This window comes from Pseudomonas sp. KB_12, assembly GCF_052114545.1.
Lineage (GTDB): Bacteria > Pseudomonadota > Gammaproteobacteria > Pseudomonadales > Pseudomonadaceae > Aquipseudomonas > Aquipseudomonas brassicacearum.
Genome location: NZ_JBFREY010000015.1, coordinates 1 through 111973, shown reverse-complemented (window position 1 = coordinate 111973; position 111973 = coordinate 1). Strand labels below are relative to the sequence as shown.

Annotated in this window: 115 protein-coding genes and 2 tRNA genes (1 of these 117 cut by a window edge); 36 read left to right on the top strand and 81 right to left on the bottom strand. The window is 60.6% G+C overall.

All coding sequences use genetic code 11. The annotated features are described in order from the left end of the window. Window positions 1–448: the 5' portion of a DNA polymerase IV gene (gene dinB / locus AB4Z20_RS14435; RefSeq protein WP_442090139.1), read on the bottom strand. It extends 614 nt beyond the left edge of the window; 448 of the gene's 1062 nt are visible here — the first part of the coding sequence; the start codon lies at window positions 446–448; its stop codon lies off the left edge, out of view. A gap of 284 nt (window positions 449–732) precedes the next feature. Between dinB and AB4Z20_RS14430 the strand changes: the two genes are divergently transcribed. From AB4Z20_RS14430 to AB4Z20_RS14415, 4 genes are all read left to right on the top strand, one after another. Beyond that, window positions 733–809, top strand: a tRNA-Met gene (locus AB4Z20_RS14430). 231 nt (window positions 810–1040) lie between these two features. Then, window positions 1041–1117, top strand: a tRNA-Met gene (locus AB4Z20_RS14425). A gap of 153 nt (window positions 1118–1270) precedes the next feature. Next, window positions 1271–3913 (top strand): bifunctional lysylphosphatidylglycerol flippase/synthetase MprF, encoded by a 2643-nt coding sequence (gene mprF, locus AB4Z20_RS14420; RefSeq protein WP_253471960.1) that lies wholly within the window; start codon window positions 1271–1273, stop codon window positions 3911–3913. Further along, on the top strand, window positions 3913–5202 hold the full coding sequence (locus tag AB4Z20_RS14415; RefSeq protein WP_253471958.1) for a virulence factor family protein: 1290 nt from the start codon (window positions 3913–3915) through the stop codon (window positions 5200–5202). Before mprF ends, AB4Z20_RS14415 begins: the two co-directional genes overlap by 1 nt. Window positions 5203–5458: 256 nt before the next feature. Here AB4Z20_RS14415 and AB4Z20_RS14410 read toward each other — a convergent pair whose 3' ends face one another. Further along, window positions 5459–7300 carry a potassium transporter Kup gene (locus tag AB4Z20_RS14410; protein WP_408980857.1) on the bottom strand — a complete coding sequence of 614 codons (1842 nt, stop codon included), beginning with the start codon at window positions 7298–7300 and terminating at the stop codon, window positions 5459–5461. A 334-nt stretch (window positions 7301–7634) separates the two neighbouring features. Between AB4Z20_RS14410 and rimO the strand changes: the two genes are divergently transcribed. The 5 genes from rimO (at window position 7635) to tsaA (ending at window position 11704) form a co-directional block, all read left to right on the top strand. Continuing rightward, window positions 7635–8975 carry a 30S ribosomal protein S12 methylthiotransferase RimO gene (gene rimO, locus AB4Z20_RS14405; protein WP_442090138.1) on the top strand — a complete coding sequence of 447 codons (1341 nt, stop codon included), beginning with the start codon at window positions 7635–7637 and terminating at the stop codon, window positions 8973–8975. A 237-nt stretch (window positions 8976–9212) separates the two neighbouring features. Beyond that, window positions 9213–9686 (top strand): GNAT family N-acetyltransferase, encoded by a 474-nt coding sequence (locus AB4Z20_RS14400; RefSeq protein WP_258690467.1) that lies wholly within the window; start codon window positions 9213–9215, stop codon window positions 9684–9686. 83 nt (window positions 9687–9769) lie between these two features. Then, a complete protein-coding gene (locus tag AB4Z20_RS14395; protein ID WP_003198375.1) occupies window positions 9770–10480 on the top strand; it encodes an rRNA pseudouridine synthase in 711 nt (236 codons plus the stop codon). A gap of 57 nt (window positions 10481–10537) precedes the next feature. Beyond that, window positions 10538–10999, top strand: a complete 462-nt coding sequence (locus tag AB4Z20_RS14390) for a DUF1456 family protein (RefSeq protein WP_003198373.1) — start codon at window positions 10538–10540, stop codon at window positions 10997–10999. 6 nt (window positions 11000–11005) lie between these two features. Next, complete coding sequence (gene tsaA, locus AB4Z20_RS14385) at window positions 11006–11704, top strand: tRNA (N6-threonylcarbamoyladenosine(37)-N6)-methyltransferase TrmO (RefSeq protein ID WP_442090137.1); 699 nt, start codon at window positions 11006–11008, stop codon at window positions 11702–11704. A gap of 204 nt (window positions 11705–11908) precedes the next feature. Here tsaA and fpr read toward each other — a convergent pair whose 3' ends face one another. Continuing rightward, complete coding sequence (gene fpr, locus AB4Z20_RS14380; protein WP_003184787.1) at window positions 11909–12688, bottom strand: ferredoxin-NADP reductase; 780 nt, start codon at window positions 12686–12688, stop codon at window positions 11909–11911. A 121-nt stretch (window positions 12689–12809) separates the two neighbouring features. Here fpr and AB4Z20_RS14375 point away from each other — a divergent pair, with 121 nt between their 5' ends. Continuing rightward, window positions 12810–13736, top strand: a complete 927-nt coding sequence (locus tag AB4Z20_RS14375) for a LysR family transcriptional regulator (protein ID WP_003198364.1) — start codon at window positions 12810–12812, stop codon at window positions 13734–13736. A 4-nt stretch (window positions 13737–13740) separates the two neighbouring features. Here AB4Z20_RS14375 and AB4Z20_RS14370 read toward each other — a convergent pair whose 3' ends face one another. The 3 genes from AB4Z20_RS14370 to AB4Z20_RS14360 all read right to left on the bottom strand — a co-directional run bounded on the left by AB4Z20_RS14370 (window position 13741) and on the right by AB4Z20_RS14360 (window position 15788). Further along, complete coding sequence (locus AB4Z20_RS14370) at window positions 13741–14103, bottom strand: diacylglycerol kinase (RefSeq protein ID WP_258690465.1); 363 nt, start codon at window positions 14101–14103, stop codon at window positions 13741–13743. Window positions 14104–14175: 72 nt separating this feature from the next. After that, window positions 14176–14829: a response regulator transcription factor ErdR gene (gene erdR / locus AB4Z20_RS14365; RefSeq protein WP_046064978.1), complete on the bottom strand. Its 654-nt coding sequence runs from the start codon at window positions 14827–14829 to the stop codon at window positions 14176–14178. Between the two features lie 212 nt (window positions 14830–15041). Beyond that, a complete protein-coding gene (locus AB4Z20_RS14360; protein WP_003198361.1) occupies window positions 15042–15788 on the bottom strand; it encodes a tRNA-uridine aminocarboxypropyltransferase in 747 nt (248 codons plus the stop codon). Between the two features lie 184 nt (window positions 15789–15972). On the opposite strand from AB4Z20_RS14360, the gene AB4Z20_RS14355 reads away from it, so the two are divergent. Continuing rightward, window positions 15973–16395 carry a quorum-sensing-regulated virulence factor family protein gene (locus AB4Z20_RS14355; protein ID WP_003198359.1) on the top strand — a complete coding sequence of 141 codons (423 nt, stop codon included), beginning with the start codon at window positions 15973–15975 and terminating at the stop codon, window positions 16393–16395. Here AB4Z20_RS14355 and AB4Z20_RS14350 read toward each other — a convergent pair whose 3' ends face one another. Then, window positions 16396–16590, bottom strand: a complete 195-nt coding sequence (locus tag AB4Z20_RS14350; protein ID WP_024617640.1) for a hypothetical protein — start codon at window positions 16588–16590, stop codon at window positions 16396–16398. 85 nt (window positions 16591–16675) lie between these two features. Beyond that, window positions 16676–16801 (bottom strand): hypothetical protein, encoded by a 126-nt coding sequence (locus AB4Z20_RS14345; protein ID WP_284731376.1) that lies wholly within the window; start codon window positions 16799–16801, stop codon window positions 16676–16678. Window positions 16802–17056: 255 nt separating this feature from the next. Here AB4Z20_RS14345 and AB4Z20_RS14340 point away from each other — a divergent pair, with 255 nt between their 5' ends. Then, on the top strand, window positions 17057–18175 hold the full coding sequence (locus AB4Z20_RS14340; RefSeq protein WP_072343282.1) for a TIGR00730 family Rossman fold protein: 1119 nt from the start codon (window positions 17057–17059) through the stop codon (window positions 18173–18175). A gap of 46 nt (window positions 18176–18221) precedes the next feature. Here AB4Z20_RS14340 and recX read toward each other — a convergent pair whose 3' ends face one another. The 5 genes from recX to AB4Z20_RS14315 all read right to left on the bottom strand — a co-directional run bounded on the left by recX (window position 18222) and on the right by AB4Z20_RS14315 (window position 21463). After that, window positions 18222–18689: a recombination regulator RecX gene (gene recX, locus AB4Z20_RS14335; protein WP_018607949.1), complete on the bottom strand. Its 468-nt coding sequence runs from the start codon at window positions 18687–18689 to the stop codon at window positions 18222–18224. Window positions 18690–18697: 8 nt separating this feature from the next. Then, entirely contained in the window at window positions 18698–19750 is a 1053-nt protein-coding gene (gene recA, locus AB4Z20_RS14330) for a recombinase RecA (RefSeq protein WP_018607950.1), read from the bottom strand. A gap of 83 nt (window positions 19751–19833) precedes the next feature. Next, window positions 19834–20334, bottom strand: coding sequence for a CinA family protein (locus AB4Z20_RS14325; protein ID WP_253471950.1), 501 nt, complete (start codon window positions 20332–20334; stop codon window positions 19834–19836). Window positions 20335–20405: 71 nt separating this feature from the next. Beyond that, window positions 20406–20906 carry a lysis system i-spanin subunit Rz gene (locus tag AB4Z20_RS14320; protein WP_442090160.1) on the bottom strand — a complete coding sequence of 167 codons (501 nt, stop codon included), beginning with the start codon at window positions 20904–20906 and terminating at the stop codon, window positions 20406–20408. Window positions 20907–20917: 11 nt separating this feature from the next. Next, a complete protein-coding gene (locus AB4Z20_RS14315) occupies window positions 20918–21463 on the bottom strand; it encodes a glycoside hydrolase family 19 protein (RefSeq protein WP_253471946.1) in 546 nt (181 codons plus the stop codon). 109 nt (window positions 21464–21572) lie between these two features. On the opposite strand from AB4Z20_RS14315, the gene AB4Z20_RS14310 reads away from it, so the two are divergent. Then, window positions 21573–22235, top strand: coding sequence for a hypothetical protein (locus AB4Z20_RS14310; protein WP_442090136.1), 663 nt, complete (start codon window positions 21573–21575; stop codon window positions 22233–22235). A gap of 109 nt (window positions 22236–22344) precedes the next feature. Further along, window positions 22345–22506, top strand: coding sequence for a hypothetical protein (locus AB4Z20_RS14305; RefSeq protein ID WP_442090135.1), 162 nt, complete (start codon window positions 22345–22347; stop codon window positions 22504–22506). Between the two features lie 83 nt (window positions 22507–22589). Here the strand turns inward: AB4Z20_RS14305 and AB4Z20_RS14300 are convergent, their stop codons facing one another. The 33 genes from AB4Z20_RS14300 to AB4Z20_RS14140 form a co-directional block, all read right to left on the bottom strand. Then, window positions 22590–23864 carry a phage tail protein gene (locus AB4Z20_RS14300; protein ID WP_253471942.1) on the bottom strand — a complete coding sequence of 425 codons (1275 nt, stop codon included), beginning with the start codon at window positions 23862–23864 and terminating at the stop codon, window positions 22590–22592. Between the two features lie 10 nt (window positions 23865–23874). Continuing rightward, complete coding sequence (locus AB4Z20_RS14295) at window positions 23875–24474, bottom strand: YmfQ family protein (RefSeq protein WP_253471940.1); 600 nt, start codon at window positions 24472–24474, stop codon at window positions 23875–23877. Continuing rightward, window positions 24462–25502, bottom strand: a complete 1041-nt coding sequence (locus AB4Z20_RS14290; protein ID WP_253471938.1) for a baseplate J/gp47 family protein — start codon at window positions 25500–25502, stop codon at window positions 24462–24464. Before AB4Z20_RS14290 ends, AB4Z20_RS14295 begins: the two co-directional genes overlap by 13 nt. Then, a complete protein-coding gene (locus AB4Z20_RS14285) occupies window positions 25492–25890 on the bottom strand; it encodes a phage GP46 family protein (protein WP_028237197.1) in 399 nt (132 codons plus the stop codon). The genes AB4Z20_RS14290 and AB4Z20_RS14285 overlap by 11 nt, the downstream gene beginning before the upstream one ends. Then, window positions 25890–26399, bottom strand: a complete 510-nt coding sequence (locus tag AB4Z20_RS14280; protein WP_028237198.1) for a phage baseplate assembly protein V — start codon at window positions 26397–26399, stop codon at window positions 25890–25892. Before AB4Z20_RS14280 ends, AB4Z20_RS14285 begins: the two co-directional genes overlap by 1 nt. 180 nt (window positions 26400–26579) lie before the next feature. Beyond that, on the bottom strand, window positions 26580–27620 hold the full coding sequence (locus tag AB4Z20_RS14275) for a phage baseplate assembly protein (RefSeq protein WP_442090134.1): 1041 nt from the start codon (window positions 27618–27620) through the stop codon (window positions 26580–26582). A gap of 3 nt (window positions 27621–27623) precedes the next feature. Further along, window positions 27624–28862 (bottom strand): DNA circularization protein, encoded by a 1239-nt coding sequence (locus tag AB4Z20_RS14270; protein ID WP_442090133.1) that lies wholly within the window; start codon window positions 28860–28862, stop codon window positions 27624–27626. Further along, window positions 28849–30423, bottom strand: coding sequence for a phage tail protein (locus AB4Z20_RS14265; protein WP_442090132.1), 1575 nt, complete (start codon window positions 30421–30423; stop codon window positions 28849–28851). Before AB4Z20_RS14265 ends, AB4Z20_RS14270 begins: the two co-directional genes overlap by 14 nt. Before the next feature lie 130 nt (window positions 30424–30553). Further along, the gene (locus AB4Z20_RS14260; protein WP_003198316.1) at window positions 30554–30850 is read right to left on the bottom strand and encodes a phage tail assembly protein; all 297 of its coding nucleotides are present in this window, start codon (window positions 30848–30850) and stop codon (window positions 30554–30556) included. Further along, window positions 30847–31194: a phage tail tube protein gene (locus AB4Z20_RS14255; RefSeq protein ID WP_003198314.1), complete on the bottom strand. Its 348-nt coding sequence runs from the start codon at window positions 31192–31194 to the stop codon at window positions 30847–30849. The genes AB4Z20_RS14260 and AB4Z20_RS14255 overlap by 4 nt, the downstream gene beginning before the upstream one ends. A 250-nt stretch (window positions 31195–31444) precedes the next feature. Continuing rightward, a complete protein-coding gene (locus AB4Z20_RS14250; protein ID WP_442090131.1) occupies window positions 31445–32938 on the bottom strand; it encodes a phage tail sheath subtilisin-like domain-containing protein in 1494 nt (497 codons plus the stop codon). Further along, the gene (locus AB4Z20_RS14245; RefSeq protein ID WP_003198311.1) at window positions 32938–33120 is read right to left on the bottom strand and encodes a DUF2635 domain-containing protein; all 183 of its coding nucleotides are present in this window, start codon (window positions 33118–33120) and stop codon (window positions 32938–32940) included. The genes AB4Z20_RS14250 and AB4Z20_RS14245 overlap by 1 nt, the downstream gene beginning before the upstream one ends. Continuing rightward, window positions 33117–33701, bottom strand: coding sequence for a phage tail terminator protein (locus tag AB4Z20_RS14240; RefSeq protein WP_024618256.1), 585 nt, complete (start codon window positions 33699–33701; stop codon window positions 33117–33119). The genes AB4Z20_RS14245 and AB4Z20_RS14240 overlap by 4 nt, the downstream gene beginning before the upstream one ends. 211 nt (window positions 33702–33912) lie before the next feature. Continuing rightward, window positions 33913–34740: an IS3 family transposase gene (locus tag AB4Z20_RS14235; RefSeq protein ID WP_442090130.1), complete on the bottom strand. Its 828-nt coding sequence runs from the start codon at window positions 34738–34740 to the stop codon at window positions 33913–33915. Further along, window positions 34737–34913: a hypothetical protein gene (locus tag AB4Z20_RS14230; RefSeq protein WP_442090129.1), complete on the bottom strand. Its 177-nt coding sequence runs from the start codon at window positions 34911–34913 to the stop codon at window positions 34737–34739. The genes AB4Z20_RS14235 and AB4Z20_RS14230 overlap by 4 nt, the downstream gene beginning before the upstream one ends. Before the next feature lie 331 nt (window positions 34914–35244). Further along, window positions 35245–36261 carry a phage late control D family protein gene (locus AB4Z20_RS14225; protein ID WP_442090128.1) on the bottom strand — a complete coding sequence of 339 codons (1017 nt, stop codon included), beginning with the start codon at window positions 36259–36261 and terminating at the stop codon, window positions 35245–35247. A gap of 9 nt (window positions 36262–36270) precedes the next feature. Beyond that, window positions 36271–36483 carry a tail protein X gene (locus AB4Z20_RS14220; protein WP_058542798.1) on the bottom strand — a complete coding sequence of 71 codons (213 nt, stop codon included), beginning with the start codon at window positions 36481–36483 and terminating at the stop codon, window positions 36271–36273. Continuing rightward, the gene (locus tag AB4Z20_RS14215; RefSeq protein WP_442090127.1) at window positions 36476–36859 is read right to left on the bottom strand and encodes a phage tail protein; all 384 of its coding nucleotides are present in this window, start codon (window positions 36857–36859) and stop codon (window positions 36476–36478) included. The genes AB4Z20_RS14220 and AB4Z20_RS14215 overlap by 8 nt, the downstream gene beginning before the upstream one ends. Further along, entirely contained in the window at window positions 36859–39030 is a 2172-nt protein-coding gene (locus tag AB4Z20_RS14210; protein WP_442090126.1) for a phage tail tape measure protein, read from the bottom strand. Before AB4Z20_RS14210 ends, AB4Z20_RS14215 begins: the two co-directional genes overlap by 1 nt. A gap of 128 nt (window positions 39031–39158) precedes the next feature. Further along, window positions 39159–39725 carry a phage tail assembly protein gene (locus tag AB4Z20_RS14205; protein WP_258690450.1) on the bottom strand — a complete coding sequence of 189 codons (567 nt, stop codon included), beginning with the start codon at window positions 39723–39725 and terminating at the stop codon, window positions 39159–39161. A gap of 151 nt (window positions 39726–39876) precedes the next feature. Next, window positions 39877–40383 (bottom strand): phage major tail tube protein, encoded by a 507-nt coding sequence (locus AB4Z20_RS14200; RefSeq protein WP_258690449.1) that lies wholly within the window; start codon window positions 40381–40383, stop codon window positions 39877–39879. Further along, entirely contained in the window at window positions 40383–41549 is a 1167-nt protein-coding gene (locus AB4Z20_RS14195) for a phage tail sheath protein FI (RefSeq protein ID WP_018607964.1), read from the bottom strand. The genes AB4Z20_RS14200 and AB4Z20_RS14195 overlap by 1 nt, the downstream gene beginning before the upstream one ends. Window positions 41550–41551: 2 nt before the next feature. Next, complete coding sequence (locus AB4Z20_RS14190; protein WP_018607966.1) at window positions 41552–41761, bottom strand: hypothetical protein; 210 nt, start codon at window positions 41759–41761, stop codon at window positions 41552–41554. An 89-nt stretch (window positions 41762–41850) separates the two neighbouring features. Further along, on the bottom strand, window positions 41851–42276 hold the full coding sequence (locus AB4Z20_RS14185) for a phage tail protein (RefSeq protein WP_442090125.1): 426 nt from the start codon (window positions 42274–42276) through the stop codon (window positions 41851–41853). Window positions 42277–42287: 11 nt separating this feature from the next. Next, window positions 42288–44234, bottom strand: coding sequence for a phage tail protein (locus AB4Z20_RS14180; RefSeq protein WP_442090124.1), 1947 nt, complete (start codon window positions 44232–44234; stop codon window positions 42288–42290). Beyond that, complete coding sequence (locus AB4Z20_RS14175) at window positions 44235–44870, bottom strand: phage tail protein I (protein ID WP_442090123.1); 636 nt, start codon at window positions 44868–44870, stop codon at window positions 44235–44237. It abuts the gene before it with no gap. Beyond that, complete coding sequence (locus tag AB4Z20_RS14170) at window positions 44867–45862, bottom strand: baseplate J/gp47 family protein (RefSeq protein WP_442090122.1); 996 nt, start codon at window positions 45860–45862, stop codon at window positions 44867–44869. Before AB4Z20_RS14170 ends, AB4Z20_RS14175 begins: the two co-directional genes overlap by 4 nt. Then, on the bottom strand, window positions 45859–46191 hold the full coding sequence (locus AB4Z20_RS14165; protein WP_018607976.1) for a hypothetical protein: 333 nt from the start codon (window positions 46189–46191) through the stop codon (window positions 45859–45861). Before AB4Z20_RS14165 ends, AB4Z20_RS14170 begins: the two co-directional genes overlap by 4 nt. Before the next feature lie 11 nt (window positions 46192–46202). Further along, window positions 46203–46814 (bottom strand): phage baseplate assembly protein V, encoded by a 612-nt coding sequence (locus AB4Z20_RS14160; RefSeq protein WP_214511559.1) that lies wholly within the window; start codon window positions 46812–46814, stop codon window positions 46203–46205. Window positions 46815–46817: 3 nt separating this feature from the next. Further along, window positions 46818–47330 carry a hypothetical protein gene (locus AB4Z20_RS14155; RefSeq protein ID WP_442090121.1) on the bottom strand — a complete coding sequence of 171 codons (513 nt, stop codon included), beginning with the start codon at window positions 47328–47330 and terminating at the stop codon, window positions 46818–46820. Between the two features lie 36 nt (window positions 47331–47366). Next, on the bottom strand, window positions 47367–47717 hold the full coding sequence (locus tag AB4Z20_RS14150) for a phage holin family protein (protein WP_003198302.1): 351 nt from the start codon (window positions 47715–47717) through the stop codon (window positions 47367–47369). A gap of 130 nt (window positions 47718–47847) precedes the next feature. After that, window positions 47848–48276 carry a hypothetical protein gene (locus AB4Z20_RS14145; protein WP_018607982.1) on the bottom strand — a complete coding sequence of 143 codons (429 nt, stop codon included), beginning with the start codon at window positions 48274–48276 and terminating at the stop codon, window positions 47848–47850. Window positions 48277–48821: 545 nt separating this feature from the next. Then, window positions 48822–49556, bottom strand: coding sequence for a LexA family transcriptional regulator (locus AB4Z20_RS14140; RefSeq protein ID WP_028237204.1), 735 nt, complete (start codon window positions 49554–49556; stop codon window positions 48822–48824). A gap of 606 nt (window positions 49557–50162) precedes the next feature. Between AB4Z20_RS14140 and AB4Z20_RS14135 the strand changes: the two genes are divergently transcribed. From AB4Z20_RS14135 to AB4Z20_RS14120, 4 genes are all read left to right on the top strand, one after another. Continuing rightward, complete coding sequence (locus AB4Z20_RS14135) at window positions 50163–50516, top strand: DUF6124 family protein (protein ID WP_003198296.1); 354 nt, start codon at window positions 50163–50165, stop codon at window positions 50514–50516. A gap of 892 nt (window positions 50517–51408) precedes the next feature. After that, window positions 51409–53976 carry a DNA mismatch repair protein MutS gene (mutS, locus tag AB4Z20_RS14130; protein WP_253471897.1) on the top strand — a complete coding sequence of 856 codons (2568 nt, stop codon included), beginning with the start codon at window positions 51409–51411 and terminating at the stop codon, window positions 53974–53976. 142 nt (window positions 53977–54118) lie between these two features. Continuing rightward, complete coding sequence (gene fdxA, locus AB4Z20_RS14125; RefSeq protein WP_014336809.1) at window positions 54119–54442, top strand: ferredoxin FdxA; 324 nt, start codon at window positions 54119–54121, stop codon at window positions 54440–54442. A 630-nt stretch (window positions 54443–55072) separates the two neighbouring features. After that, window positions 55073–55198, top strand: a complete 126-nt coding sequence (locus AB4Z20_RS14120) for a hypothetical protein (protein WP_301301102.1) — start codon at window positions 55073–55075, stop codon at window positions 55196–55198. A gap of 656 nt (window positions 55199–55854) precedes the next feature. Here the strand turns inward: AB4Z20_RS14120 and rpoS are convergent. The 8 genes from rpoS to AB4Z20_RS14080 form a co-directional block, all read right to left on the bottom strand. Next, on the bottom strand, window positions 55855–56862 hold the full coding sequence (gene rpoS, locus AB4Z20_RS14115) for an RNA polymerase sigma factor RpoS (protein WP_003198289.1): 1008 nt from the start codon (window positions 56860–56862) through the stop codon (window positions 55855–55857). Between the two features lie 106 nt (window positions 56863–56968). Continuing rightward, complete coding sequence (locus AB4Z20_RS14110) at window positions 56969–57814, bottom strand: peptidoglycan DD-metalloendopeptidase family protein (RefSeq protein WP_253471895.1); 846 nt, start codon at window positions 57812–57814, stop codon at window positions 56969–56971. Between the two features lie 211 nt (window positions 57815–58025). Further along, complete coding sequence (locus AB4Z20_RS14105; RefSeq protein WP_170862085.1) at window positions 58026–58661, bottom strand: protein-L-isoaspartate(D-aspartate) O-methyltransferase; 636 nt, start codon at window positions 58659–58661, stop codon at window positions 58026–58028. Window positions 58662–58702: 41 nt separating this feature from the next. Next, the gene (surE, locus tag AB4Z20_RS14100; protein WP_038856712.1) at window positions 58703–59452 is read right to left on the bottom strand and encodes a 5'/3'-nucleotidase SurE; all 750 of its coding nucleotides are present in this window, start codon (window positions 59450–59452) and stop codon (window positions 58703–58705) included. Further along, the gene (gene truD / locus AB4Z20_RS14095; RefSeq protein ID WP_258690440.1) at window positions 59440–60498 is read right to left on the bottom strand and encodes a tRNA pseudouridine(13) synthase TruD; all 1059 of its coding nucleotides are present in this window, start codon (window positions 60496–60498) and stop codon (window positions 59440–59442) included. Before truD ends, surE begins: the two co-directional genes overlap by 13 nt. Further along, window positions 60495–60968, bottom strand: a complete 474-nt coding sequence (gene ispF / locus AB4Z20_RS14090) for a 2-C-methyl-D-erythritol 2,4-cyclodiphosphate synthase (RefSeq protein WP_003184863.1) — start codon at window positions 60966–60968, stop codon at window positions 60495–60497. Before ispF ends, truD begins: the two co-directional genes overlap by 4 nt. 43 nt (window positions 60969–61011) lie before the next feature. Next, complete coding sequence (fghA, locus tag AB4Z20_RS14085; protein WP_253471891.1) at window positions 61012–61857, bottom strand: S-formylglutathione hydrolase; 846 nt, start codon at window positions 61855–61857, stop codon at window positions 61012–61014. A gap of 8 nt (window positions 61858–61865) precedes the next feature. Then, window positions 61866–62978 (bottom strand): S-(hydroxymethyl)glutathione dehydrogenase/class III alcohol dehydrogenase, encoded by a 1113-nt coding sequence (locus AB4Z20_RS14080; RefSeq protein ID WP_018603686.1) that lies wholly within the window; start codon window positions 62976–62978, stop codon window positions 61866–61868. Between the two features lie 107 nt (window positions 62979–63085). Between AB4Z20_RS14080 and AB4Z20_RS14075 the strand changes: the two genes are divergently transcribed. Next, window positions 63086–63982, top strand: coding sequence for a LysR substrate-binding domain-containing protein (locus AB4Z20_RS14075; protein ID WP_214511548.1), 897 nt, complete (start codon window positions 63086–63088; stop codon window positions 63980–63982). 153 nt (window positions 63983–64135) lie between these two features. Here the strand turns inward: AB4Z20_RS14075 and ispD are convergent, their stop codons facing one another. The 23 genes from ispD to rpsB form a co-directional block, all read right to left on the bottom strand. Further along, the gene (ispD, locus tag AB4Z20_RS14070) at window positions 64136–64843 is read right to left on the bottom strand and encodes a 2-C-methyl-D-erythritol 4-phosphate cytidylyltransferase (RefSeq protein WP_214511547.1); all 708 of its coding nucleotides are present in this window, start codon (window positions 64841–64843) and stop codon (window positions 64136–64138) included. Next, window positions 64840–65118 carry a cell division protein FtsB gene (ftsB, locus tag AB4Z20_RS14065; RefSeq protein ID WP_018603692.1) on the bottom strand — a complete coding sequence of 93 codons (279 nt, stop codon included), beginning with the start codon at window positions 65116–65118 and terminating at the stop codon, window positions 64840–64842. The genes ispD and ftsB overlap by 4 nt, the downstream gene beginning before the upstream one ends. Before the next feature lie 170 nt (window positions 65119–65288). Beyond that, window positions 65289–66578, bottom strand: a complete 1290-nt coding sequence (gene eno / locus AB4Z20_RS14060; RefSeq protein ID WP_028237207.1) for a phosphopyruvate hydratase — start codon at window positions 66576–66578, stop codon at window positions 65289–65291. A 252-nt stretch (window positions 66579–66830) separates the two neighbouring features. Then, window positions 66831–67676, bottom strand: a complete 846-nt coding sequence (kdsA, locus tag AB4Z20_RS14055; RefSeq protein WP_253471889.1) for a 3-deoxy-8-phosphooctulonate synthase — start codon at window positions 67674–67676, stop codon at window positions 66831–66833. A 4-nt stretch (window positions 67677–67680) separates the two neighbouring features. Then, complete coding sequence (locus AB4Z20_RS14050; RefSeq protein ID WP_018603697.1) at window positions 67681–69312, bottom strand: CTP synthase; 1632 nt, start codon at window positions 69310–69312, stop codon at window positions 67681–67683. Between the two features lie 274 nt (window positions 69313–69586). Then, complete coding sequence (gene tilS, locus AB4Z20_RS14045; RefSeq protein WP_442090120.1) at window positions 69587–70912, bottom strand: tRNA lysidine(34) synthetase TilS; 1326 nt, start codon at window positions 70910–70912, stop codon at window positions 69587–69589. A 131-nt stretch (window positions 70913–71043) separates the two neighbouring features. After that, window positions 71044–71991, bottom strand: a complete 948-nt coding sequence (locus AB4Z20_RS14040) for an acetyl-CoA carboxylase carboxyltransferase subunit alpha (protein WP_003198261.1) — start codon at window positions 71989–71991, stop codon at window positions 71044–71046. Window positions 71992–72140: 149 nt separating this feature from the next. Then, entirely contained in the window at window positions 72141–75662 is a 3522-nt protein-coding gene (gene dnaE / locus AB4Z20_RS14035; RefSeq protein WP_442090119.1) for a DNA polymerase III subunit alpha, read from the bottom strand. Between the two features lie 196 nt (window positions 75663–75858). Then, window positions 75859–76503 carry a ribonuclease HII gene (gene rnhB / locus AB4Z20_RS14030; protein ID WP_057451690.1) on the bottom strand — a complete coding sequence of 215 codons (645 nt, stop codon included), beginning with the start codon at window positions 76501–76503 and terminating at the stop codon, window positions 75859–75861. Then, window positions 76500–77630 carry a lipid-A-disaccharide synthase gene (lpxB, locus tag AB4Z20_RS14025; protein WP_253471881.1) on the bottom strand — a complete coding sequence of 377 codons (1131 nt, stop codon included), beginning with the start codon at window positions 77628–77630 and terminating at the stop codon, window positions 76500–76502. The genes rnhB and lpxB overlap by 4 nt, the downstream gene beginning before the upstream one ends. A 2-nt stretch (window positions 77631–77632) precedes the next feature. Next, window positions 77633–78409: an acyl-ACP--UDP-N-acetylglucosamine O-acyltransferase gene (lpxA, locus tag AB4Z20_RS14020; protein WP_003198252.1), complete on the bottom strand. Its 777-nt coding sequence runs from the start codon at window positions 78407–78409 to the stop codon at window positions 77633–77635. Then, window positions 78406–78846 carry a 3-hydroxyacyl-ACP dehydratase FabZ gene (fabZ, locus tag AB4Z20_RS14015; RefSeq protein WP_003184897.1) on the bottom strand — a complete coding sequence of 147 codons (441 nt, stop codon included), beginning with the start codon at window positions 78844–78846 and terminating at the stop codon, window positions 78406–78408. Before fabZ ends, lpxA begins: the two co-directional genes overlap by 4 nt. 105 nt (window positions 78847–78951) lie before the next feature. Continuing rightward, window positions 78952–80007 carry a UDP-3-O-(3-hydroxymyristoyl)glucosamine N-acyltransferase gene (lpxD, locus tag AB4Z20_RS14010; RefSeq protein WP_258690436.1) on the bottom strand — a complete coding sequence of 352 codons (1056 nt, stop codon included), beginning with the start codon at window positions 80005–80007 and terminating at the stop codon, window positions 78952–78954. A 3-nt stretch (window positions 80008–80010) separates the two neighbouring features. Continuing rightward, entirely contained in the window at window positions 80011–80514 is a 504-nt protein-coding gene (locus AB4Z20_RS14005) for an OmpH family outer membrane protein (protein ID WP_003184901.1), read from the bottom strand. A 45-nt stretch (window positions 80515–80559) separates the two neighbouring features. Next, complete coding sequence (bamA, locus tag AB4Z20_RS14000) at window positions 80560–82947, bottom strand: outer membrane protein assembly factor BamA (RefSeq protein ID WP_258690435.1); 2388 nt, start codon at window positions 82945–82947, stop codon at window positions 80560–80562. 74 nt (window positions 82948–83021) lie between these two features. Further along, window positions 83022–84374, bottom strand: a complete 1353-nt coding sequence (gene rseP, locus AB4Z20_RS13995; RefSeq protein WP_253471875.1) for an RIP metalloprotease RseP — start codon at window positions 84372–84374, stop codon at window positions 83022–83024. A gap of 52 nt (window positions 84375–84426) precedes the next feature. Beyond that, entirely contained in the window at window positions 84427–85617 is a 1191-nt protein-coding gene (gene ispC / locus AB4Z20_RS13990) for a 1-deoxy-D-xylulose-5-phosphate reductoisomerase (protein WP_442090118.1), read from the bottom strand. Next, the gene (locus AB4Z20_RS13985) at window positions 85614–86420 is read right to left on the bottom strand and encodes a phosphatidate cytidylyltransferase (protein WP_253471871.1); all 807 of its coding nucleotides are present in this window, start codon (window positions 86418–86420) and stop codon (window positions 85614–85616) included. Before AB4Z20_RS13985 ends, ispC begins: the two co-directional genes overlap by 4 nt. Beyond that, a complete protein-coding gene (uppS, locus tag AB4Z20_RS13980) occupies window positions 86420–87175 on the bottom strand; it encodes a polyprenyl diphosphate synthase (RefSeq protein WP_214511385.1) in 756 nt (251 codons plus the stop codon). Before uppS ends, AB4Z20_RS13985 begins: the two co-directional genes overlap by 1 nt. Before the next feature lie 13 nt (window positions 87176–87188). Continuing rightward, window positions 87189–87746 (bottom strand): ribosome recycling factor, encoded by a 558-nt coding sequence (frr, locus tag AB4Z20_RS13975; RefSeq protein WP_003198238.1) that lies wholly within the window; start codon window positions 87744–87746, stop codon window positions 87189–87191. After that, a complete protein-coding gene (gene pyrH / locus AB4Z20_RS13970; protein WP_024779012.1) occupies window positions 87743–88486 on the bottom strand; it encodes a UMP kinase in 744 nt (247 codons plus the stop codon). The genes frr and pyrH overlap by 4 nt, the downstream gene beginning before the upstream one ends. Window positions 88487–88699: 213 nt before the next feature. Next, complete coding sequence (gene tsf / locus AB4Z20_RS13965) at window positions 88700–89563, bottom strand: translation elongation factor Ts (protein WP_024619613.1); 864 nt, start codon at window positions 89561–89563, stop codon at window positions 88700–88702. A 194-nt stretch (window positions 89564–89757) separates the two neighbouring features. Further along, window positions 89758–90495: a 30S ribosomal protein S2 gene (gene rpsB / locus AB4Z20_RS13960; RefSeq protein ID WP_003198231.1), complete on the bottom strand. Its 738-nt coding sequence runs from the start codon at window positions 90493–90495 to the stop codon at window positions 89758–89760. 376 nt (window positions 90496–90871) lie between these two features. Between rpsB and map the strand changes: the two genes are divergently transcribed. The 5 genes from map to AB4Z20_RS13935 all read left to right on the top strand — a co-directional run bounded on the left by map (window position 90872) and on the right by AB4Z20_RS13935 (window position 96600). Continuing rightward, window positions 90872–91654 (top strand): type I methionyl aminopeptidase, encoded by a 783-nt coding sequence (gene map, locus AB4Z20_RS13955; protein WP_003198229.1) that lies wholly within the window; start codon window positions 90872–90874, stop codon window positions 91652–91654. A gap of 44 nt (window positions 91655–91698) precedes the next feature. Beyond that, window positions 91699–94401, top strand: coding sequence for a [protein-PII] uridylyltransferase (locus AB4Z20_RS13950; RefSeq protein WP_253471867.1), 2703 nt, complete (start codon window positions 91699–91701; stop codon window positions 94399–94401). A gap of 136 nt (window positions 94402–94537) precedes the next feature. Further along, window positions 94538–95737, top strand: coding sequence for a succinyldiaminopimelate transaminase (gene dapC / locus AB4Z20_RS13945; RefSeq protein ID WP_253471865.1), 1200 nt, complete (start codon window positions 94538–94540; stop codon window positions 95735–95737). A 208-nt stretch (window positions 95738–95945) separates the two neighbouring features. Next, window positions 95946–96287 (top strand): type II toxin-antitoxin system RelE/ParE family toxin, encoded by a 342-nt coding sequence (locus AB4Z20_RS13940; RefSeq protein WP_253471863.1) that lies wholly within the window; start codon window positions 95946–95948, stop codon window positions 96285–96287. A gap of 10 nt (window positions 96288–96297) precedes the next feature. Next, a complete protein-coding gene (locus AB4Z20_RS13935) occupies window positions 96298–96600 on the top strand; it encodes an XRE family transcriptional regulator (RefSeq protein WP_057448352.1) in 303 nt (100 codons plus the stop codon). Between the two features lie 311 nt (window positions 96601–96911). Here AB4Z20_RS13935 and AB4Z20_RS13930 read toward each other — a convergent pair whose 3' ends face one another. Then, entirely contained in the window at window positions 96912–97271 is a 360-nt protein-coding gene (locus AB4Z20_RS13930; protein ID WP_024617046.1) for a DUF6124 family protein, read from the bottom strand. Window positions 97272–97901: 630 nt separating this feature from the next. Further along, the gene (locus AB4Z20_RS13925; protein WP_442090117.1) at window positions 97902–99257 is read right to left on the bottom strand and encodes a type III effector protein RopAA; all 1356 of its coding nucleotides are present in this window, start codon (window positions 99255–99257) and stop codon (window positions 97902–97904) included. 176 nt (window positions 99258–99433) lie between these two features. On the opposite strand from AB4Z20_RS13925, the gene AB4Z20_RS13920 reads away from it, so the two are divergent. The 4 genes from AB4Z20_RS13920 to AB4Z20_RS13905 all read left to right on the top strand — a co-directional run bounded on the left by AB4Z20_RS13920 (window position 99434) and on the right by AB4Z20_RS13905 (window position 102653). After that, window positions 99434–99796 (top strand): ArsC family reductase, encoded by a 363-nt coding sequence (locus AB4Z20_RS13920; protein ID WP_014336784.1) that lies wholly within the window; start codon window positions 99434–99436, stop codon window positions 99794–99796. Window positions 99797–99828: 32 nt separating this feature from the next. Continuing rightward, the gene (dapD, locus tag AB4Z20_RS13915) at window positions 99829–100863 is read left to right on the top strand and encodes a 2,3,4,5-tetrahydropyridine-2,6-dicarboxylate N-succinyltransferase (RefSeq protein ID WP_214511379.1); all 1035 of its coding nucleotides are present in this window, start codon (window positions 99829–99831) and stop codon (window positions 100861–100863) included. Between the two features lie 183 nt (window positions 100864–101046). Then, on the top strand, window positions 101047–102252 hold the full coding sequence (locus AB4Z20_RS13910; RefSeq protein ID WP_214511378.1) for an aminotransferase class V-fold PLP-dependent enzyme: 1206 nt from the start codon (window positions 101047–101049) through the stop codon (window positions 102250–102252). Further along, window positions 102249–102653, top strand: a complete 405-nt coding sequence (locus tag AB4Z20_RS13905) for a SufE family protein (protein WP_442090116.1) — start codon at window positions 102249–102251, stop codon at window positions 102651–102653. The genes AB4Z20_RS13910 and AB4Z20_RS13905 overlap by 4 nt, the downstream gene beginning before the upstream one ends. 218 nt (window positions 102654–102871) lie before the next feature. Here the strand turns inward: AB4Z20_RS13905 and tcdA are convergent, their stop codons facing one another. After that, window positions 102872–103684: a tRNA cyclic N6-threonylcarbamoyladenosine(37) synthase TcdA gene (gene tcdA / locus AB4Z20_RS13900; RefSeq protein ID WP_018603749.1), complete on the bottom strand. Its 813-nt coding sequence runs from the start codon at window positions 103682–103684 to the stop codon at window positions 102872–102874. 307 nt (window positions 103685–103991) lie between these two features. Here tcdA and dapE point away from each other — a divergent pair, with 307 nt between their 5' ends. From dapE to AB4Z20_RS13885, 3 genes are all read left to right on the top strand, one after another. Further along, window positions 103992–105143, top strand: a complete 1152-nt coding sequence (gene dapE, locus AB4Z20_RS13895) for a succinyl-diaminopimelate desuccinylase (protein WP_014336780.1) — start codon at window positions 103992–103994, stop codon at window positions 105141–105143. Continuing rightward, entirely contained in the window at window positions 105143–105952 is an 810-nt protein-coding gene (locus AB4Z20_RS13890) for a putative RNA methyltransferase (RefSeq protein WP_442090115.1), read from the top strand. Before dapE ends, AB4Z20_RS13890 begins: the two co-directional genes overlap by 1 nt. A gap of 82 nt (window positions 105953–106034) precedes the next feature. Further along, window positions 106035–106412 (top strand): hypothetical protein, encoded by a 378-nt coding sequence (locus AB4Z20_RS13885; RefSeq protein WP_053178293.1) that lies wholly within the window; start codon window positions 106035–106037, stop codon window positions 106410–106412. Window positions 106413–106574: 162 nt separating this feature from the next. On the opposite strand, the gene AB4Z20_RS13880 is transcribed toward AB4Z20_RS13885, so the two are convergent. Continuing rightward, window positions 106575–106784, bottom strand: coding sequence for a cold shock domain-containing protein (locus AB4Z20_RS13880; protein ID WP_003198198.1), 210 nt, complete (start codon window positions 106782–106784; stop codon window positions 106575–106577). Between the two features lie 240 nt (window positions 106785–107024). Between AB4Z20_RS13880 and plsB the strand changes: the two genes are divergently transcribed. The 5 genes from plsB to AB4Z20_RS13855 all read left to right on the top strand — a co-directional run bounded on the left by plsB (window position 107025) and on the right by AB4Z20_RS13855 (window position 111815). Further along, the gene (plsB, locus tag AB4Z20_RS13875) at window positions 107025–109523 is read left to right on the top strand and encodes a glycerol-3-phosphate 1-O-acyltransferase PlsB (protein ID WP_253471847.1); all 2499 of its coding nucleotides are present in this window, start codon (window positions 107025–107027) and stop codon (window positions 109521–109523) included. A 187-nt stretch (window positions 109524–109710) separates the two neighbouring features. Further along, window positions 109711–110058 carry a hypothetical protein gene (locus AB4Z20_RS13870; RefSeq protein WP_024617053.1) on the top strand — a complete coding sequence of 116 codons (348 nt, stop codon included), beginning with the start codon at window positions 109711–109713 and terminating at the stop codon, window positions 110056–110058. A 114-nt stretch (window positions 110059–110172) separates the two neighbouring features. Continuing rightward, window positions 110173–110505 carry a YbaY family lipoprotein gene (locus AB4Z20_RS13865; RefSeq protein WP_253471844.1) on the top strand — a complete coding sequence of 111 codons (333 nt, stop codon included), beginning with the start codon at window positions 110173–110175 and terminating at the stop codon, window positions 110503–110505. A gap of 183 nt (window positions 110506–110688) precedes the next feature. Continuing rightward, complete coding sequence (locus tag AB4Z20_RS13860; protein WP_018603764.1) at window positions 110689–111093, top strand: YbaY family lipoprotein; 405 nt, start codon at window positions 110689–110691, stop codon at window positions 111091–111093. Between the two features lie 32 nt (window positions 111094–111125). Then, window positions 111126–111815, top strand: a complete 690-nt coding sequence (locus tag AB4Z20_RS13855) for a DUF4197 domain-containing protein (protein WP_258690427.1) — start codon at window positions 111126–111128, stop codon at window positions 111813–111815. Window positions 111816–111973 lie beyond the last annotated feature (158 nt).

Sequence of the window (111973 nt, the reverse complement as noted above, 5' to 3'; positions counted from 1 at the left end):
GGAACTTGTTCGGCGCGACGCCTGCGGACACAGTGATGTGCAGTTGGTTGGAAACCCGTCGGCGAATGTCCTGGGCGATGCGCGTGGCGCTGCCACCGAAATGGGCGCTGGCGGAAACGTCCAGGTAGGCCTCGTCCAGCGACAGCGGCTCGATCAGGTCAGTGTAATCGCTGAAAATCGTATGAATTTCCTTCGACGCTTCCCGATAGGCATCCATTCGTGGCTTGACGATGGTGAGGTCCGGGCAAAGCTTCAAGGCGTGGCCGGAGGACATGGCCGAGCGCACCCCATAGGCCCGCGCTTCGTAGTTACAGGTGGCAATCACGCCCCGCCGATCCGCCGAGCCTCCCACCGCCAAGGGCTTGCCGGCCAGCCGCGGGTCATCGCGCATCTCGATGGCGGCATAGAAACAGTCACAGTCGACATGGATGATCTTACGTTGCGTCATAGTAAAGAAGCAGAGTGTGCGACGAATCGGGCCACCAGTATCGCACCCGCACCTGTATATAGCACCAGTAGTTTGAAAGATCCTTCGTTGCGAGTCGAAAGTGCCTACACAAATTTACTTCTTCAATCGCAACGAAGTCTCCAATAGAGCTAAGCCCTTGCCAGGCCTGCGTCACAGCGCTGTCACAATGCTTTTCTCCAGGGCTAACCACTTGAAGCGGAACAGGTTTTTTTGAAGCCAGGGTTGACAGCAGCGCGATCCTCTGTAGAATGCCGCCACACAGACGCGGGATGGAGCAGTCTGGTAGCTCGTCGGGCTCATAACCCGAAGGTCGTCGGTTCAAATCCGGCTCCCGCAACCAAACATCAAAAAAGGCTACTCGAAAGAGTGGCCTTTTTTGTGCCTGTCCATTTTTGACTGCCTGATCAGAGAGTCGCCGCCTGCGACTCCCTACACGCAACCAGTTGTAGGACAATTTCCTTTAAATTCCGAGTATTTAGGAAGACAAGGGGCGGATCGAGCGTTTATTTGAGCCCATTACCTTTTAACGGTTGACACCCGGGCGTTCGCCTGTAGAATGCCGCCACACAGACGCGGGATGGAGCAGTCTGGTAGCTCGTCGGGCTCATAACCCGAAGGTCGTCGGTTCAAATCCGGCTCCCGCAACCAAATATCAAGAAAGGCTGCTCGAAAGAGTGGCCTTTTTTGTGTCTGGCGAAAAAAGCTCTACATTACAAAGATTTTGTAATTATTTTCCTTCGCGGGGATTGGTAACTTGGCTGGATACCCCCATCCTGTCGCGCATAGCTCAAGAGGTGATTGATGCGCGCCCACTCGTCTGACCCGCAAGACCCTGTTACTGCGACACAACCGATCAAAGCCGAACGATTGCGCTGGCTGGATCGGATCAGTCAATACCGCCAGCCCATTGGTCTCGCGGTCACGTTGCTGCTGTTTGCGATTGCCTTGATTGCCTGTCGCCACTTGCTGAGCGAGCTCGATCTTTACGCCCTGCACGATTCAATTCTGGAAGTGCCACGACCGGCCCTGCTGGGCGCGATCGCCGCCACGGTAGCCGGCTTCATCATTCTTTTGGGCTACGAATGGTCCGCCAGCCGTTATGCCGGGGTGACACTGCCGCCACAAACCATGGTCCTGGGTGGGTTCACCGCGTTCGCCATCGGCAATGCCATTGGCCTGTCACTGTTGTCGGGCGGCTCGGTTCGCTACCGTCTGTATGCGCGTCATGGCCTGGGGGCCTCGGATGTCGCCCACATGACGCTGTTCGCCAGCCTGTCCCTGGGCTGCGCGTTGCCGCCGCTGGCGGCCCTGGCGACGCTCAGCAACCTGCCCGCCGCGTCCGCCGCGCTGCACCTGCCTGCGATTTTGCTGGGGGCCATTTCCGTGGCGGTGCTGCTGCTCACCAGCGTGTTGGCCATCGGCATTTACCGCCGACGCCTGCCGGAACAGCCTCATCGCGACAGCCTGCTGGTAAAAGCCGGGCGCCGCACGCTGCGCCTGCCGGGCCGACGCCTGACCTTCCTGCAACTGGTAATCACCGCGCTGGATGTCGCCGCCGCCGCCACCGTGTTGTATCTGTTGCTGCCCGAAGCGCCGCCGTTCGGTGCCTTCCTGCTGGTGTACCTGCTGGCGCTGGCTGCCGGGGTGCTCAGCCATGTACCGGGCGGTGTCGGCGTGTTCGAAGCGATCCTGCTGGCCGCGTTCGCCGACAAACTCGGGGCCGCGCCACTGGCCGCCGCGCTGTTGCTGTATCGCTTGATCTACGTGCTGCTGCCAATGCTGGTAGCCTGCGTACTCCTGCTGATCAATGAGGCGCAACGGCTGTTCCAGACGCGCCAGACCCTGCGGGCGGCATCGGGTTTCGCGGCGCCGATCCTGGCGGTGCTGGTGTTCCTCTCAGGTGTCGTGCTGTTGTTTTCCGGGGTAACGCCGGAAATCGATACCCGCCTGGAGCACATCGGCTTCCTGATCCCTCATCGGCTGGTCGACGCTTCGCACTTCGGCGCCAGCCTGGTGGGCGTGTTGTGCCTGTTGCTCGCCCAAGGCTTGCGCCGTCGCCTGTCGGCCGCCTGGATGCTGACCACGGTCTTGCTTCTGGTTGGCGCCCTGCTCTCGCTGCTCAAGGGTTTTGACTGGGAAGAAGCCACGCTGCTGACGCTGACGGCCACCCTGCTGGCGATATTCCGACGCTCCTTCTATCGTCCGAGTCGCCTGACTGAACTGCCCTTTTCCCCGCTGTTCCTGATCGCCAGTATCTGCGTGCTGGGCGCGTCGATCTGGCTGCTGCTGTTTGCTTACCAGGATGTGCCCTACAGCCATCAACTCTGGTGGCAGTTCACCCTCGATGCCGACGCCCCTCGCGGCCTGCGCTCCCTGCTGGGGGCGGCGGTGCTGCTGGTGGTGGTGTCCCTGACCTGGTTGCTGCGCACCGCGCGGCCGGTGATCCATTTGCCGACGGCAGAAGAACTGGAGCGGGCCAAGACGATTCTCATGACGTCTTCGCAACCCGACGGCGGCCTGGCCCTGACCGGCGACAAGGCATTGCTGTTTCACCCCAACGACGAAGCGTTCCTGATGTACGCCCGCCGTGGTCGCAGCCTGGTAGCGCTGTACGACCCGATCGGCCCTACCCAGCAACGGGCTGAAATGATCTGGCAGTTCCGCGACCTGTGTGACATCCACCATGCCCGCCCGGTGTTCTACCAGGTGCGCGCCGAGAACCTGCCCTACTACATGGACATCGGCCTGACAGCCATCAAGCTGGGCGAGGAAGCACGGGTCGACCTCAAGCGTTTCGATCTCGAAGCCAAGGGCAAGGAGATGAAAGACCTGCGCTACACCTGGAACCGCGGCACCCGTGACGGCCTGTCGCTGGAGATCCACGAACCGGGCCAGGCGCCGATGGAAGAGCTCAAGGTCATTTCCGATGCCTGGCTGACCGGCAAGAACGTGCGTGAGAAAGGCTTCTCCCTGGGCCGTTTCAGCGATGACTACCTCAAGCATTTCCGCATCGCAGTGATTCGTTTCGAGGGCCGGCCAGTGGCGTTCGCCAACCTGCTGGAAACCCACAGCCACGAACTGGCCAGCCTCGATCTGATGCGCGCCCACCCCGAGGCCCCGAAACTGACCATGGAATTCATGATGGTCGGCCTCATCCAGCATTACAAAAACCATGACTTCGCCCGCTTCAGCCTTGGCATGGTCCCGCTGTCGGGCCTGCAACCGCGTCGCGGCGCACCGTTGACCCAACGCCTGGGTTCGATGGTGTTCCGCCGTGGCGAGCAGCTCTATAACTTCCAGGGGCTGCGCCGCTTCAAAGACAAATTCCAGCCTGACTGGGAACCTCGCTACATGGCCGTGCCCGCCGGACTCGATCCGCTGGTGGCGCTGGCTGATACCGCCGCCCTGATTGCAGGCGGCCTGACTGGATTGGTGAAACGCTGATGATGCAACGCTCCTGGCGATACGTAGTGGCCGCCCTGCTGGTGCTGGCGGTAATTCTCGGTGGCGGTTACTGGTACTTGAAACGCCCGGCCCCGCAACCGACCCTGGAACAGCTGGCGCCCACCGATGGCGTAGCGATGACTCGGGTCATCCCCGGCACCAAGCCGCGCGCCCAGGTGCTGGTGGCGGTCAATGAGGACCAGAAACTCAGCGACACGCAGTTGACGACCCTCAGCCGCAGCGGCTCGGCGCAGATCGTCCAAGTGATCCTGCCCAAGGACTGCATGTTGCAAGGTCGCGCCCTGCAGACGGGTCTGCGGCAGCTCCAAGGGCCTGCCACGCTGGTCAGCGGCATCGGCCCAGGCGCCGTGCTGGCCTGGCGCTGGCTGGCCGAGCAGAAGGATGACAAGGCCAAGGCCGTTTCGGTGGACCTGGCCCTGGAAAAACCCGGCTGCACACACTTGCTGCCCAAAAGCGCAGCCCACGGCCACTGGCTGGTGGCCTGGAACGATAACCCCGACGACACCAGCGCCGGCTTCGTACGCGATCAGTCGAATGCCGAGACCAGCATCAGCGACTACGACATCAACCTGCCACAAGTACTGAACAACGAGCTGCGCAAGATCCTGGTCGGCACTGACAAGGCCAAGGGCGGCCTGAGCATCCCGGTGGTGGAAGTCCCAGCCAGCCAGACACGGGATACCGTGACCCTGTTTCTCTCCGGAGACGGCGGCTGGCGTGACCTGGACCGCGACGTGGCCGATGAAATGGCCAAGATTGGCTACCCTGTGGTCGGCATCGACACCCTGCGCTACTACTGGCAGCACAAGAGCCCGGAGCAAAGCGCGGCGGATCTGACCGAACTGATGCAGCACTACCGTCAGGTCTGGGGCACCAAGCGCTTCGTCCTGACCGGCTACTCCTTCGGCGCCGACGTGTTGCCGGCCATCTACAATCGCCTGCCAGCCACCGAACAACAGCGGGTCGATGCGATCATCCTGCTGGCTTTCGCCCGCACCGGCAGCTTCGAGATCGAAGTCGAAGGCTGGCTCGGCAACGCCGGCACCGAAGCCGCCACCGGCCCGGAAATGGCCAAGCTGCCAGCCGAAAAAGTGGTGTGCATCTACGGCGGTGAAGAAGCCGACGAAAGCGGCTGCACCGACAAGACTGCCGTGGGCGAGGCCATCAAGCTGCCTGGCGGTCACCACTTCGACGAAAACTACCCGGCCCTGGCCAAGCGCTTGATCGATGAGATCAACAAGCGGCAGAGCAAGACGGCCGAACAGTAAGTCGATACACGCCTGACAAAAGCCCCGGCAGCCTTAGGGTTGCCGGGGCTTTTTTGTGCCCGCTCAACTGCACAAGCCCCCCTGTGGGAGCGAGCTTGCTCGCGATGACGGCGGCATATCCAACATCTTTGCAACCTGACACTCCGCTATCGCGAGTAAGCTCGCTCCCACAAGATTCGCCTGACATCGACATTGTGTGGCCCATAAAAAAGCCCCCGCCGCCGCAAGGCAACGAGGGCTTTTTGTTTTCTGGTTGCTATATCTCCACCTGCGTCCCCAGCTCAATCACCCGGTTCAACGGCAGATTGAAGAAGCGCAGGTTGCCGTTGGCGTTCTTCAACATGAAGGCGAACAACGCCTCGCGCCAACGGGCCATGCCTTCGAGTTTCGATGCGATGACCGTTTCGCGGCTGAGGAAGTAGGTGGTACGCATCGGACTGAAGTCCAGGTCATCCAGATGACAGAGCTTGAGCGCCTGCGGGACGTCCGGCTCGTCAGTGAAACCGAAGTGCAGGATCACCCGGAAGAACCCTTCGCCATAGGCATCGACCTCGAAGCGCCGCTGCGGCGGTACCCGGGGAATGTCCTCGTACACCACCGTCAGCAGCACCACTTGCTCATGCAGCACCTGGTTATGCAACAGGTTGTGCAACAGCGCATGGGGCACGGCGTCCGAGCGTGCGGTCAGGAACACGGCGGTGCCCTGTACGCGATGAGGCGGTTGCACGCGAATACTGCTGATGAAGATCGGCAGCGGCAACGCACCTTCGTCCAGGCGCTCCACCAGCAATTGCTTGCCGCGCTTCCAGGTGGTCATCAGCACAAACAAGGCGATACCGGCGATGACCGGGAAAGCACCGCCCTGAACGATTTTCGGCACGTTGGCGGCAAAGTACAGGCCATCGACCAGCAGGAAACCGAACAACAACGGTACCGCCAACAGTGGCGGCCATTTCCACAACAGCAATATAACGGCGGACACCAGGATCGTGGTCATCAGCATGGTTCCGGTCACTGCCACGCCGTAGGCCGAAGCCAGCGCACCGGAAGACTCGAAACCCAGCACCAGCAGCACCACGCCGACCATCAGCGACCAGTTCACCGCACCGATGTAGATCTGGCCCTGCTCGGCGCTGGAGGTGTGCTGGATATACATGCGCGGGATGTAACCGAGCTGGATCGCCTGGCGCGTCAGGGAGAACGCCCCGGAAATCACTGCTTGCGAAGCGATCACCGTGGCCAGGGTCGACAGGCCCACCAGAGGCAGCAACGCCCAGCTCGGCGCCAGCAGATAGAACGGGTTGCGCGCCGCTTCCGGGTCACCCAGCAACAATGCACCCTGGCCGAAATAGTTGAGCATCAGGCCTGGCAACACCAGGATGAACCAGGCGCGGGCAATTGGTTTACGACCGAAATGGCCCATGTCGGCGTACAGCGCTTCGGCACCGGTCAACGCCAGTACCACGGCGCCGAGGATCGCCACGCCCATGCCCGGGTGGACGACAAAGAAACGCACGGCCCAGGCCGGGTTCACCGCTTGCAACACTTCCGGGTGCTGCAGGATGCCGTACACACCCAGGGCGCCAAGCACCAGGAACCAGGTCACCATGATCGGGCCGAACAGGATGCCAATGCGCGCAGTGCCGTGGCGCTGGATCAGGAACAGCCCCACCAGCACCACCAGCGACAAGGGCACCACCCAGTGGTCGATGCCTTCGAACGCCAGGCCAAGGCCTTCAATTGCCGAGAGTACGGAAATGGCCGGCGTGATCATGCTGTCGCCGTAGAACAGCGCCGCGCCGATCAAGCCGCAGACCACCAGGAACGTCCGCAGCCGCGCCCGTCCCGCCGCTGCTCGCCGCGCCAGGGCGGTGAGCGCCATGATCCCGCCCTCGCCCTGGTTGTCGGCGCGCAGGACGAACATCATGTACTTGATCGACACGACCCAGATCAGCGACCAGAAAATCAGCGAGAGAATCCCCAGCACACCATCGTGATTGACAGGTACGCCGTAGGCACCGGAAAACACTTCCTTGAGGGTGTACAACGGGCTCGTGCCGATGTCGCCATAAACCACTCCGACCGCCGCGACCAGCATGCTCAGCGGTTTCGCTGCCGAATGCTCGGCACCCACCGCCTGACTACTTGCATGACCCATCCAACACTCCTGATTCCAGTCCTGGCTTCTTGAACGAAGCACTATGCTTTGTTGAGGCAGCATGCGCTGTTTTACGCATTGTTACAGACGTTTTGTTGACTGTAGCAATCGTCAGAACGCAAAGGCGCGAAGCATAGCGCAGCACTCGTCGCATTTCCCGGTATAAAGCTGGTCAAGCAGCCCAGCCACAGATAGAATTGCGCACTTTTTGATCAGAGGCGCGCCAGGCGCCCTGTCTCGGCAAGAGACGATCCCCCCTACACCGAGGTTAGACATGTCCACCACTACCGCGCCAGCCAATCCGAAGGTTGGCTTCGTATCCCTGGGTTGCCCGAAGGCTCTGGTCGACTCCGAGCGCATCCTGACCCAGTTGCGCATGGAAGGCTATGACGTTGTGTCCACCTATCAGGACGCCGACGTGGTCGTGGTCAACACCTGCGGCTTCATCGACTCGGCCAAGGCCGAGTCCCTGGAAGTGATCGGCGAAGCCATCAAGGAAAACGGCAAGGTTATCGTCACCGGCTGCATGGGCGTGGAAGAAGGCAACATCCGCAACGTGCACCCGAGCGTGTTGTCCGTGACCGGTCCGCAGCAGTACGAGCAGGTGGTCAACGCCGTGCACGACGTGGTGCCGCCACGCAAGGACCATAACCCGCTGATCGACCTGGTACCGCCGCAAGGCATCAAGCTGACCCCGCGCCACTACGCCTACCTGAAGATTTCCGAAGGCTGCAACCACAGCTGCAGCTTCTGCATCATCCCGTCGATGCGCGGCAAGCTGGTGAGCCGCCCGGTGGGCGATGTGCTCGACGAGGCCCAGCGCCTGGTCAAGGCCGGCGTCAAGGAACTGCTGGTGATCTCCCAGGACACCAGCGCCTACGGCGTCGACGTGAAATACCGCACCGGCTTCTGGAACGGCGCGCCGGTGAAAACCCGCATGACCGAACTGTGCGAAGCCCTCAGCACCCTCGGCGTCTGGGTTCGCCTGCATTACGTCTACCCATACCCGCACGTCGACGAACTGATCCCGCTGATGGCCGCCGGCAAGATCCTGCCGTACCTGGACATCCCGTTCCAGCACGCCAGCCCGAAAGTCCTCAAGGCCATGAAGCGCCCGGCGTTCGAAGACAAGACCCTGGCCCGCATCAAGAACTGGCGTGAAATCTGCCCGGACCTGATCATCCGCTCGACCTTCATCGTCGGCTTCCCCGGTGAAACCGAAGAAGACTTCCAGTACCTGCTGGATTGGCTGACCGAAGCCCAGCTCGACCGCGTCGGCTGCTTCCAGTATTCCCCTGTCGAAGGCGCACCGGCCAACGACCTGGACCTGGACGTGGTGCCGGACGACGTCAAGCAGGACCGTTGGGACCGCTTCATGGCGCACCAGCAGGCCATCAGCTCGGCGCGCCTGCAAATGCGCATCGGCCGTGAAATCGAAGTGCTGGTGGATGAAGTGGACGAACAAGGCGCCGTGGGCCGCTGCTTCTTCGACGCCCCGGAAATCGACGGCAACGTCTTCATCGACAATGGCAGCAACCTCAAGCCGGGCGACAAAGTCTGGTGCAAGGTGACCGACGCCGATGAGTACGATTTGTGGGCTGAGCAGATCGGTTGATTTGTGAGCTGAACAGATCGGTTGGCCTGTGGGAGCACAGCTTGCTCGCGATAGCGCAGTGTCAGCCACTGCAAGTGTTGACTGATGTTCTGCCATCGCGAGCAAGCTGTGCTCCCACAGGCTCTTGCGAAACTCGGTAAAAAATTGAAAAGCCCTGCTCTTGCTACAAGATGCGGGGCTTTTTTACGGCTATCGTATGGAGAAACCCAGGACATCCAGCACAAGGAACAGGCGGGCATGCGTCAGCATTCGGTCATCCACACACCGAAACCGAGCGATTACCAGGAACTGACCCAGGTGTGGGAGGCATCGGTACGTGCCACCCACGACTTCCTGCCGGACAGCTACATCGAGCTGCTGAAAAACCTGGTGCTCACCCGTTACCTGGATGCGGTGATGCTTATTTGCACCCGGGACGCGCGTCAGCGGATCACCGGTTTCGCCGGCGTCGCGGCCGGCAAGATCGAGATGCTCTTCATCGACCCGCAACACCGTGGCCAGGGCCTGGGCAAGCAACTGCTGCGCTACGCCATGGAACACCTGAACGCCGATCAACTGGACGTCAACGAGCAGAACCCGCAAGCCCTGGGCTTTTACCTCAAGCAAGGCTTCGAAGTGGTCGGACGCTCGGCGAAAGATGGCATGAACCAACCCTACCCGCTGCTGCACATGCGCTACAAGCAGGCCGGCCTGAAGGCTGGACGCGGCTAAAAACAGCATGAGGCAAATGGACCCGCGATTAACCGGCGCCAGGCAGGTACAATGCCCACCCTCTTTTTGTTACGGCCCCCGTCATGACTGACCCGATTCGTCTCTCCAAACGCCTCATCGAACTCGTCGGCTGTTCCCGTCGGGAGGCTGAGCTGTTCATCGAGGGCGGCTGGGTCACCGTGGATGGCGAAGTGATTGATGAGCCGCAGTTCAAGGTCACCACCCAGAAAGTCGAACTCGACCCCGAGGCCAAGGCCACCGCGCCGGAACCGGTGACTCTCCTGCTCAACGTCCCGGCAGGCACGGATGTGGATACTGCCATGGCGTCCCTTGGGCCGCAGACCCTGAGCGAAGAACATCGCTTCGGCAAACGCCCGCTCAAGGGCCATTTCCTGCGCCTGACCGCCAGCGCCGACCTGCAGGCCAACGCCAGCGGACTGCTGGTGTTCACCCAGGACTGGAAGATCTTGCGCAAGCTCACCGCCGACGCCGCCAAGATCGAGCAGGAATACGTGGTGGAAGTCGAAGGCGAGATGGTCGCCCATGGCCTCAATCGCCTGAACCATGGCTTGACCTACAAGGGCAAGGAGCTGCCGGCGGTCAAGGCCAGCTGGCAGAACGAGAACCGTCTGCGCTTCGCCATGAAAAACCCGCAGCCCGGCGTGATCGCTCTGTTTTGCCAGGCTGTCGGGCTCAAGGTCGTCGCCATTCGCCGCATTCGCATCGGCGGCGTGTCCATCGGCAAGGTGCCGCTGGGCCAGTGGCGTTACCTGTCTGCCAAAGAGAAATTCTAATTTTCCGGCGCCGCACCGAACCGGGGCGCCCACTGCCGATTGATCAGGACTGCACACATGATTCACAACGACGTACTGCGCAGCGTGCGCTACATGCTCGACATCAGCGACAAGAAAGTCATCGAGATCATCAAGCTGGGCGGCCTGGAAGTCTCCCTGGCCGACCTGACGGGCTACCTCAAGAAAGACGAGGAAGAAGGCTTCGTGTTCTGCCCTGACGAGGTCATGGCGCATTTTCTCGATGGCCTGGTGATCTTCAAGCGTGGCAAGGACGAAAGCCGCCCGCCGCAGCCGATCGAAGTGCCGGTGACCAACAACATCATTCTCAAGAAACTGCGAGTGGCGTTCGAGCTGAAGGAAGACGACATGCACGCCATCCTCAAGGCCGCCGAGTTCCCGGTGTCCAAACCGGAACTGAGCGCTCTGTTCCGCAAGTTCGGCCATACCAACTACCGCCCGTGTGGCGACCAGTTGCTGCGCAATTTCCTCAAGGGCCTGACGCTGCGCGTGCGCGGCTGACACCCCGTGACTTACAGCGTCTCCCCCATCGGCTTCGTCCGCTCCTGCTTCAAGGAGAAGTTCGCCATCCCCCGCCAACCACAGTTGGCGCCGGCCGCACGTGGCGTGCTGGAGCTGGTGGCGCCGTTCGATCAGGGTGATGCGGTGCAGGGGTTGGAGCTGGTCAGCCATGTCTGGCTGCTGTTCCTGTTCCACCAGGCCCTGGAAGACAAGCCGCGGTTGAAAGTGCGGCCGCCGCGCCTGGGCGGCAACAAGTCCATGGGTGTATTCGCCACCCGCGCCACCCACCGCCCCAACGGCATCGGCCAATCGGTGGTGAAGCTGGAGCGGGTCGAAGCCGGGCGCCTGTGGATCTCGGGTATCGATTTGCTGGACGGCACACCCGTGCTGGACATCAAGCCCTACGTACCCTACGCCGACATTATCGGCTCGGCCTCCAACAGCATCGCCAGCGCAGCGCCTGAATTGATTCCGGTGCAATGGGCCGACACTGCCCTGCTTCAAGCGCGTGAGCACGCCACGCGCCTGGGAGAGCCCCTGGTGGAGCTGATTGAACAATGCCTGGCCCAAGACCCGCGCCCGGCGTACCAGGTTCCTACCGTCGAACGGGAATATGGCGCGCAGTTCTGGGACCTGGACGTTCGTTGGCATTACCCGCAGGCGGGGTTGATTCGGGTGTTGGAAGTGATTCCGGCGAAACCGTAAACACCAGAAACGAAAAAGCCCGCGCGGCCTTCATCAGGCGGCGCGGGCTTTTTTGTGGGGCATCTGTTGGACCGAGTCGCTGCCATCGCGAGCAAGCTCGCTCCCACAGGTGCGTCTGTGTTGTTCACGCATTTGGATTCAACACAAATCCCCTTGTGGGAGCGAGCTTGCTCGCGATGGCGATCTTTCAGTCACCACAACAGCTTACTTCTCTACAAACGCCCGCTCGATCAGGTAATCACCCGGCTCGCGCATACGCGGCGAAACGGTCAGGCCGAAGCTGTTGAGCACTTCGCTGGTCTCGTCGAGCATGCTCGGGCTGCCGCACAACATCGCGCGGTCGTCCTGCGGGTTGATCGGTGGCAGGCCGATGTCGCGGAACAGTTTGCCGCTGCGCATCAGGTCGGTCAGGCGGCCTTCGTTCTCGAACGGCTCGCGCGTCACGGTCGGGTAGTAGATCAGCTTGTCACGCAGCGCTTCGCCAAAGAACTCGTTCTGCGGCAAGTGTTCGGTGATGAACTCGCGGTAAGCGACTTCATTGACGTAACGCACGCCGTGGCACAGGATCACTTTTTCGAAACGCTCATAGGTTTCCGGATCCTGGATGACGCTCATGAACGGCGCCAGGCCAGTACCGGTGCTGAGCAGGTACAAATGCTTGCCAGGCTTGAGATCGTCCAGCACGAGGGTGCCGGTGGGTTTCTTGCTGATGATGATCTCGTCGCCTTCCTTCAGGTGCTGCAACTGGGAGGTCAGCGGACCATCAGGCACCTTGATGCTGAAGAATTCGAGATGCTCTTCCCAGTTCGGGCTGGCAATCGAGTAAGCGCGCATAAGCGGGCGGCCATTGGGCTGTTGCAGGCCGATCATCACGAACTGACCGTTCTCGAAGCGCAGGCCCGGATCGCGGGTGCACTTGAAGCTGAACAGAGTGTCGTTCCAGTGATGAACACTGAGGACACGCTCGTGGTTCATGTTGCTCATGTACGGGGACTCCTGGGAATAATGCCCGCGCCGATAATCTGCGCAATTGCATCGCATTCTAATGGCGGCGACAATATCTGTTAAATGGATTATTAAGATAAGGGTTATCGGTTATATCGATATGCGATTTACTCTCCGTCAACTTCAAGTCTTCGTCGCCGTCGCCCAGCAGGAAAGCGTGTCTCGCGCTGCGGGTCACCTCAATCTGTCGCAGTCGGCGGCCAGCACCTCCATCACCGAACTGGAGCGGCAATCGAGCTGCCAATTGTTCGATCGTGCCGGCAAGCGCCTGAGCCTCAACGCCCTGGGCAAACAACTGCTGCCCCAGGCAGTGGCGCTGCTGGACCAGGCCAAGGAAATCGAAGACCTGCTCAACGGCAAATCCGGTTTCGGCTCACTAGCGGTCGGTGCCACCCTGACCATCGGCAATTACCTGGCGACCTTGTTGATCGGCGGTTTCATGCAGCGCCATCCAGAAAGCCAGGTGAAGCTGCACGTGCAGAACACTGCCAATATCGTGCACCAGGTTGCTCACTATGAAATTGATCTGGGTCTAATCGAAGGTGACTGCAGCCATCCGGACATCGAGGTACAGAGCTGGGTCGAGGACGAACTGGTGGTGTTCTGTGCCCCCCAACACCCGCTGGCCAAGCGTGGCCAGGCGACCATGGAGGAACTGACCCATGAGGCGTGGATTCTACGGGAACAGGGTTCCGGCACGCGCCTGACCTTCGACCAGGCCATGCGTCACCACCGTAGCGCGCTGAATATCCGCCTGGAGCTGGAACACACCGAAGCGATCAAGCGCGCCGTGGAGTCCGGCCTGGGCATTGGCTGCATCTCACGCCTGGCCCTGCGCGACGCCTTCCGCCGCGGCAGCCTTGTCGCGGTGGAAACCCCGGACATGGACCTGGCGCGGCAGTTTTATTTCATCTGGCATAAACAGAAGTACCAGACCTCGGCCATGCGCGAATTCCTCGAGCTGTGCCGGGCTTTCACCGCCGGGGCCCAGCGCAGCGACGAAATCGTGCTGCCGACCATCGCCTGAGCCGTTACAACAGCACCACGCCCCACACCAACGCGATCATCGTCATGGCGACTAACTGGGCGGCGCTGCCCATGTCCTTGGCATTTTTTGACAATGGGTGCCGCTCCAGGGAGATGCGGTCGATGGCCGCCTCCACCGCCGAGTTGAGCAATTCCACGATCAATGCCAACAGGCACACGGCAATCAGCAGCGCCTGCTCGACACGACTGACGTTCAGGAAGAATGACAACGGAATCAACACGACATTGAGCAACACCAACTGACGGAAAGCTGCTTCGCCGACAAAGGCTGCACGCAGCCCGTCCAAGGAATAGCCGGAGGCGTTGAGGATGCGTTTCAGGCCGGTCTGGCCTTTAAAAGGTGACATAGAGTGGGCTACTGATCTAAAAGGAGTGGAGAAGCTAATTCAAACCCGGTCAAAAAAGCGTGAACCGGAACACTAAGCCTGCGGTGAAATTGACTCAAGTTGTTGCAGCAGCAAGGCCGCCTGGGTCCGGGTGCGCACGTTCAGTTTACGAAAAATCGCCGTGACGTGAGCCTTGATGGTGGCCTCCGAAACGCTCAGTTCGTAGGCAATCTGCTTGTTCAGCAAGCCTTCGCAGACCATGGTCAATACCCGGAACTGCTGCGGCGTGAGACTGGCCAGGCCCTCGCTGGCGGCCTTGGCTTCCTCGGACACGCTCACCGCTTCGAACGCCTGGGGTGGCCAGCAGACGTCGCCGTCCAGGACCGCCTTCACGGCCTTCTGAATCATCTCGAGGGAACTGGACTTGGGTATGAATCCGCTGGCGCCAAACTCCCGGGCCTTGACCATCACCGAGGCTTCTTCCTGCGCCGAGACCATGACCACGGGGATTTGCGGGTATTGGCCCCGCAACAGCACCAGCCCTGAAAAACCATAGGCACCGGGCATGTTCAGGTCCAGCAGCACCAGGTCCCAATCGGCCTTCGCCGTCAACTGCACCTCCAGTTCCGCGATACTGGCCACCTCCGTCAACCGGACAGCCGGGCCGAGGCCCAGGGTCACAGCCTGATGCAACGCGCTGCGAAAGAGCGGGTGGTCATCGGCAATCAGGATTTCGTATGTGGCCATTTTTCAAATGATCCTGTTTTTAATGGCAGGCCCGAGCATTCGCGCCTCGCCAAGACAACTCAAGACACCGCCGTGCAGCGGCATCCACAGGGGCACATTCAACGCCAAACACGGCGTTTCAAACATTGGCGGCGCCCTGGTCGGCGCCAAGCATGCCCAGCGAAGCCGGGGTGGTCAAGCAGCACGGCCGCCACAGTGTCCAGTATGAGCCACTATTGGGCCAATACTGCTTGCGGCGTACGGATAAAGGGTTGCAACTCGGCGTGGGCCGGGGTCGAGACGTTCACCTCCTGCTGGCCCTTGGCGCCCAAGTAATGCTGGCTGAATACATCGAAATAGGCGTCCAGGGCCGAAGCGGCATCGCTGTCCCCCGCCAGCTCCAGACACAATGCCGCCACTTCGGCGGTGCACAGGTGCTCGCTGCGGGTCGAACGACGCAGGCGGTAACGCGACAGTCTGTCGGGCAGCAGGCTCAGGATCGGCAGTCGGTCGAAATACGGGCTTTTACGAAAAATCTTCCGCGCCTCGGTCCAGGTCGCATCCAGCAGAATGAACAGCGGGCGCTTGGAATGATCAAGGTCAACCGTATGGGTAACCCGCGATGGCTCGACGTATTCGCCCGGAAACACCAGGTACGGTTGCCATTGCGGATCGTTCAGCAGCGCCAGCAGTTGCTCGTCGACGTCGGTGCGCGACCAGATGAACGCGTGATTGTCACGCACCACATCGGCAATCAGCCAACCGGTGTTGCTCGGTTTGAACACTTCCTTGTTGGTCATGATCAGGCAGACCCCGGAGCGGGTCTCGACACTCGGACGCCAGGCGCACAGGCAATGGCTCTCGATCACTCGGCAGGCGCTGCAACGGGGCGCGCGCCAGCCACGGGCCTGGATCGGCCTGATCCCTTCATCGATGCGCTGGTCGCGCAGGCGGGCTACGGCGTTAGGGGCGTGATTCATCGTGGGCAACGCCGACAGACAGGAAAACTCGACACGAACAACACTCGGCAGGGCAATAAAGGCCGGCAGTCTACCAGAGCGCACGAGCCTGTACCGTCCACCCTGGCTCCCCTATAATTCCCGGCCACTGAACGCACAGTCATGTGATCGGTCGAACCACCAGTCACTGAACCAGGAGAGTTTCATGCTGCGCCTTATCGTCCCTACCGTTGCCGTTCTGCTGGCGACGTCCTTCAGCGCTCAGGCTGCTTCGCTGAAAGAACTCGAACTGAACAAGATGCTGCAGAACGTCGCCAAGGAAAGTAGCGTCGGTACGCCGCGGGCGATCAACGAAGACATTCTCGACCAGGGTTATACCGTCGAAGGCACCGAGCTGATCAACCATCTCAGTGTGCAAAGCAGTCACGCCCAGAAAATGCGCGCAGACCCCAAGGCTGTGTATTTCCAGTTGGGCTCTACGGTGTGCACCAATCCAGGTTTCCGCAAGTTGATGGCCAAGGGCGCAACCATGCGCTACGAGTTCACCGAGGTTAAGACCAACCGCCCGGTCGCGACCGAGCGCTTCCAGGAATCGGATTGCCCGAAACCGGCCAAGACGAAAAAGTAATCAACCTGAATTTGCGCGCCGCTGCTCATCGTCGGCGCGCAACTCCGCCACCAGCGCCTGCAAGTAACGCGAGCGCCATGCTCGCCCTCCCAACCGACGACAGCATTCTTCCTCAAGACTTACCCGATTGGCCTGTGCCGATTCCCGCAGCATCAGGTACAACTGCCTGTCGAGCTCCAGAGTGACCCTGGTCATTTCTCCCGCCTCCCTGCCCCGATCCGCTTCAATCCATCACGTGGCACCCAACCCCGGGCGTCAAATTGCATTGGCACGCTTGTTATCAGTAAATCAGAGCGGCACGCACCCGGCCGGCAATCTGACGAGCGGCGCGATAGTTCAGCGCATGTATCAGCGGTTGCCAACGGTCACTTTTGAGCGCCATGATCAGGGCAGCAAAGATCGGCATGACGGTCTAGATTCAAAGTATCCATAGTATTTTCATCGGGCAGAAAGAGGCTGCCTGGCCAACACCTTGGCGTGTGATTGTTTTTTATCAAAGGGAAAAGCAGAACCCGCTGGATGGCTTGGTCGCTTTGCTGCAGACCGCGTCAAGCCAGGTCGCCCCCCAGGCCGATGCCTGGGCTGACAACGACACACGGAGTGTCGTGGCCCCGATGAATCTCTCGTCCGGGCCGGGGTCCTGTTAAGAAGGAGAAGCTGAATGCCTTACAAACCGAATGACCTGCTCAGTCGTCATTTTGAGAACCATGGCCACGACCTCACCCGCAAGGTCGAAGAGCAACTCAACCTGGTGTCCCCCAACAGCCCCAACCTCCCCATTTACCGAGACATGATCCTGACCGTGCTGCGCATGGCCCAGGAAGATCACAACCGCTGGAATGCCAAGATCACGCTACAAGCCCTGAGGGAACTGGAACACGCCTTCCGTACCCTCGAGCAGTTCAAGGGCAGGCGCAAGGTCACGGTCTTCGGCTCGGCACGAACGCCCATCGAACATCCGCTGTATGGCCTGGCCCGAGAGCTGGGGGCGGCGCTAGCCCGTTCGGACATGATGGTCATCACCGGCGCCGGCGGTGGCATCATGGCCGCCGCCCATGAAGGCGCGGGGCGCGACCACAGCCTGGGATTCAATATCACCCTGCCTTTCGAGCAACACGCAAACCCGACCGTCGAGGGCACGCCGAACCTGCTGCCGTTCCACTTCTTCTTCACCCGCAAACTGTTTTTCGTCAAAGAGGCCGACGCACTGGTGCTCTGCCCCGGTGGTTTCGGCACGCTTGATGAAGCGCTGGAAGTCCTGACGCTGGTACAGACAGGCAAGAGCCCGCTGGTACCGGTGGTCCTGCTGGATGTTCCAGGGGGCAAGTTCTGGCAAGGAGCCCTGAACTTTATCCGCGAGCAATTGGAGGAAAACCGCTACATCCTGCCCACCGACATGAAGCTGATGCGCCTGGTGTACAACGCCGAAGAGGCCGTGGAAGAAATCAACCAGTTCTACCGCAACTTCCACTCCAGTCGCTGGCTCAAGCATCAGTTCGTGATCCGCATGAACCACAAGCTAAACGAACAAGCGCTACAGCAGATGCAGGGAGAATTCGCCGATTTGTGCCTGAACGACTGTTTTCATCAACATGACTACAGCGGTGAAGAGCACGACGAAGCGCAGTTCAGTCATCTGACGCGACTGGCGTTTGCCTTCAACGCTCGGGATCACGGTCGCTTGAGGGAACTGGTGGACTACATCAACCTGCCGGAAAACTGGGCCCAGCCCGCCCAAAAACCCCATCCCCTCACATGGGAGCCGATCAAGGTAACCTGAGCCCATAAAAAAACGGCCTGCTATCGAAATAGCAGGCCGTTTTTGTTTAGTCATCCATACCACGACCGCTGAACAAGCGGTTGATCATTTCCATGGAGTAACCTCGATACGCAAGGAAACGCCCTTGTTTGGCTCGCTCCCGTGCATCGATGGGTAAATGTCCTGAGAACTTTCGGCGCCAGGTGTCCGTCAGTTGCTCCTGCCAATCGATACCACTTTCGCGCAAGGCAAGTTCGATATCCGGGCGTTGCAAACCACGCTGGCCCAGTTCCTCACGAATTCGCAAAGGACCATAACCGGAGCGAGCGCGATAGGAGACAAAGCTTTCCAGGTAACGGGACTCCGACAGCAAGCCCTCTTCGGTCAAACGGTCGAGGGCGGTGTCGATCAACTCATCGGGAGCGCCGCGCTGACGCAGCTTACGCGTCAGCTCGACTCTACCGTGCTCGCGCCTGGCGAGCAGGTCCATTGCGGTTCGCCGCACCGCGACGAGGGTATCGAGTACGGCGGTCATCGGAGCGATCAGATGTCAGCGTCAGCCAGATCGTCAACGGGCTCGCGATTGGCCACTGCCTTGACGTCTGCAACCGGGCTCAGCAGCTTGTCACGCAGTTGCTTCTCAAGGGCGGCGGCGACTTCCGGGTTGTCCGCCAGGAACTTGGCCGAGTTGGCCTTGCCCTGACCGATCTTGGTGCCATTGTAGGCATACCAGGCGCCCGACTTCTCGACGAAACCGTGCAGCACACCCAGGTCGATCATCTCGCCATTGAGGTAGATGCCCTTGCCGTAAAGAATCTGGAACTCGGCCTGACGGAACGGCGAAGCCACCTTGTTCTTCACGACCTTGACGCGGGTTTCGCTGCCGACAACCTCATCACCTTCTTTCACCGCGCCAGTACGGCGGATATCGAGGCGAACCGAGGCGTAGAACTTCAGCGCGTTACCACCGGTGGTGGTTTCCGGGCTGCCGAACATCACGCCGATCTTCATACGGATCTGGTTGATGAAGATCACCAGGCAGTTGGCGTTCTTGATGTTACCGGTGATCTTGCGCAAGGCCTGGGACATCAGGCGAGCCTGGAGGCCCACGTGCATGTCGCCCATTTCACCTTCGATTTCAGCTTTTGGCACCAGTGCCGCCACGGAGTCGACGATGATCACGTCAACCGCGTTGGAACGCACCAGCATGTCGGTGATTTCCAGGGCCTGTTCGCCGGTGTCCGGCTGGGAAACCAGCAGGTCGTCGACGTTGACACCCAGTTTGCCGGCGTATTCCGGGTCCAGGGCGTGTTCGGCATCGACGAAGGCGCAGGTCGCACCGGCTTTTTGGGCCTGGGCGATCACGGACAAGGTCAGTGTGGTTTTACCGGACGATTCAGGACCGTAGATTTCAACGATCCGGCCTTTTGGCAGGCCGCCGATGCCAAGCGCAATGTCCAGGCCCAGGGAGCCGGTGGAGATGGAAGGAATAGCCTGACGGTCCTGATCGCCCATACGCATTACGGCACCCTTGCCGAATTGACGTTCGATCTGACCCAAGGCCGCAGCCAAGGCTTTCTTCTTGTTGTCGTCCATTAAAGTCCTCACGTAATCAATAAGGCCTGACGGCCAACACCTGTATAAGTAGCCAGTATTATTCCACAGCGATCGGGGATCGCCTACCCCTGATTTGAGATTTCTACGGCGGCATGTTGTAACAGCCCGTCTAGCGCGGCCTTCACCGTTTGTCGGCGGACCTCGTCGCGATTGCCTGGGAAGAATTTCTGCTCGCTGTACACCGTCTCGCCAACAGCCCAGGCCAGCCACACGGTGCCCACCGGTTTACTCGGTGAGCCCCCGTCCGGCCCGGCCACACCGCTGACCGCCACGGCATAACGCGCCAGGCTTTTGCGCTGGGCCCCTTGTGCCATGGCCTCGACCACCTCGCGGCTGACCGCCCCCACCTTCTCGAACAACTCGGCGGGGACATTCAACTGCTGGCTCTTCTGGCGATTGGAATAGGTGACATAACCGGCCTCGAACCAGGCCGAACTCCCGGGAATCCGGGTAATCGCCTCGGCAATTCCCCCGCCCGTACAGGACTCGGCCGTGGTGACGTGGGCATTGAGCAACTGCAGGCGCCTGCCCAGCTCCGCGGCCAGTTCGGTGATGTCGTCCATGGTGCTCTCCTGATTCCACACAATTGAGGCCTACCGTACACGAGCAATGGAAGCTTGCAAGGCTCGTGGGATTAGCGACCCAGCGCTCTGATATAGGCCTGACAGGCCTGCAAGGCAATCAGTCCGCGATCACCGGCGTCGGTGATGGCGATAATTCGTTGAGCATGCGCCGGGTCAAGTCGGGCGCGTGGGGCGCCATGATCCACGCCGCCGGCGCGGGTGGCGGCAGGCACTGCACAACTGGCGGCAACATCGTCGGCGTCGAGGAGGACTGACAGCCGGACATCGGCAGTAGCAAGGCGATCGCGCAGGCGATCCTGGTCACGTTGGGCATCGCTCAAGGCTCGGTAATGGGTTTGTTCGCTGGTGGTGAGTTGCTGTTCAAGGGCGAGGCGTTTGTCTGTTTCGTGCTGCCGCGCGGTAGCCTCCGACAAGGTCAACTGACGCAGGGTTTCGGCTTGAAGCCTGGCCTGCTCCGCCAATGCCTTGCCGTAGCGCCAATCCTGGATTTTCCACGTCACACCGGCCGCCGACAGCAGAAGCGCCAGCATGAGCACCGGAGCGAGTCTCATTACGACGGGGTTCATCCCAGCACCTTCAACGCCTGCGCATAAAGAGCCCGACGCTCCGACGCGCCGTTCTGACCGCCGTTGATCCGCTGCGTGATCTTGTCGAAAAGTCCCGCGTCAGCCAGGGTATTGAGCCCGTGGGCCGCCCAGAACCAAGCCGCCGAATAAGCGGCCCACTGCGGCAGCTCCAGCAACCCCGGTTCACTGATCAGGTCCAGGCCTAAGGCTTCGCCGCACTCTTGATAATTGGCCCGGCCGGTAATCTGAATCAAACCCCGACCCCGGTACTTCTGGCCATCACCATCGGCTTGCGGCGTGTTACCCAGGCGCAGGGCCAATGGACCGGTGTCGTATTTCGACAGATAGGCATTGTTGCCCAACTCGCGCACGTAGCGTAGTTGACCGGACTCATGACCCACCTGGGCAATGAACGCGGCAACACGCTTCGAGCCGATGACCTGATAATGACCCATGGCTACGTTCAGCACAGGTGCAAAAACGCCGGCATTAGCGCCGGCGTTCGGGAGGATCTGCAGCAGTTGTACCTGCGTGATTGGCATGGTGTTCTCCTTGACGCAGTTGAAGGACATCTTGAAAAATGACAAATCGGCATAGACAGCGCAGGAAGCACCGCTATATTCAGCCGCTCACACCCATCGGAACGATTTGATGAAAACGAAGGATCTCAGCAAACTTGCGGTTGATGGAGTCCTTTGCATCAGCCTCAGGGAGCGACAGGACCGCAGGGATTTGCTGATCAAATCCATGAAGAACTCAGGATTGGACATAGAGTTCGTGCTGGTGGATGCAGACAGGGAAAACCCGGTCAGAGGCTGTTTCGAGTCGCACGTGAAATGCGCAAATCTCGCACTACAGCGCAACTACACAAGCGTTTTGATTCTTGAAGACGACGCGCTTCAGTACGCCTTCGCTCCGAGTGCAGTCAATCACATCAACAAATTCATCACATCAACAGACTTCGCCACTCTCTATATGGGTTACACCATGGGGAAAATATGGCTCACTTGGCACCGTATCATCGCTCGAAGGCGGGTTACCGCACTACATGCGTATATACTTAGCCGACGAGGTCGTGAAGAGTTTTCAAGACTTGAATTTAAATCGGAGCCTGTCGATAGAGCGGTAAGGCAACAGATCAAGCAACACTACGTGTTCCCCATGATGTTTGGGCAACAATCTGCACATCTGACGTCCAGCGACATAGAAAGCGTTGTTTGTAATGACGATGAGTTTTGGCGCAGAAATTGGAACAGGCGCATTAAGTCGACAGCAAAAAACTTATATATGACTGTGTTTCACAGGAGTGTTTAGTCAATCAAGAACCTGACCTACACGTGCACCCCTAGGGCAGCGGCGCTTTCATAGTAAAATTTTATAGATCCCCATGAAAAATTCCAAAGCCACAAAGGAACCTGATCCAATGGACATTAACATCATAGTAAGCCTTTATAAAAAACAGGAAATTAGCGCGCAGCAGGCATTCGAGCTGTTGCAAGAAAACAACCTACTACCTGAGGCCCTCATGCAACTGCTAGTGAATTTGCATGACGAAAGGGAAGCGCTCAACTCGCTATCGCAATAGGAAAAGCATTTCAAGGAGATAAAGAGATACTTCTCCAGATTTGATTGGTGCGCCCCATTATATGGAGGCGCCCTTTCAACGGATCAGTATTTGATTACGTATAGCAGCGCTACGTTTCTAGGTCGTGTTTCATTTCCCCCGGAAGCAGCGACAGTGATTAGGTGCGCATGGTCACCAGCAGATGCGGCAGCGGCAGATATAGTATGGGTATGATCACCGGCTGGCGCAGCAGAAGCAGTAACGGTATGTGTGTGGGCACCGGCTGACGCAGCAGTGCCTGAAATGCTGTGCGTATGATCTCCGGCAGATGGGATAAATGGTCTCGCGCTTTGTGTTCCCGCAGTGTTACCAACGATGGAATTCGAGTTCGCTCCTGTACCGATATCTCCAAACCCACCAATATTTGCATTGTGTGCATGAGCGCCCGCACTATCAGTACTACCAGACAATGTATGTGTATGCGCCCCACTCGAAGCGGCGGCGGCACTAAGCGTGTGTGTGTGCGTCCCATTAATTTCCGCAGTAGCACTTAGGGTGTGGGTATGGGACCCAACGTTAGAGGCCGTTGCAGTGTGGATATGTGAAGCGTTCTGCCCTGCCTGCGCAGTACCCAAAACCCTCCCTGAATCAACTCCCCGCCCGTCATCCCAACCCCGGATGAACTCGCCACGCAAGTCCGGCAAGGCAAAGGTCGTGCTGCCATCACCCGCCCCGAAACGCGTACTTATCGCCGCAAACAATGCCGCGTACTGTGCACGAGACACCAAAGCACCGTTGCATTTGAGCCAGCCTTGGGGCGGTTCCGCTGTCGCTACAACTTTGATGTCACCTACATCACTGCCCGAATCTTTGGTCATCCCAGTGCTGGCAATCATCACCCACGCGCCGCTTCCGATGGTGCTATTCCACTGCACCCAAACGTCGCCACCGACGGCAACTTCCCCACTTTGAATGGCGTTATGGTCCAGCCCAACGATTGGCTTGGCCTGCAGTCCATTTGGGGCGAAAGTACTGGCACCGGTATTGGCACGGGCTGCTTTGAAACGCAGTATCAAACCATCAACCAGCGCCAAGGGCGCAGGTTTGTAAGTGGCGCTGTAAGCATTGGCGGTGCCGGTGTCCAACGCATAATCGACCAATCCCGACTGATTGATTTTGCGCACAGCCAACAGCAACTGCCCTAGGTCGGTTTCGTCAGGAACCATCCCTGCCCCAGTAATGACCCCCAATAGCTCCTGCGTAACAGAATTGCCCCAAGCCGCCGGAATCAATGAGCCTGGTGCACCGGTCACCGGATTCTCATCGACAAACTTGCCATTGACCAAGCCTACACTGGGCACGCTTTTTGGATAATCCATTTTCTACTCCTTAGTCATAATTGATGTGCACCTGCGCATGAGCGGGTGCGCTGCGGTGGATCAGGCATTCCAAGGCAGAGCCTGGGTTCATGCCGAAGCGTTCGCCCCAATAGCTGGCGCCAAAACGACGGCCAAGCGAGAGGCGTCCACCGGTGTTGAGGGTCCACATGAATTGCACTTGCCAGGTTCCGAAATACGCCTGACCGAACCGCGAAAGCCCCATGCGTGGCGCACGATGCTCAGTCACAGTTGCGTTGGGATACCCCTGGCTCTTGGCGATTTCCACGTAATAGGCAATGGCCTGGCTACCGACCGCCAACAACCGCCGACGCACCGCCAAGCGACGATCGTCATACAACGGCGTGGCGCCCAGGCACGGGTCAGGCAGGTTCATCACCCGTTCCCAGTCCGGCACCAGTTCACTCACGCCCGCCGGGTCCATCTCGTTGAGCAGGTCGGCGGCACGGGCGTCGAGGCGGGCCAGCTCCTGGGCGATGCCTTGCAGCACTTCGTCCAGTTCCGGCACGCGCTCCGGATCCCACGCTGGGCCACTGGGCAGCAGGCTGCGCAGTTGCGCCTGGTACTGTTCGGCGGTTCTTATTCCAGCCATGTGCAGCCTCCGAACGTCAGCAACTGGTTGCTGGCGGCGACGACATCGGCGATAGGTGCGCTGAGTTTGTGGTCGGTTTCGCCGGTGGCGCTGCTGATGGCTTCAGCGATATGACTGAGCAACAGCGTTTCGCCGAGGCCAGCTTCACGATTGTGCAAGTCGCGCAGTTGCGCCTCGATGGCGGCCCGTACGGCACTGGTATCCGGGATGATGCGCAGCCTGTAGTTCACCGGTACCTGCGTCGGCGCCAGCACCTGCAGCTCGGCGGTCACCGGGCGCAAGGGCTCGATGTAGGCCCGCACCTCTTCCAATTGCTCGGCGTTGGGGATCGGTTGCGGATCGTCGTCCCGCATCACGAACAGGCCGACAGTGCCCGGTCCCAGGTAGCTGCCCCGGCACCACGCGCGGGTAATGCCAGGGCACTCCAGGGCCCAGGTCTCATAATCCTGGGCCGAACCGCCGTGAGGAATGACGCGATAGGAACGGATCACCCGCGCCCGCAGGGATTCGAGGCTCTCCCGGGCGACACCGCCGGTCAGCCCCGGTGCCAACACGGTGAAGCTGCTGCCAATGCCGAGGATCGGTTGGACTGGTGTCAGCACCAGGCCGGCGTCGGCGTTGCCCAGGCTGCCAGCGTCCAGTGCGGCAATGGTGGTGCTGTTCAGGCCATTGCTGGTAGTGCGGGCGGTGGTCACTTTGAATGTGCGGCCATCGGCGGATTGCAACAGCGTGTCGACATCCAGTACCGCGCCAGCGGTGGCGGTGAAACTGACACTGCCGATGGCCACCTGGGCCGCTTTGCGCGCCTGGTTCAGGCGCAGGGCAGCGATGCGTTCAAGGGTGGATTCATCGGCCTTGTCCGGCAGGATCTGCTCGGCGATCCAGTCCAGGTAGCCGTACAGGCCGTAGGCGGCGCCACCCAGGGTGCGGGCCAGCACTTGGGCATCGGACTGGCGCAGCGAATCGCTGGCCAGGTCGCTTTGGGCGCGTTTGATCAGCACCGGCAGCGAAGGGGTTTCAAACGGCATAGGTCACCTGCCAACTGTTATCGGGGTTGATGTCCAGGCGCTCGCCGTCCGCCAGGGTCAGGACCGTGCGCAGGTTCAGGCGCTGGGCGTCGAGGCGTTCGCTGATGATGTCGATGGCACTGCAGTGGCCGTCGTCGATCAGCCATTGCAAGGCTTCGCGGGCATAGAATTCGGCGTCGAGCTGGGTCTGGCGGGTCAGCTTGACCCGGCGCAACAGCCACAGTCGCGAGCCGATGCGGTCGTCGGCCACGGTGGGAAAGGTGTCGCCCCACCAGCCGAAACGTTCTTCATCATCGACGGCATCGTCGTCGGCGGCGCGGCGCCAGGTGAACAGGCTGATCAGCACCGAGCGGGTCAGCGCGGCGTGGAGGTTCTGGCTGATGAACATCATTGGCCTCCCGCCGGCGCGCCGGTCTGGCCGTTGCCGGCCTGAACGCCGACATGCACGTGTTTGATCTGGCTGATGCCGCCAGCGATCTGGTCGCCTTGGGAGACGATCTTGCCGGTGTGATTGATGACCGGGCTGTCGATGTTCACCGCGCTGCTGGCGCGGATGTTCAGGGTCGCGGTTTGGATGTCGATGACACGACCACGCTTGAAATGGAGTTTGTCGCCTTCGTCGGTGTAGAGCGCCACTTCGCCAGGGGCCAGGGCCTGGAGGCGAAAACGACGATCGGCGACCACCAGGACCACGGCGTGGGAACGGTCGCCCCCCAGGAACGTGGCAATGCCCTCGGCACCGGCCAGCGGGTTACTGGTGAAGCCGTAGGGCTCGAAGTGCTCCATGTCATCGTTCACTTCGCCAGCGGTGAGGCGCATTTGCAGCGACTGCAACTTGGTGGCCGAATTGGCGAGCACGACAGTGCCACGCGCCAGGAGGCGGGTCAGTAGGCTCATTGAGGTTTTCCTTCGGAATCGGGTTTAACAGCAATTGGGCGGCTAACCCGGAACACTGTGGGAGCGAGCTTGCTCGCGATAGCGGTCTGACATTCGAAGCAGATGTTGACTGACACACCGCCATCGCGAGCAAGCTCGCTCCCACAGGAGATCTGTGGTTGGCAGGCATCAGTGCCGGATTCAGGGTTTGGGCGCCACCGGGTTGGCGTCGAACGTGTGCGGCGGCGCGACTTGCAGGGTAGTGACGGAGCCTTGTGCCGACAGCGAGTAGGTCACTTTGGAAATCAGCATGTCACCGTCGAAGCCCAGCACCGGGTCGATCACCCGCACCAAGGTGTTGTGCCGCCACAAGTCGCCATTGGCCTGGCGCCAGCCTTGCACGCGGTAGGTAGTGGTCAGGGCCTTGCCGGTGCGAATTGCGCTTTCCCAATCGGCCCGTTGCTGGGCCAGTTCGAAGGTCAACTGCGCGCTCTCGCTGATCACCGTCACCCGCTTGCGCTTGAAGCTCAGGTCCGTGGCGGTGCCAGAGACTTCGCTCACCGCCGCCCCACTCTGCTGATCACTGCCCTTGTGCTGACCGATGACCCGGTATTCGGAGAACACCTGGCTGTAGTCCATCGGTGCGTTGCCCGACAGAATGTTCTTGCCCAGCTCCAGCACATCACTGGCCCGTCCGCCGCTGCCGGGTTTGGCCAGCAGCACGCGCCCTTGCGCGTCATCGGTGGAGAACACCCGGAACAACGTCAGCAAACGGTCGATGGATTGAAAGACCGTTTCCCCTGGCACGATGCTGTGTTCGCTCAACCGCGCGGTTTCAGGAATTTCACTGATGACCCCCACGCCATATTGCGACGCCAGGGCCTGGACGATGCTCAGCACCGTTTGCCCGCGCCATTGAGTCGGGCGGTTGATCGCCGCGCAGTCCACCAGATCCTGGGTCTTGGAACCGCCTTCAATGCTCAGGCTGATCTGCCGACCGTCATAGCTGACCGGTGCCTTGAACACATAACCGCTGAGAACCAGGTCGGCACCAATGCGCACCTGGCATTCATCGCCCGGACGGATCGGCACCGTTTGGGTCTGCCCCGGCCATTGCCAGGTGATGTCGAGTTTGAAGGTGCGGAATTGGCGCTCCAGGTCCGCACTGATTTCGACACTTTTCCAGCCACCGTAATCCAGCCCGCCGACGGTAAGCGAGACAGCGTTGTCGAGCTCGTTCATGGCTTACTCCCCCGAGACTTTCAGGTCATTGGGCGGCAGGAAACCAGGATGGGCTACGCCGTTACGCTGGGTCACTTCAGTCACCCGGGTGGCATCGGCAAATTGCTGATACGCCACCACCAGCGCTGGCAGGCTTTGCTTGAACGACAGGTTGATCAGCCTTACCCCCGACGACGCCACCGCCGTCAAGTGCGCGGCCATTTGCTGGCGCAGGTTGTTCATCGCCTGGTAGTGCTCCGGATCAGCCTTGAGGGAGGCCTGCCAGATAACCTCGTTAAGGGCCTCGCGCAGGGCCAGCACATCGTCGGCCACCGGCACGTCCCTGCGCTGGACCGGTTGCACGGCTTGTTGCGCCACCGACGGCGTAGCGCCCAACTTGACCACAGGCGCCGCCACCGGCATCGCCGCAATCCATTGCGCGGCCTGCACCAGCAGGGTGTCCTGCACCAGATCGGCCACCGCCTGGGCCGCCGCCGTGGTGTCCTTGCCGGTGGTAAGTTTGGGCGCGTCGGCCTTGCGAATGGCCTCCACCTGTTGCGACACGCTGGCAATCACGCCGCGATAGCCGTCACGGGCAAACTCCTTCAGCTCGCGGATGTCGCCCAGCAACCCCTTGAACTCGGCCACCACCTCCTTAGGCAACGCTTTCACCGCCTTGACCAGATCGCTGAGTTGCCGATAGGTCTCGATCAACGGCTTGAGCTCCTGCTCGATCACTGCGTAAACATCCTTGAGGCTGTTGCGCAAGTCCGCGATGCCGATCCGTGCGGCCTTGATCAAGGTCATGGCGTCTTCGAAGCGCCGCACCGCCGAACCGAGGAAGCTGTCGGCCGAGACCAGCAGCAGTTTCTGGCTGTTGATCGTGGCCGAGGGAAATGGCAGTGGCTGGTCGGGGTAGAACTTCAGGGCGAACGTCACCAGCCCGCCGTCCTGGCGGGTCTGGGTCATGTCGCATTCGCCAACCTTGACTTGCATGCGCCCCAGCCATGGATGCACCAGTTCACCGCTGCCCTGCTCCAAAGCCTTGAGCAGCTTGTCGCGCTGCTCCAGGCAATCGGGGCCGACGATGAACGCGGTCAGCTCATGAATCTTCGCCTGCTGGCCGAGCCCTTCGAAAAACGGCTGGTCGCGCTGTGGATATTCATGCAACTGACCTTTGTGGCCGACCTGGGTTTTCGCCTGATCGACCCAGAACCCGACGCCACGAAACGACGCAGGCAACAAACGATCACGCCAGCTCATTGGAGCCTCCTGTGGAAAGTGAGCGATAGCCGATGCGCGAACTCACCGCCAGGGCCGGTTGATTGGTCTGTGGCGGATCGGCGCGCAAGCCGGCCGGCGCGTTTTCGAAGCGCACGGTCAGGCCGCCTTCGAGTTGCGTGCGGTTATTGGCGGCGCTTTGTTGCACCAGGGCGCTGGAGGTTAGCGGCAACGCACCCGGCGCCAGCGAGGTTTTCCCTGGCCCGTTGGCGGACGCTGGCGCCAGGCTGGACGACAGGCCCGCAGGCTCTTCGCCGGCCCCGCCAAAAAACGCCGGCGCCAGCTCACCCTTGCCTTCGGCATTGGTGGCGCGCTGCGCCTCGGTCAGTCCTTCGACCTTGCCAGTGAACGTGGTGATGAGTTCACCGAAGCCGCTGTTGAAGAACGCCTTGATCGGTGCAATCACGCCCTGCAGCTTGTCCCACCACTGGCTGAACCACTCGCCCACCGGCCCCCACTGTTGGGTGAGGCCCTCGATGGGCGACCAGTCGAACAGGCCGCTGAACACCGCCAGCATGATCGCCACCTGATTGCGGACGCCCTCCCAGATCCCAGCGAAGACTTCTCCGATCGTGCCCCAGTTGGCCATGATCAGTCCCAACGGCGTCCAGTCGAACAAGCCTTTCAGGGCATCCATCACCGGCACGGTCAAGGCCTTGAGCAGATCCCAGATCGCCGCGAACAACCCGGTCAGCGGTGCCCAATTGGTAACAATCAAACCCAAGGGTGACCAGGCGAACAGCGTCTGCATGAAACCGATGACCGGCGTTGCCGCCGCCACGATCACATTCCAGAGCGCGCCAAAAAAGCTGCTGATCGGGCCCCAGTTACTGATCAACAGCCCCATCGGGGTGAAGGCGAACATTGTCTTGAAGAACTCGACCATCGGCAGGACGATCGGCGCAAGGCGCTGCCAGAGCCCGGCGAAAAACGCCGAAATCGGCGTCCAGTGGGCGATGATCATCCCTGCCGCCAAGGCGATGCCCATGGCAATCAAGCCGATGGGGTTCATCTTCATGGCCAGGTTGACCACTTCCATTGCCTGACTCGCGCCGCTGACCGCCATCTGGATCGCGTTGAACGCCACGACGCCATTCGCCAGGCCCTGTACCAGTTGCGGGTTGTCCTGCAGCACCTGGGCCACGCCGCTGACCATGGGCTGCAAACTGACCGTCACCGCGTTGACCGCAGGCCCCAGGGCCGAGCCGAACTGCACCGACACGTTGTTGATGGAAGTCTTCAATCCATCCAGGTTCTGTGCCGCTACACGGGGCGCGTCAGGCGCCTGGACGGCATTTGCCGCCGCGCTCGCTGCGCCCGCTTCGTCCTTGAAGGACAGCGCCGACTTGAGCCCGTCCATAAACGGCTGGGCCAGGCCGCCGCTGGGCAGCAGACCGGAAATGTCCAGGCTGCCCAGGCCCGTGGCGTCGAGGTTCTGCTTGAAACTCGCGACCTTCGCACGAAGGCCGGCGAGCTTGGGTGACAGCTCATCGATGCCCGTGAGCAGCACCGCTTTTTTCTCTACCGTTTGTGTGTCTGCCATCACTGCACCTGCTGCATCGCATTGATCCGTTGCGCGTGCTCCAGGGATTCGCGGAGCACATCCAGTGGCCTGGCCATCATCTGTTCGGGGTCAACCTTCCAGAACCAGGCCAGGTCATAGGCGGCGGCGATCAGGTCGCCGATGGCTGCGACGCCGCACTCATGAAAAAACTCGCGACGGCCCAGCTCAGGGCATTGAGGTCAGCCAGGTCCAACTGGTTGACCGACGACGGCGGGATGCCGGCGCACACCGCGATGTATTTGGCCGCGACGTCCATGTCCAGGCTCACCTCCTCGCTCTTGTCGATCTTGTACGGCAGCGCCTTGATCGCCCGGACTTCCTGCACCGTCGGACGGCGCAGGGTCAGTTCGCTCACCGGCTCGCCGTGGGCCTCGATGGCCACGCGCAGCGTCACGACATCGCTCATTGCCAGGTCCCCTTGATGCCTTCGAATTTCAGCTCGATGGTGGCGTCGTCACCCTTGGACACAGGCTCTTCCACCAGGTAGGCGCCGGCCAGCACGTAGACCTTGCCGTTATTGAATTCGCAGGTGACGGTCATGTCGGTGCCCGCAACCAGTTGCTTGAGCGGGAAGTCCGCGGTGTGCAGCGCCGTCACCTTGAAGGACGGGGCGATGTCGGTTTCCTTGTAGAAACCCGGTACGACGGTTTCGCGTTTGGTGAACATCAGTGGCGCTTCGCAGCCGCCGTTGATGGTCAGTTGAGCGCCGTCCACTTTGACGTAGCAGGTGCCCGCAATCAGTTGACCCATGGTGTTTCTCCCTTCAATAAAAAGCCCACGCGCAGTGGGCCAGTGCTATTCACTTAAAGTGTGTTTGAACCATTGTGGGGAGGGAGCTTGCTCCCCGCTCGGCTTTGTAGGAGCTGGCGTAGCCTGCGATCTTTTGATTTTGATCTTTCGCTTTCGACTCAATTGGTAGTGGAAAGATCGCAGCCTCGTTGCACTCGACAGCTCCTACACAACTCCCACAACCCAGCGGGAGCAAGCTCCCTCGCCACGGTCAGGCGGCGGCGTCGTATTGCAGGCGGAACTGGTTGAGCAGCGCGAACACCCGCAGGCCGTTGATGTAATCCGGCGGGAACAGCACATTGACCCGGCTCGGGTCCTGACTGTCACGCTCGACAACCAGGTGCTCGGCGAACAGCTCGGCGTTTTCCACATGGCCTTCCAGTTCGAGCTTGGCGTATTGAGCGATCAGCTCGCCGCGAATCGTGCTCGGGGTCACGATGGGCTGGCCGGCGCCGAAACGGGTGCCGTCGGCGGCCAGTTTGTGGCGGCCGTACTTGCTGGTGATCACGCTTTGCAGGCGACGGACGATGAACGCCGACTGGTGCATGGTTTCGCTGTCCAGGTAGGAATTGTCCGCCTGGCCGAAGGCGTTCTTCTGATACGTGGTGATAGAACGCTGGATGCGCACGTAGCCACCTTCGTAATACGCCGTGGCGATGCCGTAGTTGAGCAGCGACTGGCGCTCGGTCAGGGTGAAACGTTCGCTGGCCGGTGCCGGGTCCAAGCCCGGCAGGCTACCGCTCTGGGTCGGACGGCTGGCGTCGGCGGAGATGAACACCGCCGTGCGCGCCGCCAAGGCAGCGGCCTGGACCCAGAACGGTTGCGGTACGCCCAGCTCCAGGGCCTGGATGGTCATGTGCTGGTCGTTACGTGCCTGACCGGCAGCGACCAGGGTACCGAGGGTGCCGCGCTTGGCGCTGTAGACATGGCCGAACAATTGCTTGGCCCAGGACCAGCGACCGGTGCTGTCGTCCATGACCGCTTGCCAGGTGTTGAGGCTCGCCACGTCGGACCAGGGCATGGCGATGAACTCGAACGGTTCGTCGCCCAGGGCCGCAACGGCAGCGGTCTGGTCCGGCACGCCGGCGCCGCCGGTCATCGCAGTGATGGCGGTGGTCAGCCCCGCCGGGGTGTTTTCGCCATTGCTCTTGCCCAGGCGATTGAATTGCAGGCTGATGTCGTTGCCGCTGTCGCCGGTCCATTTGGCGCGCAGGGTCACGACACCTTCGGCGGCCGCAGCAGTCACCGGCAGGTCGGCGGCGTTGACTTTCAAGGCTAGCGCAGTGGCAGCCTGAGCTGCCGTGGCGCCGTTGACGATGGCGGCCTGAACGCGCACACCGCCGACGTACAGGTTGAGCACACCGCTTTCAGTTGCGGCGCCAGTGAGGGTCAGCATGCCCTGGGCGATGGCGCCTTCGACGTTGTGCAACGGCAGGCACCAGATTTCACCGAGCGGGTCGGTCTTGCGCCAGGTCTCGTACATCGACGCGAGCATCGAACCCTGCCCGCCGATGTTCTTGGCCAGCGCGACGCTGGACACCAGCACCAGTTTGCCGACCTCGGCCGGGGCGACGTTGTCGTTGACCTGGGCGACGATCAACCGGCGCATGGCCGATGACGCGCTATTGGCGGCCGAGTTGTCCATTTCGGCGTAGAACAGCGGCACACGAATGTCCGCGGGAATATTGCTGAATCCGATCGCCATTATTTGGCTCCCTGTGGTTTTGCCGCTTTCACGGCTTTGGTAGTGATATCGCCATCGGCCAGACGTCGACGCCACCAGGCGTTGTCTGGCACTTCACGGCCTTCGAGGGGCAACAGATCGCCCGCTTCCGGGTCCGGTACGGCACGGCCCGGGGCCGGCAGCACAGTGATGCGTTTGCTCATGGGGTTACGTCTCCAGAGAAAGTCAGTTCCACGCGCCCGTCGGGGCCGGGACGTTTCAGGTTGGGGTCCGCCGGGTCGATGGCATCGACCCGCACGGTGGCCCCGGTAAAGGACGACAAGCCGTCCAGTTCACGCTCGTGCCAGCTTTCGGCAGGCTGGCTCGCCAGATTGCGGCCCAACTGGAACTCGGCGAAAAAGCGCAGCCGGTACAACACACGGCTGCTATTGATGGAAACCAGTTCGCTGCCGTCGTATTCAATGCCGGTGTACTCGGCGCCCGGCTTGAACCCCACCAGCGCGCGCCACAGTTCGGCCCGCAGGTCGTGCAACAGATCCAGCGCTTTTGTCGCATCGGTAGCATCGAGCACCAGCACGGCATCGAAGCGATCACGCACCGCTTGCAGCGTGACGTTCTGAGCCGCGTTCTTGCTGGCGATGTCGGCGGTGGGCAGGACATAGGCGCAGGGGGTCTGCAGCGGGGTCTCGGCTTGCAGCGTGGCGAGGTCAAAACCTGCGGCCACGCGATGGGCGAGCGTCGGACATTGCTCACGCAACTGCGTGAGGATCGGTGTGATCTTCATGGAGGAATTCCAGTTGTAGAGAAGGTGCAGTCGAGAGAGACCTGTGGGAGCGAGCCTGCTCGCGATAGCGGTGTGTCAGTCAGTGCAGATGTTGAATATCAGGGCGCTATCGCGAGCAAGCTCGCTCCCACAGGAGAACTCGGTTGGGCGCAGGGATATGTGCAACGCTGAACAAAACTGTGGGAGCGAGCTTGCTCGCGATGGCGGCGTGTCAGTCATCCATGGCTATTGGCGATAGGTAGTCGTTGTAGCTGTGGAGCCTGGTGCGGTTGTAGTACATGAAGAAGCGCACCATATCGGTTTGTGCTTCCTCGCTCGTGCTGTAACCGTTGCGAGGGACCCATTCTGACTTCAGGGTGCCGAAAAAACGTTCTGTTGGAGCATTGTCCCAGCACTGCCCGCGATGACTCATGCTTTGCAAAATGCCATTGCGCATCAACTCTTCTTGAAACTTGCGGCTGGTGTACTGACAGCCCTGATCCGAATGAAACATCAATCCAGGTGGGCATGTTCGAAGCTCTATCGCCATGCGTAACGCCTTGCTGACCAGGTTGGCGTCATTGAYCAGCGAAAATGCCCAACCAATGACCCGGCGAGCAAACAAGTCGATCACGATGGCCAGATGAACCCAGCGTTTACCCACCATCAAGCTTGTAACGTCGCCACACCAGACCTGATTGACCACGGTCGGCYTGAAATTACGCTTGAGCAGATTGGGTGCGACAAATGCTTCAACTCCTTTGGACCTGAATGGGTGAGGCTGGCGTTGTTTACTGACAATGTTGGCTTCCCTCATCAGTGTTCTAACAAGGCTTCTGCCGACCGCTATGTTTTGGGCCTTCAGATGCTTGCTGATCGTTCTGGACCCCATGGCTTCCCGGCTTTCGCTGTGYAGTTCAACCACCTTCCCCTTGAGTTCTTCGCGCTCGATCTTAGGCCGCGAGAGCCGCTGTAGCCAYTCGTAAAAGCTGCTGCGCTTCACATCGAAAACGCGACACAGGATGGCGGTCGGGAATGACTCTCTTAGCTCCGCGATCATCGAAAACGATCGGGATCCGACATCAAGAGAGCGGTAGCCTTTTTTAAGATTTCGGCTTCCATTTCCATGCGTTTGATCTTGGCTTTCAGATCCTGAATCTGCCGTTGATCCTCAGTAATGGCCTTGGTGCCTTGAACTGGCTGACCTTTTTGTTCCTTGCGAACCTGGTCCACCCACCGTCGTAACGCGGTAGTTCCTGTACTGAACAGTTGTCATCAATCACCATGCTGGCCGCACGATGTTTGAACTCGCGGGAAAAGACTCTTCTTTCTTTCATGGAACCTCCAAATTGGCGAAATCATATCGCCCTTAAGAGGTGTCCGGAATTATTAGGCCAGTTCAAGCTCGCTCCCACAGGAGAACTCGGTTGGGCGCAGGGATATGTGCAACGCTGAACAAAACTGTGGGAGCGAGCTTGCTCGCGATGGCGGCGTGTCAGTCAGTGCAGATGTTGAATGTCTGGGCGCTATCGCGAGCAAGCTCGCTCCCACAGGGGGGGTGGGGTCAGGCCTTGGCATCCAGGCGGGTGGCATGAATCAAGCTGCGATAGCTTTTTTCCCGGTCGCCACTGGCGGTGACCTTGTCGATCGACCAGCGACCGCGCATGAAATCCGGCCAGGTGGGATCCAGCAGTACGATGCCCTCGGCCGAAAGTCCCGGGTTGCCAGGGCACTCGATGTCCACCTTGAGTGCTTCGCGCTCCATTCGTCGCACCTCCCCTTCACCGGCGGCGCGGGCATCGTCGGCGCTCTGGAAGCGCTGGCGCAGGGTCTTGAACGGCGCGACGCCGCTCTCCTCGACCTGCAGCTTGCCGGCCGCCGCATCCCACCAATAGGTCTTGCAGCCCTGGTACTTGGCCCGGGCGTTTTCATCAAACTTGGCCGAAATGAAGGCGTGGTCGCCCGGGCGATTGTTGGTCGTCACCGACAGTTTCATCTCGGGCAGGACCTTGCCCGACAACGACTTCGCCTGGCCGCGCCGAGCCAGCACATACAACTCGTTGATCGGCTTGGCGACGGCGTCATAACGGTGGGCCAGGCGCGTGAGGAAACCCATGTCGGTTTCGTTGGTCTGGTCGATGTGCTCGATTTTGATCAGCGACAGGTCCGGCGCCACCCGCGGGGAAAAACCGTGCCTGGAAGTCAATCGCCGAAACAGCGCCCCCAGGGTCGTCGGGCCATGGCTGACGGATCGGCGTTGCTTGAAGCCGGTCTGGTCCGCAGCACTGAACGGCGCCGCCATGGCCACCAGCACGAGTTGCAGGGGAAACAGGAACGGTGTGCGCCGGGTGATGACAAACTCGCCTTTATCCACCAACCCCGACTCCAGATAACCGACCCGCAGACCGATCTTCCTGCCCAGGCTGGGCAACCCTTCGAGCCCGTCCAGGCTGATGGTGAGCGTCAGCTGATCGGACTCGATACCCGCCGCGTCGACATGCTCCCACTTGAGCAAGCGTTCGTTGAGCAGTGCGGCGTTCGCACCATAAATTTCCACTGCAGGCGTGAAACCCAGTGACATGTTGCCTCCTTAATCCCAGGCCGAAACCGGCGGGGTTGCAACGGGCTTGAGGTCCACTTCCGGCAAGACCACCCATACGCCCGCCGGCAATACCGGGCCCCATTCAGCCAAGCCCGGATTGAGCAGCCAGAGCGCTTCCTCGACGATATCGTCACAACGCTCAAGCTCGCGGTACAGCAACAGATTCACCGAATCACCGGCGATACTTCGAACCCTACGCATTGGCGAACTCCGTCAATTCAACCACCCAGCCGACCACCATCGCCGTACCGTCATCGATGATCTCGGTCTGGGTTTCCGTCACCTTGTTGATCTGCCACAGGCCCCAGTTGCGACCGATACCATCGACCAACGGCACGGGCACGCGCTGCGCCTGCAAGGCGCGCAACTCATCGAGGCGATCCATGGCGGTCGCGTACATCGACTTGCCGGTGATCGTCAGCAATTGCAGGCCTTGGCCGACCTGGCTGGACTTGGGCTTGCTAGTGAGGATGTCGATGCTTTTCCAGCCACCGTCCGAGCTGCGTACCAGGCTGTGGTACGCAAAGTTTCTCGACAGCCCGAAAATGAAACTGCCAAGTGCCATTTGCTGACGCATCACGTACCTCCGTCGGTCAGGGCCGCGTCACTGCGCATGGCGAGTGAGTTGGGCATGGTCGTCAAGCCGAATTGGCCCGAGAGCTGTTGCACAACCAGGTTGGCCAACTGACTCGCGCTGGCCTGGTCCTGGCCGTTGATGTAGATGTTTGCGGTCATGGTGTTTTGTTGTTGGCTGGTTTGGGCGTTGGTCAGGTCTCTGGCAGCCTGGTCCGGTGGGGGGAGCTTGTCGGCAGGCGCGGCGAGTTTGTCACCCAGCCAGGCCCCCGACTCTCCCCCGACCCAGCTGCCGGCCAGCCCACCCACAACCGCACCGAGTGCGCCGCCAATGGCCGTGCCGAGCGGACCAAAAAGAGTCCCGAAAGTGGCTCCGGCGGTAGCACCTGCCGAGGCCCCCGCCCAGCCGCCACCTGCGGCCCCCAGGCCCGCACCAACTTTGCGGGCGTCACCGCTCAGCGCGCCCTCGAGCACCTCAGGGGCGGCAGTTAACGCGACGGCTCCTGGGATGAAACGGGTAACCGAGCGCAACGCCGAGCTCGTGCCTCGAAGGGAACCGCCGGCGCTCATTCCAGCCTCGGCTTTGGCAACGTTCGCCGGCTCGAGCCGGCTGATGCCCTTCATATCCAGCTTGGCGTTACGACTGTCGTTTCTGAAGTCCTCAGAGAACACCTCTCCCACACGACTGGGAAGACGCGTCGCCACGCCCCCCAATACGCGCTTGGCCGCTTGATTGCTCATCTCATCACCTAGGGCTTTGAGCAGCGCGCCCACCAACGGTTTGATCGCCGCGCCAATCACCACAATGGCCGCAGCGGCTCTAGGTGAGGACTCAGCCAACTCACTCATGCCATCGGCCAGCGATCCCAGCCACTGGAACGAGGTATCCGCCGAGGGCATCAGGGCATTTCCCGTGGCCAGCGACAAACGCTCGCTGCTGGCGTTGAGGACGTTCAACTGGCCCTGCCGGGTGTTCGACAGCGCCAAGGCGTCCTGGCGCACCGAGCCGTCGTTGCCCAATTGCGATGTAGCGTATTGGCCTGGGTCTTTCACCTGCCAGAACGCGGCGTTCACATCGTCGAGTTTCTGCGACATGCGCAGCACCGCTGCATCCCCAGTGCCAAACAGCGAAGAGGCCAGGGTCGTGCGCTTTTCGGCCGGCTGCGCGTTCAAGGCCGCCAGGACCGACATCACTGTCCCCGGCGCGGCGTCCTTGTCACGCAAGCCGCTCGCCACCTCTTTGGGATCCAGCCCCAGTTGCTTCCAGGCCGCTTGCTCGGTCGCGGAGGCCTGATCGCCCTTGCCTAAAGCGGTCGTGAAGTGATCGAGCGCCACACCCGCTTCAGCTTGTTGCGCGCCGGTAGTGAGAAGTGCCGCCGTCAGTGCCGCAACTTGGGCAGGCTGCAGGCCCGCCGAGGTCGCAGCCGCACCGTCACGCTGCAGCACCGTGCCGATCTCACTCGCTTTCGCACCACCGGGAATCTTGCCCAGGTGGTTGGTTGCATCCGCCAGATCAAACGCTTTCTCTGCGCTGAGCTTCATGGAAGTGCGCCAGCCGAGCACCATCTCAGCGGCTTCCATGGCCGGCATTTTGAACGTCGATGCCGTGACGCCCGCATCACTGGCGAAGCGCAACAGCGCCAATTGCCGGTCCGAGGCATTGGGCAGATCACCGCCGATGCCTGCCCTGGCCGCCAGGCTTTGCATCCTCACCACCTCAACCGCCGAGGTCCCGCCGGCCGCCACCAATGGCGCACTGGCGATACGCTGGGTGGGTTCCGCCATCTCTGCAATCTGGCGAGGCGTGAATTGGCCGGCCTGCTTCAGATCGGCCATGGCCGAATCCATCGCTATTGCAGGTTTGAGCAGCGCCGGTGGCTCGATACCGCCACCCGACTTACCCTTTGGCTCGTTGGCCGACTCACCCTTGGCGCCAGCGCCCATCGATTGGGAAAACAATCGTTGCGCCGAAAGCTTTACCGTCAGCGACTCGATCGCCGTGGTCAGCAACCCGAGCTTGAGCCCGAGTGTTTCCAGCGCCAGATCGAGGCTCGACAGTTGATCCCTGGCGAACGCGTCTTGTGCTGACACACCACTGGTGAGGCTGGTATTACCGAACGCCAACCCAGGCTCATTGAAGGTTGCGTATTTGAGCGAATATCTATCGTCCGCCATCCCGCTCTACTCCTGTTTCACGCCAAGGCGAGTGATCGCGATGTCGTAGCGGCGCAAGGCCTTGCCGGCGTCCCACTCCAGGATTTCCGCCTCACTTACCGAGTAAATGAGCGGCACCACATCGAGAATCACTTCGATGTCGCGCTCCGAAAGAAGTCCGCCGGTTTGTTTAAAAAATCGTCGATGCGTACCTGAAGTTGTGTCCAGTCGGGCACGGTCAGCAGGTCCAGATCGGGAATCATCAGGCCAGTGCAATGGGCCGTGATGAACTCGGCGCGTTCCTTGGCCGTCTTCAGTTTTTTCATCGCCTTGGTCGCACGCAGCACCGGCATTTCCAGGGTCAACGACGTCAGGCTGCGGCCCGCGACGTCGAGCGGTTGCAGCAGTTGCACCTGGTCGGGATCGGCCTGTGGAACATCCAGAAAGTACGACGCCGGACGGGTCGACATTTCGTGCACGTACTGGGCAATGCTCACGTAGTCCGGGCGCTTGAGCTGATCGAGCTCCTTGACCGACAGGCCGGTGGCCAGCTTGGCCAGCTCGAAGAACTGGTCGTCTTCATCATCACCGGCACGGGCCAGGGCTTCTTTCTGCGCGGCGTAGAGCAGTGGTTTGAGTGGGAGCTGCTCGATCTGCGAGCCGTCGTCACCGGTGATCGGCGACAACAGCTCATGGGTAGGAGGCATCCAGGACATGAAATCAATTCCTTGGTGAATCAGAGGACATCCTGTGGGAGCGAGCTTGCTCGCGATAGCGGGGTGTCAGACAGCTTGATACTGAATGAACCGCCGCCATCGCGAGCAAGCTCGCTCCCACAGGGATTGCATCTAGCCGGCCGGTAAGGGCTTAGGGCAACAACACCGCACGGCGCGCATCGCCGAGGATGTCCACGCCGTTGAGCACGAACTTCTGGGTGCGCACGTCGATGTCGATCACCGGGACGCCGTTTTCCAGGCGGTTGTAGGTGCGGCAGGACAGCTCAAGGTTGGTCTTGGGCTTCTCGGTCATCTTCAGCGGAGTTTCCTCAAGGGATTTCAACTTGCCGCCCACCGTGTGGTAGGTAAACCAGGTGTTGCCGTCCTGATCCTGGCCGGCTTCACGCACGTTCAGCAGAATGTCGTCGCCCAAGCTCACGCCCAGTGCCAGCATGACTTCCGGCCCGAGACCTTGCAGCGTCAGCTTGGCCGTCAGCACCTTGCCGCCCTTGGCCATTTCCTCGCCAATGAAACGGCCGCCGCGCATCTCTTCCATCTCAAATTCGATTTTCGGCGGGCTAAAATCTTCCACGGTCGCCGACAACGGCAGGCCTTGCAGGGTGGCCGCGATGGCCTGTCTTACGCGGTTGGTAAACATTAGAGAACGTCCTCCAGGAACTGCTCGATGATTTCATCGCGGGCATTGAGTTGATAAATCATGTGTTCGTTCGGCGCGTAGCGGCCGTAGTCGATGACCACGTACCAGGTGCCGTTCTTGTACTTCTCGACGCTGTTCAGCTCCGGGTGCAGGTACACGCTGCCGCCAGGGATGGTTTCGTCGGCGACCAGGGTTTGCAGCCAGTCGTTGATGCGCTTGACCTCCTGGTCCATGAACGACTTGGTCAGGTTCTTGGCCATGGCTTTCTGGCCGGCCTTCACCAGCTTGCGGCTGATGGCATCTTCCAGGCCGACGTAGCTGATGAACTTGCCGGTGATGGAACGGTTACCCAGCAGCGAGAAGCCGCCGAGGATGGTCCGGGCGTAGTAGCTGACGCCGTAGCGGTTGAGCAGATCGCCTTCGGTGGAGGTGTCGAGGATGTTGTATTCGACGGTGCGCGAGACGTCTTCGGCGAAGGTGACCTGGTTGCCCGGACTCTCCCATTGCTTGACCTTGGCGAGGGCGGCGATGGCCAGGCTCGACGGGGCCAGGAAGACGTTTTTCTTCGCGGCCTTGGAGTACACCGCCGGCATGTTGTGCACCACCAGGCAACGGTCGAAACCGAGGTCGGCACCGCCCAGTTCCTGGCTGTAGGTCACTTGATCGGCGACCGCGGCGTCCTTGCCGTCGAGCACCACACGGGCCTTGATGCGCTTGCCGAACGAGGCGAACTCGCTGGCCACCGCCTTGGTGCCGGTGAAGCCCGGCGCGCCGATGATGGTCAAGTCTTCAGCAACCCCACTCAACGCCGCCAGGCCCAACTTGCGACCGGTCTGCGCTTCGATACCGCCGATCACATTGTTCTGCGTGTCGGCCAGAGTGGCGCCCTCTTCGACGATGACGACGTAGACCGGCACCTTGACCACTTTGAGGATCTGGTAAACGGCCTGGAACAATGTCCCCGCCTCGGCACCGGTCGGGTCCAACTGGGCCTGGGTGGTGAAGCTGTTGATGCGGAACGGGGTGTTTTTCGGGATCAGCGGGTTGGCATTCGGCGCGGTGCCGACCAGCCCGATGACGTTGTCACCCAGGCCACCCATGGCCTCGGGAGATTCGGTGGCATTGACGGTAATGCCGTTGTGCTCGAAGTTCAAAACCTCAGCCATGGTTATTCAGCCTTCTTGGTGGCGGCCTTTTTGGCCGGGATGGATGCAGAAGCCGGTTCGACGACTTCGGTTTTTTTCAACTCCAGGCGACCGGCGCTGCGCAAGGCGTTGGCCTCGACGTCGAGCAGATCGAGTTCCTGGCCGACGCTCGACCAGTGACCACCCCCGGTGGGGAATGGGAGGAGCACGGTGTAGGTTTGGCGCAGTGCCATTTGTGTTTCTCCAGATATGAAAAAGCCCCTTGAGAAAGGGGCTGTTGGGTTTTGGATGAGTAAGAAAACGCCCCGTCGGAGCGGGGCGTTTATTGAAGCAGGGCAAACAACCATGGCGGTGCGACAGGACGGTGTTCCGCCAGAGGAAAGTCCGCACCTTGGGGCCAGTCACGCAGTTCACGTCGGTAGGTCAGCAGCTCGGTATATTGATCGACCGTAAGCGTGGTCGCGCTACCGATATCCAGCTCATCACGCTGCCGCGCCACAAGGCCATCTGTTCTCACCAACTGCACACCACGCCAGGCGCGCTCAATATCAGCCAATAGTTCGGGAGACGCCGGCTCCCGCTCAATCAACGAAGGTGGCTCAGTATCAAAGTTGATCTTAGTCAGTTGCGACTGACCGCTCAGAAGTTCGGCATGCAGCTCCGTTGATATTTCGATAGCGTCCTCTGGTAGCTCACCGCCTAAATTCGAGTCGTGAAAACACCCCGTTTTCTTGCTGCTATAAATCATCTTTGTCCCCTTTAAATGCCAAAGGCAAGTACCCGGACTGCCGATTGGCTGGCGGTGTAGTTGGACTGCAGAATTACCTGGCCCAAGCCGTTAGGCATACCTGCCACAAAAGGCGTGCCATTGGTGCCATAGATAACGCTGTCCGTCTGCGAAACGGTGCAACCGAAATGCGCCGCCGGAAACGCAATCGGTAAGTTGAAAGGTTTGCTCAAGGCCGCACTTGAAAATACAGCCGTCATCCACTGGATGATCAAGCCGGAAGGGAGTTTCTGATAGCCATTCACGCCCATCAGCGCGCCAAATGGCACAGTCTTGCCAACCACACCTGTACCCAATAACAACCAGAGCCCGCTACCAATGAAGGTGATATCCACATATGTGTCCGGGGGAATGGAGCGGGCCGCAGAGCCGGGGGACACACTGAGACTCTCCTGCATCCTGTCTGTCCCCTGGGTTACCAAGGTCAGATTCGTTGCTGTCCAATTCTGCAAGCGAATCGTGCAACCCGGCAGAACACCGTTGGCCATAGAGTCGGGGATACTATAGGAGGCAGGCCCGGCACCATAGGCGTGAACCATACCGCCAATGTGTGCTGGAATCCCCGTCAATGCGGCGGTGAACACGTAGACGCCACCCAGTTCGAACCCTTTGGTCTTAGACCACTCAGTCGTTGCAAGCAACTTGCTGTTGTCGAATCTCGCCGGGGTTAAGCCGAACACTCTGGAATATTGCAACTGCGCAGTCCCGGCAGCCCACCAGGCACTCGCACCGTTCGCGGTCAACTCCAGGGTCGCACCCACCTGCAATTCAATGCTCGTAATCTGACCAGCACCCGAGTTGATGTTGTCAGCCGCTGCACATACGACGGTGACAACGCCGCTGCCGATATTCCGGAAATGAATAGCGCCCCCTGCCGGCAGGACATTGACCGTCGGCAATGTGATGGTAAAGGCCCCGATAGTTGTAACCAGCGTGCCAATAGCCGAAGCCGTCAAAGTGGAGGCCGACGTCAAGCTAGTGAAGCCACGGTAGTTACCGGCGGCACGCATGACATATTCAGTCGTCGCGATCGACTTCGTGTTGTCGAATAGCACCGGCGTATTTGCTGTGGGATTAACCAACACCGGCGAATTGAGCGGCGCAAACCCTTGAGTAATGTTCTGAAACGCCAACGCCGTAGTGCCCAGAACAATCACACCATCAGTAATCAACTGCCAGATCGTGTTGGCAAGCGTCGCGCCCTCCTCCACCGAAACAATCAATCCCGAAGTCACTTCGACACTCGCATCGGCATCCTTTGCCCGGACCCAAGCGCCGTTCGCGGCCACGTAAATACCGTTGTCTTTCGCCAAGGTCTGGGATTTGACCAGGACCCGATTCCCGGCAATCACCGCAACACCGTCGATCGCCTGCGCGCCACTCAAAACAATGTTGGCCGTTGTCGCCACCCGCACCGACTGCTTCCTGTCGAGCTTGGCGAGTTCGTCGGCCACGAAGCCGGTCACCCAGGCCCGTGTCGCCTTGACCACCGTGTCGTCAATCAGCAGCGTCACCAGCTCAGCATTGCTGGTCTCGAAAATTGACCGGATGTAGAACTCTTTGCCCGAGCCGGACGTCGCCAACACCGGTTTGAACGACTCCGGATATTTGACAATCGCGTACAGGATCCCGGTATCGGTCCAGATCCCGGCCTCACGCACATACCAACCGCCGACGTCGGACGGGATGGTGACCTCGGCCAGCAGCCAGCTCGGGTTGTTTTCATCCTGGAACAGCGCATTGAGCGGCCCGCGCCAGACTTCGCGCTTGAGTGCCGTCGCCGTTGCCGCCGGGTTGTATTCCGTGCCGCCGCCGTCACCAACGGAAATCTGCGACAGCTTGATCGGTGTGCCCGCCGCCTTGCAGGCGGTTTCGTAGGCGATCCCCGCATCGGTGAGCAGGGTGTAGTAGTCGGCCATTTAGGACCCCTGTGGATAAATAGTGGAGGTTTCGACGGTGTAGAGCCCCGCGGCCATGAAGGCCTGACCCGAGGCTTCCAGCCCTTGGATGACGATCGGATAAACCGTGGTCAGTTCGCCGCACAGCGTGGCGGCGCCGATGACGTGACGGCCGAATGCACTCAAGCCGACAGACACCTTCAAGGTGTCGCGCTCGCTTTTGGCGTCCGCCAGGCGACGGTCGAGACGGGCATCGATTTCTTCGCTGTAAGGCTGCTCGGTAAATGCCCTGACGGAAAAACTGTAGGGTGGGCCAGGGGGCGTTTGCTCATACCAGGCGCGCACTTCAGGCATCAGTTGCAAACCCTTGGCCGCGTTTTCCAGCGCCTTTCGCGTCCCTGCCTGCCGGGCGGTTGGCCAGGCGAGTTCAACGGTCAGGCGCTTTTCCACCTCGGGCGCTGCGGAGCTCCACTCGTTGACCCCACGATCCGCCGCGAGATACGGCAGGAACGCCAAGGGCGTGGTCGCTGGGTTCATCAGTTCGGGAAACGGCGGATCGATGCGTTCGAGCAACCGCGCGAAACCGAGATCCAGCGCCCGTTCCAGCGGCGAACTGTTGACCGGCAGCAGGCTTTGGCGAGGTGTATCGTCACTCATAACGTATCCACCTCGACCTCGATGCCCGTGCAGTACGGGGCTTGAAAAGCCGTCGTCACAATCGGTGCGAGCGGTTCGAGAATCTGCAGCTGAACCGCGCCCGCGCTGTGCAGCGTGTAGTCGATCCAGCTGGGGTCCACCCGCCCTTCCAGGCGATGACACGCCTCGGCATACGCCTGCAACTGCTGTTCGGCGGCAACTTGGGTCAAGCCCGAATCCGGGCCGGCATTGATCTTCGCCACAACGCGGATTTTGTAGGGTTTGATCTGCGCGGCCTGGACGATGACCAGGTCCGTTTCCGGTCGTACATCAGGCCGGGCGAAATGCTGGCGAACACCGTCGAGCAGTGCCTCGGTCGGCGTGCCGTCGCCGTCACGGGACAGCACCGTGACCGTGACTTCGCCCGGTGCCGTGCGACGCCCATTACCGTCCTTGACCTGCGCCGCATGACCATCCGGATCGAAGGTATAGGTAACCGTCACCACTCCCGCCGAGGCGTTTTCCACCTTCACGACGGGCCGTTCACCCAGGGTAAAAATCTCCCGCCGATACTGCATGCGCGAGCCGGCTGCCGGGGCATGGGGCGCCAGGTAATAACGCAACCGCGCATCGTCATCGCTCTCGTAGACCGGGGGGATGGGCGGGAACGCTTCCGGGTCACCCGGATCGAGCAACTGGCGCTCAAGCCCCATGTCCGCGAGGCGAGCGTCGAGGTTGGTGCCCGTGGCCCACCACGCCAACATCTGCTTGATGCGAGCGTTGTATTTGCGTTCGTGGGTTTGCAGTCGGACGCAAAACGCCTCAAGGGCCAGGGTCAGCAGTTCGCTTTCGTTTTCGAGGCTGTCCACCAGCTTCGCCGCGCTTGCTGGAGAGCGTGCGCCGACATACTCGACCACGAAGGTCTTGAATTCGGCGAGCAGATCCTCGAACGCTTCGACGGTGACGATGGCCGGTTCGGCCAGTTGGTTCTGGCCGGGTATCAGCATGCTCATGTCACCACCTCGAAAGTCTGTTTGCGGTTTTTCCAGGTGCCGGCGAAACGCAACAGCAATCCGGCCCCCTGTCGGCTGGCGACAATGACCTGCGGCTCGAAATCATCGATGCCGTTATCCGGGTTGTAGAACGCTTGGGCCGCGTGGCTCTGGGCAAGGATCAGCAGGTCGTCACCGAGGTTCTGCCCCAGCAACTGCGTGAGTGCGCAGCCATACAACGGGCGCTTCTGGCGAGTGCCCAACGGCGTGGTCAATGCACGGGTGGCGCGCTGCACGAACTGCAGCCAGTCGTCGACCGTGGCGCCGGTGTTTCGATCGATTCCAATCATGAGGAAATCTCTTATGCGGTACTGATGACGCGCCCCTGGTGATCCACCACCGGGCCGCTCAGGTGCACGCCGGAAGCGTCGAGCCGAATGCCGACGGCGCCGACTTGCAATTCGATGGCCTGGGGCGTCATCGCCAGCCGCGACGGGCCAATGTTCAACTGCAGGGATTCGCGAGAACCGCTGAACGCCGCCGGGCCGTTTTGCCAGTGCAGGACATGGCTGGCATGGTCGTAGCCGTTTTCCGTACCGTCCTGATAGAGGCGCCGCGTCAGCGAGGCCTGGGTCGAGACAGGCGGGAACTGACCACCGTTGAGACCGAACAACGCCACCGCCTGCCCGCCGCTCTCGCCGCCGCCATGGTTGAGCAACAGGCATTGCTCACCTACGGACGGAATCCGCGACTCGCTCTGGGCCCCGGCACTCGGGTTGAAAAAGCGGATCGCCGGGGTCAGCAGTCCGCCATGGCTGACTTTGCAGGTGTTGCTGGCCGCGTCGACTTCCTGGCAGACGCCGATGCGGCAGAAACTCTCCGCCCGCCGATGCATGTCTTCCAGCTCGGTTTCCATCTGCGCCAGACGCTCGATGATCGGCCCCAGATGCATCCGTAACAGCGCATCAAACATGGCTCAGCCCTCGAGTGCGGTGTATTGGTCCGGGTCGCCGATGTTCGACACTTCCCAGGTACGGGCAAACTTCGGGATGCCCAGCGGGTCTTCCAGCAGCGCCGGGCCCAAGTACAGGGTTTGGTTGAAGGAGAGGGTCCAGGCGGTGTACGACCGCGCCGGGTTAATGAACGTGGACGGCAGGCCATCGAGCTCCGTGGGCAGGTCGCATTGATCGCCCGACAGACCCCAGCGGTTGTCCATGACCAGGTGTTTCAGCTCCCCGGCCAGATCGCAGGCATCCCATCCTGGAACGGCCATGACCACTTGCAAGGAAACGCTCAGGACATGGGCGATACGCCCGTCATTGGCGCGGTTACCGGGCGCATCACGCTCAAGAGCAATCAGCACCCAGGGTTGGTCGTCGGTGCCATCGAAATCCTGGGGGCTGCCGACTTTCAAGGCCGGATAAATGGCGCGCAGCGTCTGGGCAATGGCCGAGCACAACTGCGACGGTTTTTCGATAAGGGCAGGCATTGATCGCCTCCTTTTGTATGGATCAGCGCTGTCGACTCACTGCTGGTCGGGAGGAACGTCCCGCGGAGGGACTTCGCAGACGCCGAGCCGCTTGGCGACCCAGCGCTCGTAAAGACCGATCGCCACATCGGCACCGGCCATGGCGGTCAGGCAACCCAAGGCGCAGGCGCTCCAGATCGACATGCCGAGGGCGTACAAAAGCATGGTTGCCGATACACCGCAGACCACGCAGGCACCGGAGCGCAAGGCCAGGCGCCGCAATAACGACCAGCCACGGGCGCCCTCCTTGTCTGCACGCCACATCTCGCCGGACACCCCGCCCACCAGGGCGAGCACGATGACCAGCCAGATCGGCATGTCCAGCAACGCTTGTTGCTCGTTTGTCATGTCTCGTTTCCTGGGGTGATTAAGATTGGGCGGGTAAGTTGTTTGAAGTTGAATGAGATGTGGGTCGGTGCAACCCATTAAGTCGCTAGAGACGGCGTTCAAACGTTTGTCAGGTCATTGAAAGCAGACGTCACTTTGGCGCAGCGCAGGTCGCGCCTTTGTAAGTCATGGTGTAGGTGTAGTGCCTGTCCCAAGACAGCGGTAGCGCACTGGGTGCGGCCCATTCCGCGTAGTTACCCGACATCGAACCAGCGACAGCTAACTTACCCATGGCAATGGTCGCGAGATTGTTGGCGCTCCCTGCACCCGGCATTGGCACACTCCCATTCCATTGGAGATCGTCGCCGTTCTGGAACCATGCGCCCTTCCAGCCGGCTTGGGAGCTCGAGTACCAGGTATTGTCCGCTTTGAAGCAGATCGTTTGGTTGGCATAAAAACCACCGCCCGGAACGTGGTAGTAAGCGAATTGCCAGGAACCGACGGGGGAGGTTTCAGCAAACGCATGGAGGGTCTGGGTAGCCAGGACGGCTGCGATCAGCACGCTGAAGAATTTTTTCATTGATTTACTTCCTTTAAATGAGTTGGATTTTTGCGAGCGTCGATACAGTTTTTTTATCTGAACACCTCCTGAGCCTTTAAAAATGAGTGAATAGGAGTCTCCTTACTTAGTTGCTGTGTCTTGCGGCAGAGGCATTCCAAAAAGCCCGGTTGCCCAGGCTTTTCAGTAATGCGCTTGATCTTTCGGCGCGACTGGCGCGGTACGGATCCATTCAAATTGTTCTTCCGACCGCGGTCTCTGCCCGCCGGATAACTGCTTCTGGTGCTTTACGCTGCACACCCGGGTCAGTTGCCAACCCTCTGAACCGTTAAGGCCGGTTCATCGCTGCCTGTTGGTGGAACTAAAGAGCTTCGTTGCCAGCCGCTTTGTCGAGCGGCTTGGACATAGAATATGCATTGATGCATATACAGTCAATGCGTAAATGCATTTATTTATGCATGGTAAATGCGAAAACGCATGAAACCTGCGTAAACACCGGGGTTGCGGCTTTTCAGGAGGCGAAAAAAAACCCGCACGGCGGCGGGTTTTATCTGACAGCGGTGGAGTTAGCGGGCGTACATGCCCCACCAGAAGACGTGACCGAGGATGACGATCTGTTCATCCTGCATTTCCTGGAAGGTGTAGTCCTCGTCCGGGTGCTCATCGCGGTTGAAGCTGCGTAGGCGGATGCCGGTGGGCAGGCGATAAAGCTGCTTCACCCGCAATTGGCCGTTGTGGTTGATGGCGTAGAGGTCACCGTCGACGATGTCGCCGATCCCACACTTGCCCGCATTCACCCCGACCGTGGCCCCGTCGCGCAGCACTGGCAACATGCTGTTGCCGCGCACCGTCACGCACTTGGCCTGGTCGAACTGCACGCCGTTATGGCGCAGGCTGCGTTTGCCGAAGCGCAGGCTTGAGCGCTCGCTTTCCTCGATGACGAATCTTCCTGATCCAGCAGCCAATTCAACCTCGCGCAGAAAAGGGACCGACACTTCGTCTTCTTCGACGGGTGTTTCGTCGTCCCACAGGCTTATGTCCTTGAGTTCGGAATGCGGCTCGTCGCGGCGGGCATTGCCGACGGGCACAACGTCCGCGCGCCCGCGCAACTGATCGGTGCTCACGGCAAAATATTCGGCGATCTTCGAGATGTGTTTATCCGAAGGATCGACGATCTTGCCGCTGAGGATCCGCGAGAGGGTGGACTGAGGCACGCCGGTACGCCGGTGAAGCTCCGTGGGGGAGATCCCGTGCTGATCGAGCAATGCTCTTAATACGGTAGAAACGTTGCGTTTTTGCATAACGCGCATGATGCTTGTTCTTTTTGCAGAAGACAAATGCTGTTTTGCATAAATATGCAATTCCTGCCTTTTGAACTCACTGTGGCGAGGGAGCTTGCTCCCGCTGAATCGTACGAGCTGTGTAGGAGCTGTCGAGTGCAACGAGGCTGCGATCTTTCCAAAGACACTCGAATCCCAAGCGAAAGATCAAAAGATCGCAGGCTTCGCCAGCTCCTACAAAAGCCAAACTCCCCCACCCGGGATTTGCCCTACAGGCCCCTAAGAAAAGACTCCAATCGCGTCCTTCAAATGTGTGACGCAAGGCTACGTTTTCTTGCGCCTCTGCCTACAACTACGCCAGAATCCGCCGGCTTGTGCGCCTTGGGGCCCATCGGTACTTTTGATCCTGTCACTGCCCATCAGTGATCGGGTTTAGTCGCTCGGTATTCCAAGGTGCTCATTGCTCCATTCAGTCAGGTACTTCTATTCCTGCACTTGATGGTAGTTGTGCGCAGGGCGCCCTCGGGCGCGCCGGTTCCTTGGATCCCCGGTCGACTAACCTGCGTACAGCTGCCACCCCTCGTTTAGTCGCGAGTGAGTGGTGGCTCAACTTCAAGGATCCATAGAATGCCGAAGAACACACCAAATCCTCCAGACGATCACGTCTCCCGCAGCCAATCGGCCAACGCCAAGAAACTCGACGACGCGGCCACCCGCGCCCTGGACTATTACCTCAAGCCGAAAGCCGACAAAGAAACCTGCGACACACCCGACACCCTTTTCATCATCGCCCCCAACATCGACGCCGAATGCCTGCTCGCCAACCTCAGCGAAACCCTGGCCTCGGCCAACGCCATGGTCAGCGACCTGGCATTCGACCTGAAGGGCTCGCGGCGGAATATCTTGCTGGGGGTTCAACAGATGATCGAGCTGAGCCAGTTGCTGGCGAATCGGGCGTTGGATGTGGTTGAACCGAGGTAGGCATCCATGATGCAAGCCGAGATCTAAGAGAAGCCCAAGCAATCACTGTGGGAGCGAGCTTGCTCGCGATAGCGGTAGTTCAGTGACAACTAAGTTGTATTGGCTGCCGTCATCGCGAGCAAGCTCGCTCCCACAATTTGATCGGGTACAGCCGGAGAGACAGGCCGGCTGTAAGGCCGCCTCGCGAGCAAGCTTTGCTCCCACAGATATGATGGGTGTACGACCGGGAGAGCCAGGTCGGCTACCAGGCCGCCTCGCGAGCAAGCTTTGCTCCCACAGATATGATGGGTGTACGACCGGGAGAGCCAGGTCGGCTACCAGGCCGCCTCGCGAGCAAGCTTTGCTCCCACAGATATGATGGGTGTACGACCAGGGGAGCCAGGTCGGCTACCAGGCCGCCTCGCGAGCAAGCTTTGCTCCCACAGATAGGATGGGTGTACGACCGGGAGAGCCAGGTCGGCTACCAGGCCGCCTCGGCGTGGACGTTGATCTCGGCGCCCCGTTAACCACGCTGGCTGAACGAAGGTATTGCGCAGTGGGCAACCCGGCATGGATGCCGGGTTAGCCGCGCTGGGCCATGGATGGCCCTTCGCGGCGGCCCACGGAGCAATGCCTTCGTTCAGGCATGCCGAGCCCAGGCGAGGCACCGAGTGGTGGGGCAAAAGCGTTTTGCTTACTTTTGCGCTCTTCAAAAGTGAGCCGCCGTCAGGGCGGAACCCTAAGCAGCCGTTACCGAAAAAACGGATAAGCCCCCAATCCCAAAAACCACTCACATATGGGTAGCACAGACCACCCATGTTAACCTTGCGCCCATCGCGGAAAAGCCGGGCCAATGCCCCTCCTTTTGCCCCACACCTTTCAACGAGCTTGCCTGACACCCATGAATACAGCCGTGAACGACCTCTCCAGCCACACGCCGATGATGCAGCAATACTGGCGCCTGAAGAACCAGCACCCCGACCAGCTGATGTTCTACCGCATGGGCGACTTCTACGAAATCTTCTACGAGGACGCAAAGAAGGCCGCCAAGCTATTGGACATCACCCTGACCGCGCGTGGGCAATCGGCGGGCATGGCCATTCCGATGTGTGGGATTCCTTACCACGCAGCAGAAGGTTACCTGGCGAAGCTGGTCAAGCTCGGCGAATCCGTGGTGATCTGCGAACAAGTCGGCGACCCGGCCACCAGCAAGGGCCCGGTGGAACGCCAAGTCGTGCGGATCATCACCCCGGGTACGGTCAGTGACGAAGCCTTGCTGGATGAACGCCGGGACAACCTGATCGCCGCAGTACTGGGCGATGAACGCCTGTTCGGCCTGGCGGTGCTGGATATCACCAGCGGTAACTTCTCGGTGCTGGAAATCAAGGGCTGGGAAAACCTGCTGGCGGAGTTGGAGCGGGTCAACCCGGTGGAACTGTTGATCCCAGATGACTGGCCCAAAGACCTGCCGGCAGAAAAACGCCGTGGCGTGCGGCGTCGGGCACCGTGGGATTTTGAGCGTGATTCGGCGCTGAAAAGCCTCTGCCAGCAGTTTTCCACCCAGGACCTCAAGGGCTTCGGTTGCGAGAACCTGACCCTGGCCATCGGCGCTGCCGGTTGCCTGCTGGCCTACGCCAAGGAAACCCAGCGCACCGCCCTGCCCCACTTGCGCAGCCTGCGGCACGAACGCCTGGATGACACCGTGGTGCTGGACGGCGCGAGCCGCCGCAACCTGGAGCTGGACACCAACCTGGCCGGCGGGCGCGACAACACCCTGCAATCGGTGGTCGATCGCTGCCAGACCGCCATGGGCAGCCGGTTGCTGACCCGCTGGTTGAATCGTCCGCTGCGGGACCTGACCGTGCTGCTGGCGCGTCAAACCTCCATTACCTGCCTGCTGGATCGTTATCGCTTCGAACAATTGCAACCGCAGCTCAAGGAAATCGGTGACATCGAGCGGATCCTCGCCCGCATCGGTTTGCGCAACGCCCGTCCCCGCGACCTGGCGCGCCTGCGCGATGCCCTTGGCGCATTGCCCCAACTGCAAGTGGCGATGACCGACCTCGAAGCGCCGCACCTGCAGCAACTGGCGCGCACCACCAGCACCTACCCGGAGCTGGCCGCGCTGCTGGAAAAAGCCATTATCGACAACCCACCGGCGGTGATCCGTGACGGTGGCGTGCTGAAAACCGGCTACGACGCCGAACTCGACGAGCTGCAAGCGCTGAGCGAGAACGCCGGCCAGTTCCTGATCGACCTCGAAGCCCGGGAAAAAGCCCGTACGGGCCTGGCCAACCTCAAGGTCGGCTACAACCGCATCCACGGTTATTTCATCGAATTGCCAAGCAAGCAGGCCGAACAGGCCCCAGCCGATTATGTTCGCCGCCAGACCCTCAAGGGCGCCGAGCGCTTCATCACCCCGGAACTCAAGGCGTTCGAAGACAAGGCGCTGTCGGCCAAGAGCCGCGCCCTGGCCCGGGAAAAGATGCTCTATGAAGCGTTGCTCGAGGATCTGATCAGCCAATTGCCGCCGTTACAGGACACTGCCGGTGCCCTGGCGGAACTGGACGTGCTGAGCAACCTGGCCGAACGCGCGCTGAACCTGGACCTCAACTGCCCGCGCTTCGTCAGCGAGCCGTGCATGCGCATCAGCCAGGGCCGTCACCCGGTGGTCGAGCAAGTACTGACCACGCCGTTCGTGGCCAACGACCTGAGCCTGGACGACAACACCCGCATGCTGGTGATCACCGGCCCGAACATGGGCGGTAAATCCACCTACATGCGCCAAACCGCGTTGATCGTGCTGCTGGCCCACATTGGCAGCTTCGTCCCGGCGGCCAGTTGCGAATTGTCCCTGGTGGACCGGATCTTCACCCGCATCGGTTCCAGCGACGACCTGGCCGGTGGACGTTCGACGTTCATGGTGGAAATGAGCGAAACCGCGAACATCCTGCACAACGCCACCGAGCGCAGCCTGGTGCTGATGGACGAAGTCGGACGCGGCACCAGCACCTTCGACGGCTTGTCCTTGGCCTGGGCAGCGGCCGAACGCCTGGCGCACCTGCGGGCCTACACGCTGTTCGCCACCCATTACTTCGAACTCACCGTATTGCCGGAAAGCCAGCCTTTGGTGGCGAACGTTCACCTCAATGCCACCGAGCACAACGAGCGCATCGTCTTCCTGCACCACGTGCTGCCCGGCCCGGCCAGCCAGAGCTACGGCTTGGCGGTGGCGCAACTGGCTGGCGTGCCAAGTGAAGTCATTACCCGTGCCCGCGAGCACCTGAGCCGCCTGGAAACCACCAGCCTGCCCCACGAAGCGCCGCGCCCAACCAAAGGCAAACCGGCCGCACCGCAGCAAAGCGACCTGTTCGCCAGCCTGCCGCATCCGGTACTCGATGAACTGGCCAAGCTCGATCTGGACGACCTGACACCTCGTCGGGCACTGGATTTACTCTATACATTGAAGACACGGATCTAACACACAGGCTTTCAAGCTGTTAGAATCGCGCGCGGTTTGGGATGCTGCGGACTATTAGCCTGGTTCGCAGACTATCGCTCCCAAACCTGGCGACCCTACCGTGAAGGGGCTTCGCTGCCGCCGCCTGAGGAGAGAATTAGAAATGACCTTCGTCGTCACCGACAACTGCATCAAGTGCAAGTACACCGATTGCGTAGAAGTCTGTCCGGTGGACTGCTTCTACGAAGGCCCGAACTTCCTGGTCATTCACCCGGATGAGTGCATCGACTGCGCCCTGTGTGAGCCGGAATGCCCGGCGAATGCCATTTTCTCGGAAGACGAAGTGCCGGCTGGCATGGAGAATTTCATCGAGCTGAACGCTGAACTGGCGGACATCTGGCCGAACATTACCGAGAAGAAAGATGCGCTGCCGGACGCCGAAGAGTGGGATGGCAAGGAAGGCAAGATCGCAGACCTCGAACGCTGATCATCCCTGTGTTCGTCGAAAAGGCCCCTTGCGGGCCTTTTTGCTTTTTCGGATCAAGAAATCGCAGGCAAAAAAAAGGGGCGGTTTGACCCGCCCACATTTTTTCCCTAATCCCTTTAATCCTTTTCATCATCCTGATGAATCGCGTCCTGCGATGTCCTTCCTTCCCATCATCCTTGACGGGTGTGTCTGTCCGTCGACACAGGACTGATATTAGTATTTTCCCAGGCGAGTGCAACGCGGCTGATACAGGTGGCTTGCTCTGTAATGCTACGTTCATCAACAAATTTTCCTTATAAATCATATGAATACAAAAAGATCACGGTGTTTATAGCGGTCTGTCGCGCCGATGAGGAACTGATCGCTTACGTAATACTAGGCAAAGGCTTACAAGCTGAACCTACAAATGGATCTCGGCTGGAAAAGCGATTCTTCAGATACGCAGAAGATTCGAACCAGTCGTGATGCTCTATAGTTTTACGAGCGGGGATTACAGGGGTGGTGTGTATATCCGTTTCTGCGGTAGCGGCCACTAATGGTTCCGCTCTTACAGCGGGTCACTTTTGGAAGAGCGCCAAAAGTAACCAAAAGCGCTTTGCCCCACCACTCGGTGCCTCGCTCAGGCTCGGCATGCCCTCACTCCGGCATTGCTCCGTGGGCCGCCGCGAAGGGCCATCCATGGCCCAGCGCGGCTATCCCGGCATCCATGCCGGGATGCCCACTCCACAATGCCTGCGTTCGGCCAGCGTGGTTTAACGGGGCGCCGAGATCAAAAGCCAGGGCGAGGCGGCCTGATAGCCGACCTGGTTCTGGGTGGGACCGCGTTTCCCCTGTGGGAGCGAGCTTGCTCGCGATGAGGCCAGCAAACCCAACATCCATGTGACTGAACCACCGTCATCGCGAGCAAGCTCGCTCCCACAATCAATCTTCAGCGGACACAAAACTCATATCCAACACAGACCTCCTGTGGGAGCGCGGTGCCACTAGGAACCAGGTCGGCGATAAGGCCGCCTCGCCCTGGCTTTTGATCTGGGCGCCCCGTTAAACCACGCTGGCCGAACGCAGGTATTGCGCAGTGGGCACCTCGGCATGGATGCCGAGGTAGCCGCGCTGGGCCATGGATGGCCCTTCGCGGCGGCCCACGGAGCAATGCCGGAGTGAGGGCACACCGAGCCTAGGCGAGGTGCCGAGTGGTGGGGCAAAGCGTTTTTGGTTACTTTTGGCGCTCTTCCAAAAGTGACCCGCTGTAAGAGCGGAACCATTAGTGGCCGCTACCGCAGAAACGGATATACACCCAAACCCAAACCCAAACCAAAAAAAACGGCACTTCCCATTCCTGAAAGAAGCACCGTTTTTTCCAAGTAAACAGCATCACAACCAGTCAGGGCGTTTCTGCTGCACTTGCCTTGGTATTATTGAAACAACGACTCGCTCGACAAGCCGTTCTTCTCCAGGATCTCTCGCAGACGCTTGAGACCTTCAACCTGGATCTGCCTCACCCGCTCACGGGTCAAACCAATCTCCAGGCCCACATCTTCAAGCGTGCTGCTTTCATGACCGCGCAAGCCGAAGCGGCGAATCACCACTTCCCGTTGCTTGTCCGTAAGTTCCGAAAGCCACTGGTCAATGCTCTGGGACAAGTCATCGTCCTGGAGCAACTCGCACGGATCGGTCGGACGATCGTCAGTCAGGGTATCCAGCAGGGTCTTATCCGAGTCCGGCCCCAGCGAGACGTCTACCGAAGAGACACGCTCGTTGAGCCCAAGCATGCGCTTGACCTCTCCTACCGGTTTTTCCAGCAGGTTGGCGATTTCTTCGGGTGAAGGTTCATGGTCGAGTTTCTGGGTCAACTCGCGGGCGGCCCGCAGGTAGACGTTCAGTTCCTTGACCACATGAATCGGTAACCGGATGGTCCGGGTCTGGTTCATGATCGCCCGTTCGATGGTCTGGCGGATCCACCAGGTCGCGTAGGTCGAGAAACGGAAGCCGCGCTCGGGATCGAATTTCTCGACGGCGCGAATCAACCCCAGGTTGCCCTCTTCGATCAAATCCAGCAGCGAAAGCCCGCGATTGACATAGCGTCGGGCGATTTTCACCACCAGGCGCAGGTTGCTTTCAATCATGCGTTTTCGACCGGCCGGGTCGCCACTTTGCGACAGCCGCGCAAAATGAACTTCTTCCTCGGGGGAGAGCAGTGGCGAAAAACCGATTTCGTTGAGGTACAGCTGAGTGGCGTCCAGCGCCCGGGTGTAATCGATATACTTATGTTGTTTAAGTGAAGCGGAGTGTTTGGATTTGGCACGAACGGAAGGTGGAGTCGCCCCTTCATCATTCGACATCGAATCCATAGCGATGCCGGTCTCCATAAGGAGAACCTCATCGTCGATGTCAAACTCCGGCACTTCTTTACTGAGAGCCATTGTTATAGTCCTTTGGTGAGTTCGACCTCAAGCTCAAGCGACGCCTTTATCCTTGGCAACGCTGGAGCCTGTTCCCTCTACGTGACGGAACAGGCTGACAATCAAATCAACGCCGTGGCAGGAATTGCAGCGGATCGACTGGTTTACCTTGTCGGCGAATCTCAAAATGCAGTTTCACCCGGTCTGTTCCCGTTGATCCCATTTCGGCAATTGTCTGTCCGACTTTGACCTGCTGCCCCTCCCGAACCAACAGCCTGCGGTTGTGACCGTAGGCACTGACGTAGGTATCGCTGTGTTTGATGATCACGAGTTCGCCGTAGCCCCTTAAACCACTCCCGGCGTACACAACCGTGCCATCAGACGCGGCTAAAACAGGCTGTCCCAAATCCCCGGCGATATCAATTCCTTTATTCAAACTACCGTTTGAAGAGAATTTTCCAATGAGAACGCCATTAGAAGGCCATCCCCAGCCTGTCGGGGCGGGGCCTGCCGGAGGCATCGGAGCGGGGGGCGATTTGCTCGCGACGGACGGTACTGTCGCCGTTTCAGCCCCCGTCGGCCGGCGAATGACCGTGGTTTTACTCGACGAAGAAGGCGTCGAATCCGACTGCGTAACCACCGCGGTAGGCGTTGAACCGTTACGGCCATCGAAGCGAATCGTCTGACCGGGGTGAATCGTATAAGGCGCAGGAATGTTGTTGCGCGCCGCGAGGGCTTTGTAGTCCCAGCCGTAGCGGAAAGCGATGGAAAACAGCGTGTCGCCGCGACGGACTACATATTGGCCGGTCGTTACTGTAGGACGTTGAGGTGTTGCACTGTTGCGATCGACAACCCGGACATTACTCGACGGCGTACTGGAACATCCGACCAGCAAAGTGCTCAAGACAAGGCCAGTCACCAGGCGCTGAAAGCTCGTGATACCCATACGCTGCGCAATGACTGTGAGACTCACCCGCCGCTCCCTTTGTGGTGGCAGAAAAATTGGAAACTGCCTGTCCAGGCAGAACTCATATAAATATAGCTGGCAACGACTGCGCTTCTATTAATGAAGCGCAATGTGGCGTCGCACACGTTTGCTCGACGCCGTTGGACTCTGTTCAGCAAATCGGTGCCGCTGTAAGACACAGGCCCGGCCACGGAATTCAGCGTCTGTATATAAATGCTCAGGCCAACGGCCCATTGAGTAACGGCACGAACCGCACCGCCCCCAGGACGTGTCGCGAAAAACCATGTTCTTCACGCACAATCAGCATCAGTTGCTGGACTTCACCGGCGCCCACCGGAATGACCAGTCGCCCGCCGGGAGCAAGCTGATCCAGCAGGGCCTGGGGTACATCGGTGGCCACCGCGGTCACGATGATGCCGTTGTACGGCGCCAGGGCCGGCCACCCCTCCCAGCCATCTCCCCAGCGAAACACCACGTTGCGCAGGTTCAACTCAACCAGGCGTTCCTTGGCGCGATCCTGCAGTACCTTGATCCGCTCTACGGAAAACACCCGCTCGACCAGTTGCGACAACACCGCCGTCTGGTAACCCGAGCCGGTACCGATCTCCATCACCTTGTCCAGCGGCCCCGCCTCCAGCAGCAGCTCGCTCATGCGGGCCACCATGTATGGCTGGGAAATGGTCTGGTTGTGGCCGATCGGCAACGCCGTGTCTTCATAGGCGCGATGGGCCAGGGCTTCATCGACGAACAGATGGCGCGGCGTGCGGCGAATGACTTCCAACACCTGGGCGTTGGAGAGGCCTTCTTCGTAGAGACGCTGGATCAGTCGTTCACGGGTGCGCTGGGAGGTCATGCCGATTCCGCGGCGCAGCATATCGTCTTGCTCACGAGCCATCAGCGCAGCCCCTCCAGCCAGCCATCGAGATTTCGAAAGGCGTCGTTGAAGGTACGGTCCAACTGCAACGGCGTGATCGAGACATAACCTTGCATCACCGCATGGAAATCAGTGCCCGGCCCGCCGTCTTCGGCATCACCGGCGGCGGCGATCCAGTAACCGGCCTTGCCGCGCGGGTCGACGACATGCATCGGTTTGGCGGCGCGGGCACGGTGGCCCAGGCGAGTGAGCTGGATGCCACGGATGTGATCGAGCGGCAGGTTGGGGATATTCACGTTCAGCACCGTGCGTGGCGGCAGCTCCAGTTCGCCGTGGGCTTCGACCAGTTTACGGGCGAAGTAGGCGGCGGTCGGCAAGTTATCGACCTGGCGCGAAACAAACGAAAAGGCAAACGATGGCTTGTCCAGGAAACGACCTTCCAGGGCGGCGGCAACCGTACCGGAATAAAGCACGTCGTCCCCCAGGTTGGCGCCCAGGTTGATACCCGACACCACCATGTCCGGCTCACGCTCCAGCAAGCCGTTGAGGCCCAAGTGCACGCAATCGGTCGGGGTGCCGTTGAGGCTGATGAAACCGTTATCCAGATAGCAGGGGTGCAACGGACGGTCGAGCGTCAGCGAGCTGCTGGCGCCGCTTTTGTCCTGGTCCGGGGCGATGACCACGCACTCGGCAAAATCCGCCAGCGCAGCATAAAGCGCGGCAAGACCGGGTGCAGTCACCCCGTCGTCGTTAGAAATCAGAATACGCATGAGCTGTCCGTCTGCCCCACCGGCACCAGATCGACGAGTTCGCGCACCAAGACAGTGGCGAAACATCCGGCCGGCAAGACGAATTCCAGTTGCAGAATGTCAGACTCGGGATAATGCCACGACAGCCCGCCAATGGGCAGTCGCAGGATGCGACGTTCGTGACTCATTCCCGCGTTTATCAACCAGTCCCGCAAATCGGCCTCGCCCGCGGCGATGGCTTGTTCCAACTCGAACGTCGCGCCAGCGGCAGGCGAAGGTCCCTCGCCCCACTGCGGCCCGGTCGGGTGCAAGTCAAGAATGGCCAGGCGCGGGTCGCTGCACTCAGCCTCGCCGGCCGGGAAAAAACTGCGGCTGTCGGTGAAGGCAAGCAAATCGCCCACCTGGGCTTTTTGCCAGGTACCGTCGGCGACCCGCGCCGCCAGCACCCGGTTGAACAGAAAGCTGCGGGCGGTGGACAACAACCGCGAGCGTACATTGCGCTGTTCCGGCAACGCCTTGCGCACCGCCCAGGCCCGGGCATCGACAACATTGCCGCCGTCATGGCCGAAGCGCTGGGCGCCAAAATAGTTGGGGATGCCCTGGCGGACAATCTGTTGCAGACGCGCATCGATCGCCGCCGTGTCGCCCTTGAATTGGGTCAGGCGCAAGGTAAAGCCATTGGCCGAGTGCGCGCCGCGTTGCAGCTTGCGCCGGTGGCGTGCGGTCTTGAGGATTTTCAGCGTGTCGTTCTCTGCCGCCGACAGGTCCGGATCGGCCTTGCCCGGCAACTGGACACTGAACCACTGGCGGGTCAGGGCCTGACGGTCCTTGAGCCCCGCGTAGCTGACCGTGCGCAACGGCACGCCGGCAGCCTTGGCGATTCGCCGGGCGGCCTCTTCGGTGTTCAAGCCACGTTTTTCAACCCAGATCCACAGGTGCTCGCCATCACCGGTCAACGGGATGTCGAGCACTTCATCGACCTGGAAATCTTCAGCGGTGGCCTTGAGTACCGCACTGCCCAGCGGTTCGCCATAGGCACGTGGCCCTAACAGTTCCAGTTCAGTCATGGGCGCAGCAACAAGGCGACGGAGTGGACGGCAATGCCTTCTTCGCGACCGACGAAGCCCAGCTTCTCGGTGGTGGTGGCTTTCACGTTCACTTGGTCCAACTCAACTTGAAGATCCTCGGCAATCAATTGGCGCATCGCTTCGATGTGCGGCGCCATCTTGGGGGCTTGGGCAACGATGGTGTTATCGACGTTGCCGACCTTCCAGCCCTTGGCATGGATCAGCGAGACAACATGGCGCAGCAGCACGCGGCTGTCGGCGCCCTTGAATTGCGGGTCGGTGTCGGGGAAGTGCTTGCCGATGTCACCCAGGGCAGCCGCGCCGAGCAATGCATCGCTCAAGGCATGCAGCAGGACATCACCGTCAGAATGCGCGAGCAGCCCGAAGCCGTGTGCAATCCGCACGCCGCCCAGAGTAATGAAATCGCCTTCAGCGAAACGGTGAACATCGTAGCCGTGGCCAATACGCATAAAAAAACGCCCCGATTTTTGTCAGGGCGTGATTCTACCTGCATTAGGCGTTTAGAGCGCGCGCATGATGCTGCAAGTGGTCATCAATGAAGCTGGCGATGAAGAAATAGCTGTGGTCATAGCCCGGTTGCAGGCGCAATTCCAACGGATGGTCGGCAGCCTTGGCCGCCTGTTGCAGGGCTTCGGGCTTGAGCTGGTTGGCCAGGAAATCATCACGATCGCCCTGGTCCACCAACAAGGGCAGCTTCTCCTGCGCCTCGGCAATCAACGCACAGGCATCCCATTCACGCCATTTCGAGCGGTCTTCCCCCAGGTAACGAGAGAAAGCCTTCTGGCCCCATGGGCAATCCATCGGATTGTTGATCGGCGAAAAGGCCGACACCGAACGGTAACGCCCCGGGTTGCGCAAGGCGCAGACCAGCGCGCCATGGCCGCCCATGGAATGACCACTGATGCCGCGTTTGTCCGAGGCAGGGAAATGCGCTTCGACGAGTGTCGGCAATTCCTGCACCACGTAGTCATGCATCCGATAGTGCCGTGCCCACGGATCCTGCGTGGCGTTCAGATAAAAACCCGCCCCCAGGCCGAAGTCCCAGGCACCGTCCGGATCGCCCGGCACGTCGGCGCCACGGGGGCTGGTGTCCGGCGCAACGATGATCAGGCCCAACTCGGCGGCCATACGCAGGGCACCAGCCTTTTGCATGAAGTTCTCGTCGGTGCAGGTCAGCCCGGACAACCAATACAGCACAGGCAACTTGCCGCCCTGCTCCGCTTGCGGCGGCAGGTACACGGCAAACACCATGTCACAACCGAGCACGTCGGAACGGTGCCGGTAACGTTTGTGCCAGCCGCCGAAGCTTTTCTGGCAGGAGATGTTTTCCAGACTCATGACCGACCTCAGAAATGGATAACGGTGCGGATACTCTTGCCTTCATGCATCAGGTCGAACGCCTTGTTGATATCTTCCAGGCCCATGGTGTGGGTAATGAAAGTATCCAGCGGGATCTCGCCCGTCTCGGCCATTGCCACATAGCTTGGCAACTCGCTGCGACCGCGCACGCCACCAAAGGCCGAACCGCGCCAGACGCGCCCGGTCACCAACTGGAAGGGACGGGTGGCGATTTCCTGGCCGGCACCGGCCACGCCGATGATCACCGACTCGCCCCAGCCTTTGTGGCAGCACTCCAGCGCTGCACGCATCAACTGGACATTGCCGATGCACTCGAAGGAAAAGTCCACGCCGCCGTCGGTCATATCGACGATGACTTCCTGGATCGGACGATCGAAGTCTTTCGGGTTGACGCAATCGGTGGCACCCAGTTGCTTGGCGATTTCGAACTTGGCCGGGTTGATGTCAATGGCAATGATGCGCGCGGCCTTGGCCTTCACGGCACCAATCACCGCCGACAGGCCGATGCCGCCCAGGCCGAAGATCGCCACGGTGTCACCTGGCTTGACCTTGGCGGTATTGAGGACCGCGCCGATGCCGGTGGTGACGCCGCAACCCAGCAGGCAGACTTTTTCCAGCGGGGCTTCTTTGGGGATCTTCGCGACGGAGATTTCCGGCAGCACGGTGTACTCAGAGAACGTCGAGGTGCCCATGTAGTGGAAAATCGTCTCACCCTTGTAGGAAAAGCGCGAAGTGCCGTCCGGCATCAGGCCTTTGCCCTGGGTGGCGCGAATCGCCTGGCAGAGGTTGGTCTTGCCCGACTTACAGAATTTGCACTGGCCGCACTCTGGTGTGTATAGCGGGATCACATGGTCCCCCACCGCGACCGAGGTCACGCCTTCGCCAATGGCTTCGACAATAGCGCCGCCCTCGTGACCGAGGATCGACGGGAAGATCCCTTCCGGGTCGGCGCCCGACAAGGTGTAGGCATCGGTGTGGCAGACACCGGAAGCCACCACGCGCAACAGCACTTCGCCCGCCTTGGGCATGGCGACGTCGACTTCAACGATTTCCAGGGGTTTCTTGGCCTCGAAGGCAACGGCAGCGCGCGACTTGATCATCCGGTCTCTCCAGCAAATAAAAACAAGACCGGGAGTGTAATCCTCCGCCTGACGATGAATAATCCAGCCAAAAGCAAAACATTATTGCCGTACAGGGATAATCCTTCATGTCCGATAACCGCTGGGAAGGGATCGACGAGTTCGTCGCCGTGGCCGAATGCAGTCAATTCACTGCCGCCGCCGAGCGTCTTGGGGTTTCTTCCTCCCACATCAGCCGGCAAATCGTACGGCTGGAAGAGCGTTTGCAGACACGCTTGCTCTACCGCAGTACCCGTCGAGTCACCCTGACCGAGGCCGGCCAGACGTTTTTGCAGCATTGCCAACGCCTGCAGGACGGGCGCGAGGAAGCACTGCGAGCGGTGGGCGATCTCACCAGCGAACCCAAGGGCATGCTGCGCATGACCTGTGCCGTGGCCTATGGCGAACGGTTTATCGTGCCCCTGGTCACGCGGTTCATGGGGCTGTACCCGCAGTTGCGGATAGACATCGAGCTGAGCAACCGCCCTCTGGACCTGGTGCACGAAGGCCTCGACCTGGCGATTCGCCTGGGTCGCTTGCAGGACTCTCGCCTGGTCGCCACGCGCCTGGCACCGCGACGCATGTACCTGTGCGCTTCACCCTCTTACCTGGAACGCTACGGACGACCCCATAGCTTGTCGGAACTGAGCCGCCACAATTGCCTGATCGGCAGCTCCGACATCTGGCAGCTGGAGCAGAACGGGCGGGAATTTTCCCAGCGGGTGCAGGGAAACTGGCGCTGCAACAGTGGGCAAGCAGTGCTCGACGCGGCGTTGCAAGGGGTGGGGTTGTGCCAACTGCCGGATTATTACGTGCTGGAGCATTTGCACAGCGGTGCATTGATCTCGCTGCTGGAAGCTCATCAGCCGCCGAATACAGCGGTATGGGCGTTGTACCCGCAGCAGCGACACCTGTCGCCGAAGGTGCGCAAGTTGGTGGATTATTTGAAGGAAGGGTTGGCTGGACGGCCGGAGTATCGGGGATGACAGTGGTTTTTTGTCGTCTGGGGTGACGCCATCGCGAGCAAGCTCGCTCCCACAGGGTTGGTCAAGTGTTCGCACCAATCCACTGTGGGAGCGAGCTTGCTCGCGATGGCGCCGGCCCGGACGATGCCGATCTAACGAGGAAACAGATCCGACTTAATGCCGATTCGCCCAACGCTGGCGCAACCACTCCAGGTCTTCCGGCCGGGTGACCTTGATGTTATCGGCTCGCCCTTCGATCAGCCGAGGCGCCTGCCCCGCCCATTCCATGGCGGACGCTTCATCGGTAATCAGCGCATCCGCCACCAGGCTGTCAGCCAGAGCCCGATGCAAGGCGCCGAGGCGGAACATCTGTGGCGTGTAGGCTTGCCAGATCACGCTGCGATCAACGGTCTCCAGCACGCGGCCGTGTTTGTCGACGCGCTTGAGGGTGTCGCGCGCCGGGACAGCCAGCAGGCCGCCGACCGGATCGGTCGCCAACTCGCTGAGCAGTGTGTCCAGGTCGTCCCGAGCCAGGTTGGGCCGGGCGGCGTCGTGCACCAGCACCCAGTCGTGATCGTCGGCGCCCTGCTCGTGCAGGTGCAGCAAGGCATTGAGCACTGAATCCGAACGTTGCTCGCCACCGTCGACGCGCTGGATGCGTGTGTCGCTGGCGCAGGCCAGGGTCGGCCAGTAGGGATCATCGTGTGCAAGGCTGACCACCACGCCCTTGACGGTGGGATGGTCGAGGAAACAGCCGAGGCTGTGTTCAAGAATTGTGCGTCCGCCCAGTTGCAGGTATTGCTTGGGACGGTCCGCGGCCATACGAGCGCCAACGCCCGCGGCAGGAATCACGGCCCAGAAGGCCGGCAAACGAATACTCATTGGGCCAACTGGTAGAGGGTTTCGCCCTCCTTGACCATGCCCAGTTCATGTCGAGCCCGCTCTTCCACGGTCTCCATGCCTTTTTTCAGCTCTGTCACTTCGGCGTCCATCACCCGATTACGCTCCAGCAGCGCCTCGTTTTCGGCGTGTTGGTCGGCAATTTGCTGAGTCAGGTCGGCCACTTGCGCAAAGCTGCCATTACCCACCCACAGGCGGTACTGCAGGCCGGCCAGCAACAGGAGCAAGACAAGAAACAACCAATTGGGACTGCGCATCGAATATCAGTATCCAGTGAAAAAAGACCGCCATGCCAAACTTTGAAGCGTCTGATAGCACGAAGCCTGGAAAACCCAGGCTTGTGCTTGATAAGGCATCAGATTAGAGGCAAAACCGTCGCCATGGCGACTTTTGCGACCTGATCCGCTGTCTTTTTACCATTTACCGCTTAACCGCGAAACTCGGCACGACCGTTGTACTTGGCCTTGCCATTCAATTGCTCTTCGATACGCAGCAATTGGTTGTACTTGGAAACGCGGTCGGAACGGCACAGCGAACCGGTCTTGATCTGGCCTGCCGCAGTGCCCACGGCCAGGTCGGCAATGGTCGAGTCTTCGGTTTCACCGGAACGGTGGGAGATCACGGCGGTGTAGCCGGCAGCCTTGGCCATCTGGATGGCTTCCAGGGTTTCGGTCAGGGTGCCGATCTGGTTGAACTTGATCAGGATCGAGTTGGCGATCTTCTTGTCGATGCCTTCTTTCAGGATCTTGGTGTTGGTCACGAACAGGTCGTCACCCACCAGCTGGGTTTTCTCGCCGATCTTGTCGGTGAGGATTTTCCAGCCAGCCCAGTCGGACTCGTCCAGGCCGTCTTCGATGGAGATGATCGGATAGCGTTCGGTCAGGCCCTTGAGGTAGTCGGCGAAACCTTCGGCGGTGAACACCTGGCCTTCGCCGGACAGGTTGTACTTGCCGTCTTCGTAGAATTCACTGGCGGCGCAGTCCAAGGCCAGGGTCACGTCGGTGCCCAGCTTGTAGCCAGCGTTGGCCACGGCTTCGGAGATCACTTTCAGCGCGTCTTCGTTGGACGCCAGGTTCGGTGCGAAACCGCCTTCGTCGCCAACCGCGGTGCTCAGGCCACGGGCTTTGAGCACAGCCTTGAGGTGATGGAAAATCTCGGTGCCCATGCGCAGGCCTTCGGAGAAGGTCTTGGCGCCAACCGGTTGCACCATGAATTCCTGGATGTCGACGTTGTTATCGGCATGCTCGCCGCCGTTGATGATGTTCATCATCGGCACCGGCATCGAGTAGACACCCGGGGTACCGTTGAGGTTGGCGATGTGGGCGTACAGCGGCAGGTCCTGGTCCTGGGCAGCGGCCTTGGCAGCGGCCAGGGACACGGCGAGGATCGCGTTGGCGCCCAGGGTGGCTTTGTTTTCGGTACCGTCGAGCTTGATCATCGCGTGATCGAGGGCTTTCTGGTCGGCAGGATCCTTGCCCAGCAACAGGTCACGGATCGGACCGTTGATGTTGGCGACGGCTTTGAGCACGCCCTTGCCCAGGTAACGGCTCTTGTCGCCATCACGCAGCTCCAGCGCTTCGCGCGAGCCAGTGGAAGCACCGGACGGCGCGCAGGCGCTGCCGATGATACCGTTGTCGAGAAGCACGTCCGCTTCAACAGTGGGGTTGCCACGGGAGTCGAGAACTTCACGACCTTTGATGTCGACGATTTTTGCCATTGTTGTAAACACTCCAAAGTTGACTAGAACGTTGCAGAAAACTTGCTCACCCTCAGCGGCGATTCAGCCAAAACAGACCGAATGGGAGCGCTTCGCACTCCAGCGGGAGCAAGCTCCCTCGCCACAAGAGCACGAACTACCGGCGATGGGGACCTCACGGACGCCATCGCTGGCAAGCCATGCTCCCACAAGAGCAGTGCGGCCAGCAGGCCAGAGCGATAATCGAGCGGTACTTTACCGGAGAAAACCGCGTTACGCGGTTTCTATCGTCGGAAAACTCTTGACCAGCTCGTCCAACGCCTTGAGCTGAGACAGGAAGGGTTCCAGCTTGTTCAAACGCAAGGCACAAGGACCATCGCACTTGGCGTTGTCCGGATCGGGGTGGGCCTCGAGGAACAGACCGGCCAGAGACTGGCTCATGCCCGCCTTGGCCAGATCAGTGACCTGGGCGCGACGACCGCCAGCGGAGTCGGAACGACCGCCAGGCATCTGCAAGGCATGCGTCACGTCGAAGAGCACCGGGTACTCAAACTGCTTCATGATGCCGAAGCCGAGCATGTCCACCACCAGGTTGTTGTAGCCGAAGCTCGAACCACGCTCACAGAGGATCAACTGGTCATTGCCGGCCTCTTCGCACTTGCTCAGGATGTGTTTCATTTCCTGGGGCGCGAGGAACTGGGCCTTCTTGATATTGATCACCGCGCCGGTCTTGGCCATCGCGACCACCAGGTCGGTCTGGCGCGACAGGAAGGCCGGCAACTGGATGACGTCGCAGACCTCGGCGGCGACCGCGGCCTGGACCGGCTCGTGGACGTCGGTGATGATCGGCACGCCAAAGGCTTGCTTGATGTCCTGGAAGATCCGCATGCCTTCTTCCAGGCCTGGGCCACGGTAGGACGTCACGGACGAACGGTTGGCCTTGTCGAAGCTGGCCTTGAACACGTAAGGGATACCCAGTTTCTGGGTGACCTTCACGTACTCTTCGCAGATCTGCATCGCCATGTCGCGGCTTTCCAGCACGTTCATGCCGCCAAACAGCACCATGGGCTTGTCGTTGGCAACCTCGATGTCGCCGACGCGAATGATCTTCTGGGCCATCGTCTTATGCCTTTTTCTGGTGTTGAGCCAAAGCGGCTTTCACGAAACCGCTGAACAACGGATGACCGTCCCGTGGCGTCGAGGTGAACTCGGGGTGGAACTGGCAGGCGACGAACCATGGGTGATCCGGGGCCTCGACCACTTCGACCAGCGCGCCGTCACCGGAACGACCGGAGATTTTCAGGCCGGCTTCGATCAACTGCGGCAACAGGTTGTTGTTCACTTCGTAGCGATGACGGTGACGCTCGACGATCACATCCTTGGCGTAGCAATCGTGCACCTTGGAGCCGGCTTCCAGCAGGCAATCCTGGGCACCGAGACGCATCGTGCCGCCCAGGTCCGAGCTTTCGGTACGCACTTCCACGGCACCGGTGGCGTCTTCCCACTCGGTGATCAGGCCCACGACCGGATGGCCGCTGGCGCGATCGAACTCGGTGGAGTTGGCGTCTTTCCAGCCCAGCACGTTACGGGCGAACTCGATGACCGCCACTTGCATGCCCAGGCAGATACCCAGGTAAGGCACCTTGTTTTCGCGAGCGTATTGCACGGCAGTGATCTTGCCTTCCACGCCCCGCAGGCCGAAACCGCCCGGCACGAGGATCGCATCGGCGCCTTCGAGCAGGCCGGTGCCCTGGTTCTCGATGTCTTCGGAATCGATGTAGCGCAGGTTGACCTTGGTACGGTTGCTGATGCCGGCGTGACTCATCGCCTCGATCAGCGACTTGTAGGCGTCCAGCAGCTCCATGTACTTGCCGACCATGGCGATGGTGACTTCGTGCTCCGGGTTGAGCTTGGCATCGACCACGGCTTCCCACTCGGACAGATCGGCACTGGCGCATTGCAGGCCGAAGCGCTCGACGACGAAGTCGTCCAGGCCCTGGGAGTGCAGGATGCCAGGGATCTTGTAGATGGTGTCGGCGTCTTCCAGGCCGATGACCGCGCGCTCTTCAACGTTGGTGAACTGGGCGATCTTGCGACGCGACGAGATGTCGATCGGGTGATCGGAGCGGCAGATCAGCACGTCTGGCTGCAGGCCGATGGAACGCAGTTCCTTGACCGAGTGCTGGGTCGGCTTGGTCTTGGTTTCGCCGGCGGTGGCGATGTACGGCACCAGTGTCAGGTGCATCAGCATCGCGCGCTTGGCGCCGATTTCGAAACGCAACTGGCGGATGGCCTCGAGGAACGGCTGGGACTCGATGTCGCCCACGGTGCCGCCGATTTCGACCATCGCCACGTCGGCATCGCCAGCACCCTTGATGATGCGGCGCTTGATTTCGTCGGTGATGTGCGGGATGACCTGGATGGTCGCGCCCAGGTAGTCACCACGACGCTCCTTGCGCAGCACGTGTTCGTAGACACGGCCGGTGGTGAAGTTGTTGTTCTGGGTCATGGTCGTGCGGATGAACCGCTCGTAGTGGCCCAGGTCCAGGTCGGTCTCGGCGCCGTCGTGGGTGACGAACACTTCACCGTGCTGGAACGGGCTCATGGTGCCCGGGTCAACGTTGATGTACGGGTCCAGCTTGAGCATGGTGACCTTAAGTCCCCGCGCCTCCAGGATGGCCGCCAATGAAGCCGAGGCAATGCCTTTCCCCAATGAAGAAACAACACCGCCCGTGACGAATATGTAGCGCGTCATGAAAAACCCTAGAAGTCTGCGTTAAAGCGGTCCGAGCCGCCGGGGAAAGCGAAGGAAGGCCGAAGCCCCCGATCACCTGCATTAATCACAGTGCACCTTTCAAAAAAACCGCCGCGTTGGGACAGACCGGAAGTGAAATCACCGGTACGTTGCTCGCTACACATTTTTTGGAATCGCCCAGCAAAGACTGCTTGGTAATCGGCAACTCCTGCAATTCAGGCGAATCCACAGAAGTTGTATCAAGAAGGGAGCGTAGTCTACCGGAAAGCCCCTTTCAGCTCAAACCCAGATCTTGGCTTCCTGGCGTCCAGATCAATTGCCAACTGCCATCAGCCTGTGCATCGAGCCCGGCCAGGTTGGCCACCGCCAGCAATTGCTCGCCCTGATAGAGCAGCGGCAATCGGCCGCGAACGAACGCCGGCACGGCCTTTTCATTGAGCAAACGCTTGAGGTCACGGTGACCACGACCTGCTAACGCCATCACCTCGCCGCCTTGACGATAGCGCACGCTGAGCGGCCCCACAGGCGGCGTGCCACTGAGCACCACCCGACCATTGCCCGGCAAGCGCAGTGCAACCGCCGGATCGGCCCAGTCGACGGTGCCTGGCAGCGAACATAGCCAGTGGTCGGATAACCACCAGACCCGCCCGGCGGCCCGGTGCAGCTCGCCACCGGCCAGTCGCCAGATCGGCCGGGCATCGTCGGCGGCATCGCGCAACGAGTCCCAGCCCGACCAGTGATCGGTATCGGGCAGCAGGGTCATCGGTGCCAGCCAGTGGCTCAAGGCGTTGCGCTGACGGGCCGGCGACAACGCCCGCAAAGGCGCCAGCGCCAGTGATTGCAACCCGAGCCAGTCGAACGCGCCTGGGGTCGCGGCCTGGGCCAGGTCAATTTGCGCCAAATCGTCCAGCAAGCCTTGGGCTTCACCCATGTGCGCGGCGCTGCGCGCCAGGGTCGTCGAAGCTTGGGGCCATTGCTCGGCCAACACTGGAAAAATTCGCTGGCGCAGGTAATTGCGCGCGTATCGATGGTCGTCGTTGGACGGGTCGTCGATCCAGCTCAAGCCATGCTGCCTCGCATAGGCTTCCAGCTCCGCCCGGGACACATCGAGCAAGGGCCGCAGCAAATGCCCTTGGCCCAAAGGACGCTGCGACGGCATCGCCGCCAAGCCCTTCACCCCCGCGCCCCTTAGCAGGCGAAACAGCAGGGTTTCAGCCTGGTCATCTCGATGCTGGGCGGTAAGCAGCACTTCATTGCTGTGGATCGCCGCGACAAAGGCCGCGTAACGCGCTTCCCGCGCAGCGCGCTCGACACTGGCACCAGCGCGCACTTGCACAGTCACCACGTCCAGCGGCACGCCCAGGGCCGCACAGACCGAACGGCAATGGTCCGGCCACGCCTCGGCCACAGCCTGGAGGCCGTGATGCACATGGATAGCGCTCAGCGCGGGCAAGGGTTGGCGTTGCGAAAGGGTTACGAGCAGGTGCAGCAGAACGGTGGAGTCGAGGCCGCCGGAGAAGGCGATGCGCCAGGTGGCGGCGTTGCGCCAGGGGAGCATGTGCTTGAGGAGCCGGGTTGGCAGATCCGCGCTTGAGTTCATAGGAGTCAGCCTTGGCACAAACAACTGTGGGAGCGAGCCTGCTCGCGATGGCGGTATATCAGTCAACTCATTTGTTGAATGTTAAACCGCTATCGCGAGCAGGCTCGCTCCCACATGGTATTGCAGTCAGATCAGAGGCCGTAGCTCATCAACCGCTCGTAGCGACGAGCCAGCAGCGCTTCGTTGTCGAACTTCTTGAGCATCGACAGTTGCGAGCTCAGCTCGGCGCGAATCAGTGCCGCCGCTGCAGCCGGATCGCGGTGAGCGCCGCCGACTGGCTCGTTGATCACTTTGTCGACGATACCCAGGCCTTTGAGACGCTCGGCGGTAATGCCCATGGCCTCAGCAGCATCCGGCGCCTTCTCGGCGGTTTTCCACAGGATCGAGGCGCAGCCTTCCGGCGAGATCACCGCATAGGTGGAATATTGCAGCATGTTCAACTGGTCGCAGACACCGATGGCCAGTGCACCGCCGGAACCACCTTCGCCAATTACAGTGGCGATGATCGGGGTTTTCAGGCGCGCCATGACGCGCAGGTTCCAGGCAATTGCTTCGCTCTGGTTGCGCTCTTCGGCGTCGATGCCCGGGTAGGCACCCGGCGTGTCGATGAAGGTCAGGATCGGCATCTTGAAGCGCTCGGCCATTTCCATCAGGCGGCAGGCCTTGCGGTAGCCTTCCGGACGCGGCATGCCGAAGTTGCGGCGCACTTTCTCGCGCACTTCGCGGCCTTTCTGATGGCCGATAACCATCACCGGCTGGTCGTCCAGACGGGCGACACCGCCGACGATCGCGGCGTCGTCGGAGAAGTGACGGTCGCCATGCAGCTCATCGAACTCGGTGAAGATGTGGTCGATGTAGTCCAGGGTATAGGGACGACGTGGATGACGCGCCAGGCGGGCGATCTGCCAGCTGGTCAGCTTGCCGAAGATGTCCTCGGTCAGCGTGCGGCTTTTGTCTTGCAGACGAGAGATTTCATCGCCGATATTCAGCGAATTGTCATTACCGACCAAGCGCAACTCTTCGATCTTGGCTTGCAGGTCGGCGATCGGCTGTTCGAAATCTAGAAAATTCGGGTTCATAGGCGTCCGTCTTGGGTCGACGTCCAAGAGAGCTTGGGCCGGCCGGTTGTCTATTCGCGCCTACCTTAAGGGAGAGGCGCGTTCAGGTCGAGATTAAAAAATCGGGTCGAGATCAGGGGTATTCCGGTTTCAAGAATGGCCCCTGGCCGTCAACGGTATTGGAGGAAGACGTTGTCTTTGCCGAACTGGTCACGCAAGGCTTGAATCAACGCATCCGCCGGATCGATCCGCCAGCCTTCGCCGAACTGCAACACAGCCTTGGCGTCGGGGCGTACGTACTCCATGGTGATCGGGCAAGCACCGCGATGGCGCTTGAACAATTCGCCCAACCAGCGTAGCTGATCGCCCTTGAGATCCTGGGTCTGCAACTTCAGGCGCAGGCTTTCGGCCAGGTTGGTACGGGCATCTTCCATGCTCATCACCCGCTTGACCCGCAGTCGCAGGCCACCGGAAAAATCATCGTTGCTGACTTCGCCTTCCACCACCACCATCGCGTCGGTCTGCAACAGCGACTGCGCCGAGTGGAACGCATCGGCGAACAATGAGGCCTCGATGCGCCCGGAGCGGTCGTCGAGGGTAATGAAGCCCATCTTGTCGCCCTTTTTGTTCTTCATCACCCGCAGGGCGATGATCATGCCGGCGACGGTTTGCGTATCGCGCGCCGGCTTGAGGTCGATGATGCGCTGACGGGCGAAGCGGCGGATCTCGCCTTCGTATTCGTCGATCGGGTGACCGGTGAGGTACAGGCCCAAGGTGTCTTTCTCACCCTTGAGGCGCTCCTTGAGGGTCAGCTCCTTGGCCTTGCGATGGTTGCCGTAGACATCGGCGTCTTCTTCGACGAACAGCCCGCCAAACAGGTCGGCGTGGCCACTGTCATGGGTACGGGCAGTCTGTTCGGCGGCCTTGATCGCCTCCTCCATCGCCGCCAGCAACACCGCGCGGTTGCGGTCGATGTTGGCCTGGTAGGCCTTGGGCTCATCCTGGAAGTAAGGCCCCAGCCGGTCCAGGGCACCACTGCGGATCAAACCGTCGAGGGTGCGCTTGTTGATGCGCTTGAGGTCAACCCGGGCGCAGAAATCGAACAGGTCCTTGAACGGCCCGTCCTGGCGCGCTTCGGTGATGGCTTCCACCGGCCCCTCGCCCACACCCTTGATCGCGCCCAGGCCGTAAATGATGCGGCCTTCGTCGTTCACCGTGAACTTGAACTCCGAGGCGTTCACGTCCGGTGCGTCGAGGCGCAGCTTCATGGTCCGCACTTCTTCGATCAAGGTCACGACCTTGTCGGTGTTGTGCATATCCGCCGACAGTACCGCGGCCATGAACGGCGCCGGGTAGTGCGCCTTCAGCCACGCGGTCTGGTACGACACCAGGCCATAGGCGGCGGAGTGGGATTTGTTGAAGCCGTAGCCGGCGAACTTTTCCACCAGGTCGAAAATGTTACCGGCCAGGTCAGGGTCGATGCCGTTGGTGGCGCAACCCTCAATGAAACCGCCGCGCTGCTTGGCCATTTCCTCGGGCTTTTTCTTACCCATCGCCCGACGCAACATGTCCGCGCCGCCGAGGGTATAACCGGCCATGACCTGGGCAATCTGCATCACCTGTTCCTGATACAGGATGATGCCGTAGGTCGGTGCCAGCACCGGTTTCAAGCCTTCGTACTGATAGTCCGAGTGCGGGTACGCCAGCTCGGCGCGGCCGTGCTTACGGTTGATGAAGTCATCCACCATGCCCGATTGCAACGGGCCCGGACGGAACAGGGCCACCAGTGCGATCAGGTCTTCCAGGCAGTCGGGCTTGAGCTTTTTGATCAGCTCCTTCATGCCCCGGGATTCAAGCTGGAACACCGCCGTGGTTTCGGCTTTTTGCAGCAGGCTGTAGGTCGGTTTGTCATCCAGCGGGATGAAGGCAATGTCCAGCGGTTCTTCGCCGACCTTGGCCCGGTCACGGTTGATGGTTTTCAGCGCCCAGTCGATGATCGTCAGGGTGCGCAGGCCGAGGAAGTCGAACTTCACCAGGCCCGCCGCCTCGACGTCATCCTTGTCGAACTGGGTCACCAGGCCGTCGCCCTCTTCGTCGCAATAGATCGGCGAGAAGTCAGTCAGCTTGGTCGGCGCGATCACCACGCCCCCGGCGTGCTTGCCGACGTTACGCACCACGCCTTCGAGCTTGCGGGCCATCTCCCAGATCTCGGCGGCTTCTTCGTCGACCTTGATGAAGTCCCGCAGGATTTCTTCCTGCTCGTAGGCCTTCTCCAGGGTCATGCCGACTTCGAACGGAATCATCTTCGACAGACGATCCGCCAAACCGTAGGACTTGCCCTGCACCCGCGCCACGTCGCGCACCACCGCCTTGGCGGCCATGGAACCGAAGGTGATGATCTGGCTCACGGCGTTGCGGCCATATTTCTCGGCCACGTAGTCGATCACGCGGTCGCGACCGTCCATGCAGAAGTCGACGTCGAAGTCGGGCATGGATACCCGTTCCGGGTTGAGGAAACGTTCGAACAGCAGGTCATATTCCAGCGGGTCGAGGTCGGTGATCTTCTGCACATAGGCCACCAGCGACCCGRCACCCGACCCACGGCCCGGGCCCACCGGCACGCCGTTGCTCTTGGCCCACTGGATGAAGTCCATCACGATCAGGAAGTAACCGGGGAAGCCCATCTGGATGATGATATCCAGCTCGAAATTCAACCGATCGACATAGACCTGGCGCTTGGCTTCGTAATCTTCGGTGGTGTCCTTGGGCAGCAGGACGCTAAGGCGCTCCTCAAGGCCGTCGAAGGACACCTTGCGGAAATACTCGTCGATGGTCATGCCATCGGGAATCGGGAAGTTGGGCAGGAAGTGTTTGCCCAGCTTCACGTCGATGTTGCAGCGCTTGGCGATCTCGACGGTGTTTTCCAGCGCCTCGGGCAGGTCGCTGAACAACTCGGCCATTTCCTCGGCGCTCTTGAGGTATTGCTGGTTGCTGTAGTTCTTCGACCGACGCGGATCGTCGAGGGCCCGGCCCTCACCGATGCAGACGCGGGTTTCGTGAGCTTCGAAATCGTCCTGCTTGATGAACCGCACATCGTTGGTCGCCACCAGCGGCGCGCCGATCTTGTCGGCCAGGGCCACGGCGGCATGCAGGTGTTCTTCATCATTGGGACGATGGGTGCGCTGCACTTCGATGTAGAAGCGATCCGGGAACACCGACATCCAGTCACGGGCCAGGGTCTCGGCTTCCTCGGGATTGCCACTGAGCAGGGCCAGGCCGATTTCACCCTCCTTGGCCGCCGACAGCATGATCAGCCCTTCGCTGGCCTCGGCCACCCACTCGCGTTCAATGATGATCGAGCCGTTGCGCTGGCCGTCGATAAAACCACGGGAGATCAGCTCGGTGAGGTTGCGATAACCCAGGGCGTTCATCACCAACAGGCTGATACGGCTCAGCGGCGCGTCCGGGTCCTTGTTCGACAGCCACAGGTCGGCGCCACAGATCGGCTTGATCCCGGCGCCCATGGCGGCCTTGTAGAACTTGACCAGCGAACACATGTTGTTCTGGTCGGTGACCGCCACGGCAGGCATGTTCATGCCCACCAGGGTCTTGACCAGGGGCTTGATCCGCACCAGACCGTCGACCAGGGAGTATTCAGTGTGCAGGCGTAGATGAACGAATGAAGCCGGCATAGTGATCCTGCGTTAAGTCATGAAAACAACAAGGCCCGGATTGTACCGGGCCTTGGGTAAAACATGTAGGAGCTGTCGAGCGAAGCGAGGCTGCGATCTTTCCACTGCCGATTGAGTCGAGAGTGAAAGATCAGGATCAAAAGATCGCAGGCTTCGCCAGCTCCTACAGGGCATGCAGGGCATTGCGACGCTTTCGCTATATCCTTTCGATCAAGCCATCACGTGCCTCATAAGCCAGCCGCACCGGGGCGAACGAACGCCGATGGATCGGCGTTGGCCCAAGGCGCGCCAGGGCTTCGAGATGAACGGGGGTCGGGTAACCCTTGTGGCCGCCGATGCCATAGCCCGGGTAAATCAATTCGAAGGCGGCCATTTCCCGGTCGCGACTGACCTTCGCCAGGATCGAGGCCGCCGCGATGGCCGGCACCTTGGCGTCGCCCTGGATCACCGCTTCGGCGCGCATCGACAGTTTCGGGCAGCGATTGCCATCGATCATCGCCAGTTTCGGCGTGATGTGCAGGCCCTGCACCGCACGCTGCATGGCAAGCATGGTGGCGTGCAGGATATTGAGCTCATCGATTTCTTCGACTTCGGCCCGGGCGATGCACCAGCTCAGGGCTTTCTCGCAGATCTCGTCGTAGAGTTTTTCGCGACGGGCTTCAGTAAGCTTCTTCGAATCGTTGAGACCCAGGATCGGCCGCTTCGGATCGAGAATCACCGCCGCCGTCACCACCGCGCCGCACAACGGGCCACGCCCCACTTCATCGACACCCGCCACCAGTTCTTCCACTTCGGCGACCAGGTTGAAGTCCAGGCCCATCTGTAGCTTCGAGTTGCTCATGGTTTTGCGCCAATCAGGGTCAGTACCGCGTCAGCCGCCTGGTTGGAAGCATCACGACGCAAGGTACGGTGGATTTCGTCAAAGCCTCGGGTCTGTTCCTCGCCGCCGTCGATCAAGGGCGACAGCGTGGTGGCCAGCGCCTCGGCGGTCGCCTCGTCCTGCAACAGCTCCGGCACCAGCAAGCGCTGGGCCAACAGGTTCGGCAAGGACACGTAGGGGCTCTTGACCATGCGTTTGAGAATCCAGAATGTCAGCGGCGCCAGGCGATAGGCGACCACCATCGGGCGTTTATATAACAGCGCCTCAAGGGTAGCGGTGCCGGAGGCAATCAACACGGCATCGCAGGCCGCCAACGCTTCGTGGGAACGACCGTCAAGCAGCGTCACCGGCAAATCGCGGCCAACCAGCAGCGCTTCCAACTGGGCGCGACGCGGCGCACTGGCACACGGCAGGACAAAACGGACACCGGGGCGCAGCGCCCGAAGGCGTTCGGCGGCATCGAAAAACAGGCCGCCCAGGCGACTCACTTCGCCGCCCCGGCTGCCGGGCATCAAGGCCACCAGCGGTCCCTCGGGCAGGCCCAACGCCTGGCGGGCCGCATCGCGGTCGGCTTGCAGGGGAATGGTATCGGCCAGGGTGTGCCCGACAAACCGCACCGGCACGCCCTTCTCTTCATAGAACCGGGCTTCGAACGGCAGCAGCGTCAGCATCAGGTCGCAACCTTCGCGAATCTTCAGCACCCGCTTCTGCCGCCAGGCCCAGACCGACGGGCTGACGTAATGCACGGTCTTGATACCGGCCTGACGTAACTTGAGTTCGATATTGAGGGTGAAATCCGGCGCATCGATGCCGATGAACACATCCGGTTTTTCGTCGATCAGGGTCTGGATCAGCTTTTTGCGCCGGGCCAGCAGCTCGCGCAGGCGGCCGAGCACTTCCACCAGGCCCATCACCGACAGGCGTTCCATCGGAAAATAGGACGTCAGGCCTTCGGCCTCCATCAACGGCCCGCCAACACCAATGAATTCGACAGCGGGATGCTGCGCCTTGAGCGCGCGCATCAGACCGGCGCCCAGAATGTCACCGGAAGCCTCTCCCGCCACCAGTGCAACACGCAAATTAGCCATGGTCAGCGAGTGATGCCGCGGGTCGAAGACTGGATGGAATCGCGGAAGATCGCGACTTCCGGGTGTTGCGCCGAAGCCTCGGCCAGTTCGGCGAGTGCCTGCTCGACCGTCAGGCCCTGGCGATACACGACCTTGTAGGCGCGACGCAGCGCCGTAATCGCCTCTTCGCTGAACCCACGACGGCGCATGCCTTCGAAGTTCATGCTGCGGGCTTCGGCCGGGTTGCCGAACACCGTGACATAGGCCGGGACGTCCTTGCCGATGGCGGTGCCCATGCCAGAGAAGCTGTGGGCGCCGATATGGCAATACTGGTGCACCAGGGTGAACCCGGACAGGATCGCCCAATCGTCCACGTGCACATGGCCGGCCAGGGCGGTGTTGTTGACCAGGATGCAATGGTTGCCGATGACGCTGTCATGGCCGATGTGCGCATAGGCCATGATCAGGTTGTGGTCGCCCAGGGTCGTTTCGGAACGATCCTGAACGGTGCCACGGTGAATCGTCACGCCTTCGCGGATCACGTTGTGATCGCCGATGACCAGACGGGTTTCCTCACCTTTGTACTTGAGATCGGGCGTGTCCTCGCCTACCGAAGAAAACTGGTAGATGCGATTGTGCCGACCAATCCGGGTCGGTCCCTTGAGAATTACGTGGGGACCGATCACCGTACCCTCGCCGATTTCCACACCTGCGCCGACAATCGACCACGGGCCGACCTCGACATCGGCGGCCAGAACGGCCGTCGGATCGATGATTGCGCGAGGGTCAATCAAACTCATAGTTTGCGTTCCGCACAGATGATTTCAGCGGAGCAGACTGGCTTGCCGTCGACCGAAGCCTGGCATTCGAATTTCCAGATCTGGCGCTTGCAACTGATGAACTTGGCTTCGAGGATCAACTGATCGCCCGGAGTGACCGGCTGACGGAAACGCAGCTTGTCGGAGCCAACGAAGTAATAGAGCGTGCCGTCGGCAGGCTTTACGTCGAGCATTTTGAAACCAAGGATCCCGGCAGCCTGAGCCATCGCCTCGATGATCAATACGCCCGGCATGATTGGATGCGCGGGGAAGTGACCATTGAAGAACGGCTCGTTGATGCTGACATTCTTGTAGGCGCGAATGCGCTTGCCTTCAACGTCCAGGTCCACCACCCGATCCACCAGCAGGAACGGGTAACGGTGAGGCAGGTATTCGCGAATCTCGTTGATGTCCATCATTTCGGGGGGAAGCCTATGTAAAGATTGGAAGCGCACGAGTGACGCGCACTCCGCTAGCAAATCAAGATGCCCTAACGGCTGTGCACACTTGATATGGAAATGGTATCAGCCATCTGATGAAGCATTACCGCCAGGGGTCACGTCCCCTACACGCTTTTCCACCTGCTTGAGGCGCCGCGCGATGTCGTCGAGCTGGCGGATACGCGCCGCGCTCTTGCGCCATTCGGCTGCCGGCTGCATGGCCGTACCGGAAGAGTAGGCACCTGGCTCGGTAATCGAGTGGGTCACCATGGTCATCCCGGTCAGGAACACGTTGTCACAGATATCGATATGGCCCACCAGCCCCACGCCACCGGCGAGCATGCAGTGCTTGCCGATCTTGGTGCTGCCGGAGATGCCCACGCAGGCGGCCATGGCGGTGTGGTCACCGACCTGGACGTTGTGGGCGATCTGGATCTGGTTGTCGAGCTTGACGCCATTGCCGATGACCGTGTCGGCCAGGGCGCCGCGGTCGATCGCGGTGTTGACGCCAATCTCCACGTCATCGCCAATGGTGACGCCGCCGATCTGGGCAATTTTCTGCCAGATGCCTTTCTCGTTGGCAAACCCGAACCCTTCGCCGCCCAGTACTGCGCCGGACTGAATCACGACCCGCTGGCCGATGCGCACATCGTGATACAGGGTGACCCGTGGTGCCAGCCAGCCGCCTTCGCCGATCTCGCAGCGTGCGCCAATGACACAATGGGCACCCAGCGTGACGCCGGCACCGATACGGGCCGCGCTTTCGATGACCACGAATGGGCCGACACTGGCCGTGGGATCAACCACAGCATCTGCCGCGATCACTGCGCTGGGATGAATACCGGCAGCCGATTTCGGCTTGGGATCGAACAGATGGGAAATGCGGGCATACGCCAGGTACGGATCGGGCACGATCAGGGCATCGCCGGCAAACCCATCGGCATCCGCGGCCTTGAGCAACAGCGCGGCCGCCCGGCTGTCGGCCAGGTACTTGCGGTACTGAGGATTTGCCAGAAAGCTCAACTGAGCTGGGCCAGCCTCTTGCAAAGTGGCTAGCCCAGTAATTGCCTTCTCCGGGTCGCCACGCAGGGTGGCGCCGAGGAACTCGGCCAACTGGCCGAGCTTGATAGTCGCTGTCATGGATTACTTCAGCTGATTCATGCGCTCGATCACCTGGCGCGTGATGTCATATTGAGGCTTGACATCGATCACTGCGCCACGCTCGAACACCAGGTCAAAACCACCTTTCTTGATGACTTCTTCCACGGCGCTGTCGAGTTTCGGCTTGAGTTGCTTGAGCATTTCGCGGTCGGCAACAGCTTTCGCTTCGTTCAGCTCCTTGGACTGGAACTGGAAGTCACGGGCCTTTTGCTTGAATTCAAGCTCCAGACGCTCACGCTCGCCCTGAGCCATCTTGTCGCCACCGGCTACCAGACGATCCTGAATGCCCTTGGCGCTGCTTTCCAGGCCCTTGAGCTTGGTCAGTTGCGGGCCGAATTTCTTCTCCGCATCCACGGCGTATTTCTTCGCCGCGTCGGATTCCAGCAGGGCCATCTGATAATTCAGCACGGCGATCTTCATGTCGGCAAAAGCCGGACCGGCGACCAGTACGGTCGCCAGGAGAACCAATTGAGTCAACTTACGCACGATGTACTCCTACAAAATCCATTGTCGTTGTCATGGGTCAGGCGCTTAGAACGTCTGGCCGAGGGAGAATTGGAACACTTGGGTTTCAGCGTCATCCGGTTTCTTGATCGGCATCGCCAATGCGAAGCTCAAAGGACCCAGCGCGGTGACCCAGGTCACACCCACGCCGACGGAACTGGCCATGTTGCTCAGGCTGATGTCGTTGCACTTAGCGTTGGACTTGGTGCCGTTGACGTTGGTGGTGTCATCGCAACTGGAGTCGAAAACGTTACCCACGTCCCAGAATACCGAGGTGCGCAGGGAACGTTGGTCCTTGACGAACGGCATTGGGAACAGAACTTCCAAACCACCTTGAATCAAGACGTTACCACCGAATGGCAGCGGATCCTGATCCGGGTCTGCCACGGTACCGGTGTTCCCCGTAACAGCAGCACCACGACTCGGCGTACTACGCGGGCCAAGGGTACTGTCCTTGAAGCCACGCACCGAGTTGAAACCACCGGCGTAGTAGTTCTCGTAGAACGGCAGGCCATCGGTCGAACCGTAGCCATCACCGTAGCCCAGCTCGGTGTGCAGGCGCATGGTGTAGTTGTCGGTCAACGGCTGGAACAGCTGGCCACGATAGTCGAGCTTGAAGAACGACAGGTCGCTGCCAGGCGTAGTCGTTTCCAGAACCAGGCTCTGGGAATGACCACGGGTCGCCAGTACGCCCTTGTTCAGGGTCGATTCGGACCAACCGGCAGACGCCTTGAAGTTCAGGTAGCTGTCGCCTTCCTTCTTAACGAAGTCAAAAATCTCGTCAACGGTGTACTTACCGGTGTTGATCTTGTCCTGCTGGGCGGTGAGGCCGAAGGTCAGGCGCGAAGTCTCGCTGATCGGGTAACCCACGTTGGCGCCGACACCGTAGCTGTCCACCGCATAGCTGGAGATATCGGAATCGAGCTCGTCATAGTCGGTGGTGCGGTAGAAGGCGTTGTAGCCCAGGCTCACACCATCAGCGGTCCAGTAGGGGTCCACGTAACCGAAGTTGTAGCGGGTCTGGTACTCACTGCGGGTCAAGCCGATGCTGACTTTGTTACCGGTACCCAGGAAGTTGTTCTGGGTGATCGAGCCACCGAGGATCAGGCCGGCGCTCTGGGCGAAACCGACGCTGGCGGTGATCGAGCCGGAAGCCTGCTCTTCGACGCTGTAGTTCACATCGACCTGGTCATCGACGCCCGGTACGGCCGGGGTCTCGACGTTGACTTCCTTGAAGAAGCCCAGGCGCTCCAGGCGAGTCTTGGACTGGTCGATCAGGTAGGTCGAGGCCCAGCCACCTTCCATCTGGCGCATTTCACGGCGCAGCACTTCGTCCTCGGACTTGGTGTTGCCACGGAAGTTGATGCGGTTGACGTAGGCACGCTTGCCCGGGTCCACGGCGAAGGTGATGTCGACGGTGTGGTCTTCATCGTGCGGCTGTGGCACGCCGTTGACGTTGGCGAAGGTGTAGCCCTCGTTACCCAGGCGACGGGTGATCAGCTCGGACGTGGTGGTCATCAGCTTGCGCGAGAACACCTGGCCCTTCTGCACCAGCAGCAGCGACTTGACCTGGTCTTCAGGCACTTTCAGGTCGCCGCTGAGCTTGACGTCACGAACGGTGTACTTCTCGCCTTCGTTGACGTTGACAGTGATGTAGACGTGCTTCTTGTCCGGGGTGATGGACACCTGGGTCGAGGCGATGTCCATGTTGATGTAGCCGCGGTCCAGGTAGTAGGAACGCAGGCGCTCCAGGTCACCGGAGAGTTTTTCACGGGCGTACTTGTCGTCGTTCTTGAAGAACGACAGCCAGTTGGTGGTCTTGAGTTCGAACAGGTCGATCAGGTCTTCGTCAGGGAAAACCGTGTTGCCCACCACGTTGATGTGCTGGATGGCTGCCACGGTGCCTTCGTTGATGTTGACCTTCAGGCCAACGCGGTTGCGCGGCTGCGGCACCACTTCGGTGTCGACAGTGGCCGAGTAGCGGCCCTGGGCAACGTACTGGCGTTGCAGTTCGTTACGTACACCTTCGAGGGTGGCGCGCTGGAAGATCTCGCCTTCGGCCAGGCCGGATTGCTTGAGGCCTTTCATCAGGTCTTCAGTGGAGATCGCCTTGTTGCCTTCGATCTCGATACTGGCGACCGACGGGCGCTCGACAACGGTGATGACCAGGACATTGCCGTCACGGCCCAGTTGGATATCTTGAAAGAAGCCGGTCTTGAACAGCGCACGCGTGGATTCCACCAGGCGCCGATCATCCGCCTGCTCGCCGACGTTCAACGGCAAGGCACCAAAGACGCTACCCGCGGAGACCCGCTGGAGGCCATTGACGCGAATATCAGAGATAGTGAAGGACTCGGCGTGAACTTCGGCGATCATCAATACGGTGAGAACCGCAGTTAGCAGCAGACGTTTCATGAAGTCCTTTCTTATTCCAACTGGCAATAAACAAACTGCCGCAAAATGCGGCAGATTCGCAATTCAGCGAAGCGTTACAGACGACCCAGATCGTTGACGAGGGCAAGCAACATAACCCCGACCACCAAGCTGATACCGATCTGTATCCCCCAACCCTGCACCCGATCCGACAAGGGACGACCACGCGCCCACTCGATCAGATAAAACAGCAGATGCCCCCCATCCAGTACCGGGATGGGCAGCAAATTCAGAACCCCCAGGCTAATGCTCAGATAAGCAAGGAAATTCAGGAAATCAGCGACGCCCGACTGGGCAGAAGCGCCCGCCACTTTAGCAATGGTTATCGGTCCACTCAAGTTTTTTACCGAGAGCTCGCCGAACAACATTTTCTTGAGCGAGTCCAGCGTCAGGACGCTCATGGTCCAGGTACGACGCGCACCCTCGCCAATCGCCGCCACAGGGCCGAAGCTGACCTCGCGAATCATTTCCGGCGGCCAGTCGACAGCCTTGACGCCCGCTCCCAGGTAACCGCTCGGTGCCTTGCTCTCGCCGCGGGCGGCCAGGGTCACCGGGACATCGATTGGAGCACCGTCGCGCTCGATGCGCAGCACAATCTTGGTATCCGGACGTACACGGACCGAATCGACCACCTGTTGCCAGTCGCTGACCAGTTGGTCGTCGAGTGCCAGCAACCGATCGCCGGTCTTCAGACCAGCAGCCTGGGCCGGGCCTTTCGGATCGAGTTCGGCGAGTATCGGCGGCATCGCCGGACGCCATGGGCGGATCCCCAGGGACCGGATCGGATCCGGCTCGTCGGCGCCCTTGAGCCATTTGTCCAAGACCAGTTCACGAGGCGAATCCACCGTGGAGCCCTGCTCGCGCACCATCAATTGCAACGAACCGCTCTCACCCAGGCGACGCACCAGCTGCAGATTGACCGCCGCCCAGCCCGAGGTCGGCTCGCCATCGATAGCGACGATTTCCTGCCCGGCACCCAGCCCGGCACGGGCGGCAACGCTACCCGCCTCCACCGCACCGATGACCGGACGCACCTGCTCGCTGCCCAGCATGGCCAGGCCCCAGAAAAACACCATGGCCAGCAGGAAATTGGCGATCGGCCCCGCGGCGACAATGGCGATACGCTGACGGACGGTCTTGCGATTGAAGGATTGATCGAGCTGGTCGGCCGGGACTTCGCCTTCGCGCTCATCGAGCATCTTGACGTAGCCGCCCAGCGGGATGGCCGCTACGACGAACTCGGTGCCTTTCTTGTCATGCCAGCGCAGCAAGGGCATGCCAAAGCCCACGGAAAAACGCAGGACCTTGACGCCACAGCGCCGCGCGACCCAGAAATGACCGAATTCGTGAAATGTGACCAACACCCCCAAGGCAACCAGGGTGCCGACAATCATATAGAGCGCGCTCATCTGTTTTCTCCGCAATCCTGTCCAGGGCAACCCTGGCTAACGTATCGCAGCCTCAACGCCCGTGGCGCTGCAGCCATTGGCCCGCCAACTCACGAGCCCTGGCATCCACCGTAAATACCGTATCGAGGTCATTGACCGAAACCACGGCCTCGAGATTCAAGACTTCCTCGATGATACTCGCGATCTCGGGGTAACGGACACGCCCATCGAGAAACGCTGCAACCGCCACTTCATTGGCGGCGTTAAGCATGGCCGGCGCGCTGTCGCCCGCCTCGGCCGCCTGGCGCGCCAGGCGCAGGCAGGGGAAACGCTGCTCATCGGGCGCCTGGAAATCCAGGCGAGCGATGGCGAACAGGTCCAGCGGCGCAACACCCGAATCGATGCGCTCCGGCCAGGCCAGGGCATTGGCGATCGGGGTGCGCATGTCCGGATTGCCCAACTGGGCCAGCACCGAACCGTCGACATAGTCCACCAGGGAGTGAATCACGCTCTGGGGATGAATCACCACCTCGACCTGGGACGGCTTGGCATCGAATAGCCAGCAGGCCTCGATCAGCTCCAGCCCCTTGTTCATCATGCTGGCCGAATCCACGGAAATCTTGCGTCCCATGGACCAGTTCGGGTGGGCACAGGCCTGCTCGGGTGAAACATGCACCAATTCTTCCAGCGGCGTCTGCCGGAACGGACCACCGGAGGCTGTCAGCAAGATCCGCCGGACACCCACCGCGCCGAGGCCACGGGAAAAATCCTGCGGCATGCATTGAAAAATCGCATTGTGCTCGCTGTCGATAGGCAGCAACACCGAACCGCTTTTGCGCACAGCCTGCATGAACAGCGCGCCGGACATCACCAGCGCTTCTTTGTTGGCCAGCAGGATCTTCTTGCCGGCTTCCACCGCCGCCAGCGTCGGACGCAAGCCCGCCGCACCGACGATTGCCGCCATCACGGCATCGACTTCTGGGGCGGAAGCTACTTGGCAGAGGCCTTCCTCCCCCACCAGCACGCGAGTTTGCAGGCCGGCTGCGCGCAGATCGTCCTGCAGCGCCCGCGCCACAGCGGCTTCAGGCACCACGGCAAACCGCGGCGTGTGGCGTATGCACAAGGCCAGCAATTCACTCATGCGCGTGAAGCCACTGAGGGCGAACACCTGGTAACGCTCCGGGTGCCGGCCGATGACGTCAAGCGTACTCAGGCCGATCGAACCGGTCGCACCAAGGACAGTGATCTGCTGGGGGCGACTCACGACGCCGCCATCCACAACAGCACGGCAAAGATCGGAATCGCGGCGGTAAGGCTGTCGATGCGATCCAGCACGCCGCCGTGACCGGGCAGCAGGTTACTGCTGTCCTTGATCCCCGACTGACGCTTGAACATGCTTTCGGTCAGGTCACCGACCACAGACACAAATACGATCAAGGCGGCACCCATAAGGCCCATCAGCAGCTGCGCGACCGTCCAGTCCCGCACGAAGCCGACCACAGTGGTGATCACCAGGCTCAGGACCAGGCCACCATAGACTCCTTCCCAGCTCTTGCCAGGGCTGACTTTCGGCGCCAGCTTACGCTTGCCGAAGGCCTTGCCGGAAAAATAGGCGCCGACGTCGGCCCCCCAGACCAGCACCATCACGGCCATGATCTGCCAATTGCCCAGCGGGCCTTGCTTGATCCAGATCAGCCCTTGCCAGGCCGGCAGCAGGATCAGCAGGCCGATCACCAGTTTGGTCGCCGCATTGGCCCAATGATGCGTAGTCTGCGGGTAGGTCAGGACCAGGAAGGTCGCTGTCGCCCACCACAGCACCGCGGCACCCAACACCCAAGGCGCGAGCCCGGGCACCACGTACATGATGAACAGCATGGCCGCCACGGCCGCTGCGTAGGCCACTCGCGCCGACTGCGCAGGAAAACCCGCCAGCCGCGCCCATTCCCACGCCCCCAAGGTCACGACCAGCCCGATGAACAGCGCAAAACTGGCGCCTTCGAGCAGGAAGAAACCGCCCAGGGCGATGGGCAACAGGATCAAGGCAGTGATGATTCGTTGTTTGAGCATTAAACCCGGGCTCCAGCTTCGATCTGCTCGCTCGTTTTACCGAAGCGACGCTGACGGGAAGCGAAATCGGCCAGTGCGGTGCGCATGGCTTCGTGTTTGAAGTCCGGCCAGAACAGGTCGGAGAAGTACAACTCGGCATATGCCAACTGCCAGAGCAGGAAGTTGCTGATGCGATGGTCGCCACCGGTACGGATGCACAGGTCCGGCAACGGCAGGTCGCCGGTCGCCAGGCAGGTCTGCAGCAGTTCCGGCGTGATGTCTTCCGGGCGCAAGTGCCCGGCCTGGACTTCCCGCGCCAGCCGCTGGGCAGCCTGGGCAATGTCCCACTGACCACCATAGTTGGCGGCGATCTGCAGGACAAACCGATCGGCGCCCGCAGTCGCAGTCTCGGCTTCGCGCATCGCAGCCTGCAATTCAGGATGGAAGCGCGAGCGATCACCGATGATCCGCAGGCAGATCTTGTTATCGTTGAGGCGCTTGGACTCACGACGCAGAGCCTTGAGGAACAGGTCCATCAAGGCACTGACTTCATCGGCCGGACGCTGCCAGTTCTCACTGGAGAAGGCGAACAGGGTCAGCACCTCGACCCCTGCCTCGGCGCACACCTCGATGACCGCACGAACCGCATCGACCCCCGCCTTGTGCCCGGCGACGCCAGGCATAAAGCGTTTCTTGGCCCAGCGATTATTGCCGTCCATGATGATCGCCACGTGGCGCGGCACCGCGAACGGCACGGCCTGCTTGGTCTTTTCCATGAAAACGAGACCCTTATACGGCCATCAGGTCTTTTTCTTTCTGCGCCAAATCCGCGTCGATCTTAGCCACGTACTTCTTGGTCAGGTCGTCGATCTCGCCAGTGGCACGACGCTCTTCGTCTTCGCTGATTTCCTTTTCCTTGACCAGGTCCTTGAGCTGGCTGTTGGCATCACGACGGATGTTGCGCACGGCAACACGGGCGTCTTCAGCCACATCACGGGCCTGCTTGGTGAAGCCCTTGCGGGTCTCCTCGGTCAGGGCCGGCATGGAGATCAGCAGCAGCTCACCCAGGTTGGTCGGGTTCAGGTTCAGGCCGGCACTGCCGATGGCCTTGTCGACTGCGCCCAGCATGTTGCGCTCAAAGGCCACGACCTGCAGGGTGCGAGCGTCCTTGACGGTGATGTTGGCCACTTGCTTGATCGGGGTGTCGGAGCCGTAGTACGGCACCATCACGCCTTCAAGGATGCTCGGGTGCGCCTGGCCGGTGCGGATGCGACCGAAGTTGTGTGCCAGGGACTCCAGGGATTTCTGCATGCGCTGTTCAGCGTCTTTCTTGATTTCGTTGATCATTGTTGAACTTCCTCGATCAGTGTTCCTTCGGCGCCGCCATGGACGATATTCAGCAGGGCACCGGGCTTGTTCATGTTAAAGACGCGCAGCGGCATCTTGTGGTCGCGGCACAGGCAGATAGCCGTCAGATCCATTACACCCAGCTTGCGATCCAGCACTTCATCGTAGGTCAGATGATCGAACTTCTCGGCATGCGGGTCCTTGAACGGGTCAGCGGTATAGACGCCATCGACCTTGGTTGCCTTGAGCACGACATCGGCATCGATCTCGATCGCTCGCAGGCAGGCGGCCGAATCCGTGGTAAAGAACGGATTACCGGTACCGGCGGCAAAAATCACCACTTCCTTGGCATTGAGGTGGCGCATGGCTTTGCGGCGGTCGTAGTGATCGGTTACGCCAACCATGGAAATGGCCGACATCACGATGGCCGAGATATTGGCACGCTCCAGCGCGTCACGCATAGCCAGGGCGTTCATCACAGTGGCCAGCATGCCCATGTGGTCGCCCGTGACCCGATCCATGCCGGCCGCGCTCAGCGCTGCGCCGCGGAACAGGTTGCCGCCGCCGATGACCAGACCGACCTGAACGCCGATCCCGACCAGCTGGCCGACTTCCAGGGCCATGCGATCCAGCACTTTCGGATCGATCCCGAACTCTTCCGAGCCCATCAGGGCCTCGCCGCTAAGCTTGAGTAGAATGCGTTTATAGCGAGCCTGATAACCACTGCCCTGCTGAGCCATTGCGAATCTCTCCTGCGGCGTATTTTCGAAAATTCTTTGCAAGCTGTTTTCAGCCTGCGTTCACTCTAGCTTGACGCTGACACAGCGCCATCGGAACACGGCTTTGTAAGCCAGTTCCGACAGGAAACCAATAAAAATCGGCATCCCCATCCAAAAAGAGGCTGCGCGCGTTAAGCGGGCAGCCTCTTCAGGGCGACAGTTATAAAAACTGTCTTATTGCTTGCTGGCAGCCAGCTGAGCAGCAACTTCTTCAGCGAAGTTGTCTACTGGCTTCTCGATGCCTTCGCCCACTTTGAAGTAGGTGAAGGAAACGATTTCAGCGCCGCCTTTCTTGGCCAGTTCACCGACCTTGATTTCAGGGTTCTTGACGAACGCCTGCTCAACCAGGCTGGCTTCAGCCAGGAACTTGGTGATACGACCGGCAACCATTTTTTCAACGATTTCGGCTGGCTTGCCTTTGATCTTGTCTTCGTTGAGCTGCATGAACACAGCTTTTTCACGCTCGATGGCGTCAGCGGAAACTTCCGACGGCAGCAGGAACTCAGGGTTGCTGGCAGCGACGTGCATCGCGATGTCTTTGGCCAGCTCGACGTTGCCGCCTTTGAGGGCCACGACGACGCCAATCTTGTTACCGTGCAGGTAGGAACCGACAACATCACCTTCGACGCGAACCAGGCGACGAATGTTGACGTTCTCGCCCACTTTGGCAACCAGGGCTTCACGAGCCGATTCCTGAGCGGCGATCAGCGGAGCTGCGTCGGTCAGTTTGTCAGCGAATGCTTTTTCGACGCTGGCGGCAACGAATGCCTTGAAGTCGTCTTGCAGGGCCAGGAAGTCAGTCTGCGAGTTGACTTCGATGATAACGGCAGCTTTACCGTCATCCTTGATGCCGATCGCGCCTTCAGCGGCAATGTTGCCAGCTTTCTTGGCAGCCTTGATGGCGCCCGAAGCGCGCATGTCATCAATGGCTTTCTCGATGTCGCCGCCAGCCTTGGTCAAGGCTTTCTTGCAGTCCATCATGCCTTCGCCGGTACGCTCGCGCAGTTCTTTGACCAACGCTGCAGTAATCTCTGCCATTTCAAAATCCTCTTGGATAGGTTTTCAACCATTCCACCCGATCGAACGGGCGATCAATTCTTCCTGGAAAACCACTGCTTATAGGCCGCGGCAGGTTACAAACAGGTCACTGCGCTGGCGGCAAATGGTTTTCGAGGTGGCAAAAAGGGGGCCAAGCCCCCTTTTTGCTTACTGAGTCAACGCCAGGGCGTCAATTACTCAGCGGCTGCTGCCGGAGCTTCTTCAGCGAAGACTTCGGTGCCGCCATTCACGTTGTTGCGACCACGGATAACAGCGTCAGCCATCGAACCCATGTACAGCTGGATGGCGCGGATGGCGTCATCGTTGCCTGGGATGATGTAGTCAACGCCTTCCGGGCTGCTGTTGGTGTCGACAACGCCGATGACCGGGATACCCAGCTTGTTGGCTTCGGTGATCGCGATGCGCTCGTGGTCAACGTCGATCACGAACAGTGCGTCAGGCAGACCGCCCATGTCCTTGATACCGCCCAGGGAGCGGTCCAGCTTCTCAAGATCGCGAGTGCGCATCAGCGCTTCTTTCTTGGTCAGCTTGGCGAAAGTACCGTCTTCGGACTGGACTTCAAGGTCACGCAGACGCTTGATGGAAGCGCGAATGGTCTTGAAGTTGGTCAGCATGCCGCCCAACCAGCGGTGATCGACGTACGGCGAACCGCAACGTGCTGCTTCTTCAGCAACGATCTTGCCAGCGGAACGCTTGGTGCCGACGAACAGAATCTTGTTTTTGCCCTGGGCCAGGCGCTCTACGAAGGTCAGTGCTTCGTTGAACATCGGCAGGGTTTTTTCAAGGTTGATGATGTGGATCTTGTTACGCGCGCCGAAAATGTACTTGCCCATTTTCGGGTTCCAGTAACGGGTCTGGTGACCGAAGTGCACACCGGCCTTCAGCATATCGCGCATATTGACTTGGGACATGATAGTTCCTTGATAAGTCGGGTTTGGCCTCCACGTATCCCAATGACCAACCAGCGGCTATATAAAGCCAAAGGCACCCAGGTCATCGTGTCGACACGTGTGTGGATTTAAGCTTGCGGGGTCATCCCCGGAAAGCGGCGCATTTTATACCACAGCAAGGGCGAAAACGGAACACGGATTCTGAAATCCTGGTGAGGAGCCCCTCCCACAGCCCTTTCATGGGCAGTGGATGAACACCCTTATAGAGAGAAGCGATGCATGTGGACGCGGATTTGCGCTGATCGTCTGTTAGAATCGCCTCTTTCAGGGCCACGTGAAGCATCATCCGCCGCCCATTTCGTTTTGAACAGCGCCGTCGGGCGCAGAGAGAGCCTGTATGACCGTTACCCTCAAGACTCCCGAGGACATCGCCAAAATGCGTGTCGCCGGCAAACTCGCCGCCGATGTGCTGGAGATGATCGCCGACTACGTCAAGCCTGGCGTGACCACCGAAGAGCTGGACCGCATCTGCCATGACTACATCGTCAACGAGCAGAAAGCCATCCCGGCCCCGCTCAACTACAAAGGCTTCCCGAAGTCGATCTGCACTTCGATCAACCACGTGGTCTGCCACGGCATCCCCAACGAAAAACCGTTGAAGGATGGCGACACCCTGAACATCGACGTCACCGTCATCAAGGACGGCTTTCACGGCGACACCAGCCGCATGTTCCATGTCGGCAACGTGCCGGAGTGGGCCCAGCGCCTGTCCAAGGTCACCCAGGAGTGCATGTACATGGCCATCGAACTGGTGAAGCCGGGCTGCCGCCTGGGGGACATCGGCGAAGTGATCCAGAAACACGCGCAGAAAAACGGCTTCTCGGTGGTACGCGAGTTCTGCGGCCATGGCATCGGCAAGGTATTCCACGAAGAACCGCAGATCCTGCACTACGGCCGCGCCGGCACGGGCATGGAACTGCAGGCGGGCATGACCTTCACCATCGAGCCGATGATCAACCAGGGCCGCGCCGACACCAAGGTGCTGGGCGACGGCTGGACTGCCATCACCAAGGATCGCAAGCTGTCGGCCCAGTGGGAACACACCTTGCTGGTCACCGAGACCGGCTACGAGATCTTCACCCTGCGCAGCGATGACACCATCCCTCGCGTTTCCGCCTGATCCGAACCCAGCCTATAGATATAGATAGAAAGGAAAGTCATTCAATGCCGCAGGTGGATCCCGAACTCTTCGACCGCGGCCAGTTCCAGGCCGAACTGGCCCTGAAGGCAAGTCCCATCTCGGCGTTCAAGAAGGCGATCCGCCAGGCCCACGAAGTGCTCGACCAGCGCTTTCGCAATGGCCGGGACATTCGGCGGCTGATCGAGGACCGTGCCTGGTTCGTCGATAACATCCTGCAAAAGGCCTGGGAGCAGTTCAACTGGAGCGAGGATGCCGACATCGCCCTGGTGGCGGTCGGCGGCTACGGGCGCGGCGAACTGCACCCCTACTCCGACATCGATCTGCTGATCCTGCTCGACAGCGCCGATCATGAAGTTTTCCGTGACTCCATCGAGCGGTTCCTGACGCTGCTGTGGGACATCGGCCTGGAAGTCGGCCAGAGCGTGCGCTCGGTGCAGGAATGCGCCGACGAGGCCCGCGCCGACCTGACGGTGATCACCAACCTGATGGAGAGCCGCACCGTCGCCGGCCCCGAGCACTTGCGCCAGCGCATGCTCGATGTCACCAGCACGGCGCACATGTGGCCCAGCAAGGACTTTTTCCTGGCCAAGCGCGCCGAGCAGAAGGCCCGCCACCACAAGTACAACGACACCGAATACAACCTGGAGCCCAACGTCAAGGGCTCGCCCGGCGGGCTGCGGGACATCCAGACGATCCTCTGGGTTGCCCGCCGCCAGTACGGCACGCTGAACCTGCGCGCCCTGGCCGGTGAAGGTTTCCTGGTGGAAAGCGAAAACGCCTTGTTGGCCTCGTCCCAGGAATTTCTGTGGAAGGTCCGCTATGCCCTGCACATGCTGGCCGGGCGCTCCGAGGACCGCCTGTTGTTCGACCACCAGCGCTCCATCGCCAGCCTGTTGGGTTTCGAAGGGCAGGATGCCAAGCAATCCATCGAAAACTTCATGCAGCAGTACTACCGCGTGGTGATGAGCATTGCCCAGCTCAGCGAACTGATCATCCAGCACTTCGAGGAAGTCATCCTCGCCCCCGAGGACGAAGAACCGCCGCAGCCGATCAACTCTCGTTTCCAACTGCACGACGGCTACATCGAAGCCCGCCACGACTATGTGTTCCGCCGCACGCCGTTCGCCATGCTGGAAATCTTCGTGCTCATGGCCCAGCAGCCGGAAATCAAGGGAGTGCGCGCCGACACCATCCGCCTGCTGCGAGAAAATCGTCATCTGATCGATGAGGATTTCCGCCACGACATCCGCAACACCAGCCTGTTCATCGAGTTGTTCAAATGCCGGATCGGCGTGCACCGCAACCTGCGGCGCATGAATCGCTATGGGATCCTCGGGCGCTATCTGCCGGAGTTCGGTTTCATCGTCGGGCAAATGCAACACGACCTGTTCCACATCTATACGGTCGATGCCCACACCCTGAACCTGATCAAGCACCTGCGTAAGCTGCAATACACCCAGGTGTCGGAGAAATTCCCGCTGGCCAGCAAGCTCATGGCCAAGTTGCCCAAGCCCGAACTGATCTACATGGCAGGGCTGTATCACGACATCGGCAAGGGCCGCCAGGGCGATCATTCCGAGATTGGTGCGGTGGATGCCGAGGCGTTCTGCCAGCGCCATCAACTGCCCCTGTGGGACAGCCGGCTGATCGTCTGGCTGGTGCAGAACCACCTGGTGATGTCTACCACTGCCCAGCGCAAGGACTTGTCCGACCCGCAGGTGATCCACGACTTCGCCCAGATCGTCGGCGATGAAACACGTCTGGACTACCTCTACGTGCTGACCGTGGCCGACATCAACGCCACCAACCCGAGCCTGTGGAATTCCTGGCGCGCCAGCCTGTTGCGCCAGCTCTACACCGAGACCAAGCGCGCCTTGCGCCGTGGCCTGGAAAACCCGGTGGACCGCGAAGAACAGATCCGTCAAACCCAAAGCGCCGCCCTGGACATCCTGGTACGCGGCGGCACCGATCCGGACGATGTCGAGCAGCTCTGGTCGCAATTGGGCGATGACTATTTCCTGCGCCACACCGCCGGCGACGTGGCCTGGCACAGCGACGCGATCCTGCAGCAACCGGCCGATGCCGGGCCGCTGGTGCTGATCAAGGAAACCACCCAGCGCGAGTTCGAGGGCGGCACGCAGATCTTCATCTACGCCCCGGACCAGCACGACTTCTTCGCCGTGACCGTGGCGGCGATGGACCAGCTCAACCTCAACATCCATGACGCCCGGGTCATCACCTCGAGCAGCCAGTTCACCCTCGACACCTACATCGTGCTCGACACCGACGGCGACTCGATTGGCGACAACCCGGCGCGGGTCAAGAAGATTCGCGACGGCCTGACCGAAGCCCTGCGCAACCCGGCGGACTACCCGACCATCATCCAGCGCCGGGTGCCGCGCCAGCTCAAGCATTTCGCCTTCGCGCCCCAGGTGACGATCCACAACGACGCCCAGCGCCAGGTCACCGTGCTGGAGCTCAGCGCCCCGGACCGCCCGGGCCTGCTGGCGCGGATCGGCCATATTTTCCTGGAGTTCGACCTGTCGCTGCAAAACGCCAAGATCGCCACCCTCGGCGAACGGGTGGAAGACGTCTTCTTCATCACCGACGCGCATAACCATCCGCTGTCCGATCCGCAACTGTGCAGCCGCCTGCAGGAAGCGATCGTGCAGCATTTGAGCGTCAACCAGGAACCCGATGCTCACATGACACGTATCAGCATCTGAACGAACAATCCCCCTCTGTGGGAGCGAGCTTGCTCGCGATAGCGACGGAGCATCCAGCATTGATGCTGCCTGACTCACCGCCATCGCGAGCAAGCTCGCTCCCACAAGGACCGCGCCCACATTGACGAGGCCCTCGATGAACAACGCTCTGAACCAGCTCCAGCCCTACCCATTCGAAAAACTCCGCGCCTTGCTTGGCAGCGTCACGCCCAACCCGGACAAACGCCCGATCGCCCTGTCCATCGGCGAACCCAAGCATCGCTCGCCCAGCTTCGTGGCTGAAGCCCTGGCCAGCAATCTGGAGAAGATGGCGGTGTACCCGACCACCCTCGGCATCCCGGAATTGCGCGAGGCCATTACCGGTTGGTGCGAGCGTCGTTTCAACGTGCCAAACGGCTGGCTGGACCCGGCGCGCCATGTGCTGCCGGTCAATGGCACCCGTGAAGCCCTGTTCGCCTTCACCCAGACCGTGGTCAACCGTGGCGACGACGCCCTGGTGGTCAGCCCGAACCCGTTCTATCAGATCTACGAAGGCGCCGCGTTCCTGGCCGGGGCCAAGCCGCACTACCTGCCGTGCCTGGACGCGAACGGCTTCAACCCGGATTTCGATGCGGTCTCGCCGGACATCTGGAAACGCTGCCAGATCCTGTTCCTGTGCTCCCCTGGCAACCCGACCGGTGCATTGATTCCGGTGGACGTGCTGAAGAAACTCATCGCCCTGGCTGACGAACATGACTTCGTCATCGCTGCGGACGAGTGCTACAGCGAACTGTACTTCGACGAACAAACCCCGCCGCCGGGGCTGCTCAGCGCCTGCGTCGAACTCGGCCGCAAGGATTTCAAGCGCTGCGTGGTGTTCCACAGCCTGTCCAAACGCTCCAACCTGCCCGGCCTGCGCTCCGGTTTCGTGGCCGGCGACGCCGACGTCCTCAAGGGCTTTTTGCTGTACCGCACCTACCACGGCTGCGCGATGCCGGTTCAGACGCAACTGGCGAGCATTGCCGCATGGAACGACGAAGTGCACGTACGCGCCAACCGCGCGCTATACCGGGAGAAATTCGACGCCGTGCTGGAGATCCTCAGCCCGGTGCTGGACGTGCAACGCCCCGATGGCAGTTTCTACCTGTGGCCGAACGTAGCCGGCGATGATGCGGCGTTCTGCCGGGACCTGTTCGAACAGGAACACGTGACCGTCGTCCCAGGCTCGTACCTGTCCCGCGATGTCGATGGCGTCAACCCAGGCGCCGGCCGCGTGCGCATGGCCCTGGTCGCGCCATTGGCTGAATGCGTGGAAGCGGCGGAGCGAATCCGCGCGTTCATCCAACGTCGGGGTTGATGGCTGTATCGATCGTTCCCACGCTCTGCGTGGGAATGCATCCCGTGACGCTCTGCGTCACATCCCCGAAGCGGAACGCGGAGCGTCCCTGGCGGCATTCCCACGCCGAGCGTGGGAACGATCCATCCGTACCGACCAACTGAGCCCCTGTACGAATCCTCAGTAATACCCGGGTTGCGCAATGCACCTATTTAGGTACACTCCATTCATGGTTGATATTGCCCCCATACTGAACGTACGTTTCTTCCGCACAGACGCCGGGAATGAGCCCGTTCGCGAATGGCTAACTGAGCTGCCTCGCGAGCATAGGCGGATGATCGGGACTGACATCAAGACCGTTCAGATTGGTTGGCCTATAGGTATGCCGGTGGTTCGCAAGCTGGACACTGGGCTATGGGAGGTCAGGATTGACCTCGCAGATACCATCGCCCGCGTTCTCTTCACTGTGGTGGGCTCTGACATGGTTCTACTCCACGCTTTCATAAAGAAAAGTCAAAAAACGCCAACCACCGACATGGCAACCGCCAAGCAGCGCAAAGCAAGACTATGAGGCACAGCACATGAACAAGCACATCGGATCTGATTTTGACGACTTCCTCGCCGAGCAAGGTATCGCCGAAGAAGTTTCCGCAGCTGCGCTCAAACGCGTTATTGCCTGGCAGATTGCCGAAGCAATGAAGCTTCAGAAAGTGACCAAAAAAGCCTTGGCACAGCGGATGCACACCAGTCGCACTGCTGTTGATCGCGCACTGGACCAGAACGATGCGGGAATGACACTGGCAACACTTGCCAGCGCAGCGCGTGCGTTGGGTCAAAGGGTGGAAGTACGGTTGGTGCCCGAGCAGGAAGAGGCTCACGCATAAGCGCTGTTGTGGCGAGGGAGCTTGCTCCCGCTGGACTGCGCAGCGGCCCCTGAAGCAGTTAACTCAATCTACCTGACATACCGCGTTGCCCGGTTTCAGGGCCGCTTCGCGCTGGAGCGCCAGCCCGGCCCAGCGGGAGCAAGCTCCCTCGCCACAGAGTTCAGTGGCCGCAGGTATTATTGCGTCAGCCAATCGATTTATCGCGAGCAAGCTCGCTCCCACAGTGGATGGGTGTTGATCACAGAACGCGTGATCGACACCAACCTCCTGTGGGAGCGAGCTTGCTCGCGATGAGGCCGGCACTTATTACATCAAGTCCGAAGCTCTACCCGATCCAGGCACTTGTTCGCCAACAACATCCCCAACTCAATCATCTGGGCGACTCCCAATGCTACATGTCGTCGCGAACCGTCCTGATCGAAGGCAAGGTCATTGAGCATTGCATTGGCCGAAGCCAGGGTTTCGCTGAGATTGGCCAGCAACACTTCGGTGTCGATACCGTCAGCCACAGTGAATAATTGTACTGAGGGCTTGGGTTCTGACTTGCTGTCGTCAGGTTTGAGGTATTGATCCAGCACACGGTCGGCTGCCTCTTGCAACTTTTCGGGTGCGTAATCGCCGTAGGGGAAAGTGGAGGCAGGTTTTGGTGGATTTGGAGTTTCTTTGATCATTTGATGCTCCTTGGGTGTTGGAGCTGCCACAAAGTCTTCTCACGGACTTAGAGAGAGTGGCAGCCGTACGCGGGGTGAGAATCCGGGTTAACACCCACCAAAAACCCGGCCATGTCGAAACATGCCCGCGCACAGCCGCCATAACACGATGTATGGACGAAACGCGCCTGCACTTTATATGGCCGGCGCCTATGCGCATAGTGGGTGTTCGGATTCTCACGTCCGGCCGCTGAATTGGCAGCGACACCCAGAGGCTAGAGCCCCCGCTTCCGACGGACAACCTTAAAAACTTGTCGGAAACTTCGGCGCGTCTGACAGACCACCATCGCTTGCTCAGACAAAAAACGAAATAAAACCGACCTCCATAGAACAACCCATTGATTTTATTGGTTTAGAAGCTCAACAGATCTCATCCAGCCCTGTTTCAAGAATCAAGCTGGCTTGAATTCGTTATTACCGGCAACCATGATCGCCCCGTCACCAGTGAACGCTGGCAGGAGTCTGGGTCCCTCTTCGGGTTGACCCAGCCACGCAGACGGGGCCAAGCAAGCTCAGTTGCGTGTCGATTGAGGCCGCCCCCTGGCCGCTCCTAACCTCCATGCGGCAGAAGCGACCGGAGACTATCCGACGCTAAACAGCTCGCTCAGCGGCACTGAGCGTCGAGCGGGCCGAGACAAAATCGACGCTGTCACCCTCGTTGTCGCTGTCTTCCACGATCGGTTCGGGCGTCGACCTTTCGACCAAGGGCAACATTCCCTCCAGCTCATCCGGATGAGCGGGACCGGCGGAAAGCCTGTCCAACGCAGCAGAAGCCTTGTCCGCCAACGGTTGGGTCATCACAGCCGTGGTCACCCAGGCGGCGAGCACCGGGGCCATCGTGGCCGTAACCGTCGCCTTGCCCGCCGCCGCAACACCCGCAGGCGAAATCCCGGCGCGCCTGGCGGCGTTGACAGCGGCGGTCTGGGCCATGCCGATCGCAGTAATACCGCCGGCCAACGCTCCGAGACCACTGACCAAGCCTGTCGGCGTAACCAAGGCTTGCAGCGATTTGCTGCCATCGCGCATCGCGTCCAGCGGCAGGCTGCCGACCCGCTTCGCAATGCCCATCGCAGCACTCCCTACGCCATAATTCTTGAGGTCCTTGTAACGCTGGTGCCAGTCTTGACGCCCCAGCAGGTATTCCGGACCAATCCGGTGTTTGGATTTATCGATGGAATGTTGCAGGTCATAAGCGGCCATGCCTGAAAGCGGAGAGCCGATGGCAGCTATCACCGAGTCCACCTTGCTGCCCGTTTGCGCATCGACGGTCTTCGTCACGACGGGTTGGATGACCGTGCGCAACACGTTTCGCGCGGAGAAGGTCTGGAAAGTCAGGCTGCCTTCGATAGCCTGGGTCGTCAGGCTCGGCTTCACCGCCTGGGCGGCTTCCTGCATGACCGGCTCCAGATCGGCATTTTCGGCCGCCAGCCACTGGGTGTCGCTGGTGGCGCGCTTGATCAGGCCATTGCCGACCGTGTCAGTGGCGCTGCTGACCAGGCCGGCAATTGCCGACAGCGCCAACGGCGCGGTAATCGAGCCATTGCCGGTCACCGCCGGGGCGAAGTCCAATGCGATGGACGCCGCGCCGAAGGGAACCGAACGAAGGAATCCAACGGTGTCATGGGACGCGCGATCCAGCCGCGTGCCTTTGGTCAGCACGGCGTCGACGCTTTCCGCGGTTTCCCCGTCATTGGCCAAGGTACGCGAACGATCGTCGATCAGTGCTTCGAAGGCCTCGCGATTGGCACCGTTTATGTGCGGCTCGAATACCCGGCTGAGCTGGGCCTTGATTGCACCAGTGCGATTTGCCAGGTCCTGTTCAGCCGAGACAGGGCCGATCGGGACGGATACGGCGGTCCTGGTGGTCGATGTCGTTGAATGGGTCGGGAGTGTTTCTTCAGTTTGATGCGTCAGCGGATGGGGTAGTGTCAGAGAGATGGAATCCATGGGCGGGTCTCTTGTGCGCGAAAGTGCTGGGTTTACCTGTGCTGTGTGGTCACCTCTTTCCTGTCGGTTCCGCCTCGTCCGATCCGTCGCGACAGTCAAGGCACTGAAAGGAACGACGTGGCATAATCGTCCGCTGATTTTCAGGACGATACCGGGAACGTTTTGGGGGAGCATTCATGCCCAAGGAAAACAAGCACTTGCAGCTTTTCGGCATCAAAGCCTGCGATACGATGAAAAAAGCGCGGACCTGGCTCGATGAGCACGCGGTGCGCTATGACTTTCACGATTACAAAACTGCCGGCATCGACCGTGAGCACCTGACCCAATGGTGCAACGAGCATGGCTGGCAAGTGGTGTTGAACCGTGCCGGTACGACCTTTCGCAAGCTCGACGACGAACGCAAAGCCGATCTCGACCAGCCGAAAGCCATCGAACTGATGCTCGCCCAACCCTCGATGATCAAGCGCCCGGTGCTTGACCTCGGTGACCGAACCCTGATTGGCTTCAAGCCAGATATTTATGCGGCAGAGATCAAGTAAGCCTGCCCAGTCCATTTTGTAGAGGTAATTTCATGTCCACTACCCTGTTCAGCCTGGCCTTCGGTGTCGGCACACAAAACCGTCAAGGCGCCTGGCTGGAAGTGTTCTACGCACAGCCGCTGCTCAACCCGTCGGCTGACATCGTCGCAGCCATCGCACCGATTCTCGGCTACAGCGACGGCAACCAGGCCATCACCTTCACCACCGCCCAGGCCTCGCAACTGGCTGAAGCGCTCAAGGGTGTCGATGCCGCGCAAGCCGCGCTGCTGACCCGCCTGGCCGAAAGCCACAAGCCGCTGGTCGCCACGCTGCTGGCCGAAGACGCCCAACTGTCTTCCACGCCTGAGGCTTACCTCAAGCTGCACCTGCTGTCCCATCGTCTGGTCAAGCCTCATGGCCTGAACCTGGCCGGCATCTTCCCTCTGCTGCCGAACGTGGCCTGGACCAGCCAGGGCGCGATCGACTTGAGCGAACTGGCCGAGCACCAGCTCGAAGCCCGCCTGCGTGGCGAGCTGCTGGAAGTGTTCTCGGTGGACAAGTTCCCGAAAATGACCGACTACGTGGTCCCAGCTGGCGTGCGCATCGCCGATGCCGCGCGGGTCCGCCTGGGCGCCTACGTGGGCGAAGGCACCACCGTAATGCACGAAGGTTTCGTCAACTTCAACGCCGGCACCGAAGGCCCGGGCATGATCGAAGGCCGTGTTTCGGCGGGCGTATTCGTCGGCAAGGGCTCGGACCTGGGCGGCGGTTGCTCGACCATGGGCACCCTGTCGGGTGGCGGCAACATCGTGATCAAGGTTGGCGAAGGCTGCCTGATCGGCGCCAACGCCGGCATCGGTATCCCGCTGGGCGACCGCAACACCGTGGAGTCGGGCCTGTACGTGACCGCCGGCACCAAAGTGAAGCTGCTGGACGAAAACAACCAACTGGTCAAAGTGGTCAAGGCCCGCGACCTGGCCGGCCAGCCCGACCTGTTGTTCCGCCGCAACTCCGAGACCGGTGCGGTGGAATGCAAGACGCACAAATCGGCCATCGAGCTGAACGAAGCACTGCACGCCCACAACTAATAAGCCGCTTCACACCCTCACCTGTGGGAGCGAGCTTTTTTTGTGGGAGCAAAGCTTGCTCGCGATGAACGATGACGCGGTCTCACCGTAAACCGTGTCGCTGCCATCGCGAGCAAGCTTTGCTCTCACAAAAAAAAGCCCGCCCTCACAGGGGCCGGCGTACCTCCAGCAGGGCCCGAAAGCATGTTGATCCAATCCCCCTGGCGCGCCGATTTCCCGGCCATCGCCGCCCTGCAACGGCAAGGCCAGACCTACCTGGACAGCGCCGCGACCACGCAAAAACCCCAAGTTCTATTGGATGCCCTGACGCATTACTACGCCAATGGCGCGGCCAACGTGCACCGGGCGCAACATTTGCCGGGCGCCCATGCCACCCAGGCGTTCGAGGACAGCCGCCTCAAGGTTTCGCAATGGCTCAATGCCGGAAACTGCGGGCAAGTGGTCTTCACCCACGGTGCCACTTCGGCGCTGAACCTACTGGCCTACGGGCTGGAGCATCTATTCAACCCGGGCGACGAGATCGTCATCAGCGCCCTGGAACACCACGCCAACCTGTTGCCGTGGCAGCAACTGGCCGAGCGCCGTTCGTTGACCCTGGTGGTGTTGCCACTGGATGCCGACGGGGTGATCGACCCTGGCGCCGCCGCCGAACTGATCGGCCCACGTACGCGCTTGCTGGCGGTGAGCCAGTTATCCAATGTGCTCGGCGCCTGGCAGCCAGTGCCGGCGCTGCTGGCGCTGGCCAAGGCCCAGGGCGCGCTGACGGTGATCGACGGCGCCCAAGGCGTGGTCCATGGTCGCCATGACGTGGAGGCGCTGGGCTGCGACTTCTACGTGTTTTCCAGCCACAAGCTCTACGGCCCCGACGGGCTGGGCGTGCTGTTTGGCCGTACCGAAGCCCTCGGCAACCTGCGTCATTGGCAGTTCGGCGGCGAAATGGTGCAACAGGCCGATTACCACAGCGCCAGCTTCCGCCCCGCGCCGCTGGGTTTCGAAGCGGGTACACCGCCGATTGCCAGCGTGATCGGTCTGGGGGCGACCCTGGATTACCTGTCCGACCTCGACCCGCAGGCGATCATCGAGCATGAGGCAGCACTGCATGACTACCTGCTCCATGGCCTGTTGGCCCGCAACGGCGTTCGCCTGGTGGGCAACCCGCGCCTGGCCCTGGTCAGTTTCGTGGTCGAAGGCATCCACAACGCCGACCTGGCGCACCTGCTGACCGAGCAAGGCATCGCCGTGCGCGCCGGACATCACTGCGCGATGCCGCTGTTCAAACATTTGAAGCTGTCCGGGGCGATCCGGGTGTCGCTGGCGCTGTACAACGACTCCGCCGATCTCGAACGTTTCTTCGAGGCCCTGGACCAGGCTCTGGAAATGCTCCGATGAACCTGCCCGCCGAGGCCGCCACAGCGCTGCAGATTTTCCAGGAAGCCTCGGGCTGGGAACAACGCGCCCGGCTGCTGATGCAATGGGGCGAGCGTTTGCCGCCTCTGAGCGACGAGGACAAGTGCGATGCCAACCTCGTCCACGGCTGTGAAAGCCAGGTGTGGTTGGTGGGTCAGTTGCACGACGGGCACTGGCGGTTCTCTGCCAGCAGCGATGCGCGGTTGATTCGTGGGCTGGTGGCGTTGCTGTTGGCGCGGGTCAATGGTTTGTCCGCAGACGAGTTGCAGCAGGTGGACTTGCCGGACTGGTTCAATCAGTTGGGATTGTCGCGGCAGTTGTCGCCGTCGCGTAGCAATGGATTGAATGCCGTCCTACAGCGGATGCGCGAATTGACGCAATAATTGTGGCGAGGGAGCTTGCTCCCGCTGGACTGCGCCCGTAGGAGCTGTGTAGGAGCTGTGTAGGAGCTGTCGAGTGCAACGAGGCTGCGATCTTTCCCCTGACACTTGAATCGCAAGCGAAAGATCAAGATCAAGATCAAGATCAAGATCAAAAGATCGCAGCCTTCGGCAGCTCCTACAGAGCCCAGCGGGAGCAAGCTCCCTCGCCACAAGAGCGGTCACTGTTCGGGCTTGACCCTGTCCGCCGGCCGCCGCACGCCCGCCACGATCTTATCCACAGCCTTTGTCGCCGCGACCATGCCGAACGTCGCCGTGACCATCATCACCGCGCCGAACCCACCAGCGCAGTCGAGCTTGACGCCGTCGCCGACAAAACTCTTCTGCAAGCAAATGCTGCCGTCCGGTTTCGGGTAGCGCAGTTGTTCGGTGGAGAACACGCAAGGCACGCTGTAGTGGCGGGTCACGGTGCGGGAAAAACCGTAGTCGCGGCGCAAGGTGGAGCGCACCTTGGAGGCCAGCGGATCGTTGAACGTACGGTTCAAGTCGCAGACCTGGATCAGCGTCGGGTCGATCTGCCCGCCCGCGCCGCCGGTGGTGATGATCTGGATCTTGCGGCGCTTGCACCAGGCGATCAGCGCAGCCTTGGCGTTGACGCTGTCGATGCAGTCGATCACGCAGTCGATGTTCGGCGTGATGTACTCGGCCATGGTGTCGCGGGTGACAAAGTCGGCCACCGCATGCACGGTGCAGTCGGGGTTGATCCCACGCAGCCGCTCGGCCATGACCTCGACCTTGGGCTTGCCAACGGTGCTGTCCAGGGCATGCAACTGGCGGTTGGCGTTGCTGACGCAGACATCGTCCAGGTCGAACAGCGAGATCTCGCCCACGCCGCAACGGGCGATGGCTTCCGCCGCCCAGGAGCCGACACCGCCAACCCCGACAATCGCCACATGGGCCGCCCGCAGGCGCTCCAGGCCTTCGATGCCATACAAACGGGCGATGCCGGCAAACCGTGGATCTTCTGTACTCATGACCATTACCCCAAAAACCGGCGCGCATTATAGGGCTTTGCCGTGGCAATTCGAGCTGTTCGCGAATTGAATCCCACCAATTTCCCCTTGTGGGAGCGAGCTTGCTCGCGATAGCGGTGTGTCAGTCAACACCAGCGCTACTGATCCACCGCCATCGCGAGCAAGCTCGCTCCCACAGGTTTTGTGTTCCACCTGTCCCCCGCCAGGGGCCCATGGTGGTCGTTTTGCTATAAGATAACCGCCATTTTGCGCGAGCCAGCCCGCGCCTGCACAAGCCTTGCGTTCACACTATATTCCCGGAGCTTTCATGACGGCCCACGCCGACCTCTCGCCGACCCTGCAACTCGCCTGCGACCTGATCCGCCGTCCGTCCGTGACGCCGGTGGATGCCGATTGCCAGAAACTGATGATGCAGCGCCTGGGCAACGCGGGCTTTACGCTCGAGCCGATGCGCATCGAGGATGTGGATAACTTCTGGGCCAGCCATGGCAAACATGACGGTCCGGTGCTGTGCTTCGCCGGGCACACCGACGTGGTGCCAACCGGTCCGGTGCAGGCCTGGCAGCTCGACCCGTTCGATGCGGTCATCGACGAACAGGGCATGCTCTGCGGCCGTGGCGCGGCAGACATGAAAGGCAGCCTGGCGGCGATGGTGGTGGCGGCCGAACGGTTCGTCGCCGACTACCCGGACCACAAGGGCTCGCTGACCTTCCTGATCACCAGCGATGAGGAAGGCCCGGCCCACCACGGCACCAAAGCCGTGATCGAGCGCCTCAAGGCCCGCCAGGAGCGACTGGACTGGTGCATCGTCGGCGAGCCGTCGAGCACCACGCTGGTGGGGGACGTGGTCAAGAATGGCCGACGTGGTTCCCTCGGCGCGAAGTTGACCGTGCGCGGCAAGCAAGGCCACGTGGCTTATCCACACCTGGCGAAGAACCCGATCCACCTGGCCGCGCCCGCCTTGGCCGAACTGGCCGCCGAGCATTGGGACCATGGCAACGACTTCTTCCCGCCGACCAGTTTCCAGATCTCCAACCTCAACTCCGGCACCGGCGCGACCAACGTGATCCCCGGTGACCTGGTGGCGGTGTTCAACTTCCGCTTTTCCACCGAATCCACCGTCGAAGGCCTGCAACAGCGCGTTGCCGATATCCTCGACAAGCATCAGCTGGACTGGCACATCGACTGGGCGCTGTCCGGCCTGCCATTCCTCACCGAACCCGGTGCGCTGCTCGACGCCGTATCGTCGAGCATCAAGGACGTCACCGGGCGCGAGACCCAGGCGTCCACCAGCGGCGGCACGTCCGACGGTCGCTTCATCGCCACCATGGGCACGCAAGTGGTGGAACTGGGGCCGGTCAACGCGACCATCCACCAGGTCAACGAACGCGTGCTGGCCGCCGATCTCGATGTGCTGACCGAGATCTACTACAAGACGCTGATCAAGTTGCTCGCCTGATGCTCGCCTGCCCGATCTGCAGTGAACCGCTGAACGCGGTGGACAACGGTGTGGTGTGCCCGGCCGGCCACCGCTTCGACCGCGCGCGGCAGGGTTACCTGAACCTGCTGCCGGTGCAGCACAAGAACAGCCGCGACCCCGGCGACAACCAGGCGATGGTCGAAGCCCGCCGCGATTTCCTCAACGCCGGGCACTATGCCCCGGTCGCCCGGCGCCTGGCGGAACTGGCCGCCGAACGCGCGCCCGGGCGCTGGCTGGACATCGGCTGTGGCGAGGGCTACTACACCGCGCAGATCGCCGAAGCGTTGCCCCAGGCCGATGGCTATGCCCTGGACATTTCCCGCGAGGCGGTCAAGCGCGCCTGCAAACGCAACCCGCAGCTGACCTGGTTGATCGCCAGCATGGCCCGGGTGCCGCTGGAGGACGGCTGCTGCCAGTTCCTGGCCAGTGTGTTCAGCCCGCTGGACTGGCAGGAGGCCAAGCGCTTGCTCAGCCCCGGCGGCGGCCTGATGAAAGTCGGCCCCACCGCCGGCCACCTGATGGAATTGCGCGAGCGCCTGTACGACGAGGTGCGCGAATACACCGACGACAAGCACCTGGCCCTGGTGCCGCCGGGCATGGTGCTGGATCACAGCGAAACCCTCGAATTCAAGCTGACCCTCGACAGTGGCCAGGACCGCGCCAACCTGCTGGCCATGACGCCCCACGGCTGGCGCGCCAGTGCCGAACGCCGTGCCAGCGTGATCGAGCAGGCCGAGCCGTTCCAGGTCACGGTGTCGATGCGCTACGATTATTTCGTTCTTCAATAACCTTTTGATTCCGGGCCCGGGCAACCGCTCGGGCCCCGTTAAATCCGCGAATGGATTTTTCAAGACCGCAGCGAGGACATCCATGCGCCAACCCGATATCGAGATTTACCTCAAAGACGCCGACGTCGACCACAAGGCCATCGCCGCCTGGCTCGGCCAGGCCCTGGGCCCGTGCAGCGACTGGGTGCAGAAAGGCCAGACCTACAAGTGCAAGGCCGGCAATATTCCAGTGACCTGGCTGCCCAAGGCCGTGGGCAAATGGAACAGCCTGTACCTGGAAAGTGACCAGACCCCGTGGGAAGACGACATCGCCTGCGCCCGCGCCGCCTTCGTCGCACTGAACGTCGAAGTGCGCTGCGCGCCTGGGTCATGGGTTGAGGAAGAAGGTGAGGAATCGGCAGATCGCTGGATTCGCATCAGCGCCGATGGGGAAGAAGAGATTACCTGGAAGACGGCGTGACACCCGTCTCAGGTGCAGCCTAGATCCAAATGTGGGAGCACTGTGGGAGCAAAGCTTGCTCGCGATGGCTGAAGTACATTCAACATTGGTGCAAGCCGACCGGGCGCTATCGCGAGCAAGCTTTGCTCCCACAGGGCATCTACTATGGCTTCCAGCGTGGGATTACAACCCCACCACATCCTCAGCCTGCAAGCCCTTCTGCCCTTCCACGACCGCGTACTCGACCTGCTGGCCTTCGGTCAGTGAACGGTGGCCTTCGCCGCGGATGGCGCGGTAATGCACGAACACATCCGCCCCGCCTTCACGCTGAATGAAGCCGTAACCCTTCGCGTCGTTGAACCACTTCACACTGCCGGTTTCCCGTGCTGCCATGATGCTCACTCCCATTTTTATTTTTTGAGTCGGCTTTTCCCGCCCAACCGCAAAAGGCAAAGCCGTACGAACTTTAGCCACCACCCGGCCGTCCATAAGGGAGGCCGTGGCAGGCACTGGCCGAGTATATGACACCCGGAAAAACTCTCAACTGACTTTACTTCGGCGCTTTTTTGCCGATTTTCGGCGAATCCGGCACACTGGCGCCCGCCCTATCCCATTCACTCATGCAGAAGCCGTATGACCCGCTCCCCGTTCCGCCGTCTTGTGTTTGGCACCCTGCGCCGACTGTTGTACCTCTGGGTTCGCTCAGAGACGATCAACCAGTCGTCCTTCACCCTCAACCTCGACCGCAGTCGTCCGGTGTTCTACGTCCTGCAAGATCCTTCGCTCACTGACCTGGCGGTGCTCGACACCGAATGCACCAAGGCCGGCCTGCCACGTCCGGTGCTGCCGGTCTCGGTGGGCAACCTGCTGGAACCGGCGGCGTTTTTCTACCTGACGCCGGCGCCGGACTGGATCGGGCGCCAGGACAAGCGCGGTGCGCCGCCTACCCTGACGCGGCTGGTCAACGCCCTCACCCACAACGCTGCCGAAGACGCCCAGATCATCCCCGTCAGCGTGTTCTGGGGGCAGTCGCCCGACAGCGAATCCAGCCCCTGGAAGCTGTTGTTCGCCGACAGCTGGGCCGTCACCGGGCGCCTGCGTCGTCTGTTGAGCATCATGATTCTGGGGCGCAAGACCCGCGTGCAATTCTCCGCGCCGATCCACCTGCGCGAGCTGATCGAACACGACAAGGGCCACGAACGCACCGTTCGCATGGCCCAGCGGATCCTGCGGGTGCACTTCCGCAATCTGAAAGCAGCGGTCATCGGCCCCGACATTTCCCACCGGCGCAACCTGGTCAAGGGCCTGTTGAACCAGCCGCTGGTCAAGCAGGCGATTGCCGAGCAAGCCGAGCGGGAAAATATCTCCGCCGAAAAAGCCAAGGCCCAGGCCCTGCGCTACGGCAACGAGATCGCCTCGGACTACACCTACACCGCGATCCGCTTCCTGGAAGTGGTGCTGAGTTGGTTCTGGAACAAGATCTACGACGGCATCAAGGTCAACCACATCGAAGGCGTGCAGAAGGTCGCCCAAGGCCACGAAGTCATCTACGTGCCGTGCCACCGCAGTCACATCGACTACCTGCTGCTGTCGTACCTGCTGTTTCGCAACGGCTTGACGCCGCCGCACATCGCCGCCGGCATCAACCTCAACATGCCGGTGATCGGCGGCCTGCTGCGCCGTGGCGGGGCGTTCTTCATGCGTCGCACCTTCAAGGGCAACCCGCTCTACACCGCCGTGTTCAACGAATACCTGCACACGTTGTTCACCAAAGGCTTTCCGGTGGAGTACTTCGTCGAGGGCGGGCGTTCGCGCACAGGGCGCATGCTGCAACCCAAGACCGGCATGCTCGCCATCACCCTGCGCAGCTTCCTGCGCTCCTCGCGCATGCCCATCGTGTTCGTGCCGGTCTACATCGGTTATGAGCGCGTACTGGAAGGCCGCACCTACCTGGGCGAACTGCGTGGGGCCAGCAAGAAAAAAGAATCGATCTTCGACATCTTCAAGGTCATCGGCGCCCTCAAGCAACGCTTCGGTCAGGTGGCGGTGAACTTCGGCGAACCGATCAAGCTGGCGGAATTCCTCGACGGCGAACAGCCGGATTGGCGCCAACAGGAACTGGGCCCGCAATTCAAACCGGCCTGGCTCAACGCGACCACCAACCGCCTCGGCGAGCGCGTGGCCCGGCACCTGAACGAAGCCGCGGCCATCAACCCGGTCAACCTCGTCGCCCTGGCGCTGCTGTCCACCAGCCGCCTGGCCCTGGACGACCGCGCCATGGCCCGGGTGCTCGACCTGTACCTGGCGTTGCTGCGCAAGGTCCCGTACTCGCCCCACACCACCCTGCCCGAAGGCGATGGCCGGGCACTGATCGAACATGTAAAAGGCATGGACCTGCTGTCGGAACAGAGCGATGCCCTGGGCAAGATTCTGTACCTGGATGAGCAGAACGCGGTACTGATGACCTACTACCGTAACAACGTCCTGCACATCTTCGCCCTGCCGGCGTTGCTGGCGAGCTTCTTCCAGAGCAGCTCGCGCATGAGCCGCGAGCAGATCCTGCGCTACACCCACGCGTTGTACCCGTACCTGCAATCGGAGCTGTTCATTCGCTGGTCGCTGGAAGAACTGGATGGCGTGGTCGACCAGTGGCTCGAAGCATTCGTCGAGCAGGGCCTGCTGCGTTTCGAAAATGACCTGTACCTGCGCCCGGCGCCGAGTTCGCGGCACTTCGTGCTGCTGACCCTACTGTCAAAAAGCATCGCCCAGACCTTGCAGCGCTTCTACATGACCGTCTCGCTGCTGCTCAACAGCGGCCAGAACACCATCAGCGCCGAAGAACTGGAAGACCTCTGCACCGTCATGGCCCAGCGCCTGTCGATCCTGCATGGCCTGAATGCGCCGGAGTTCTTCGACAAGAGCCTGTTCCGCCACTTCATCCAGACCATGCTCGACCTCGATGTGCTGCACCGCGACGAGGCTGGCAAACTCAGCTACCACGAGCTGCTGGGCGAACTGGCCGAAGGCGCGGCCAAGCGGGTGCTGCCAGCGGAAATTCGCCTGTCGATTCGCCAGGTGGCGTTGCATCGCAGTGAAGATGCCGCGGACGTCGCCGTCAGCCCCGACAGTTGAAGGCTGCCGATCACTCACCGAGAAACATGGAACAGTTCCGGTGAGTTTGATCGGGCAGCCAGCGAGTATTCCGACGCTGCCGAGCGGCTAAAGCGACGTCAAACGAAGAAAAGACCTACAGAGAACTCTTGAGCAGGCCTCTAGGATGGGCTCACGTCGATGTCGACGTACTGAAAAGGAATTCAGCATGAGCCTACACACCATTACAGCATCCATTCACCTGCCTGACGGCTATGAACTGCCTGAAAGCGGTGGTACTCACATCAGCTTCACAACACCGCATACCTCCGGTGGCAGTGGCTCCAACCAAATACCTAAAATGCCATGGATCGTCAGCCTGACCGTTGATGGCGATGTTGCCACCAAAGGGGAAGAGTTTTCGCTGAAAGTGCAAATCAATGGCCCGACCCCAGTGTTTCTTGATACCCCACACACCTTCATCTGGAACGGTGGTGATCAGGAAGTTGATGTCAATCTGACCCTTGCGCCCGTGTCGAACACCGAAAACACTCAGCCACTCTCGTTTGGTTCCTGAGTCCGCAACGTTCAATTGGATATGAGGCAACCCCTCCAATCTCTTCGACGCCAGCATGTTGCTGGTGTCATCCAGCGCCACTGACGGCAAAAAACTTAATATAAGGACATTACGATGAACCACTACAACCTTTCTTGCATCGCCCACTACCTGGAAAAAATCAGCCTGGCTCCCAACTCGACTCTCTATGCGTCCCTTGAAGACATCAGTGTCGCCGACGCGCCGGCTGAAACCGTTGCGACTTGCGTGATTAACAACGCCGAAACCGCAGGCCTGGCCTTCGAACTCCTAGTGCCGGCATCGGCTGTCATCGAAAATCATACCTATGTGGTCAGGGCGCGTATCGAAACGGAAGGGGAACTGCGCTTTACCACTAAAATGGATCATACCGTCGACCCTCGCGGCAATTACTTGAAGGCGATCGAGATACTGATGTCTTCGGTTTAATACCTATGCTCCATAAACCCACCTATCAAGAATAGGCAACGTGTTTGGCGTTTGAGTTTCACCCATCGAGGGGTGGAAGAATCGTCTGGGCGGTGATGCTTCGGCTGGATTTTTACCTCTCGATGCTCCAGATTCGCTTTGGCGCCCACACGTTGCCAGGTCAAAGCAAAAAGGAACTTCCAAATGAAAAAGCTCGTTCTGCTCGCATTCTTTTCCTTACTGGCCGCATGCCAATCAGCAACGCCACCCGCCGCCTCCGTCGCGAGCCTCGATGGCGAAGTGTTCTATCTGCAACGCATCGCCCTGCCGCCCAACGCGACCTTGAGCGTGAGCCTGCAGGACGTTTCCCTGGCCGACGCCCCTGCGGTGGTGCTCGATGAGCAGAGCGGCCCGATCAAAGGCCAGGTCCCGCTGCCGTTCCACCTCAGTTATGATCCAGCCCAGGTCAAGCCCGGCCATCGTTATGCCGTGAGCGCCCGCATCGAAGTGGACGGCCAGTTGATGTTCATCACCACCGAACAACACGCCGTGCAACTCGATGGCAAGGATCCGCAGCCGTTGAAGATCCGCGTCAACGCCGCACGCTGATTCCTTTTTCCAACTTTTTCAAGGACGCCATCATGCTTCGCTCAACCTTCCGTTTCACCGGCCTGTGCGCAGGCCTGCTGATCTGCGCCAATGCCATGGCCCTGTCCCTGGGCGACCTGTCGCAAAAAGACGCCACGGGCGGTCTCAAGGACGCCTTGACCCAAGGCGCGCAGGTAGCGGTCAAGCAACTGGGTACCCCCGGCGGCTTCAGCAACAACCCGGATGTGAAGATCGAACTGCCAGGCAAGCTGGGCAAAGTCGCCAGCAAGATGAAAGCCTTCGGCATGGGTGACCAGGTCGATCAACTGGAAACCAGCATGAACCAGGCCGCCGAAGCTGCGGTGGTCCAGGCCCAGCCGATCCTGGTCAATGCTGTGAAGAACATGAGCGTGGACGATGCCAAGGGCATTCTCAGCGGCGGCCAAGACTCCGCCACGCAATACTTGAACAAGAGCAGCCGCGAGCAGATCCGCGCCAAGTTCCTGCCGATTGTCAAGCAAGCCACCGACAAGGTCGGCCTGGCGCAGAAATACAATGCTTTCGCCGGCCAGGCCGCGACCTTCGGCGTGCTGGACGCCAAGAGCTCCAACATCGAAAACTACGTGACCGAGCAGGCGCTGGACGGGTTGTTCGAGATGATCGGCAAGCAGGAAGCCACCATTCGCCAGAACCCGGCGGCTGCGGCGACCAGTTTGGCGAAGAAGGTTTTCGGCACCCTCTAAGCCTCAATCCAAAACAACTGTGGGAGCGAGCTTGCTCGCGATGAACACACTGTCTATCTGACAAACCACAATCCTGTGGCGAGGGAGCTTGCTCCCGCTGGGCTGCGCAGCGGCCCCAAGCTTTTGCGGTTGCTGCGCAACCGAGCGGGAGCAAGCTC

Coding starts and splice junctions, on each gene's coding strand:
- mprF (WP_253471960.1), top strand. CDS start 1,271: ATGCGCGCCCACTCGTCTGACCCGCAAGACCCTGTTACTGCGACACAA.
- AB4Z20_RS14415 (WP_253471958.1), top strand. CDS start 3,913: ATGATGCAACGCTCCTGGCGATACGTAGTGGCCGCCCTGCTGGTGCTG.
- AB4Z20_RS14410 (WP_408980857.1), bottom strand. CDS start 7,300: ATGCTGGTCGCGGCGGTCGGAGTGGTTTATGGCGACATCGGCACGAGC.
- rimO (WP_442090138.1), top strand. CDS start 7,635: ATGTCCACCACTACCGCGCCAGCCAATCCGAAGGTTGGCTTCGTATCC.
- AB4Z20_RS14400 (WP_258690467.1), top strand. CDS start 9,213: ATGCGTCAGCATTCGGTCATCCACACACCGAAACCGAGCGATTACCAG.
- AB4Z20_RS14395 (WP_003198375.1), top strand. CDS start 9,770: ATGACTGACCCGATTCGTCTCTCCAAACGCCTCATCGAACTCGTCGGC.
- AB4Z20_RS14390 (WP_003198373.1), top strand. CDS start 10,538: ATGATTCACAACGACGTACTGCGCAGCGTGCGCTACATGCTCGACATC.
- fpr (WP_003184787.1), bottom strand. CDS start 12,688: ATGAGCAACATGAACCACGAGCGTGTCCTCAGTGTTCATCACTGGAAC.
- AB4Z20_RS14375 (WP_003198364.1), top strand. CDS start 12,810: ATGCGATTTACTCTCCGTCAACTTCAAGTCTTCGTCGCCGTCGCCCAG.
- AB4Z20_RS14370 (WP_258690465.1), bottom strand. CDS start 14,103: ATGTCACCTTTTAAAGGCCAGACCGGCCTGAAACGCATCCTCAACGCC.
- erdR (WP_046064978.1), bottom strand. CDS start 14,829: ATGGCCACATACGAAATCCTGATTGCCGATGACCACCCGCTCTTTCGC.
- AB4Z20_RS14360 (WP_003198361.1), bottom strand. CDS start 15,788: ATGAATCACGCCCCTAACGCCGTAGCCCGCCTGCGCGACCAGCGCATC.
- AB4Z20_RS14355 (WP_003198359.1), top strand. CDS start 15,973: ATGCTGCGCCTTATCGTCCCTACCGTTGCCGTTCTGCTGGCGACGTCC.
- AB4Z20_RS14350 (WP_024617640.1), bottom strand. CDS start 16,590: ATGACCAGGGTCACTCTGGAGCTCGACAGGCAGTTGTACCTGATGCTG.
- AB4Z20_RS14345 (WP_284731376.1), bottom strand. CDS start 16,801: ATGCCGATCTTTGCTGCCCTGATCATGGCGCTCAAAAGTGACCGTTGG.
- AB4Z20_RS14340 (WP_072343282.1), top strand. CDS start 17,057: ATGCCTTACAAACCGAATGACCTGCTCAGTCGTCATTTTGAGAACCAT.
- recX (WP_018607949.1), bottom strand. CDS start 18,689: ATGACCGCCGTACTCGATACCCTCGTCGCGGTGCGGCGAACCGCAATG.
- recA (WP_018607950.1), bottom strand. CDS start 19,750: ATGGACGACAACAAGAAGAAAGCCTTGGCTGCGGCCTTGGGTCAGATC.
- AB4Z20_RS14325 (WP_253471950.1), bottom strand. CDS start 20,334: ATGGACGACATCACCGAACTGGCCGCGGAGCTGGGCAGGCGCCTGCAG.
- AB4Z20_RS14320 (WP_442090160.1), bottom strand. CDS start 20,906: ATGAGACTCGCTCCGGTGCTCATGCTGGCGCTTCTGCTGTCGGCGGCC.
- AB4Z20_RS14315 (WP_253471946.1), bottom strand. CDS start 21,463: ATGCCAATCACGCAGGTACAACTGCTGCAGATCCTCCCGAACGCCGGC.
- AB4Z20_RS14310 (WP_442090136.1), top strand. CDS start 21,573: ATGAAAACGAAGGATCTCAGCAAACTTGCGGTTGATGGAGTCCTTTGC.
- AB4Z20_RS14305 (WP_442090135.1), top strand. CDS start 22,345: ATGGACATTAACATCATAGTAAGCCTTTATAAAAAACAGGAAATTAGC.
- AB4Z20_RS14300 (WP_253471942.1), bottom strand. CDS start 23,864: ATGGATTATCCAAAAAGCGTGCCCAGTGTAGGCTTGGTCAATGGCAAG.
- AB4Z20_RS14295 (WP_253471940.1), bottom strand. CDS start 24,474: ATGGCTGGAATAAGAACCGCCGAACAGTACCAGGCGCAACTGCGCAGC.
- AB4Z20_RS14290 (WP_253471938.1), bottom strand. CDS start 25,502: ATGCCGTTTGAAACCCCTTCGCTGCCGGTGCTGATCAAACGCGCCCAA.
- AB4Z20_RS14285 (WP_028237197.1), bottom strand. CDS start 25,890: ATGTTCATCAGCCAGAACCTCCACGCCGCGCTGACCCGCTCGGTGCTG.
- AB4Z20_RS14280 (WP_028237198.1), bottom strand. CDS start 26,399: ATGAGCCTACTGACCCGCCTCCTGGCGCGTGGCACTGTCGTGCTCGCC.
- AB4Z20_RS14275 (WP_442090134.1), bottom strand. CDS start 27,620: ATGAACGAGCTCGACAACGCTGTCTCGCTTACCGTCGGCGGGCTGGAT.
- AB4Z20_RS14270 (WP_442090133.1), bottom strand. CDS start 28,862: ATGAGCTGGCGTGATCGTTTGTTGCCTGCGTCGTTTCGTGGCGTCGGG.
- AB4Z20_RS14265 (WP_442090132.1), bottom strand. CDS start 30,423: ATGGCAGACACACAAACGGTAGAGAAAAAAGCGGTGCTGCTCACGGGC.
- AB4Z20_RS14260 (WP_003198316.1), bottom strand. CDS start 30,850: ATGAGCGATGTCGTGACGCTGCGCGTGGCCATCGAGGCCCACGGCGAG.
- AB4Z20_RS14255 (WP_003198314.1), bottom strand. CDS start 31,194: ATGGGTCAACTGATTGCGGGCACCTGCTACGTCAAAGTGGACGGCGCT.
- AB4Z20_RS14250 (WP_442090131.1), bottom strand. CDS start 32,938: ATGGCGATCGGATTCAGCAATATTCCCGCGGACATTCGTGTGCCGCTG.
- AB4Z20_RS14245 (WP_003198311.1), bottom strand. CDS start 33,120: ATGAGCAAACGCATCACTGTGCTGCCGGCCCCGGGCCGTGCCGTACCG.
- AB4Z20_RS14240 (WP_024618256.1), bottom strand. CDS start 33,701: ATGAAGATCACACCGATCCTCACGCAGTTGCGTGAGCAATGTCCGACG.
- AB4Z20_RS14225 (WP_442090128.1), bottom strand. CDS start 36,261: ATGTCACTGGGTTTCACGCCTGCAGTGGAAATTTATGGTGCGAACGCC.
- AB4Z20_RS14220 (WP_058542798.1), bottom strand. CDS start 36,483: ATGCGTAGGGTTCGAAGTATCGCCGGTGATTCGGTGAATCTGTTGCTG.
- AB4Z20_RS14215 (WP_442090127.1), bottom strand. CDS start 36,859: ATGCGTCAGCAAATGGCACTTGGCAGTTTCATTTTCGGGCTGTCGAGA.
- AB4Z20_RS14210 (WP_442090126.1), bottom strand. CDS start 39,030: ATGGCGGACGATAGATATTCGCTCAAATACGCAACCTTCAATGAGCCT.
- AB4Z20_RS14205 (WP_258690450.1), bottom strand. CDS start 39,725: ATGTCCTGGATGCCTCCTACCCATGAGCTGTTGTCGCCGATCACCGGT.
- AB4Z20_RS14200 (WP_258690449.1), bottom strand. CDS start 40,383: ATGTTTACCAACCGCGTAAGACAGGCCATCGCGGCCACCCTGCAAGGC.
- AB4Z20_RS14195 (WP_018607964.1), bottom strand. CDS start 41,549: ATGGCTGAGGTTTTGAACTTCGAGCACAACGGCATTACCGTCAATGCC.
- AB4Z20_RS14190 (WP_018607966.1), bottom strand. CDS start 41,761: ATGGCACTGCGCCAAACCTACACCGTGCTCCTCCCATTCCCCACCGGG.
- AB4Z20_RS14185 (WP_442090125.1), bottom strand. CDS start 42,276: ATGATTTATAGCAGCAAGAAAACGGGGTGTTTTCACGACTCGAATTTA.
- AB4Z20_RS14180 (WP_442090124.1), bottom strand. CDS start 44,234: ATGGCCGACTACTACACCCTGCTCACCGATGCGGGGATCGCCTACGAA.
- AB4Z20_RS14175 (WP_442090123.1), bottom strand. CDS start 44,870: ATGAGTGACGATACACCTCGCCAAAGCCTGCTGCCGGTCAACAGTTCG.
- AB4Z20_RS14170 (WP_442090122.1), bottom strand. CDS start 45,862: ATGAGCATGCTGATACCCGGCCAGAACCAACTGGCCGAACCGGCCATC.
- AB4Z20_RS14165 (WP_018607976.1), bottom strand. CDS start 46,191: ATGATTGGAATCGATCGAAACACCGGCGCCACGGTCGACGACTGGCTG.
- AB4Z20_RS14160 (WP_214511559.1), bottom strand. CDS start 46,814: ATGTTTGATGCGCTGTTACGGATGCATCTGGGGCCGATCATCGAGCGT.
- AB4Z20_RS14155 (WP_442090121.1), bottom strand. CDS start 47,330: ATGCCTGCCCTTATCGAAAAACCGTCGCAGTTGTGCTCGGCCATTGCC.
- AB4Z20_RS14150 (WP_003198302.1), bottom strand. CDS start 47,717: ATGACAAACGAGCAACAAGCGTTGCTGGACATGCCGATCTGGCTGGTC.
- AB4Z20_RS14145 (WP_018607982.1), bottom strand. CDS start 48,276: ATGAAAAAATTCTTCAGCGTGCTGATCGCAGCCGTCCTGGCTACCCAG.
- AB4Z20_RS14140 (WP_028237204.1), bottom strand. CDS start 49,556: ATGCAAAAACGCAACGTTTCTACCGTATTAAGAGCATTGCTCGATCAG.
- AB4Z20_RS14135 (WP_003198296.1), top strand. CDS start 50,163: ATGCCGAAGAACACACCAAATCCTCCAGACGATCACGTCTCCCGCAGC.
- fdxA (WP_014336809.1), top strand. CDS start 54,119: ATGACCTTCGTCGTCACCGACAACTGCATCAAGTGCAAGTACACCGAT.
- AB4Z20_RS14120 (WP_301301102.1), top strand. CDS start 55,073: ATGCCCTCACTCCGGCATTGCTCCGTGGGCCGCCGCGAAGGGCCATCC.
- rpoS (WP_003198289.1), bottom strand. CDS start 56,862: ATGGCTCTCAGTAAAGAAGTGCCGGAGTTTGACATCGACGATGAGGTT.
- AB4Z20_RS14105 (WP_170862085.1), bottom strand. CDS start 58,661: ATGACCTCCCAGCGCACCCGTGAACGACTGATCCAGCGTCTCTACGAA.
- surE (WP_038856712.1), bottom strand. CDS start 59,452: ATGCGTATTCTGATTTCTAACGACGACGGGGTGACTGCACCCGGTCTT.
- truD (WP_258690440.1), bottom strand. CDS start 60,498: ATGACTGAACTGGAACTGTTAGGGCCACGTGCCTATGGCGAACCGCTG.
- ispF (WP_003184863.1), bottom strand. CDS start 60,968: ATGCGTATTGGCCACGGCTACGATGTTCACCGTTTCGCTGAAGGCGAT.
- fghA (WP_253471891.1), bottom strand. CDS start 61,857: ATGAGTCTGGAAAACATCTCCTGCCAGAAAAGCTTCGGCGGCTGGCAC.
- AB4Z20_RS14080 (WP_018603686.1), bottom strand. CDS start 62,978: ATGATCAAGTCGCGCGCTGCCGTTGCCTTCGAGGCCAAGAAACCCCTG.
- AB4Z20_RS14075 (WP_214511548.1), top strand. CDS start 63,086: ATGTCCGATAACCGCTGGGAAGGGATCGACGAGTTCGTCGCCGTGGCC.
- ispD (WP_214511547.1), bottom strand. CDS start 64,843: ATGAGTATTCGTTTGCCGGCCTTCTGGGCCGTGATTCCTGCCGCGGGC.
- ftsB (WP_018603692.1), bottom strand. CDS start 65,118: ATGCGCAGTCCCAATTGGTTGTTTCTTGTCTTGCTCCTGTTGCTGGCC.
- eno (WP_028237207.1), bottom strand. CDS start 66,578: ATGGCAAAAATCGTCGACATCAAAGGTCGTGAAGTTCTCGACTCCCGT.
- kdsA (WP_253471889.1), bottom strand. CDS start 67,676: ATGGCCCAGAAGATCATTCGCGTCGGCGACATCGAGGTTGCCAACGAC.
- AB4Z20_RS14050 (WP_018603697.1), bottom strand. CDS start 69,312: ATGACGCGCTACATATTCGTCACGGGCGGTGTTGTTTCTTCATTGGGG.
- tilS (WP_442090120.1), bottom strand. CDS start 70,912: ATGAACTCAAGCGCGGATCTGCCAACCCGGCTCCTCAAGCACATGCTC.
- AB4Z20_RS14040 (WP_003198261.1), bottom strand. CDS start 71,991: ATGAACCCGAATTTTCTAGATTTCGAACAGCCGATCGCCGACCTGCAA.
- rnhB (WP_057451690.1), bottom strand. CDS start 76,503: ATGAGCAACTCGAAGCTACAGATGGGCCTGGACTTCAACCTGGTCGCC.
- lpxB (WP_253471881.1), bottom strand. CDS start 77,630: ATGGCTAATTTGCGTGTTGCACTGGTGGCGGGAGAGGCTTCCGGTGAC.
- lpxA (WP_003198252.1), bottom strand. CDS start 78,409: ATGAGTTTGATTGACCCTCGCGCAATCATCGATCCGACGGCCGTTCTG.
- fabZ (WP_003184897.1), bottom strand. CDS start 78,846: ATGATGGACATCAACGAGATTCGCGAATACCTGCCTCACCGTTACCCG.
- lpxD (WP_258690436.1), bottom strand. CDS start 80,007: ATGACAGCGACTATCAAGCTCGGCCAGTTGGCCGAGTTCCTCGGCGCC.
- bamA (WP_258690435.1), bottom strand. CDS start 82,947: ATGAAACGTCTGCTGCTAACTGCGGTTCTCACCGTATTGATGATCGCC.
- rseP (WP_253471875.1), bottom strand. CDS start 84,374: ATGAGCGCGCTCTATATGATTGTCGGCACCCTGGTTGCCTTGGGGGTG.
- AB4Z20_RS13985 (WP_253471871.1), bottom strand. CDS start 86,420: ATGCTCAAACAACGAATCATCACTGCCTTGATCCTGTTGCCCATCGCC.
- uppS (WP_214511385.1), bottom strand. CDS start 87,175: ATGGAAAAGACCAAGCAGGCCGTGCCGTTCGCGGTGCCGCGCCACGTG.
- frr (WP_003198238.1), bottom strand. CDS start 87,746: ATGATCAACGAAATCAAGAAAGACGCTGAACAGCGCATGCAGAAATCC.
- pyrH (WP_024779012.1), bottom strand. CDS start 88,486: ATGGCTCAGCAGGGCAGTGGTTATCAGGCTCGCTATAAACGCATTCTA.
- tsf (WP_024619613.1), bottom strand. CDS start 89,563: ATGGCAGAGATTACTGCAGCGTTGGTCAAAGAACTGCGCGAGCGTACC.
- rpsB (WP_003198231.1), bottom strand. CDS start 90,495: ATGTCCCAAGTCAATATGCGCGATATGCTGAAGGCCGGTGTGCACTTC.
- map (WP_003198229.1), top strand. CDS start 90,872: ATGACCGTTACCCTCAAGACTCCCGAGGACATCGCCAAAATGCGTGTC.
- AB4Z20_RS13950 (WP_253471867.1), top strand. CDS start 91,699: ATGCCGCAGGTGGATCCCGAACTCTTCGACCGCGGCCAGTTCCAGGCC.
- dapC (WP_253471865.1), top strand. CDS start 94,538: ATGAACAACGCTCTGAACCAGCTCCAGCCCTACCCATTCGAAAAACTC.
- AB4Z20_RS13940 (WP_253471863.1), top strand. CDS start 95,946: ATGGTTGATATTGCCCCCATACTGAACGTACGTTTCTTCCGCACAGAC.
- AB4Z20_RS13935 (WP_057448352.1), top strand. CDS start 96,298: ATGAACAAGCACATCGGATCTGATTTTGACGACTTCCTCGCCGAGCAA.
- AB4Z20_RS13930 (WP_024617046.1), bottom strand. CDS start 97,271: ATGATCAAAGAAACTCCAAATCCACCAAAACCTGCCTCCACTTTCCCC.
- AB4Z20_RS13925 (WP_442090117.1), bottom strand. CDS start 99,257: ATGGATTCCATCTCTCTGACACTACCCCATCCGCTGACGCATCAAACT.
- AB4Z20_RS13920 (WP_014336784.1), top strand. CDS start 99,434: ATGCCCAAGGAAAACAAGCACTTGCAGCTTTTCGGCATCAAAGCCTGC.
- dapD (WP_214511379.1), top strand. CDS start 99,829: ATGTCCACTACCCTGTTCAGCCTGGCCTTCGGTGTCGGCACACAAAAC.
- AB4Z20_RS13910 (WP_214511378.1), top strand. CDS start 101,047: ATGTTGATCCAATCCCCCTGGCGCGCCGATTTCCCGGCCATCGCCGCC.
- AB4Z20_RS13905 (WP_442090116.1), top strand. CDS start 102,249: ATGAACCTGCCCGCCGAGGCCGCCACAGCGCTGCAGATTTTCCAGGAA.
- tcdA (WP_018603749.1), bottom strand. CDS start 103,684: ATGAGTACAGAAGATCCACGGTTTGCCGGCATCGCCCGTTTGTATGGC.
- dapE (WP_014336780.1), top strand. CDS start 103,992: ATGACGGCCCACGCCGACCTCTCGCCGACCCTGCAACTCGCCTGCGAC.
- AB4Z20_RS13890 (WP_442090115.1), top strand. CDS start 105,143: ATGCTCGCCTGCCCGATCTGCAGTGAACCGCTGAACGCGGTGGACAAC.
- AB4Z20_RS13885 (WP_053178293.1), top strand. CDS start 106,035: ATGCGCCAACCCGATATCGAGATTTACCTCAAAGACGCCGACGTCGAC.
- AB4Z20_RS13880 (WP_003198198.1), bottom strand. CDS start 106,784: ATGGCAGCACGGGAAACCGGCAGTGTGAAGTGGTTCAACGACGCGAAG.
- plsB (WP_253471847.1), top strand. CDS start 107,025: ATGACCCGCTCCCCGTTCCGCCGTCTTGTGTTTGGCACCCTGCGCCGA.
- AB4Z20_RS13870 (WP_024617053.1), top strand. CDS start 109,711: ATGAGCCTACACACCATTACAGCATCCATTCACCTGCCTGACGGCTAT.
- AB4Z20_RS13865 (WP_253471844.1), top strand. CDS start 110,173: ATGAACCACTACAACCTTTCTTGCATCGCCCACTACCTGGAAAAAATC.
- AB4Z20_RS13860 (WP_018603764.1), top strand. CDS start 110,689: ATGAAAAAGCTCGTTCTGCTCGCATTCTTTTCCTTACTGGCCGCATGC.
- AB4Z20_RS13855 (WP_258690427.1), top strand. CDS start 111,126: ATGCTTCGCTCAACCTTCCGTTTCACCGGCCTGTGCGCAGGCCTGCTG.